The sequence below is a fragment of the Haloarcula sp. CBA1131 genome (assembly GCF_008728975.1).
In the GTDB taxonomy this organism is placed as follows: Archaea; Halobacteriota; Halobacteria; order Halobacteriales; family Haloarculaceae; genus Haloarcula; species Haloarcula hispanica.
The window spans coordinates 2779025-2890493 of sequence record NZ_RPCY01000001.1 but is presented as its reverse complement, the minus strand read 5'-3'; the positions used below and the strand labels follow the sequence as shown (position 1 = coordinate 2890493).

The 111469-nt window shown below is 64.8% G+C and carries 114 protein-coding genes and 1 pseudogene (2 of these 115 cut by a window edge); 67 read left to right on the top strand and 48 right to left on the bottom strand.

The genetic code is table 11. The features are described from left to right. The 3 genes from carB to Har1131_RS14680 all read left to right on the top strand — a co-directional run. Positions 1-627: the final stretch of a carbamoyl-phosphate synthase large subunit gene (carB, locus tag Har1131_RS14690; protein ID WP_151102923.1), read on the top strand. The gene continues 2625 nt to the left of window position 1, outside the view; only the last 627 of its 3252 coding nucleotides appear in the window; its start codon lies off the left edge, out of view; the stop codon is at positions 625-627. Between the two features lie 107 nt (positions 628-734). Then, complete coding sequence (locus Har1131_RS14685) at positions 735-3755, top strand: PAS domain S-box protein (RefSeq protein ID WP_151147072.1); 3021 nt, start codon at positions 735-737, stop codon at positions 3753-3755. Positions 3756-3985: 230 nt separating this feature from the next. After that, positions 3986-4612, top strand: coding sequence for a hypothetical protein (locus Har1131_RS14680; RefSeq protein WP_151102925.1), 627 nt, complete (start codon positions 3986-3988; stop codon positions 4610-4612). Between the two features lie 293 nt (positions 4613-4905). On the opposite strand, the gene carA is transcribed toward Har1131_RS14680, so the two are convergent. After that, a complete protein-coding gene (carA, locus tag Har1131_RS14675; protein ID WP_050037568.1) occupies positions 4906-5952 on the bottom strand; it encodes a glutamine-hydrolyzing carbamoyl-phosphate synthase small subunit in 1047 nt (348 codons plus the stop codon). Between the two features lie 102 nt (positions 5953-6054). Between carA and Har1131_RS14670 the strand changes: the two genes are divergently transcribed. The 4 genes from Har1131_RS14670 (at position 6055) to Har1131_RS14655 (ending at position 9951) form a co-directional block, all read left to right on the top strand. Then, entirely contained in the window at positions 6055-6468 is a 414-nt protein-coding gene (locus Har1131_RS14670) for an Lrp/AsnC family transcriptional regulator (protein WP_008310783.1), read from the top strand. A gap of 96 nt (positions 6469-6564) precedes the next feature. Next, positions 6565-7440: a mechanosensitive ion channel family protein gene (locus Har1131_RS14665; protein WP_014039566.1), complete on the top strand. Its 876-nt coding sequence runs from the start codon at positions 6565-6567 to the stop codon at positions 7438-7440. An 88-nt stretch (positions 7441-7528) separates the two neighbouring features. Further along, entirely contained in the window at positions 7529-8629 is a 1101-nt protein-coding gene (locus Har1131_RS14660) for an AI-2E family transporter (RefSeq protein WP_050037569.1), read from the top strand. Between the two features lie 134 nt (positions 8630-8763). Then, the gene (locus Har1131_RS14655; protein ID WP_050037570.1) at positions 8764-9951 is read left to right on the top strand and encodes a sensor histidine kinase KdpD; all 1188 of its coding nucleotides are present in this window, start codon (positions 8764-8766) and stop codon (positions 9949-9951) included. Positions 9952-9977: 26 nt separating this feature from the next. Here Har1131_RS14655 and Har1131_RS14650 read toward each other — a convergent pair whose 3' ends face one another. From Har1131_RS14650 to btuC, 3 genes are read right to left on the bottom strand one after another with little or no spacing between them, the layout of a single operon-like run. Next, positions 9978-12446 (bottom strand): DEAD/DEAH box helicase, encoded by a 2469-nt coding sequence (locus tag Har1131_RS14650; protein WP_151147069.1) that lies wholly within the window; start codon positions 12444-12446, stop codon positions 9978-9980. A 40-nt stretch (positions 12447-12486) separates the two neighbouring features. Continuing rightward, positions 12487-13758, bottom strand: coding sequence for an ATP-binding cassette domain-containing protein (locus Har1131_RS14645; protein ID WP_151147066.1), 1272 nt, complete (start codon positions 13756-13758; stop codon positions 12487-12489). Next, positions 13755-14825: a vitamin B12 ABC transporter permease BtuC gene (btuC, locus tag Har1131_RS14640; protein ID WP_151147063.1), complete on the bottom strand. Its 1071-nt coding sequence runs from the start codon at positions 14823-14825 to the stop codon at positions 13755-13757. The genes Har1131_RS14645 and btuC overlap by 4 nt, the downstream gene beginning before the upstream one ends. Positions 14826-14883: 58 nt before the next feature. On the opposite strand from btuC, the gene Har1131_RS14635 reads away from it, so the two are divergent. From Har1131_RS14635 to Har1131_RS14625, 3 genes are all read left to right on the top strand, one after another. Beyond that, complete coding sequence (locus Har1131_RS14635) at positions 14884-15984, top strand: PGF-CTERM-anchored ABC transporter substrate-binding protein (RefSeq protein ID WP_151147060.1); 1101 nt, start codon at positions 14884-14886, stop codon at positions 15982-15984. Positions 15985-15988: 4 nt separating this feature from the next. Then, positions 15989-16717, top strand: coding sequence for a 5-formyltetrahydrofolate cyclo-ligase (locus tag Har1131_RS14630; RefSeq protein ID WP_151147057.1), 729 nt, complete (start codon positions 15989-15991; stop codon positions 16715-16717). A gap of 87 nt (positions 16718-16804) precedes the next feature. Further along, the gene (locus tag Har1131_RS14625; RefSeq protein ID WP_151147054.1) at positions 16805-18808 is read left to right on the top strand and encodes an ATP-binding protein; all 2004 of its coding nucleotides are present in this window, start codon (positions 16805-16807) and stop codon (positions 18806-18808) included. Here Har1131_RS14625 and Har1131_RS14620 read toward each other — a convergent pair. The 3 genes from Har1131_RS14620 to Har1131_RS14610 form a co-directional block, all read right to left on the bottom strand. Further along, positions 18803-20203, bottom strand: coding sequence for an NAD(P)/FAD-dependent oxidoreductase (locus Har1131_RS14620; protein ID WP_151147051.1), 1401 nt, complete (start codon positions 20201-20203; stop codon positions 18803-18805). The two genes, Har1131_RS14625 and Har1131_RS14620, sit on opposite strands and share 6 nt — an antisense overlap. 93 nt (positions 20204-20296) lie before the next feature. Further along, positions 20297-22813 (bottom strand): RND family transporter, encoded by a 2517-nt coding sequence (locus Har1131_RS14615; RefSeq protein WP_050037577.1) that lies wholly within the window; start codon positions 22811-22813, stop codon positions 20297-20299. Between the two features lie 3 nt (positions 22814-22816). Then, on the bottom strand, positions 22817-24742 hold the full coding sequence (locus Har1131_RS14610) for a COG1361 S-layer family protein (protein WP_050037578.1): 1926 nt from the start codon (positions 24740-24742) through the stop codon (positions 22817-22819). A 204-nt stretch (positions 24743-24946) separates the two neighbouring features. On the opposite strand from Har1131_RS14610, the gene Har1131_RS14605 reads away from it, so the two are divergent. Further along, on the top strand, positions 24947-25579 hold the full coding sequence (locus tag Har1131_RS14605; protein WP_008310751.1) for a TetR/AcrR family transcriptional regulator: 633 nt from the start codon (positions 24947-24949) through the stop codon (positions 25577-25579). A 54-nt stretch (positions 25580-25633) separates the two neighbouring features. On the opposite strand, the gene Har1131_RS14600 is transcribed toward Har1131_RS14605, so the two are convergent. After that, the gene (locus Har1131_RS14600; protein ID WP_014039579.1) at positions 25634-26188 is read right to left on the bottom strand and encodes a response regulator; all 555 of its coding nucleotides are present in this window, start codon (positions 26186-26188) and stop codon (positions 25634-25636) included. A 124-nt stretch (positions 26189-26312) separates the two neighbouring features. On the opposite strand from Har1131_RS14600, the gene Har1131_RS14595 reads away from it, so the two are divergent. Together Har1131_RS14595 and Har1131_RS14590 are read left to right on the top strand one after the other, a co-directional pair. Further along, entirely contained in the window at positions 26313-26921 is a 609-nt protein-coding gene (locus Har1131_RS14595; RefSeq protein WP_151147048.1) for a hypothetical protein, read from the top strand. 76 nt (positions 26922-26997) lie between these two features. Then, positions 26998-27285, top strand: a complete 288-nt coding sequence (locus Har1131_RS14590) for a hypothetical protein (RefSeq protein WP_008310747.1) — start codon at positions 26998-27000, stop codon at positions 27283-27285. On the opposite strand, the gene Har1131_RS14585 is transcribed toward Har1131_RS14590, so the two are convergent. Beyond that, complete coding sequence (locus tag Har1131_RS14585) at positions 27282-28133, bottom strand: NAD(+)/NADH kinase (protein WP_050007553.1); 852 nt, start codon at positions 28131-28133, stop codon at positions 27282-27284. The genes Har1131_RS14590 and Har1131_RS14585 overlap by 4 nt on opposite strands. 108 nt (positions 28134-28241) lie before the next feature. Between Har1131_RS14585 and Har1131_RS14580 the strand changes: the two genes are divergently transcribed. Further along, positions 28242-29366: a KaiC domain-containing protein gene (locus tag Har1131_RS14580; RefSeq protein ID WP_151147045.1), complete on the top strand. Its 1125-nt coding sequence runs from the start codon at positions 28242-28244 to the stop codon at positions 29364-29366. Here the strand turns inward: Har1131_RS14580 and Har1131_RS14575 are convergent. Further along, complete coding sequence (locus Har1131_RS14575; RefSeq protein ID WP_014039582.1) at positions 29363-30076, bottom strand: DUF4013 domain-containing protein; 714 nt, start codon at positions 30074-30076, stop codon at positions 29363-29365. The two genes, Har1131_RS14580 and Har1131_RS14575, sit on opposite strands and share 4 nt — an antisense overlap. 157 nt (positions 30077-30233) lie before the next feature. On the opposite strand from Har1131_RS14575, the gene Har1131_RS14570 reads away from it, so the two are divergent. Continuing rightward, a complete protein-coding gene (locus Har1131_RS14570) occupies positions 30234-30677 on the top strand; it encodes a universal stress protein (protein WP_014039583.1) in 444 nt (147 codons plus the stop codon). A gap of 2 nt (positions 30678-30679) precedes the next feature. Here the strand turns inward: Har1131_RS14570 and Har1131_RS14565 are convergent, their stop codons facing one another. Continuing rightward, positions 30680-31111 carry a universal stress protein gene (locus Har1131_RS14565; RefSeq protein WP_014039584.1) on the bottom strand — a complete coding sequence of 144 codons (432 nt, stop codon included), beginning with the start codon at positions 31109-31111 and terminating at the stop codon, positions 30680-30682. Between the two features lie 69 nt (positions 31112-31180). Then, entirely contained in the window at positions 31181-33031 is a 1851-nt protein-coding gene (locus tag Har1131_RS14560) for an ATP-binding protein (protein ID WP_014039585.1), read from the bottom strand. An 87-nt stretch (positions 33032-33118) separates the two neighbouring features. Here Har1131_RS14560 and Har1131_RS14555 point away from each other — a divergent pair, with 87 nt between their 5' ends. The 4 genes from Har1131_RS14555 (at position 33119) to Har1131_RS14540 (ending at position 35032) form a co-directional block, all read left to right on the top strand. Then, positions 33119-33910 (top strand): endonuclease/exonuclease/phosphatase family protein, encoded by a 792-nt coding sequence (locus tag Har1131_RS14555; RefSeq protein ID WP_079980821.1) that lies wholly within the window; start codon positions 33119-33121, stop codon positions 33908-33910. Positions 33911-33953: 43 nt separating this feature from the next. Then, positions 33954-34289, top strand: a complete 336-nt coding sequence (locus Har1131_RS14550) for a hypothetical protein (RefSeq protein ID WP_014039587.1) — start codon at positions 33954-33956, stop codon at positions 34287-34289. A 90-nt stretch (positions 34290-34379) separates the two neighbouring features. Continuing rightward, complete coding sequence (locus Har1131_RS14545) at positions 34380-34730, top strand: winged helix-turn-helix domain-containing protein (protein ID WP_044951683.1); 351 nt, start codon at positions 34380-34382, stop codon at positions 34728-34730. Beyond that, on the top strand, positions 34730-35032 hold the full coding sequence (locus tag Har1131_RS14540; protein ID WP_014039589.1) for a hypothetical protein: 303 nt from the start codon (positions 34730-34732) through the stop codon (positions 35030-35032). The genes Har1131_RS14545 and Har1131_RS14540 overlap by 1 nt, the downstream gene beginning before the upstream one ends. A 6-nt stretch (positions 35033-35038) precedes the next feature. Here Har1131_RS14540 and Har1131_RS14535 read toward each other — a convergent pair whose 3' ends face one another. Both Har1131_RS14535 and Har1131_RS14530 read right to left on the bottom strand, forming a co-directional pair. Further along, positions 35039-36289, bottom strand: a complete 1251-nt coding sequence (locus Har1131_RS14535) for a DNA double-strand break repair nuclease NurA (RefSeq protein ID WP_151147042.1) — start codon at positions 36287-36289, stop codon at positions 35039-35041. Positions 36290-36344: 55 nt separating this feature from the next. Then, a complete protein-coding gene (locus tag Har1131_RS14530) occupies positions 36345-36737 on the bottom strand; it encodes a hypothetical protein (RefSeq protein WP_004593761.1) in 393 nt (130 codons plus the stop codon). A gap of 170 nt (positions 36738-36907) precedes the next feature. On the opposite strand from Har1131_RS14530, the gene gpmI reads away from it, so the two are divergent. Beyond that, positions 36908-38467, top strand: a complete 1560-nt coding sequence (gene gpmI, locus Har1131_RS14525; protein ID WP_146417920.1) for a 2,3-bisphosphoglycerate-independent phosphoglycerate mutase — start codon at positions 36908-36910, stop codon at positions 38465-38467. A 17-nt stretch (positions 38468-38484) separates the two neighbouring features. On the opposite strand, the gene Har1131_RS14520 is transcribed toward gpmI, so the two are convergent. After that, positions 38485-39153: an RNA 2'-phosphotransferase gene (locus Har1131_RS14520; RefSeq protein ID WP_146417919.1), complete on the bottom strand. Its 669-nt coding sequence runs from the start codon at positions 39151-39153 to the stop codon at positions 38485-38487. Positions 39154-39336: 183 nt separating this feature from the next. Here Har1131_RS14520 and Har1131_RS14515 point away from each other — a divergent pair, with 183 nt between their 5' ends. Continuing rightward, positions 39337-40071, top strand: a complete 735-nt coding sequence (locus Har1131_RS14515) for a bifunctional helix-turn-helix transcriptional regulator/GNAT family N-acetyltransferase (protein WP_050037584.1) — start codon at positions 39337-39339, stop codon at positions 40069-40071. Positions 40072-40161: 90 nt separating this feature from the next. Further along, complete coding sequence (locus Har1131_RS14510) at positions 40162-40653, top strand: pyridoxamine 5'-phosphate oxidase family protein (protein WP_023843134.1); 492 nt, start codon at positions 40162-40164, stop codon at positions 40651-40653. A 7-nt stretch (positions 40654-40660) separates the two neighbouring features. Here Har1131_RS14510 and nadC read toward each other — a convergent pair. From nadC to Har1131_RS14490, 4 genes and pseudogenes are all read right to left on the bottom strand, one after another. Next, positions 40661-41480, bottom strand: a pseudogene (nadC, locus tag Har1131_RS14505) (carboxylating nicotinate-nucleotide diphosphorylase). Further along, positions 41480-43006, bottom strand: a complete 1527-nt coding sequence (locus Har1131_RS14500; RefSeq protein ID WP_014039596.1) for an L-aspartate oxidase — start codon at positions 43004-43006, stop codon at positions 41480-41482. Before Har1131_RS14500 ends, nadC begins: the two are co-directional and overlap by 1 nt. Positions 43007-43008: 2 nt before the next feature. Continuing rightward, complete coding sequence (nadA, locus tag Har1131_RS14495) at positions 43009-44136, bottom strand: quinolinate synthase NadA (RefSeq protein ID WP_191450675.1); 1128 nt, start codon at positions 44134-44136, stop codon at positions 43009-43011. A gap of 269 nt (positions 44137-44405) precedes the next feature. After that, positions 44406-45902: an amidohydrolase gene (locus tag Har1131_RS14490; protein ID WP_151147036.1), complete on the bottom strand. Its 1497-nt coding sequence runs from the start codon at positions 45900-45902 to the stop codon at positions 44406-44408. A gap of 81 nt (positions 45903-45983) precedes the next feature. Here Har1131_RS14490 and hmgA point away from each other — a divergent pair, with 81 nt between their 5' ends. Further along, the gene (gene hmgA / locus Har1131_RS14485) at positions 45984-47201 is read left to right on the top strand and encodes a hydroxymethylglutaryl-CoA reductase (NADPH) (protein WP_050007558.1); all 1218 of its coding nucleotides are present in this window, start codon (positions 45984-45986) and stop codon (positions 47199-47201) included. A 21-nt stretch (positions 47202-47222) separates the two neighbouring features. Here the strand turns inward: hmgA and Har1131_RS14480 are convergent, their stop codons facing one another. Both Har1131_RS14480 and Har1131_RS14475 read right to left on the bottom strand, forming a co-directional pair. Beyond that, on the bottom strand, positions 47223-47576 hold the full coding sequence (locus tag Har1131_RS14480; protein WP_050037588.1) for a hypothetical protein: 354 nt from the start codon (positions 47574-47576) through the stop codon (positions 47223-47225). After that, positions 47573-48097, bottom strand: a complete 525-nt coding sequence (locus Har1131_RS14475) for a DUF5817 domain-containing protein (protein WP_050037589.1) — start codon at positions 48095-48097, stop codon at positions 47573-47575. Before Har1131_RS14475 ends, Har1131_RS14480 begins: the two co-directional genes overlap by 4 nt. Positions 48098-48189: 92 nt before the next feature. Here Har1131_RS14475 and Har1131_RS14470 point away from each other — a divergent pair, with 92 nt between their 5' ends. Together Har1131_RS14470 and Har1131_RS14465 are read left to right on the top strand one after the other, a co-directional pair. After that, the gene (locus tag Har1131_RS14470) at positions 48190-48528 is read left to right on the top strand and encodes a cupin domain-containing protein (RefSeq protein ID WP_014039602.1); all 339 of its coding nucleotides are present in this window, start codon (positions 48190-48192) and stop codon (positions 48526-48528) included. A 37-nt stretch (positions 48529-48565) separates the two neighbouring features. After that, the gene (locus tag Har1131_RS14465; protein ID WP_064288251.1) at positions 48566-49363 is read left to right on the top strand and encodes a hypothetical protein; all 798 of its coding nucleotides are present in this window, start codon (positions 48566-48568) and stop codon (positions 49361-49363) included. A 19-nt stretch (positions 49364-49382) separates the two neighbouring features. On the opposite strand, the gene Har1131_RS14460 is transcribed toward Har1131_RS14465, so the two are convergent. Further along, positions 49383-49607: a hypothetical protein gene (locus tag Har1131_RS14460; protein WP_014039604.1), complete on the bottom strand. Its 225-nt coding sequence runs from the start codon at positions 49605-49607 to the stop codon at positions 49383-49385. Between the two features lie 81 nt (positions 49608-49688). On the opposite strand from Har1131_RS14460, the gene Har1131_RS14455 reads away from it, so the two are divergent. Continuing rightward, on the top strand, positions 49689-49916 hold the full coding sequence (locus Har1131_RS14455; RefSeq protein ID WP_008310699.1) for a hypothetical protein: 228 nt from the start codon (positions 49689-49691) through the stop codon (positions 49914-49916). A 139-nt stretch (positions 49917-50055) separates the two neighbouring features. On the opposite strand, the gene icd is transcribed toward Har1131_RS14455, so the two are convergent. Continuing rightward, the gene (gene icd / locus Har1131_RS14450; protein ID WP_151147033.1) at positions 50056-51318 is read right to left on the bottom strand and encodes an isocitrate dehydrogenase (NADP(+)); all 1263 of its coding nucleotides are present in this window, start codon (positions 51316-51318) and stop codon (positions 50056-50058) included. 151 nt (positions 51319-51469) lie between these two features. On the opposite strand from icd, the gene Har1131_RS14445 reads away from it, so the two are divergent. Together Har1131_RS14445 and map are read left to right on the top strand one after the other, a co-directional pair. Then, complete coding sequence (locus Har1131_RS14445; protein ID WP_050037591.1) at positions 51470-52312, top strand: isoaspartyl peptidase/L-asparaginase; 843 nt, start codon at positions 51470-51472, stop codon at positions 52310-52312. Between the two features lie 43 nt (positions 52313-52355). After that, positions 52356-53252 (top strand): type II methionyl aminopeptidase, encoded by an 897-nt coding sequence (map, locus tag Har1131_RS14440; RefSeq protein WP_151147030.1) that lies wholly within the window; start codon positions 52356-52358, stop codon positions 53250-53252. Between the two features lie 232 nt (positions 53253-53484). Here the strand turns inward: map and Har1131_RS14435 are convergent, their stop codons facing one another. Then, positions 53485-53682: a hypothetical protein gene (locus Har1131_RS14435; RefSeq protein WP_004518623.1), complete on the bottom strand. Its 198-nt coding sequence runs from the start codon at positions 53680-53682 to the stop codon at positions 53485-53487. A 243-nt stretch (positions 53683-53925) separates the two neighbouring features. On the opposite strand from Har1131_RS14435, the gene Har1131_RS14430 reads away from it, so the two are divergent. The 4 genes from Har1131_RS14430 (at position 53926) to Har1131_RS14415 (ending at position 56862) form a co-directional block, all read left to right on the top strand. Next, on the top strand, positions 53926-54462 hold the full coding sequence (locus tag Har1131_RS14430; protein ID WP_151147027.1) for an HIT domain-containing protein: 537 nt from the start codon (positions 53926-53928) through the stop codon (positions 54460-54462). A 131-nt stretch (positions 54463-54593) separates the two neighbouring features. Further along, entirely contained in the window at positions 54594-55481 is an 888-nt protein-coding gene (locus Har1131_RS14425; RefSeq protein ID WP_151147024.1) for a Rieske 2Fe-2S domain-containing protein, read from the top strand. Between the two features lie 46 nt (positions 55482-55527). Next, a complete protein-coding gene (locus tag Har1131_RS14420) occupies positions 55528-56442 on the top strand; it encodes a cation diffusion facilitator family transporter (protein WP_151147021.1) in 915 nt (304 codons plus the stop codon). Between the two features lie 33 nt (positions 56443-56475). Continuing rightward, positions 56476-56862, top strand: a complete 387-nt coding sequence (locus Har1131_RS14415; RefSeq protein ID WP_050037594.1) for a DoxX family protein — start codon at positions 56476-56478, stop codon at positions 56860-56862. A gap of 43 nt (positions 56863-56905) precedes the next feature. On the opposite strand, the gene Har1131_RS14410 is transcribed toward Har1131_RS14415, so the two are convergent. After that, complete coding sequence (locus tag Har1131_RS14410; protein WP_151147018.1) at positions 56906-58189, bottom strand: tRNA (N(6)-L-threonylcarbamoyladenosine(37)-C(2))-methylthiotransferase; 1284 nt, start codon at positions 58187-58189, stop codon at positions 56906-56908. Positions 58190-58239: 50 nt separating this feature from the next. Further along, on the bottom strand, positions 58240-58923 hold the full coding sequence (deoC, locus tag Har1131_RS14405; protein ID WP_014039613.1) for a deoxyribose-phosphate aldolase: 684 nt from the start codon (positions 58921-58923) through the stop codon (positions 58240-58242). A 162-nt stretch (positions 58924-59085) separates the two neighbouring features. On the opposite strand from deoC, the gene Har1131_RS14400 reads away from it, so the two are divergent. Beyond that, the gene (locus tag Har1131_RS14400) at positions 59086-59922 is read left to right on the top strand and encodes a DUF63 family protein (protein ID WP_129756063.1); all 837 of its coding nucleotides are present in this window, start codon (positions 59086-59088) and stop codon (positions 59920-59922) included. 8 nt (positions 59923-59930) lie between these two features. On the opposite strand, the gene Har1131_RS14395 is transcribed toward Har1131_RS14400, so the two are convergent. Further along, positions 59931-60344 carry a hypothetical protein gene (locus Har1131_RS14395; protein WP_151147009.1) on the bottom strand — a complete coding sequence of 138 codons (414 nt, stop codon included), beginning with the start codon at positions 60342-60344 and terminating at the stop codon, positions 59931-59933. A 311-nt stretch (positions 60345-60655) separates the two neighbouring features. On the opposite strand from Har1131_RS14395, the gene Har1131_RS14390 reads away from it, so the two are divergent. Continuing rightward, positions 60656-61165, top strand: a complete 510-nt coding sequence (locus Har1131_RS14390) for a hypothetical protein (RefSeq protein WP_014039616.1) — start codon at positions 60656-60658, stop codon at positions 61163-61165. Between the two features lies 1 nt (position 61166). Here the strand turns inward: Har1131_RS14390 and Har1131_RS14385 are convergent, their stop codons facing one another. Next, complete coding sequence (locus Har1131_RS14385) at positions 61167-61388, bottom strand: hypothetical protein (protein ID WP_014039617.1); 222 nt, start codon at positions 61386-61388, stop codon at positions 61167-61169. 86 nt (positions 61389-61474) lie between these two features. Between Har1131_RS14385 and Har1131_RS14380 the strand changes: the two genes are divergently transcribed. After that, on the top strand, positions 61475-62200 hold the full coding sequence (locus Har1131_RS14380; RefSeq protein ID WP_004518634.1) for a nucleoside phosphorylase: 726 nt from the start codon (positions 61475-61477) through the stop codon (positions 62198-62200). A 112-nt stretch (positions 62201-62312) separates the two neighbouring features. Continuing rightward, entirely contained in the window at positions 62313-63827 is a 1515-nt protein-coding gene (locus Har1131_RS14375; RefSeq protein WP_151146996.1) for an HPP family protein, read from the top strand. Here Har1131_RS14375 and Har1131_RS14370 read toward each other — a convergent pair. Continuing rightward, a complete protein-coding gene (locus Har1131_RS14370; RefSeq protein ID WP_050037598.1) occupies positions 63824-65032 on the bottom strand; it encodes an NAD-binding protein in 1209 nt (402 codons plus the stop codon). The two genes, Har1131_RS14375 and Har1131_RS14370, sit on opposite strands and share 4 nt — an antisense overlap. Positions 65033-65061: 29 nt before the next feature. Between Har1131_RS14370 and Har1131_RS14365 the strand changes: the two genes are divergently transcribed. From Har1131_RS14365 to Har1131_RS14355, 3 genes are all read left to right on the top strand, one after another. Next, on the top strand, positions 65062-66342 hold the full coding sequence (locus tag Har1131_RS14365) for a potassium channel family protein (protein ID WP_023843136.1): 1281 nt from the start codon (positions 65062-65064) through the stop codon (positions 66340-66342). After that, positions 66339-68141 carry a TrkA C-terminal domain-containing protein gene (locus Har1131_RS14360; RefSeq protein ID WP_151146981.1) on the top strand — a complete coding sequence of 601 codons (1803 nt, stop codon included), beginning with the start codon at positions 66339-66341 and terminating at the stop codon, positions 68139-68141. Before Har1131_RS14365 ends, Har1131_RS14360 begins: the two co-directional genes overlap by 4 nt. 121 nt (positions 68142-68262) lie before the next feature. Next, positions 68263-68541 carry a ubiquitin-like small modifier protein 1 gene (locus Har1131_RS14355; protein ID WP_014039622.1) on the top strand — a complete coding sequence of 93 codons (279 nt, stop codon included), beginning with the start codon at positions 68263-68265 and terminating at the stop codon, positions 68539-68541. Positions 68542-68642: 101 nt separating this feature from the next. Here Har1131_RS14355 and Har1131_RS14350 read toward each other — a convergent pair whose 3' ends face one another. The 3 genes from Har1131_RS14350 to gatD all read right to left on the bottom strand — a co-directional run bounded on the left by Har1131_RS14350 (position 68643) and on the right by gatD (position 72584). Then, entirely contained in the window at positions 68643-70298 is a 1656-nt protein-coding gene (locus Har1131_RS14350) for a histidine kinase N-terminal 7TM domain-containing protein (protein WP_151146967.1), read from the bottom strand. Between the two features lie 51 nt (positions 70299-70349). Then, entirely contained in the window at positions 70350-71240 is an 891-nt protein-coding gene (locus Har1131_RS14345; RefSeq protein ID WP_014039624.1) for a GNAT family N-acetyltransferase, read from the bottom strand. A 96-nt stretch (positions 71241-71336) separates the two neighbouring features. After that, positions 71337-72584, bottom strand: a complete 1248-nt coding sequence (gene gatD / locus Har1131_RS14340; protein WP_014039625.1) for a Glu-tRNA(Gln) amidotransferase subunit GatD — start codon at positions 72582-72584, stop codon at positions 71337-71339. A gap of 195 nt (positions 72585-72779) precedes the next feature. Between gatD and Har1131_RS14335 the strand changes: the two genes are divergently transcribed. The 3 genes from Har1131_RS14335 to Har1131_RS14325 all read left to right on the top strand — a co-directional run bounded on the left by Har1131_RS14335 (position 72780) and on the right by Har1131_RS14325 (position 75889). Then, positions 72780-73379 (top strand): hypothetical protein, encoded by a 600-nt coding sequence (locus Har1131_RS14335; RefSeq protein ID WP_050037601.1) that lies wholly within the window; start codon positions 72780-72782, stop codon positions 73377-73379. A gap of 73 nt (positions 73380-73452) precedes the next feature. After that, entirely contained in the window at positions 73453-73962 is a 510-nt protein-coding gene (locus Har1131_RS14330) for a hypothetical protein (RefSeq protein ID WP_050037602.1), read from the top strand. 361 nt (positions 73963-74323) lie between these two features. Further along, on the top strand, positions 74324-75889 hold the full coding sequence (locus Har1131_RS14325; RefSeq protein ID WP_014039628.1) for a Na+/H+ antiporter NhaC family protein: 1566 nt from the start codon (positions 74324-74326) through the stop codon (positions 75887-75889). Between the two features lie 30 nt (positions 75890-75919). Here the strand turns inward: Har1131_RS14325 and Har1131_RS14320 are convergent, their stop codons facing one another. The 3 genes from Har1131_RS14320 to Har1131_RS14310 form a co-directional block, all read right to left on the bottom strand. Beyond that, a complete protein-coding gene (locus Har1131_RS14320) occupies positions 75920-76567 on the bottom strand; it encodes a metalloregulator ArsR/SmtB family transcription factor (RefSeq protein ID WP_014039629.1) in 648 nt (215 codons plus the stop codon). A 69-nt stretch (positions 76568-76636) separates the two neighbouring features. Beyond that, complete coding sequence (locus Har1131_RS14315; RefSeq protein ID WP_151146964.1) at positions 76637-77926, bottom strand: hypothetical protein; 1290 nt, start codon at positions 77924-77926, stop codon at positions 76637-76639. A 96-nt stretch (positions 77927-78022) separates the two neighbouring features. Beyond that, entirely contained in the window at positions 78023-78667 is a 645-nt protein-coding gene (locus tag Har1131_RS14310) for a DUF1405 domain-containing protein (protein ID WP_151146961.1), read from the bottom strand. A gap of 149 nt (positions 78668-78816) precedes the next feature. Here Har1131_RS14310 and Har1131_RS14305 point away from each other — a divergent pair, with 149 nt between their 5' ends. From Har1131_RS14305 to Har1131_RS14285, 6 genes are all read left to right on the top strand, one after another. After that, positions 78817-79182 (top strand): DUF5802 family protein, encoded by a 366-nt coding sequence (locus Har1131_RS14305; RefSeq protein ID WP_151102947.1) that lies wholly within the window; start codon positions 78817-78819, stop codon positions 79180-79182. A 139-nt stretch (positions 79183-79321) separates the two neighbouring features. Then, positions 79322-79459: a hypothetical protein gene (locus Har1131_RS21850; RefSeq protein ID WP_191450608.1), complete on the top strand. Its 138-nt coding sequence runs from the start codon at positions 79322-79324 to the stop codon at positions 79457-79459. Positions 79460-79662: 203 nt separating this feature from the next. Beyond that, complete coding sequence (locus tag Har1131_RS14300) at positions 79663-80328, top strand: helix-turn-helix domain-containing protein (RefSeq protein WP_008310652.1); 666 nt, start codon at positions 79663-79665, stop codon at positions 80326-80328. A gap of 71 nt (positions 80329-80399) precedes the next feature. Then, positions 80400-81293: a Vms1/Ankzf1 family peptidyl-tRNA hydrolase gene (locus Har1131_RS14295; protein ID WP_151146958.1), complete on the top strand. Its 894-nt coding sequence runs from the start codon at positions 80400-80402 to the stop codon at positions 81291-81293. 75 nt (positions 81294-81368) lie between these two features. Next, entirely contained in the window at positions 81369-82379 is a 1011-nt protein-coding gene (locus Har1131_RS14290; protein ID WP_151146955.1) for a DUF1611 domain-containing protein, read from the top strand. Beyond that, positions 82376-83413, top strand: a complete 1038-nt coding sequence (locus tag Har1131_RS14285; RefSeq protein ID WP_064288264.1) for a dipeptide epimerase — start codon at positions 82376-82378, stop codon at positions 83411-83413. The genes Har1131_RS14290 and Har1131_RS14285 overlap by 4 nt, the downstream gene beginning before the upstream one ends. Positions 83414-83463: 50 nt before the next feature. Here the strand turns inward: Har1131_RS14285 and Har1131_RS14280 are convergent, their stop codons facing one another. The 4 genes from Har1131_RS14280 to Har1131_RS14265 form a co-directional block, all read right to left on the bottom strand. Continuing rightward, positions 83464-83937, bottom strand: coding sequence for a peroxiredoxin (locus Har1131_RS14280; RefSeq protein ID WP_044951693.1), 474 nt, complete (start codon positions 83935-83937; stop codon positions 83464-83466). An 85-nt stretch (positions 83938-84022) separates the two neighbouring features. Beyond that, positions 84023-85966, bottom strand: a complete 1944-nt coding sequence (locus tag Har1131_RS14275) for a hypothetical protein (RefSeq protein WP_151146952.1) — start codon at positions 85964-85966, stop codon at positions 84023-84025. Between the two features lie 68 nt (positions 85967-86034). After that, positions 86035-86547, bottom strand: coding sequence for a gamma carbonic anhydrase family protein (locus tag Har1131_RS14270; protein ID WP_151146949.1), 513 nt, complete (start codon positions 86545-86547; stop codon positions 86035-86037). Between the two features lie 111 nt (positions 86548-86658). Then, a complete protein-coding gene (locus tag Har1131_RS14265) occupies positions 86659-87090 on the bottom strand; it encodes a universal stress protein (RefSeq protein ID WP_151146944.1) in 432 nt (143 codons plus the stop codon). Between the two features lie 181 nt (positions 87091-87271). Between Har1131_RS14265 and Har1131_RS14260 the strand changes: the two genes are divergently transcribed. The 5 genes from Har1131_RS14260 (at position 87272) to Har1131_RS14240 (ending at position 93934) form a co-directional block, all read left to right on the top strand. After that, positions 87272-87838 (top strand): HTH domain-containing protein, encoded by a 567-nt coding sequence (locus tag Har1131_RS14260; protein ID WP_014039639.1) that lies wholly within the window; start codon positions 87272-87274, stop codon positions 87836-87838. Between the two features lie 58 nt (positions 87839-87896). After that, positions 87897-89825, top strand: coding sequence for a threonine--tRNA ligase (gene thrS / locus Har1131_RS14255; protein ID WP_151146941.1), 1929 nt, complete (start codon positions 87897-87899; stop codon positions 89823-89825). Positions 89826-89920: 95 nt separating this feature from the next. Then, the gene (locus tag Har1131_RS14250; protein WP_014039641.1) at positions 89921-90961 is read left to right on the top strand and encodes a hypothetical protein; all 1041 of its coding nucleotides are present in this window, start codon (positions 89921-89923) and stop codon (positions 90959-90961) included. Between the two features lie 51 nt (positions 90962-91012). Beyond that, complete coding sequence (locus Har1131_RS14245) at positions 91013-91915, top strand: diacylglycerol kinase family protein (protein WP_064288268.1); 903 nt, start codon at positions 91013-91015, stop codon at positions 91913-91915. Between the two features lie 90 nt (positions 91916-92005). Then, positions 92006-93934, top strand: coding sequence for an SLC13 family permease (locus tag Har1131_RS14240; protein WP_146417563.1), 1929 nt, complete (start codon positions 92006-92008; stop codon positions 93932-93934). Positions 93935-93953: 19 nt separating this feature from the next. Here the strand turns inward: Har1131_RS14240 and Har1131_RS14235 are convergent, their stop codons facing one another. Then, the gene (locus tag Har1131_RS14235; protein ID WP_014039644.1) at positions 93954-94796 is read right to left on the bottom strand and encodes a PspA/IM30 family protein; all 843 of its coding nucleotides are present in this window, start codon (positions 94794-94796) and stop codon (positions 93954-93956) included. A gap of 60 nt (positions 94797-94856) precedes the next feature. Here Har1131_RS14235 and Har1131_RS14230 point away from each other — a divergent pair, with 60 nt between their 5' ends. The 7 genes from Har1131_RS14230 (at position 94857) to Har1131_RS14205 (ending at position 100028) form a co-directional block, all read left to right on the top strand. Next, positions 94857-95450 (top strand): alpha/beta hydrolase, encoded by a 594-nt coding sequence (locus tag Har1131_RS14230; protein WP_014039645.1) that lies wholly within the window; start codon positions 94857-94859, stop codon positions 95448-95450. An 82-nt stretch (positions 95451-95532) separates the two neighbouring features. Beyond that, entirely contained in the window at positions 95533-95706 is a 174-nt protein-coding gene (locus tag Har1131_RS21845; protein ID WP_014039646.1) for a hypothetical protein, read from the top strand. A gap of 48 nt (positions 95707-95754) precedes the next feature. Continuing rightward, a complete protein-coding gene (locus Har1131_RS14225; RefSeq protein ID WP_008310615.1) occupies positions 95755-95946 on the top strand; it encodes a hypothetical protein in 192 nt (63 codons plus the stop codon). A 77-nt stretch (positions 95947-96023) separates the two neighbouring features. After that, positions 96024-97685, top strand: a complete 1662-nt coding sequence (locus tag Har1131_RS14220) for a CTP synthase (RefSeq protein ID WP_044951697.1) — start codon at positions 96024-96026, stop codon at positions 97683-97685. Beyond that, positions 97685-98602: a glutamine-hydrolyzing GMP synthase gene (guaA, locus tag Har1131_RS14215; RefSeq protein ID WP_008310611.1), complete on the top strand. Its 918-nt coding sequence runs from the start codon at positions 97685-97687 to the stop codon at positions 98600-98602. Before Har1131_RS14220 ends, guaA begins: the two co-directional genes overlap by 1 nt. Then, positions 98599-98910, top strand: coding sequence for an NAD-binding protein (locus Har1131_RS14210; protein ID WP_151146935.1), 312 nt, complete (start codon positions 98599-98601; stop codon positions 98908-98910). The genes guaA and Har1131_RS14210 overlap by 4 nt, the downstream gene beginning before the upstream one ends. A 149-nt stretch (positions 98911-99059) precedes the next feature. Next, positions 99060-100028, top strand: a complete 969-nt coding sequence (locus tag Har1131_RS14205) for a hypothetical protein (protein ID WP_014039650.1) — start codon at positions 99060-99062, stop codon at positions 100026-100028. Positions 100029-100038: 10 nt separating this feature from the next. Here Har1131_RS14205 and Har1131_RS14200 read toward each other — a convergent pair whose 3' ends face one another. From Har1131_RS14200 to Har1131_RS14185, 4 genes are all read right to left on the bottom strand, one after another. Beyond that, on the bottom strand, positions 100039-100713 hold the full coding sequence (locus Har1131_RS14200) for an MBL fold metallo-hydrolase (protein WP_050037615.1): 675 nt from the start codon (positions 100711-100713) through the stop codon (positions 100039-100041). A gap of 74 nt (positions 100714-100787) precedes the next feature. Next, entirely contained in the window at positions 100788-101612 is an 825-nt protein-coding gene (locus Har1131_RS14195; protein WP_050037616.1) for an aldo/keto reductase, read from the bottom strand. 83 nt (positions 101613-101695) lie between these two features. After that, positions 101696-102658, bottom strand: a complete 963-nt coding sequence (locus Har1131_RS14190; RefSeq protein WP_050037617.1) for a hypothetical protein — start codon at positions 102656-102658, stop codon at positions 101696-101698. Between the two features lie 204 nt (positions 102659-102862). Beyond that, on the bottom strand, positions 102863-103837 hold the full coding sequence (locus tag Har1131_RS14185; protein ID WP_058990877.1) for a molybdopterin-binding protein: 975 nt from the start codon (positions 103835-103837) through the stop codon (positions 102863-102865). 112 nt (positions 103838-103949) lie between these two features. On the opposite strand from Har1131_RS14185, the gene Har1131_RS21840 reads away from it, so the two are divergent. From Har1131_RS21840 to Har1131_RS14175, 3 genes are all read left to right on the top strand, one after another. Continuing rightward, the gene (locus tag Har1131_RS21840; protein WP_023843142.1) at positions 103950-104114 is read left to right on the top strand and encodes a hypothetical protein; all 165 of its coding nucleotides are present in this window, start codon (positions 103950-103952) and stop codon (positions 104112-104114) included. 128 nt (positions 104115-104242) lie between these two features. Further along, positions 104243-104563, top strand: coding sequence for a hypothetical protein (locus tag Har1131_RS14180; protein ID WP_014039655.1), 321 nt, complete (start codon positions 104243-104245; stop codon positions 104561-104563). A gap of 42 nt (positions 104564-104605) precedes the next feature. Next, entirely contained in the window at positions 104606-106345 is a 1740-nt protein-coding gene (locus tag Har1131_RS14175) for a histidine kinase N-terminal 7TM domain-containing protein (protein ID WP_151146932.1), read from the top strand. 10 nt (positions 106346-106355) lie between these two features. Here the strand turns inward: Har1131_RS14175 and Har1131_RS14170 are convergent, their stop codons facing one another. The 3 genes from Har1131_RS14170 to Har1131_RS14160 all read right to left on the bottom strand — a co-directional run bounded on the left by Har1131_RS14170 (position 106356) and on the right by Har1131_RS14160 (position 108392). Continuing rightward, positions 106356-107054: an SDR family NAD(P)-dependent oxidoreductase gene (locus tag Har1131_RS14170; RefSeq protein WP_050037618.1), complete on the bottom strand. Its 699-nt coding sequence runs from the start codon at positions 107052-107054 to the stop codon at positions 106356-106358. Between the two features lie 91 nt (positions 107055-107145). Continuing rightward, the gene (locus tag Har1131_RS14165; RefSeq protein WP_008310591.1) at positions 107146-107709 is read right to left on the bottom strand and encodes an NUDIX domain-containing protein; all 564 of its coding nucleotides are present in this window, start codon (positions 107707-107709) and stop codon (positions 107146-107148) included. 47 nt (positions 107710-107756) lie between these two features. Then, entirely contained in the window at positions 107757-108392 is a 636-nt protein-coding gene (locus Har1131_RS14160; RefSeq protein ID WP_008310589.1) for a helix-turn-helix domain-containing protein, read from the bottom strand. A gap of 193 nt (positions 108393-108585) precedes the next feature. Here Har1131_RS14160 and Har1131_RS14155 point away from each other — a divergent pair, with 193 nt between their 5' ends. From Har1131_RS14155 to Har1131_RS14140, 4 genes are all read left to right on the top strand, one after another. Beyond that, entirely contained in the window at positions 108586-108999 is a 414-nt protein-coding gene (locus Har1131_RS14155) for an SRPBCC family protein (RefSeq protein ID WP_174878656.1), read from the top strand. A gap of 112 nt (positions 109000-109111) precedes the next feature. After that, complete coding sequence (locus tag Har1131_RS14150; protein WP_008310586.1) at positions 109112-109417, top strand: CGCGG family rSAM-modified RiPP protein; 306 nt, start codon at positions 109112-109114, stop codon at positions 109415-109417. After that, positions 109418-110491 (top strand): radical SAM/SPASM domain-containing protein, encoded by a 1074-nt coding sequence (locus Har1131_RS14145; RefSeq protein WP_050037619.1) that lies wholly within the window; start codon positions 109418-109420, stop codon positions 110489-110491. 65 nt (positions 110492-110556) lie between these two features. Continuing rightward, complete coding sequence (locus Har1131_RS14140) at positions 110557-111204, top strand: helix-turn-helix domain-containing protein (protein WP_023843143.1); 648 nt, start codon at positions 110557-110559, stop codon at positions 111202-111204. An 18-nt stretch (positions 111205-111222) separates the two neighbouring features. On the opposite strand, the gene Har1131_RS14135 is transcribed toward Har1131_RS14140, so the two are convergent. Further along, a protein-coding gene (locus tag Har1131_RS14135; RefSeq protein ID WP_151146928.1) for a hypothetical protein crosses the window boundary here: on the bottom strand, positions 111223-111469 show its 3' end. Its footprint extends 914 nt past the window's final position; 247 of the gene's 1161 nt are visible here — the last part of the coding sequence; its start codon lies off the right edge, out of view; its stop codon occupies positions 111223-111225.

Genomic DNA, 111469 nt, shown 5'->3' with positions numbered 1-111469 from the left:
CGTGACGGCGAGGTGTTCGTCCTCGAAGCGAACCCGCGCTCGTCCCGTACCGTTCCGTTCATCTCCAAGACGGCCGGCGTCCCGATCGCGAAGATCGCCGCCAAGGTGATGTCCGGCGCGACGCTATCGGAACTCGACGTGCAGGAGCAGATCCCCGAGCAGGTCTCTGTCAAGGAAGTCGTCCTGCCCTTCGACCGCCTGCCGGGGTCGGACCCGCGTCTCGGCCCGGAGATGAAATCCACCGGCGAGGTCATGGGCACCGCCGGTTCCTTCGGCAAGGCCTACCAGAAGGCCCAGATGGCCGTCGGCAAGGCAATCCCGCTTGAGGGGACGGCCATCGTCGACCTGCCCATCCTCGGCTTCGAGGAGCACTTCGACGTACAGGACTTCGACGACTACGAGGACACCGACGCTATCATCGACGCCATCCAGAGCGGCGAGGTCGACCTCGTCCTCTCCCGCGACCGCGACGTGCTGGAAGCCTGCGTCGAGGAGACCGTGACGTACTTCTCGACCCACGAGAGCGCCGAGGCGGCGCTGGAAGCCATCAACTCCGCCGACCAGCCACTCGCCGTCCAGGCCATCGACGAACGGCCAAAGACCCAGCGCGAGTGGGGCGCTGAGTAACGCCGGCTAGCCGCGGGAGCAAACCGCTCACCGCGGCGGCACCGATTCCTGTCACTCGAACAGATCGGCACAAATACTTATTCGTTGGACACGCTCATATACTCTCCATGGCCGATGCAGTACGTGTCCTACACGTCGAGGACGACCCCGAGTTCGCGTCGATGACGGCGGCGTTTCTCAGCCGTACCGACGACCGCTTCGACGTGATTTCGGCAACATCGGCGAGCGAGGGGCTCACCCGGCTCAGCGAGGAGCCTATCGACTGCGTCGTCTCGGATTTCGATATGCCCGGCCAGGACGGCATCGAGTTTCTGGAATCCGTCCGGGCCGTCGACGAAGACCTCCCGTTCATTCTCTTTACCGGGAAAGGCTCCGAGGAAGTAGCCAGCGAGGCGATTTCGGCCGGTGTGACGGACTACCTCCAGAAGCAGCAAGGCACTGACCAGTACACGATTCTGGCCAACCGAATCGCCAACGCGGTCGAGCAGTACCGGTCACAGCGAGCACTGGATGCGAGCCGGAAGCGGCTCTCGCTGTTTATCGATAAGTCACCGCTCGGCGTCATCGAGTGGGACGAGAGCTTCGAGGTGGTTCAGGTCAACGAGAAAGGCGAGGAGATTCTCCGGCGTGGGGAAGCGGCCCTCGTCGGCAAGGAGTTCGAGACGCTCGTTCCGGACTCGGCGCTGGATGCGGTCGAAGAGACGATCACGGCCCTACAGGAAGCCAGCGGTGGCTACTATACCGTGCTCGATATCGAGACCGGCGACGGCGAGCAGATCGTCTGTGAGTGGCACAACCGCACCATCCGAGAAGACGGGGAGACCGTCGCGATCTTCTCACAGTTTCGGGAGATAACGGAGCGCCGGCAGCGACAGCAGCGTATCGAGGCACTGCACGACACAACGCGGGAACTGATGCACGTTGAGTCACGCGAGGCTGCCGCCGAACTGGTCGTCGAAACCGCACGCGACCTGCTCGGGCTGCCGCTCAGCGCCGTTTTTCTCGCCGACGAGTCGGCCGACGCTCTCAGACCGGCTGCGGTGACCGACCAGGCACAGGCGATCATCGACGAGCATCCGACGTTTCGCGAGGGCGACAGCCTCGTCTGGGAGGTGTTCGAATCCGGCGAACAGCGTGTCTTCGACGATGTCTCCACTATCCCCGGCCGCTACAACCCCGACACTGACATCAGCAGCGAGATTCTGATCCCACTGGGCGACCACGGGGTGCTGATCGCCGCATCAACCGATGCCGCAGCGTTCGAGGACGCATCGGTCTCACTGATGCGGACTCTCGCTGCCAACACCGAAGAGGCGCTTTCCAGACTCGACCGGCAGCAAGAGCTCAGAACGCTCACGGAACGCCACGAACTCGCGCTTGAAGGTGCCGAACTCGGCGTCTGGGACTGGAACGTCAAGACGGATGAAGTCACCTTCGACGAGCGCTGGGCCGATATGCTCGGCTACTCGCTCGACGACCTCGAGCCGTCGGCAGACACCTGGGACGAACTGATCCACCCCGAAGACCGCGAGCGGACCTACGAAGCACTGAACGCACACTTCGACGGTGAGACGGAGATCTACGAGTGCGACCACCGACTCAAGACGGCCACCGGTGATTACCGATGGATCCGCGACATCGGTAAGGTGTTCGAACGCGACGAGAACGGCGACCCGGTACGTGCGGTGGGAATCCATCAGGACGTGACCGACCACAAAGAACGGAAACAGGCCCTCGAAGACACGAGCCGCAAACTGCAGGTCATTCTCGATACAGCGCCGACGTACATCCTGATGAAAGATACCGACAGCCGCTTTCTCTTCATTAACAGCGCGGCCCGTGACCTCTACGGGATCGACGCTGACGAGTCCGTCGTCGGGACGAGCGATTACGATATTCTCCCGGACCACATCGCGGAGCAGACCCACGCCGACGATCAGCGGGCCCTCGAACAGAAAGAAACCGTCGAAGTCGAGACGGTGATTCCTGTCGACGGGACGGAGCGGACACATCTGACGCGGAAGACGCCGATACTCGACGAGGACGGCGAGCCGTACGCCCTCTGTGTCGTTGCGACCGACATCACCGAACAGAAACGGCGCGAGCGGGAGTTGGCCCGCCTCACCGACGAGTACGAGGCGGTGTTCGAGAACACGAACGACGCCATCGCGCTCGTCGACATCGAGGACTCGGCGGACGATCCGACGTTCCGCTACGTCCGGACGAACGAGGCCTACGAACGACAGAGCGGATTCGAAACCGAGTCACTGACCGGTCAGACCCCAATCGAGGCTGCCGGCCCGGACACCGGCCGTCGAATCACCGACCACTACGAGCGGTGTGTCTCGGCCGGCGAAACCATCACGTTCGAGGAGCGGGACCTCCACCCGACCGGCGTCTGGGAGACGCAGGTGACACCGATCTTCGCTGACGGGGAGATCGACCGACTCGTTGCGATCTCCCGGGATATCTCCGACCGCATCGAGTACCGCGAGCAACTGGAGCGGCAGAACGACCGGCTCGAAGAGTTCGCGAGCATCGTCAGCCACGACCTCCGGAACCCGCTTAGCGTCCTCGAAGGTTCGCTCGCCCTCGCCAGAGACACCGGCAACGACGAGCAGTTCGACCGCTGTTACCGTGCTATCGACCGTATGAAGGAACTCATCGAGGACCTGCTGACTCTCGCCCGTGAGGGAGACACGGTCTCGGAAACGGAGCCGCTCGCCCTCGAATCGACTGTCCTGTCCTGCTGGCAGGCCGTCGAGACGTCTGATGCCACCCTCGAAGTCACTGCCGAGAGCACGATCTACGCCGACGAGAGCCGCGTTCGCCAGCTCCTCGAGAACCTCATCAACAACGCCGTGACACACGGCGGCCCGGCCGTCACTGTCGAGGTCGGTGATCTCACCGATTCGGGCTTTTACGTCGCCGATGACGGCGGCGGTATCCCGGCTGAACAACACGAAACGGTGTTTGAGAGCGGCTACACCACCACTGACGGTGGCACCGGGTTCGGCCTCGCTATCGTCAAGGAGATCGCGGCGGCACACGACTGGTCGGTGTCCGTGACTGAGAGCGACGACGGCGGCGCACGGTTCGAGTTCCGGGGCGTCAGACAGGAGTTCTGAGCCTGTGGAGCTGTGATGACTGCTCGCCGTGGATACTCCTCCCTCTTTCTGGCCTTACAACTCAGCAGTATTACGCCAATATGGTGGAGATAGATAGTAAGTATTCATATATCGGTGCCTATCTGTCTTGTTCTGGGACAATAATGGCACGTTCGTAACACTCATTCCTGCGGCTGTGGCAGTAGCTGTATGGATCGCGTTGCAATCACCGTCGCCGCTCCGGAAAGCCGATGATAGAAGACGTCACCGAGCGGGCGGAGACAGTTGCGGAGATGGCTCCCGATAGCTCGGTAACGACGGCAGTCCTCGCCGGACACGAGAGTCGGTTCTCCGGGTCACCACCGCTGAACAACCCACCGCTGACGTACCTCGACGGCGCGGAAGCCCCGGCGTATCTCCTGACCAACGGGAAGCGCGGCATCGGGCGCGGGACGAAACGCAAGACCGACTCACCGGTCGGCGACCGTCGGACGGTCATTCTGATTACTGGCCGCCGGACGCTCTGTCTCATCGGGAAAGACGAGGACGACGAAGTCATCGAGGTCCCACACGAGGCGGTTGCCGACGTTACCACCAAGTCCGGATTCCGTGCGCACCGCCTCGCGCTCCGCACCCCACGGAAGATGTATCACTGCTGGGTGCACCGCAAGACCGACAAGACAACCCTGAACGCGGCCGCCGAGTTCATCGAAAACCATCAGCAGGACAGCCCGGACGCAATCGACGGCGACGACACCGCCAACCGGGTCATGTATCGCGGCCGCCCCGTCGCACCACAAGACACCACAAACGAAGACGAAGACAGCGACCAGACCACGTACTACCGCGGACAGCCAATCGACGACGACAGCGACTGAGAGACGTGGCTTATGTGCGTGCGAACCGCGCTGCTCACGGTTCCTGTCGTCATCGTTCGCGTCTCGCGGTTCTCACTCGCTTCGCTCGCTCCGAACCGCGCTACTGCTCGCGGGTCACTCCGTTCCCCGTCGTCGGGCGGCAATGCCGCCCGACTGCCTGCGGGACCAAAGGTCCCGCTCCCCGCTCACAATTCCGAGGGCCGCTCCTTTCAGTCGCGCCCCTCGCTACTCCTCACGGCTCCTACCGTCGCCGTTCGGGCATTCGGAGACCCCTCGCTACGCTCGGGTTCTCCCTACTCCCCCGCCATCCCTAGCACATCATCAAAGAAGCCGAGCGAGTCGTGCGGGCCGGGGTTGGCCTCGGGGTGGTACTGACGCGTGATGATGTCCAGGTCGTCGTTTTCCAGCCCTTCCGGCGTATCGTCGTTGACGTTGACCTGGGTCACGTCGAGTTTGTCGCCGGGGTCGGCGACGGTGTAGCCGTGGTTCTGGGTCGTCATCACGACCTGGTTCGAACGCAGGTCACGGACCGGCTGGTTCACGCCGCGGTGGCCGAATTCCATTTTCTCGGTTTCGCCGCCGAGCGCGTTGGCGACGACCTGCTGGCCGAGACAGATGCCCGCGAGCGGCACGTCGCCGACGTAGGTCTCGACGAGTTCCCCAGCCTGCTCGAAGTTCTCAGGGTCGCCGGGGCCGTTCGAGATGAACAGCAGATCCGGGTCGACCGCGGCCACGTCGTCCTCGCTGGCGTCGTATGGGAAGACGTAGACCTCGGCGTCGCGTTCGACGAGCGACTCGGCGATGGAGCCCTTCGCGCCGCAGTCGACCAGCGCGACTGTCGCACCGTCGCCGCCCTCGTTGTGGACCTCCACGTCGTCGACGGAGACCTGCGCGCCGATGTCGGTGTGGTCGGACATGTGTTTGCACTCGTGGAGTTCGTCGAGCGCGTCCTGCTCGGTCACGTCCGGCCCGGCGGCGATGCCGCATTTCATCGCCCCCTCGTCGCGGATCTCGGTGACGATATCGCGCGTGTCGAGGTGGTCCACAGCGGGGACGCCCTCGGACTCCAGCCACTCGGCCACGTCGTCGGTCATCTCGCGAGCCACTGCCGCGCGCGGGTGGATGCGGTCGGACTCGAAGCGCTCCTCTCGGACGCCGTAGTTCCCGATGAGCGGGTAGGAGAACGTCAGCACCTGCTCCTCGTAGGACGGGTCGGTGAGGCTCTCCTCGTAACCGGTGTACGCTGTTGTAAAGACCAGTTCGCCACGGGCGGTGCCCGGAGCGCGAGCGCGCGCCTCGATGACGCGGTCGCCCTCGATTGCCACGTATGCGTCAGCCATTACGAGATGCGTACACTATAGTCGGCCATAAGGGTTGCTTTCGAAGACGAGTTTCGAATTTCGTAATCCTCAAGTCATGGCCGGTGATACTGTCACATCTCGATGGACGACCTCGACAGAGAGATACTCTCGATACTTCGCCGGGACGCCCGAACCCCGTATACTGAGATCGCGGACCGGGTCGGCACGTCGGAAGGGACCGTGCGAAACCGCGTCGAACGACTGGTCGAGGACGGTGTTATCGAACGCTTCACTGTCGCGACGCGGACCGGCAACGTGAAAGCGATGATCGAGGTCAGCGTCGATGTCAACGTCGACACGGCCGAGGTTTCGGACCGCATCGCTGACTGGCAGCAGGTCGATTTCGTGTGGCAAGTCTCCGGCGAGGAGGACATCGTCGTCGTCGTCGACGCCGCCGACACCGACGCGGTTAACGGGCTCATCACGCAGGCGCGCGAGCTGGAGGAGGTTGTGGGGACGAAGACGAGGCTAATTTTGAACGAGCGAGTTGGGTAACGCGCAGCACCGCCGCGAACAGCAGGCGGAGCCGTGGTCCCCACCAGCACCGACGTGGCACCCTGATTTCATATCTATTGGGCTACGACAGACAGTATGCAGTTCCCGGTGGGCCTGGATACCGACATCGTCTCGGCGTACGGACAACTCGCGACCGACGGGGCGCAATTCCTCGCTGTCGCGGCGCTACTCTACGCTATCGGCCGGCTAATCGTCGTGCCAGCAGTTCGATGGCTGCTGTCACGAACCGAGACTAACAAGACAGTCGCCAGCGCGCTGACCAGCGCTGTCCACCTGATATCGGTCATCCTCGCGGTGGTCATCGGCGCCAGCGTCGCGGGCTTCCGGGGCGCGCTCGCGGGGTCGACCCTGCTGGCGGCGGGCATCACGCTTGCGGTGGGGTTGGCGGCACAGGACGTCCTCGGGAACTTCGTCGCCGGGGCGTTCATCGTGACCGACCCGGATCTGAACGTCGGTGACATCATCGCATGGAACGGGATGCAGGGCACGGTGGTCGACATCGACTTGCGGGTGACGCGGATTCGGACGTTGGACAACGAGCGCATCATCGTCCCGAACACGACGCTGGCGACGAGCGCGGTGACGAACCAGACTTCGACGGGTCCAATTGGAGTTTCCTATCAGTTCGGTATCGGCTACGACGACGACATCGACACGGTCCGGGCGATTATCGAGAACGCCGCCCGCGACCTCGACCATGTCTCGGAGAAACCGGCACCGACGGCCAGAGTCAGCGACCTCGCGTCGACGGCGGTCATCCTGACAGGCCGGATCTGGATCCCTAACGAACGGCGGAACCGCCTCGCATCGGTCAGATCGGACTTCATCCAGCAGGTCCAGGAGGATTGCCGCGCTGAGGGTATCGACCTCAGCGACACGAGCCAGCACGAACTCTCCGGCAACATCGGCGTCCACGACAGCATCGGGCCGGTGCGCGAGCGAACCGAGTAGCCACCGATTGGGACCATGTCCGGCCCCATGTTGTCTGTGAGGTTCCCTGCGCCCGTATGTTTATAACTGTTCATAAGCTGGTACGTATATGGACGAGAAGCGCTTCGTCGTCGCCCTCTTCGGCCTCGCTGTCGCGGTGGTGGTCGGCGTACTCGCATATCAGTTTATCGCGGCGTTGACTGTCTCCGTGTTCCTCTATTATTCGACGCGACGGTACTACAGTTCTTTGCGCAGACTCCGCCTTCCGTCGCGAGTGCGTGCGGTCGTGGTCATGGCATCGCTGGCGATTCCGCTCCTATTGCTCGTCAGCTATGCGGCCGTCCTCCTCATTGTCGAAGCCCGGCAGTTCGTCACCCAGTACGCGCTCATCGACGTGGCTGCGACGCACGTCAGTTGGCTCGACGGCGCGGAGTCCGTGCCGGACCTCACCGTCGAGGGGCTGTACAGCGCCTACCAGTCGGGACAGCTCTCACCGTTCGTCGACTTTCTCAGCGAGAACGCCATGGTGCTTACGTCGGTCGCCTCCCAGTTCGTCCTCAATCTGTTTATTACGACCATCGTCACATACTACCTCCTGGTGGACGGCCGGCGCATCCGCGAGTGGCTGCTCCGGTTCGATGACGGGGCCATCATCCGCGAGTACCTCGAAGCTGTCGACGAGGAACTGGAAGCGGTACTGTTCGGCAATCTCCTGAACGTGTTGGCGATTTCGCTCATCGCTATCGCCGCGTTCACCGGCTATAACGTCGTAGCGCCGGCGGCTGTCGAGGTCCCGTATCCGACGCTCGCCGGCGCGCTGACCGGTATCGCGAGCTTGATTCCTGTCGTTGGGATGAAAATAATCTACCTCCCGTTGACCGGTTTCACCGCGCTCCCAGTGGTGCTCGACGGGCAGTCTTCGCTGCTCGCGTATGTGCTCGGATTCCTCCTCGTCGCGGTGGTCGTCGTCGACACGATCCCGGACCTGCTGCTTCGGCCACTTCTCAGCGGCGAGAGCACGCACGTCGGGCTCCTGATGCTCGCGTACACGCTTGGCCCCGTCGTGCTGGGCTTCTACGGTCTGTTCTTCGCCCCCATACTGCTCGTCGTCGGCATGACGTTTGCGAACACGGCCCTGCCTCGTCTGCTCGGCGCGAGCGAACCGGACGGTCTCCACCCCGACCAGTTACGTCTTGAAGACTTCAGCTAGCCCTCGTGGCCGATAACGGGGAGTCGAACGCGAACGGGGCTTCCGAACGGACGAGCATCGACGGCCAGGTGGGGTGTGTCCGTGTCACAGGCCTTGACGAACATTTATATTCAGGACGAAGTAAATGAGTAAAAATGGGGTCAAACTCCGACTCCCCCTGCTATCAGGCGACTCCGGAGGACCAGATCGGGGAGCTGTACGCGGCGACACGCCGGCTGATGACAGCCGAGAACCGGTCCGAAGTCGCGACTATCGCAGTCGAGACTGCGACAGCGATTCTCGACTTCCCGTTCAGTGTCTTCTGGGAGGCCACTGACAGCGGACTCAAAGCCGAGGCGATCTCTGAGCCGCTTCGAGAGCACGTCGAGGTCCCGGACGAGCCGGGACGGAGAATGCGACACGAACGCGGGAGTTGGCTGTGGGACCATTACGAGAGTGACGAGACACAGCGGGTCCTCGTTGATGAAGAGAAAGCGGCGTCCGATGCACCCCTTCACGGCTGTATCTCCGTTCCACTCCCGGAGTACGGGCTCTTGACAGCCGGGACGGATGAACGAGCCGAACCGACCGAGCGGGAGACGCAGTTGGCCGACATCCTCGGGAAGAACGTGCTCTCGACCCTCGAACGGATCGAGCGCGAGCGGGAGCTGAAACGGCAGCGTGACAACCTCGATCTCTTGAACCAGATCGTTCGTCACGACCTTACGAACCACTTGCAGACCATCGGTGGCCGGGCGGAACTGCTCCGGGACCAGTGTAGCGGTGACGCCCTGGAACACGCCGACGGTATTCAGGAAAGTAGCCAGGCAGCCGCGGAACTGCTCGAAACGGCTGGAAACCTTGCGACGGTAATGCGACAGACGGACTGGGAGACCGAGCCGGTCGCCCTCGGACCAGTACTGTCCTCGGTGTCCGAGGATATCGCAGCGACGTACAGCGACGCACAGGTCACTGTCCCGGACGAGTCCCCGTCGGTACGGGTGCGGGCCGACGAACTCCTGTCCTCTGTGTTTCGGAACGTCCTCACCAACGCCATCCAGCACAACGACTCGGCAGTGCCGTCGGTCGTCATCGACGTGATCGACGATGGCGACGTGGTCCACGTCACTGTCGCCGACGACGGACCGGGAATCCCGGACGAGCAGAAACAGGCGGTGTTCGAGCGCGGGGAGAAACGCCTGGACAGTGACGGTACCGGGGTCGGCCTCTACCTCGTCCGAACGCTGGTCGACGCGTACGGCGGTGACGTGTGGGTCGAAGACAACGAGCCGACGGGGACGGTAGTCGGAGTCACGCTGCGGAAGGCAGCGGGCGACGCCTGAGGCGGTTTTTCCACCGGGCGGTCACGCTACTGCGCTACCAGCCCGTCCAGTAGATGTATCGCGCCGTGTTTGTCGAGCGGGTCGTTCGCGTTCCCGCAGTGGGGCGACTGCACGCAGGCCGGACAGCCGTCGGCGCAGTCACACGAAGTCAGCATCGACAGCGTGGTGTCCATCAGCGGCCCGATGTCGTGGTAGCCGGCTCGTGTCAGGCCGATGCCGCCGGGGTAGCCGTCGTAGATGAAGATGGTCGGCTCGCCGGTGTGGGGATGACGCGGCGTCGATAGCCCGCCGATGTCGCCGCGGTCACAGAGGTACTCGAAGGGGAACATCGAAATCATGGCGTGCTCGGCGGCGTGGATGGCTCCCGGGAAGTCGCCAGGCTCGCCGCCGCCGTCGGGCGCTGCATTGCCGGGCTGACCGCCGCTACTGCCTCCACCATCGTTTCCGCTCTCGCTCTCGCCACCGGAGTCGCTTTCGGCTCCGTACGCTCCCTGCCGTATCTCGCTCTCCAGGTCCGACGGCACCGTATGGTACAGCGCCTTCGTCTCCAGTGTGGTCTCGGGCAGGTCGAGCGAACGCTGGCCGAGTACCTCCCCGGAGGAGCCGTCGCGGCGCTCGTAGCCGGTGATCTGCTTGCGCATCGTCACCGACGCGAACCGGACCGGCACGTCCTCGCGGGTCGGCAGTCGCCGCTCCGCCAGGTCCGCCTCGACGGTGATGGTCTTGTCGTGCAGGACGCGGGTGAAGTAGTCGGCCCACGTCCGGTCGAGTTCTGCCACACCCGCGTTGAGGTCGAGGTCCGTCACCTCGTAGCGCCGCCCCTGATGGTGGTAAATCGCGCCGGGGTGGGCGTCCCGCAATGCGTCCTCGACGGAGAGTTTGGCTATCACGTCACCCTTCGCCACCAGTTTCACCTCGCCGTCGTCGACGGTCCGCAGGTTCATGTCGTGGTGTGGACTACCCTTGCCGAGCCAGCGCATCCCCTGATCGGTCTGGCGGCGGTCGAGCTTCCCGGCCGATTCGAGGTCCGCGACCACGTCGGGGAACGGCTCGCCGAAGTGGCGGTCGTCGTCCGGCGAGAGCCAGTTCTCGCAGGCGGCCGCGTGGACGTGATTCGGAAGCAGTTGCTCGTTTTCGGGGTTTGTCACGGCCTGCTCGGCTCCCGTCTCGAACAGCGCGTCGGGGTTGCGCAGGACGTACTGATCTAGCTGGTCCTCGCCGCCGACGAGCGCGACCAGGGCGGGGTCCGTGCCGCGACCGGCCCGCCCGGCCTGCTGGAAAGCCCGCATCCGCGTCCCGGGGTAGCCGTCCAGCAACACGGCGTCCAGCCCGCCCACGTCGACGCCCAGTTCGAGCGCGCTGGTCGACCAGACGCCCCGCAGGTCGCCAGATTGGAGGCCCTGCTCCAGTTCGCGCCGTCGGTCGTCGGTCAGTGCGGCCTGGTACGCGCCGACGCTGTCGGCGAGGGCGTGCTCGCCGCGGCTCCGGAGTTCGTCCGCGCTGTCGCTGGCGTACCGTTCGGCCGTCTGGCGCGACCCGGCGAAGACGACCGTCTGGAGGCCCCGCTCGACGAGGTCGACGAACAGCTGTTTCGTCTCGACGTGATTGGACTTCCGGCGGCCGCTCCCCCAGCCGTCGCCCTCGTACTCCGGCGGATTCCACAGCAGCCAGTGCCGCGGCCCGCTGGCGCTCGCGTCCTCGTCGACCAGTGCGAACGACGGCTCGGGCTGGCCGGTGACGGCCGCCGCGTGTTCGACCGGATTGCCGATGGTCGCCGAGCAGCAGACCCACTCAGGGCCGCCCGCTGTTGCGCTGTCGCCCCTTCTGCCGTTGCTTTCGCTGCTATCGCCGCCGGCGTCGAACCGCTCGGCGATACGCTGGAGGCGGCGCATCACCAGCGAGACGTGGCTGCCGAACACGCCGCGGTAGCCGTGGACCTCGTCGACGACGACGGTTTCGAGGCGCTGGAAGAACCAGTCCCACAGCCGGTGGGCGTGGGGGAGGATGCCGTAGTGGAGCATGTCTGGCGTGGTCAGCAACACGGTGGGCTGGCGCTCCCGGATGGCCTCCTTCTCGGATTTCGACTGCCGACCGGTGTACTGGGCGACGGAGACCCCGGAGGCGAAGCCGAGCCCCTGGGCCAGTTCCGATAGCGTCTCGGTCTGGTCGTTGATGAGCGCGACCTGTGGCGCGATATACAGCGTCGTGGCCCGTCGGTCCAGCGCCCGCTCGAACGCCGGCACGGTGTAGGCGAGGCTCTTGCCGCTGGCCGTCTCGGTCGCGAGGACGACGTTGTCACCGGACCGAACCGCTTCGATTGCGTCCACCTGATGAGCGTAGAGGTCCGTGATGCCCTGGTCGTCGAGAACGCTGGCGAGGCGGTCAGTCACCTCACAGTCCGCGGTTTTCGCGTCCTGACCGGGTATCGTCCGCTGGTCGACGATCTGTCCCTCGTAGTACGGACGGTCCCGGAGCCACGCGATCGTGTCGTCCACGGGCGGGGTACGTGGACGAGAAGTATCGGTGTTGCTGTTTTCAGTCAGTCGTGGACTGCGCGGGCGACCGTGTCACATCGCGTTCCCCCGCGGGTGGGAGAGACGCGACTGCCGCCGGGAGCGCAGCTATCGGTACGGTGTCGTGAGCGTTGCTGGTGTATGCGCTCTCGTCTGTCTCGACGGCGAGACGGGGGCTACCTGCCTCAATAACCGCACTGTTTCCGTCACCGGTTTCGCCCGCTATCACGACGGCATCGGCCGCAGCGGCGAGGTCGGCGGCGCGCTGGCGTGCCGCGTCGTCGATGCCGGCGAAGGCCGGGACCGTGACCGCCTCGCAGTCGAGATCGGCGGCCCGCTCGGCAGCTGTGTCACCGGCGGGGACGACGCCGATGCTGACCCGACAGCCGGCCCCGACGAGCTTCGAGACGGCGGCAGCCGCTGGCGTGCCGGTCCCGACGACGTGGACGCGACGGGCGACCGACTCTTGTTCGGCCAGCGGGGTCACGAGCGGCGCGTCGGTGCCGGGCTGGGTCGTCACCAGCGTCTCCGCGTCGAAAGCGTCACGGAGCGTGTCGCTCGTGAGCACGTCCGCGGGGCGGCCCGCGGCGCGGACCCCGCCGCCGGCGAGCAACACCAGTTCGTCGCAGTACCGCGCGGCCAGGTTGAGGTCGTGAATCGCGGCGACGGCCGTCTTCCCGTCGTCGACGAGCGCTCGGACCAGTTCGAGCGTGCGGACGGCGTGGTTGATGTCGAGGCTCGCCGTCGGTTCGTCGAGCAGGAGGGCCGGTGTCTCCTGTGCAAGCGCCCGAGCGAGGAGGACCCGCTGGCGCTCGCCGCCAGACAGCGAGGTGAACGGCCGGTCGGCGAACTGGGCAACGCTCGCACGCTCCATCGCCGTCTCGACGGCGCGCCGGTCGCCGTCGTCCATTCGGTCGAATCGGCCGAGATGCGGTGTCCGCCCCATCTCAACGGTCTGTCTGACGCTGAAGTCGAACGACAGTGCGGTGCCCTGTGGCGTGCTCGCGACGAGGCGGCTCACCGCTTTCGCGGATTTACTCTGGATGGGCTCGCCGTCGACGCGAACCGTTCCGGCGTCCGGGTCGAGTGTCCCCTTCACCGCTCGCAGGACGGTCGTCTTACCCGCGCCGTTGGGACCGACGAGGCCGACGAGCGACCCGCGGTCGACGCTGAACTCGACGCCCGAGACGACCGACTGGTCGCCGAAGGAGACCGCGAGGTCAGACACGTCAAGCATCGGCCCGGAGCGGTCCCGTTCTGGGTCCGAACCTTCGGGCGCGGTCTGCTCGCTCATAGCTCGTGCACCTCCCGCTTCCGGAGCAAGTACAGGAAAAACGGCGCGCCGAGGACGGCGGTGACGATGCCGACCGGGACCTCGGCGCTACCCGAGCGTGCTAGCGTGTCCGTCGCCACGAGAAACGACGCGCCGGCGAGCGCCGCCGTCGGGAGCAGTATCCGGTGGTCCGGCCCGACGAGCAGCCGCATCACATGAGGGACGATGAGGCCGACGAAGCCGACGATGCCGGCGACGGCGACGCCCGCTGCCGTGATGACTGCCGACAGCGCGAGCAGGACCCGCTTGGTCCGTTCGACCTCGATACCGAGACTCTGGGCGTCCTCCTCGCCCAGCAGCATCACGTTCAGGTCGCGTGCGTACGCGAGCAACACGACGAACGGGACAGCGACGAGTACGACGCTGGTGGTCACTTCGGGCCACGACGCGCCCTTGAGATGGCCCATCAGCCAGTACAGCGCCCGCCGGATGCTCTCGCCGCTGTGGAGCAACAGGAACGAGACCACCGCGCCCAGAAACGTCTGTATCGCCACGCCGGCCAGCAACAGCGTCGCGACCGGTGTGCGGCCGTTCCGCGTCGCGATGAGATAGACGCCGAAGGCCGCGACCAGCGCTCCTGCGAAGGCCGCGCCGCGGAGCCCGAGCCCGAACGGGATGACGACTGGCGCGACAATGAAGGCGACCGCGCCGACCGCCGCGCCGGAGGAGACGCCGATGATAGACGGGTCGGCCATCGGGTTCCGGAAGATACCCTGCATGATTGTCCCTGCGGCGGCAAGCGAGAAGCCGACGACCGCACCGAGCAGTATCCGGGGGAGTCGGACCTGCAGCACTATCTGTGTCTGGAGGTCGCTTACGGCGTAGGAAAACACGTGAGCCGTGGTCACGTCGACGGCAGGGCCGGAGATCGAGATGCCAGTCGGAACGACGACAGCGTTGAGCAGCACTTTCCCGACATCGGCAGGCGGAATCCACACCGGGCCGATGCCGGCGCTCGTCGTCACCACGGCACAGAGGACGGCGACGAGCCCCGCCGACCACCCGACAGTCCGACCCGCGAAACGCATGTATGAAAGCCCACTTGCAGTAGATAAGTATTTATTGCTCCTGACACCCGCCTATGGTATGCGACGACGGTCTCTCGTCTGTGTCTTTGTCCTGCTCGTCGGCTCGTTCGCGGGTATCACTCCAGCTTCAGCAACAGCAGCCACACAGGCGGAGGGCTGCTCGTTTCCGGTCACGATGACCGACGCGACCGGGACCGAGGTCACTATCGAGGAGCGCCCGGCGCGGGTGACGACGACCAACCCCTCGGCCGCCCAGACGATGTGGGAGATCGACGGCCGCTCCCAGGTGGTCGGGCTCACCCAGTACGCGAGCTATCTCGACGGTGCTGAGAGCCGAACGAACGTCTCCGCGAGCTTCGGTGTCAACGTTGAGCGCGTCGTCGGTACGAACCCGGACCTGGTGATTGCACCGAACGCCAGCGCCGGTGATGTGGCCCCGCTTCGGCAGGCCGGGCTCACGGTGTATCACCTCCCCGCCGCGACAACTATTGAGGACATTCGAGCAAAGACGGCGACCATCGGTCGACTGACTGGTAACTGCGAGGGTGCGAGCGAAGCGAACGCCTGGATGGACGCGAACGTCGACGCCGTTCGGCAGGTCACTGCGGACGCCGAAGACCGACCGACGGCGCTGTACCCGCTTGGCGGGGGGTACGTGGCGGCGGGCAACACCTTCGTCACGTCGCTCATCGAACTCTCGGGCGCGGAGAACGTCGCGGCCCGCAACCACACCCAGTACCCACAGCTCAGCAACGAAGTCATCCTCCAGTTAGATCCGGACGTGCTCTTTGTCACCGAGAACACGGCGACCATCGCGGAGACCGAGCCCTACGCCAGCACGACCGCGGGCGAGACCAACTCGACGGTCGCCGTACAGGTGCGGAACATCAATCAGCCCGCCCCGCGGAGCGTGGTCTCGTTCGCACACAACGCCACCGCACAGCTCTATCCGGACCGCTACGACGCCGACAGCTACGTTCCCCGGTCGGCTGTGACGCCGGCCGAGACCAAAACGAGCGAGCCCACACCCGCGGACCACACGCCGAGTACTGACCAGTCCACGACCGACGCCAGCGGTCCCGGGTTCACCGCCGTCGGGGCGCTTGTCGCACTGCTGGCGCTGGTCTGCACACAGCAGTTCCGCCGCCGGAGGCCGTAGCGCCATGGACAAGCAAACTATCCGCGAAACGGTCTGGGACGCGCTGGAAGAGCAGGGTATCGCCCGGTTCCCGTTCCCGCCCCACGACCGGATTCCGAACTTCGAGGGCGCAAGCGAGGCTGCACAGCGCCTGACCGAGACGGCGGTCTGGGACGCCGCAGAGACGGTCAAGGCGAACCCAGACTCGCCACAGCTCCCGGTCCGACGGGCGGCGCTTCGGGCCGGCAAGACGGTATATATGGCCGTTCCTCGGCTCCGGGACGAGCGGTGCTTCTACGAACTCGACCCCGACGAACTCGACGACATCGAGGCGGCACCGGCGATCTCGAACGTCGCGGACCACGCACGACAGGTCGGCCCCGAGGCGGTCGGGAGCGTCGACCTCGTGGTGTCGGGGTCGGTCGCGGTCACCGAGGACGGCGCGCGAATCGGGAAGGGCGAGGGGTACAGCGACCTCGAATACGCCGTCCTCCGGGAACTGGGGCTGGTCGACAAGACGACGCCGGTCGTGACGACGGTCCACGAACTCCAGATTGTGGGCGGTCCAGAGGGCGTCGTCGATACTACCGTGCCCGTTGACGACCACGACGTGCCGATGGATTGGGTCGTGACGCCGGAGCGAACTGTCGAGACGGAGACCACGCACACGACACCAGCGGGCGTCGACTGGGACGCGCTTTCGACGGACCGCATCGACGAGATACCGGTACTCTCGAACCGCCGACCCGACTGAGTATGTATCCGCTATAGCTGGGTTAGTACCCTGGTAATGGAAGCTTACCGGCGGTACAACTTTACACCCACATGCCCTGAAACGAATATGGATACACCCGTGGCTACGCCGAACCGTCACGGGGCCGATGGGACCGCCGGTCGAGTGCGTGTCCTCTACGTCGACGAGGACTGCGACGACATCACGGCGGTCAAGGAGGCGCTGACTGGTAGCACTGACGAGTTCACGGTGACAGTGTGTGAGACGGCGGATGACGCGATCAGAACTATCGAGAACGCGTCGTACGACTGCGTCGTTAGTGAGTATCAACTGCCGGACCGAGACGGAATCGAACTGTTACGGGCCGTCCGGGACCGGTCCTTTGACCTCCCGTTTCTGCTCTTCACTGACGACGGCGACGAGAGCGTGGCCAGCAACGCAATCTCTGCCGGGGTCACGGACTACGTGACGAAGACACCCCTTTCGGAACAGACGGAACTGCTCCGACAGCGAATCACCGCTGCTGTCGCCCGCTATCAGGAGGACGCGGACATTCTCGACCGGATGACCGACGCGTTCTTCGCGGTGGACGAGAACTGGGAATTCACGTACGCCAACGAACGCGGCAGACGTGTCATCGGCCGTGCGATGGCGGTGGACGGAGATACCACCGACCTGCTGGGGCGAAATCTCTGGGAGGCGGTTCCGTCTCTGGAAGGCACGGAGTTCAGCAAGCAGTACCGGCAGGCGATGACACAGCAGGAGCCAGCATCCTTCGAGGCGTACTTCGAGCCGCTGCAGACGTGGTTCGAGGTGTCCGTGTACCCGTCCCCAACTGGGATTTCGGTGTACTTCCGCGATATCACTGAGCGCCACAAGCACGAGAAGGAGATCAGGGGCAGAGAGCGGACGCTCCGAGAGATTTACCGGGTCATCTCCCGCAAGGACCTCGATTTCGAGGACAAGGTCGAGCGCCTGCTCGAAATCGGGCAGCACGCCCTCGGGACCGAAACGGCCGCCCTCTCGCGCATCGATGGCGACATGTACGTCTTCGAAATCGTTCGCGACCGGACGGGGGCCATCGAGGCGGGCGATGCAGTCCCGCTGGACGCGACGAACTGCGAGCGGGCCGTCGTCGAGGAGAAGACGCTGGTGCTCGCTGATATCGCTGAAGACCGGCCAGAACTGACCGACAGAGCGGGCTACACCGAGATGGGCGTCTCCTGTTACCTCGGAACGCCCGTTGTCGTCGACGGCTCGGTGTACGGCACGTTCTGCTTCTACGGCACGGAGCCCCGCGATTCCTTTTCGGAGTGGGAAGTCACGCTCGTGGAGTTGATGGGGAACTGGGTCAGCTACGAACAGGAGCGCGAACGGCGCGAGCAGGAACTCACACGCGAGCGAAATCGTCTAGAAGAGTTCGCCAGCGTCGTCAGCCACGACCTCCGGAACCCGCTCAACGTCGCGTTCGGCCGGCTCACGCTCGTCGACGAGGCGTACGACGGGGACCCGGAGCACGTCGAGGCGCTCCGGCGGTCGCTCGAACGGATGGACGAACTCATCGACGACGTGCTCGCGCTCGCCCGTGGCGGTCACAAGGTCATCGACGCGACCGAAGCGTCGTTAGACGATATCATCACGGCCGCCTGGGATACCGTCGAGAGTTCGGACGCGACGCTGGAACGGCGCGACACGAACGTGCGAATCACGGGCGACCAGACCCGCCTCCAGCAACTGTTCGAGAACCTCTTCCGAAACAGTGTGGAACATGGTTCCACAAGCAGTCGGACGGAGTCCGACGACAGCGTGGAACACGGGCACAGTCTGACGGGGGCCGACGACAGCGACAGCGACGAACATGTGACCGTCCGAGTCGGGACGCTCTCGGACGGACGGGGGTTCTACGTCGCCGACGACGGCCCCGGAATTCCCGAGGACGAACGCGACGAAGTGTTCGAGCGCGGCTACACCACGAGCGACGAGGGGACGGGATTCGGGCTGGCAATCGTCTCCGAAATCGTCGACGCCCACGGTGCCCGAATCACCGTTTCAGAAAGCGAGGACGGCGGCACGCGCTTCGATGTCATCGGTATTCCGGTTGAACGACTATAGCTGGCTGACGCAGTCCCGGATGAGGCCGTCGACGTTTTCGGGGAGCGTCGGGTGGTAGGCCCGGTCCGGCAGGTCACGCACGTCGAGTCCCAGCTCGACGATAATCTGGAACGCCTTGGCGAAGCTGTCCGCGTGGTAGTGCATGCCCTGCCAGCCGAGCACTGTCCCGTCGTCGGCGTCGACGACGAGCTTCGCCAGCCCCTCGGGCACGTCCTTCGATTTGAACACGCCGTCGTCGCTGGCCTGTCGCGTCGCCGTGACGACGTCGTAGCCAGCCTCTTTCGCCGTCTCCTCGTTGTGGCCGACGCGGGCGAACGGGTAGACCCCCAGCCCGGAGAAGATGACGTGGTGGTGGACGTTCCGGTAGTCCTTGAGCGAGCCCCCGGCCTCCTGCCGGACGATGTTCTCGGCCGCGGTGAAGCCCTGCTCCTTGGCGACGTGGAGAATCGGCTCCTTGCCGTTGACATCGCCGACGGCGTAGATGTGGTCGGCGTCGCGGGTCTGCATCGTATCCTTTGCCCAGTCGCCCTCGACCGAGACGGACGTGTTCTCCAGGCCCAAACCGTTGACAGTCGGCCGGCGGCCGGTGAAGAGGAACAGCTGGTCGGCCTCGAACGTCTCCTCGCCCCCGTCGTCGTACTCGACGGTGAGGCGGACGCCGCCGTCCTCGGTCTCTTCGAGTTCCTGCTCGTAGCAGTTTGTCGGGATGGTCACGTCCCAGTTGTCCTCGTAGATGTCGAGTGCCGCGTCGCCGAACTCGGGGTCGCCCTCGTCAATTGGCCGGTCGTCGTGCTCGATGACGGTGAGTTCCATCCCGCCAGCCTCCGCCAGATACGGGACCATCTCCATCCCGATGTATCCGAAGCCCATCACGATGCCGGAGTCGGGGAACTCCGTGGCGTCGAGCACTTGGTCGCTGGTCATGAAGTCGACTTCGTCGATGCCGGGCGTGTCCGGGACGTTCACGCTGGACCCGGTCGCGATGACGACGTAGTCGGCCTCGTGCTCCTCGCCGCCGGCCCGGACCGTGTGCTCGTCGACGAACGTGGCAGTGTCGTGGATGAACGTCACGTCGTCGCGCTCGGCCATCTCGTGGATGGAGTCCCGCCGGTGGCCGGCCCAGTCGAGTACATGGTCGTCCTTGCGCTCGACGACGGCTTCCAGGTCAACCTCGGGCACGTCACCGACGAGCCGTTCGTCGTGGCGCGCCTGGAAGCGGTGGGCTCCCGCCGAGAGGACTTCCTTGGACGGCATACAGCCACGAAGAATACAGAGGCCGCCGCCGGGCTCGCCGTTGTCGACGAGCGTGAGTTCGATGTCTTCCTCCTCGACGAGGTCGCCGGCGACTGCGGCCCCGGCACTCCCATACGCGCCGATAATAACGACGTGAGTCATACCAGTGCTAGGACGATGCCAGCAAATAAAGGCTTCAGTGGCGTGTTTTGCTCGAACACGACCGGCGGTAGTTCTGCCGCCAGGGCCGCGGACTCAATCGTCGCCTTCGACGGGCGCGGGCGGACGCGACCGCCCGAACCCGAGTAGGCCACGAACCGACCAGTCAGCGTTGAACACCCGGTCCCAGACGACGAGGGCGGAGGGAATCACTAGGAGGGACGCGAGGAAGGCGTACCCGATTGATAACGCTGTCAGAATGCCGAACTGGCCGATTGCAGGGAACACAGCCAGGCCGAGCACACCGATGCCGAACGTCGTGGTGAGCATACTGCCAAACAGCGCACCGCCGGTCCCGCGGACGGTCCGGTCCAGCGCCGTTTCGAGGTCGTTTTCGTCGAACTCGTCGGCGAACCGGTGGGTGACGTGGACCGAGTAGTCGACCCCCAGCCCGATAGTTATCGCCAGCATCGTCGCTGTGAGCGCGTTGAACGGGATGCTGAGCAGCCGCATTGTCCCGCCGAGCCACGCCACTGTGACGACGACGGGGATGATGTTCACGAGACCGAGCGACGGCCGCCCCTCCAGCATATTGTAGATGAGGACCAGAAACACTGACGCGCCGATAAGCGCAATCGCCAGGGACTGGATTGCGGACTCCAGAATCAGGTCCGAGACGGCCTGGAACACGACGACCGAGCCGGTTGCCGTCGCCTCGTACCGGAAGTCGTCGGCAACGTTTCTTGTATCGGCGGTCACCTCTGCGTCGGTTGCGTCCGATTCGACTGTGTAGACGACACGCGCGCTCCGGTAGTCCTCGGTGATGTACTCTAGCGCCGTACTACGGGCCGGCGAGTCGAGCAGATACTCGTAGATCTCTTCGAGGTTATCGTCCGGGACGCCGTTGTCGTTCTGGTCGTTGCGCTCGACCATCCGACGGAACTCGGGGTCGCGTTCCGCCTGGTCCTGAATGACTGTCACGATGGATGTCGAATCGGCGCGCCCGTCCTCGCGGACAAACGAGTCCGGCGGGTTGTTACCCGCCCGATACATCTGTTCGAGCGCCGCATCGTTCCGCATTGGCCCCTCTACGTACACCGTCGCCTGACTGGACTGGGTCGTGTCGAATCGCTCATCGAGGAAGTTCGTCACCTCCGTTACGGTGTATTCGCTCGGGGCGAACGGCTCCGGCAGGGCCTCGACGAAGTCCGGGTTCTCCTCGGGCGGCAGGAAGTCCTCCTGACTGAACGACGTCGAGACGCCGGTGGCGTAGTAGCTGGCGCCGACCGTGGACACGAGGATGAGAACGAGGAAGATGATCGGGGCGCGGTTCGCGATGACGACGCCGCCGCGCAACACGTCACTGAGTGCGGAATCCTCTGCACCCAGCGGCGTCTCGCTGAACGTCGGGATGGGGTAGGACTGTCTGAGCCGGTCCAGCTCCACCTTCGCGGCGGGCAGGAACACCCCGAAGATGAGGAACGTGAAGGTGATACCGACAGAGGCCACGTAGCCGAAGTCCTGAATCGGCGGCAGCGCGCTGGTGAGGTTCGCGGCGAACCCGATGACTGTCGTCCCGGTAACGATGAAGAAGGCGACAAGCAACTGGTCGGTCGTGATTCGCATCGACTTCTGGATGGACGCCCCGGTCTCGCGCTCCTCGCGATACCGGTTGACGGCGTGAATACCGAAGTCGATCCCGACCGCCAGCAACAGCGGTGGCACGGCGATGAGCATCTGCGAGAAGGGGATACCGGCAAGCCCCATGAAGCCGAACGTCCAGACGACGGCCATAAACAGCGCGAGCAGGCCAAGCGCCATGTCCGCGAGGTCGCGGTAGGCAATCGTCAGGAAAAACAGGATGAACAGCACTGCCGCGGGCACGGTCAGGATGAGCGAGTCGCCGACGACGTTCGAGAACTCGTCTGCGACGATACCGCTGCCGAACAGGGTGATGCCACCGTGGTCAGCGCTGGAGACAGTGAACCCGGCCTGTTTCTGGATGCTCGTCAGCGGACTCGAACCGCCCTGGCCTGACCCGGAGGAGATTCCGGCCGGGACCTCGTGCGTGACGACCCCGATGGTCGCCGACGCCGAGGCGGCTTTGCGGTTGAAATCCTTGCTCAGTAACGATTTGAACCGGGGGCTCTGCTCGGCCGCGCGCCCGACAGCGGAATCGATCTCACCCGGCGTCGCTGATTCGACAGCGTAGATCTGTTGTTCAGTCGTCGTCGCTTCCGGGTCTAGCTGCTGGGCGACAATGCTGGCGGCGCTTGCGGTCGACGTGACACGGAGTGCTCCGTGCTGTTCCAGCCGATGCTGTGACCTGAGCATCCGGAGCAGCGCCGGCTTCGAGAGCACGTTGTTCTCCTGCTGGATGAGCTGTGTGCTCCCTGTATCCGGCGAGAAGGTCGGCGAGAACTTGTCGTTGACCTCCTGCAGTGCCTCCTCGGCCGGAAGCCCGGTCGTAAACTGTGACGTCCCGGAGTTGGTCGAGACGCTCCCGAGGCCGGCGCTGAAGACCACCGTCACGATCAGGAAGAGGAGCACCACCTTCCGTGAATCGTGGACGATTCGGTCGTCCGCCCAATCGATGTAGCGCTGGTAGTCCATGCGTTAGCGGAACCTGAAGTAGCCGCCGATGGCCAGGGCGGCCACGAGTGCGACGCCGATAATCGCCGTCAGCGGCGAACTGCCACCGCCGGAGTTAGTCACGGAGACCGGAAGGCGGTAGGTGTCGGACACCGGCGTATCTCCGTCCGGCTCCTCGTACTGGAAGTCTACCGAGACGGGGTAGTTTTTCGTCATCGCGGCACCGCTTGCGCTGATACCGAACTCGATGGTCGTCGACTCGCCCTGGTCGAGGCTGTCGACGTACGCTTGGTCGTCCGACACGGAAATCGGTGACTCGGCGAACAGCTTTGCCTCGATATCGGTCAGTCGCTCGCCGGCGTCGTTGGTGATCGTCACTTCGAGTGTGCTGGATCCGCCAACGTCGACGGACGCGTTCGTCGTCTCGACGATGAACTCGTCAGCGCTGCCGTCGACGCTCTGCCGGATTTCGAGCGTGTCGCTCTCGCGCTGGTCGCCCTCGCTGTTGCGGTAGTTGGCGACGAAGTCGAACTGTCGTGGGCCGGAGTTCGCGTTGTCCGACACGTCGGCGTCGAACGAGACGGTCGTGGACTCGCCCGGTTCGAGGTCGCCGACCGCGTACTGGGTCTCCTTCGGCGAGATGTTGTCGTGGGTGCTCGCCCAGTTCAGGACGACGTTACGGACTGTTCGGTCGCCGGTGTTCGTTAGGGACGCTTCGATGGTTCCGTCATCGCCCGCCTGGAGGGTCGACTCCACGTCGCCCATGGCGAAGGACTGTTCCGGCTCGGGCGTGAGTCCGAGCGAGATGTCGTCAGCGACGCCGGCATCGCCTTCGGGGTCGTCGTAGCTTACCGACGCCGACAGGGCGTAGCTCTGTGTCTTGGCGTCGTCGCTGGCGCTTGCGTCGACGCTCACCGTTCGCGTTTCACCGGGCTCCCAGGAGCCGACGAACTGCGACGTGGACTCGGACTGTCCGAACGTAATCGCGGTGTTCTGCGTGGCAAGCGACACTGTCGCGTCCGAGACCGTGACAGGGCCGTCGTTGCGCAGGGTCACGTTGTACGTCCCGGAATCGCCGACAGCGACGTCACTGTCGGTGCTTTCGACGGTGAACGTTTGCTCGGGGTCGGGCGTAATACCGAGGGAGGAGGCGGTCGTGCTCTTTCGCACCCCGTCCGTGTCGTCGAAGTCGACCTGGAGGTCGAACTGATACGGTTCGGCTCTCGTATCACCGCTCGCACCGACGCGGTACCGGAGGGTACGCTGTTCACCGGCCTCCCAGGTGTCGATAAACCGGGAGCTGCTGGCGTCGCCACCGACTGTGAGTTCGGAGTTCGTCGATTTCAGCGTTACCGAGGATTCTCGGGCCGGCTCGTCACCGGTGTTCTCGACAGTGACTGCGACCGTGCCGGTCGAGTCGACGCGCGCGTCGGAGTCGACGCTTACCACGTCAAAAGCCGCGTCGTCGTCGATGTCGAGTTCGAGTTCGATTCGTTCGGTGGTGGTCTCTTCGTCCCGTGCACCGTCGCTTTCCGAAATGTAGCTCGTGTACTCGTATTCGACGATGACAGGAACAGTGTAGCTCCCGGGACTTGCGTCGTCAGCGACGCTGATGTCGAATGAAATGGGTTGGGTCTTCCCTTCCGGGACGGAACCCACAGCCTGTTTGCTCGTTGTCACCGTAATCGGGGCGTCACCGTCGTTGACTTTGACTGTGGTCCCGCGGGCGGTCGTCACCTCGCTGCTCTGGACACCCTGGGTCGAAGACCCGGAGTCGATCGTGCCGCTGTTGACGAGGACGACGTCGAGTGTCGTCTCCTCACCGGGCGTGACGGTATTATCGACGAACGTTGCGTCGAAGTCGGGGCTCCCGGTTACGGCGGCGATCGCCGTTCCGGATGCCATGAGCAATGCGACAACTGCCAGCGTCAGTAATGTTCGTGGTTTCATGCGTAGGGACACTTCGGACATTCCTTGCCGTTGTTTCTGTCCGGAGCGGACGTCATGCTTGGGAGATCGGGATATGTACCCACATACGTCTGTGCAGACTCCCGCCCGAACCGTGTACATCGAACGAACGTTCGGTCGTCTATCAACGTTGTGGTTCCGTAACAGTGGGAAAATATTTACTGCCCGAACGAATATTCGGTCGGGATGACTGATGGAATTCCGTTCGCCGGGGAGCCAGCGGACTCGCACGAGGCGATAATGCGGGCCACGTTCCGTGCCCTCCGGGAATACGGGTACGCCGGACTTTCGATACAGCGAATCGCGGACGAGGCCGACCTCAGCAAATCGACGTTCTATCACCACTTCGACGGCAAGGAGGACCTCCTGCTGTCGTTCCAGGAGTTCATCCTCACGGAATTTAACCGCATCTTTCAGGTCGAATCCACCGGCGACCCCGAACAGGACATCAAGACGTTTGTCAGCCTCGTTCTCGACGATTTCCCGGACTGCGTCGAAACGCCGGACAAGAACGCCGTCCTCGGGTCGTACGTCGAGATGCGCGCCCAGGCGGTTCAGAACCCGGACTTCCGCGAGAAGTTCACTGAGACGGACGAGCTGTTCGCCCGGCAACTCGTACAGATCATCGAGGACGGCATCGAACAGGGGGTCTTCGCCGACGTCGACCCCGAGACGGTGTCGCGGTTCATGATCACGATACTCGACGGCGTGATTCTTCAGAGCGCAACTCGCAACGACAACCCTGTCGCCGAGGTTCGGGACACTATCGACGAGTATATCGAAGAGACGCTGATTCTCGGTACCTATAGTAGCCATTGAAAATCAATGCACACCTGATCGCACGACGGCAGTGCGATCAGTGTGTACATCGTTTCAATTGTTACTATAGCTTCGGCTGATCGACTGGTACGTCTCCTTCAGCTCCTCGAAATCGTCGTTCTCGGCGTGCAACACCCACTCCAGTTCTCTGGCCCGCTCTTTCAGCCTGGTGTACTCGTCGCTCGCCTCCAGTTGTGACGTGGATTTCTCTCGTTCCAGCACGGAGAGTTTCGAGGAGATCCGGAAGTACTCGTCGAGCCTGTCGTCCTCGTCGGGCCTGTCGAGGTGCTGGTCGAGCGCCGACAGAAGCGTCGACTGGTCGACCGGCTTCTGGAGGTAATCGTCGAAGGGCATCTCCAGAATGTTCAGGTCGGCGTCGACCGCGGTCAGCATGATGATGATGCCGTCGTACCCCCGCTCGCGCAACCGCGAAAGCACGTCGTCACCGTGCACGTCGGGCATGCGCCGGTCGAGCAACACGGCGTCGAACTCCGGGCCGGCAGCGTCGAGCGCGGCTTGGCCACTGTACGCGACAGTCGTCTCGTAGCGCTCGCCGAGTTTCAGGGCCTGCGTGTCGGCGACGTCGTGCTCGTCGTCGACGACGAGCACCCGCGGCGGGCCGCCTGTAGTTCTTGACACGGTATTACACCGTTCTAGGGCTGGCAACTGTATATGTTTTATCGGCAGCCGCCTCTCGAAAAGCGTTAACCGATGGCCCATTGAGTGTGTACCGATGAGCAAGTCGTCGGCGGGCACAGGCGGTCGACATCGCCTCGGGAGCCTCGCGGCCGTGGTCGGTTGGATAGGGGCAGGAGCGGTCGTGCTCGCCACCGTGGCGCTGGTGGTGCAGTCGGTGTTCTCGCTGGGGCTCTCGGAACAGGTCACCGTGGGCCTCGGCCTGGCGCTCGGTGGGGGACTGGGTGGCGTCTCCTATCTCCTGGTGACTGATTCGCCCGGCGAGGCGACCGACGAGACGATGACGGTGTCGGCAGATGTCGAGCGAACACCGGAGCCACAACCGGTCGATCTCTTCGACGGTCATCCGGACCCGGTGTTGTACTTCGCCGACGAGGGGCACGGCCCAGTCGTGCGTGCGGCCAACGAGGCGTTCGGGACCACGTTCGACGTGCCGTCCGACCGCCTCGACGGAACAGCGCTCTCCGAGGCGCTGCTCGTGGCTGGTATCGACGAAGTGGACGCCGAGACAGTCAGTACAACTGACATCGATGTCGTGGCCCTCTCGACGGCACTCGACGAACCGAGGCAGTTCCGGTTGCGGACGGCCGGCGTCCCATCGACCGGCTACCTCCTGCTCACACCATTGGGGACGGCGAGCGATTGAACGGTCGAACGCCGCCCGCAGGTCGGCGGCGTAACGGAACTTTAAAGATTCCATCCCGGCGAAATTCTGGATAGGAATGCTCGCGTCACCGCTGCAACTCATCGATAGTTTCCTGCTGAACTACACCATCGGTGATGTCCTGCTACTCGGCTTTGTCGGTGGGCTCGTCGCAATTCTCCCGCAACGGTCGCTCCGGATGCTGGGGCTGCATACGATTGCGCTGGGCGCACTGCTCGTGATTACGCCGGCGTCGGCGATGGAACCAAGCAGTGCGAGCGTCCTCGCGTCGTCGTTCCAGTACAAACTGTTCGGCCTGGTGCTGCTCGTCCTCGCACCGGTGCTGTACGCCGTCGGTCGGCGTTAGGCTAGCTTGTCCAGTGCGGTGAAGAAGTCAAGCGGCGGCCCGGCGAGCCGGACCGGTTCGCTCGCACGCGAGACCGTAATTCGCTCCGGCGGGACCACGTCTTCTCTGACCCGTCCGTCGCTGACGACGACGCCGCTGTCGGCGTCCGTGAGTTCGACGACGATTTCGCTGTCGACGTCGACGACCAGCGGCGGCGTCCCCATTTCGTCTGCCATCCCGGTGATGATGAGGCCGGCCACGTCGGGATGGACGAGCGGGCCGCGTTCGCTGAGGTTGTACGCTGTCGAGCCGGTGGGTGTCGCCACCAGCACGCCGTCGGCGTGACCGGACGTGTACAGCGAGTCGTCGATGTACACGTCGAGCGTCGCCCCGCCGCCGTGACCGCGGCGCTCGCCCTGGACGACGACCTCGTTCAGCGCCGGCGACAGCTCCCAGTCGTCGCCGCTGGCCTGGAGCCGCGGCTTGGCCCGCGTTCTGGCGCTGCCGGTCTTCTGGATGTGTTCGACCTCCGCGACGACCGTCTCGACGGCTTCCTCGGGCGCGATAGCGTTCAGAAAGCCGACCTCTCCGAGATTGACGCCCAGGATCGGCGTCGACCCCGCGCCGCGGGCCGCGTACAGAAACGTCCCGTCGCCGCCGATGCTCACGACGAGGTCACAGGCGGACATCTCATCGACCGGGGCCGAATCGGGTACGGCGGCCTCCCACGCGTCGTGGTCTCCCAGCGCCCCGGCGGTCGTTTCGTCCACGACGACGGCCGCCGACGTGGCGCGCAGTCGGTCACACAGTGTACTCGCAAGCGACATGGCCCGGTCGTTGTCCCGCTGCGCGACGATACCGACAGTCATTGCCGGACGTTCCCGCCGGCCGCATATAAACCCTCTACGACGGCAATTATATCCGTCCCGACGCGTATCCACTTCCATGGGCCGTTCGTGTGGCTGGTGGTCGTACGTATGAGCGGGGACGACGGGTCCGACGACGACTGGTTCGAAAGTGCGCTGGACGACGAGGACGGCGACAGCGAACAGACGGATACCGACGATACTTCGGCGACACAACCCGAGAGCGACGCCGAGGAGCCTACATCTGCGGACACTGGGCCGTTTGCGGCAGACAGTGACGAGAGTGATAGCAGTGGGGGCGACAGCCCCTTCGACGACGATGGGGGCACTCCCTTTAACGAGGAGAGTGACAGCAGCCCGTTCGACGACGGCGGCGATGACCCCTTCAACAGCGGTGGAAGTGAGGCCCCCGATACCGACGCTGGGTCCTCCGGCGACGACGGCGGCGGGCTCTTCGACGACGACTTCGCCACCGCGTTCGAGTCCGCCGGCAGCGGTGACGGGGACAGTGGTAGCGACTTCGAGGAGGAGTTCGAGTCCGACATCCCGCGGGTCGACATCGGTATCGAGGGGCTCGACCAGATGATTCAGGGCGGGATTCCACAGCGCCATCTCATCGTCACTATCGGCTCGGCTGGAACCGGGAAGACGACGTTCGGGCTGCAGTTCCTTCACCACGGCCTCCGGAACGGCGAGAACGCGGTGTTTCTGACGCTCGAACAGTCCCACGACGCGATACTGGACACTGCCAGTGAACGCGGCTGGGGGTTCGAGGAGTACGAGGAACAGGGCCAGCTAGCGATTGTCGACCTCGACCCGGTCGAGATGGCGAACAGCCTCGACAACATCCGGGGCGAACTGCCGGCGCTCATCGAGAAGTTCGGCGCCGACCGGCTGGTGCTTGACTCCGTCTCCCTGCTAGAGATGATGTACGACGACCAGTCCCGGAGACGCACCGAAGTGTTCGATTTCACCCGGTCACTGAAACAGGCCGGCGTGACGACGATGCTCGTCTCCGAAGCCAGCGAGAACAACCCCTTCGCGTCCAGACACGGTATCATCGAATACCTGACTGACGCGGTGTTCATCCTTCAGTACGTCCGGTCGGACACCGGCGAGACGCGACTCGCCGTCGAGATTCAGAAGATACGGAACGCGAACCACTCGCGGGAGACGAAACCCTACGAGATAACGAACGACGGTATCTCGGTCTACCAGCAGGCCAACATCTTCTAAGCCGTCGCCGTCCCGACCGACTCCGGTTCGTCCCGCTCGTCGAGTGCGGCGTTGTAGCCGCCGGCCCAGAGGTCCGTCGCGACGACCAGCACGTAGAAGGTGGCGAACGGGCTGAGAATCACGGCGAGGAGCGAACCGAGGAACGGTATCACATTGAGCAAGTTCACCACGACGTTGACGGCGATGAACAGCGCAATCGAGACCAGCCACGGCGTCGCGTACTTCGGGGACAGGACTAACTTCCGTAGCGTCCCGAAATCGAACCCAGCACCGAACTCGCCGGTACAGGCGAAGTGGATGATGGCGGCCGTCGCCACGTAGCCGAACACCAGCGACAGGACGAACGAGATCACCAGCCCGCCGAAGAGGCCGGCCAGGCCGGCACCCGCTCCGGCGCGGGTCCCCGTCGCCATCGCGAACAGGCTGCCGCCGACGGTCACCCCGAACACGACGAGCGGGACGAGCATGTACACGATGCCGATGACCCAGGCCTTGAGGCCGCCGACGAACAGTTCGCCCCAGTCCTCGAACGCCGGCGGCTCTGTCGCCCCGTCTGCCCGTTCGCGGACTGCCTGAACGAGATAGCCGTACACGAGGATACCGGGTACGAGGAGAAAGGCGAGGAGGCTGAGAACGCCGCCGATGAGAACGGTCACGGTCCAGTCGTCGTCTTCCATGGGATATCTGAGTGTCTCTTCGAGTGATTCCATGTGTCTTGGTCACGCCCTACATAATTAGTTACAGACACCTTGCCGGGTTATTCGCTCGGCTTACCGCAGGACTGCGATGTGTCGATTCCAACACGATTCCACTCAAATCGCGCCAGCTTGCGGAACCAATAAATCACAACCGGGCGACAGGAGGGATATGGTACTACTCGTGCCCTTCGACGGTTCGGACCTGTCGAAAGCCGCGCTAACGCGGGCGATGGAGTTCGCGGACTATCGCGACGAGGACATCACTGTGCTGTCCGTTATCCCGGACGATGCGGCGTACGCGCGGGAACGCGGCTGGATCGATGCGGACGAGGTGTTCGATACTGGGACCGTCGCCGACCGAATGCGAGAGCAAGCCGAGTCGGTCGCCCCGACGGCGTCGTTCCGCTACGAGGTCCCGGAAGACGTGAGCTCGATGGCATCGACGACGACGGACATCACCCGGACCATCAGAGAAGTCGCTCACGAAGCGGGGGCCTCAATCGTGTTTATCGGCAGTGAGAACGCCGGACGGGTGTCGACACCGGTCTGTAGTGTCGGCTCACCGGTGTCGGAAGACCCCGAGTACGACGTCCATATCGTCCGGCACCCGTAGCACTATCTGACGACGGTTACGGGGACGGACGCTCGTCTGACGACGATTTCGGCGACGCTGCCCAGCAGGATGCGGGACATCCCCGAGCGGCCGTGGCTTCCCATGACGATCTGGTTGATGTCGTGTTCGTCCGCGTACTCCACGATGACCTTCGTCGGTCGCCCGACCTCGATGACGCGTTCGACGGACTCGACACCGGACTCGGCCACTTCAGCTTCGAGTTCGTCGAGCAGGTCCTCCGCTGTGGCTTTCTGTTTTTCGTACCACTCCTCGGAGAAGGATGGAATCGAGGCCTCCGCGCTGTAGCCGGCCTCTGCGGGGTTGATGACGTGCAGGAGAACGACCGTCGCGTCCGGATACTCCTCGGCCGCGAATTCACAGGCTACTGTTGCTTGATCTGAACTGTCGACCGGAACGAGGATTCGCTTTGCCATATGCCCACTTCCGCTGGGGCCGGTTTGAATCTTCGGCCCGCTGCAATCGGTGAGCGGGCCGTCGGTTTGTCAGTCTCGCCCGTGACGGGTCACACACGTCGACAGACCGATCAGTTCGACCGGTTCGGAGTTATCCGGCGAGTAGACGACCCGCTGGCCCTTCTCCATATAGGGAACCTTCGATTCGAGGTTGCTGGGAATGTTTACCGCCGAGATGGCGTCTTCGTCGCCGAGATTGAGCACCATCGTCGTGTTGATCTGCTTGAACACCGGGTCGGCGATGTCTTGGGGGTCCTGCGTGATGAGGTACAGGCCGAGGCGCTCCTTCCGGCCCTGTTTGGCGGCCTCGGTGAACTTCCCGATGACCTTGCGGCCCTGGACGCTGTCGGCGTCGGTGAGGAAGTTGTGGGCCTCGTCCATCCCGAGCACGAGCGGCGTCTCCTTGATGCGGTCGTAGTCCGGGTCGTTCGAGAGCTTCTGATCGATGAGCAGGCTGGAGACGGCCAGCACGATGGTCGATGCGGTCCGGGAGTCCGTGATGTGGTACGTCGGGATGACCGTCAGCCCGCCGTCGCGGACGAACTGCGATATCTGGTCGGTGATGGGGCGGGCGTCCTGGTCGAAGACTGCGCCGAAGCCCTGGACGCGGCGCTTGATGGCGTCGAACGTGGCCTCGTGCACGTCGCCCGCCTCGTCCAGTTCCTCCTTGAGCGCGGGGTCGCCGAGGAACGTCCGGAAGTCGCTGTAGGTCCCACCGGTTCCGTATTCGCGCTCGAACCGCGGGAGCAGCGTATTGACGAGCGCGCCGTACTGGTTGTCGTTCAGGCTGGACCCGGCGATGAGCCAGGGGTTGTCGTGGACGAGCGAGAACGGGATGGTGAACTCCACCTGCTCGGCGCGGTGGTGGCTGGCGTTGTAATCCGCGCCGGCCACCTTCGGGACGAAGGCGATGGTGTCGTCGTGCCCGCCGTAGGCGACGCCCTCCCGCTCGCAGCGGCGCTCAAACTCGTCCGTCATCGCGGGGTTGTCGTCGTGCATCTGGGCGTACTCGTCCTGGGGGTCGAACTGGACGACGGCGAGTTCGGGCGTGCGGCCGTCGCCCATCTCGTAGGTCCGGCCGAGATACTGCCGCAGGACGTTCTTGGAACTGTGGGTCTTCCCGGAGCCGGTCCCGCCGGCGACGAGGGTGTGGCGGAACACGAGCGGGTCGCCGGCGTCGTAGTCGTCTTTCAGCCGGTAGTCGATGGTCGGTGGTTCGGCGGCCGTTCGGACCTTCTCGCCGCCGACGGCGAGATGGCCCAGGAAGACGCCGTCCTCGGGAATCTTCAGGCCGGTCTTGATCTCGGATTTGTCGGTGGCCTCCCGGACGACGGTTTCGGGTTTGGGCACCCGGTCAGTCATCCGCCGCTTGAGTTCGCCACCGTCGCTGTACAGCACTGCAACCGGCTCAAGCTCGGCGATGAATTTGAAATCCCGCTCGTCGATGCCCCGCTCGCGCATCGCTCGCCGGGCGTGGATTTCGGTCGCGTCGTCGGCGTGGAACTCCTGTGCGTACTCCAGGGCCTTGATGCGACAGAACAGGCGCTCACCCCCAGGGTAGGGGACGAGCAGATAGGTCCCGATGCGCAGGCGCGAGCGGTTCCGCGCGGTGACGTACGCCCGGAGGACCGTTTCCTCCGCTTCCTCGCTGATTCGGAGGCCGTTCGCCGCCGAGAGGACACCGAGGCCGGTGTCTGTGCCGGCCGGTGTCACGTCCATATCTTCGAAGTCGTCGTCTGTCGATTGTGTTGTCGGGTCGGTGCTCCCCGACGCGTCGACAGCCCGGTCGCTGTCGTCGGTCGTCTCGGCAGAATCGGCGGCCTCGTCGTCGGCCGCCGCATCGTCGCCGTCGAAATCAGTGAAATCCCCGAGGTCGGACATACCCCACTCCAGGGTAGCCGGGGATTAACACCTTTCCCCAGCAGCATGAATGTGAAACCTTACCCGGATGGCTGTCAACGAACGCATATGAAGCCGACGCGGGTGATGTCTTTCAATGTGCGGTACGACACCGCCGGGGATGGGGTAGACGGGTGGCCTCACAGGCGGCGGCTGGTGGCGGGGATAATCCAGTACCACAACCCCGATATTATCGGGGTTCAGGAAGCGATGGCCCACCAGCTCCGGGAGCTAGAGGTGTTGCTGGACGGCTACGAGTGGGTCGGTGACCCACGGGAATCCGTCGATGCCGGTGGGGAGCACACGGCCATCGGCTACCGGGCCGAGCGCTTCGACTGCGCGGCCACGAACACGTTCTGGCTCTCCGAACAGCCCGCCGAGCCGAGCAGCGTCGGCTGGGACGCCGCCTACCCCCGCGTAGCGACCTGGGCGCGCCTCCGTGACCGCGACACCGACGACGACCTGCTGTGTCTGAACACGCATCTGGACCACCAGGGGGCTGACGCGCGGGTCGAGGGCATCGAACTGGTACTTGACCACCTCGATTCCATCGCCCGCGAGGCCCCCGCAGTCGTGACCGGCGATTTCAACTGTGTCGTCGGCGAGCCGGCCTACGAGCGGGCCGAGGGCCACGAACTCCCGGACGGCCGCACGCTCGTCGACGCCCGCGACACAGCGACCGTCACCCACGGCCCGACGACGAGCCGGACCGATTTCCACGCCCTGCTCCCCGAGATGGGGATCGACCATGTGTTCGTCAGCGAGGACGTGGCCGTCGACACCAGAGCGGTCATCGCCGACCGCGACGACGACCACTACGGCTCCGACCACCTGCCTGTCGTGGTCGACTGCGAGCCCTGACCTGGGGGAGAATCTTTTGCCTGTGTGGCCCCTACAGTGGGCTATGTTGCTTATTCGGGGGACAGCAGGCGGGACGGCGCTGACCGGGACGCTGTACGAACCGGGCGAGGAGCCGCCCGAGTTCAACGGCGCGCCGGACGAGGGGACGCCCTACGTCTGGCTCTGTGACGCCTTCTACGAGGTCGAAAGCGGCGGTCAGGTCCAGTCTATCGGCGACCGCGAGATCCGGATTGCTTTCGAGTCCCCGATGCCCCGCGGCTTCGAGACGCGCGATGCGGCCATCGACGCGGCCAAGGAACACGTCAGAACGCAGTTCGCCCGGCTCGGCGTGGCTGGCGAGACCGTTGACGTGACGGTGCAGCAAGCTGAGACGGCGTAGCTGCACAGGTCCGCTGTAATCGACCGTCCGTTTTCTGAGTCAGCGAACGACCAGTGAGTTATACCAATGTGACGGGTGAACCCACTGCGCGTGGCCGAGGACCCGTCCCCGACCGAGGTGTTCGCCCTCCTCGACGATGACTACGCTCGCGCGCTCCTTGCAGCCACGAGTCACAGACCGATGACTGCAACTGAACTCAGCAACGACTGCGACATGTCACTCTCGACCGTGTATCGCCGCCTCGACGCCCTCGAGGACTGCGGCCTCGTCGCCGCTCGAACGCAAATCGCGGACGATGGGCACCATGTAGACGTGTACGAGGCACAGATGGACGAACTCACCGTGTGTCTCACCGACGGGACCTTCGATGTCAGCCTCTCCGTCGAATCGACGACACACGAGTTCGCCGACGCGCTGGTGGATCTCTGGGAGGGGCTCTGATGGACGTTGCCGGCCTCTCCGCCGAAACGTGGGTTACCGTGAACACTGCTTTCCACCTCGCACAGACGGGGGTCGGGCTGCTCATTGCTGCATTGGCGCTCGTCGGCTACCGTCGACAGCGGACCCGCTCCATGCTCGCGCTGGCCGTCGGAATCAGCCTCCTCACCTTCGTCTCGTACCTCGTTACCCTTGGTGCCGTGCAGGTCTTCCCGCGAGTGGTGTTTCCCCTTCCGGGCACTATCACAGAACTCGTCGGGCTCCTCGTCCTCCTGTACGCCATCGTTCTGGCCCGCCGCGGATAGCACGCTTCAGAACGATTCTTCGACGGCTCCCCACCGGATATCGTTGAACTCCCGCTCGCGGTCGGTCTCGAAGGTCCGCTCGATGCGGCGGGTGAGTTCCTCGCTGCCCTGGCGGTCGATCTTCGCTAACTCGTCAGCCTTCCCGATAGCCAGCGGCGGCCCCTGTTCCCGGGCCACGTCGTGGAGTATCTGCCGTGTGAGTTTGGCCCGACACTCCGGGTCTTTGGTGAACGCGTACGGGGCCTCGACGCGGAACACGAGGTCGGAGCGCGGGTCATAGAGGACGAAAAACGTCACCTCGTAGGCCTCTGGGTCGAGCGACCGCTCGATGCCCAGCGCGTCGCCGTCGGCGGCCATGATGCCGTCGGTGCCGCCCCGCGAGCGGAACCAGTTCGTCGCGGTGAGACAGTCGGTCTGCCGCTCACCATCGTCGTCGCGACGCTCCAGGATTCGGCGGAAGAAGGCGGTGTCGTTCACCCACGGCGCGTTGGTCTTGCGCCGGAGCGCCCGCGTGAGGGCCTTCGTTGAGGAGTTCTTGATGAACCCCACCATCGGGACGTCCCGCTCGACGAACCGCTCGACGAGGTCGACGTAGTTGTTCACGACCGTTTTGGGGCGGTCGTCCTCCGCGAGCAGGTCGGCCAGTTCGGTGTCGCGGTCGGCCCATCGGAGGACACCGGTCGGATAGATAGGGCCGTCGAGGATGAACAGGTCCTCGACCACGTCGGCGTTGGTCAGCGCGTGCTGGCTCTCGGCGAGGTATAGTGCCAGCGCGTGGACGACCCGCTGCTCGTAGCGGTCGACCTGTGGCACGTCGAGGACGCGCCGCTTGGCGTAGCCGCGGTCCCCGCCCTGCCACTCGCCGTCGAACCCCAGCGTTGCGTCGTTCGAATGCACGGCCATGATGATGGTCCGGCCGCGGTGGAGTTCGACATCCGAGGGCACGCTGCCCATCGCCGCCTGCGCCACGTCCAGCACCAGTCCGTTCTTGAATGTTGTGGGATTGATAGTCCCCGAATCCAGGCCGTGCTGGGTTGGAAACGGCGGGTCCGCCAGCGCGATGTCCTCGATGGGAACCTTCCGGCGGCGCTGTTCGTCTAGCGGTTCCAGAATCTTCGTCCCGTCCTGCCACAGCGGGTCGAGAAAACTGTCCCAGACTTCCTCGGCGGCCGCCTCCTGGTCGCTCGTCTCGACGGTCTCGCGCACCTGCCCGGCGAGCTTGGCGATGCCGTCGACGTGGACCGGGTCCAGCGTCATGCCCGTGCGTTCGCGGGGACGGGGATAACCCTTTGGTCACCTGCTGATTCGGTGGTTACTCCTTGCCCGACTCCTCGCGGAGCAGGCGTTCGATGGCCTCGGCGATCTCCTCGTAGGACTGCATCGTCAGGCCGTCCGTGGTGATGAGCACGCCCTGGCGCTCGGTCGTCGCCCGCAGGAGGTAGCCGTTAGAGAACGCGCGGACGGTGAAGCGGTAGTCGCCCAGTTCGGACTCCTGATATGCGTTTTTCGTTTGCTTGTACCCCTGCCATTCGTGGCCCACGAAGTCGTTGAGGTCGGCGTCCTGTTCAAGGTCCTCCCGCAGGTAGAGTTGCTCGAAGTTCGCACGCGTGAAATACGTCACTGAACGGAGCGAGTCACCCGTCGCTGTCCGGGCTGTCGTGACGATTGCGTCGGCCAGATCGTCCGAGAGAATGTTCCGAGTCATGCCAGACCGAAGGCGGGCCACCCTCTTAATTTCAGGGTTCCCGATACCGGCAGCGATAGCGGAGTAGCGACATGGAGTACCGACACCAGAGCCGCCGAATTTCGCATTATCGACCGTCACGTTCGGGACTGACCGACAGTGTATTAGGCCGGTCGCGTGACCCACCGGGTATGGACGTCGGACTTATCATCTTAGACGGCTGGGGCCTGAATCCGGACGACGATGTCCGGGATGCCGTCGCCGCCGCCGACACGCCGAACTTCGACCGCTACCGAGACGCGGGCGCAGCGTCGACGCTTGCCACCCACGGCCGCCGGGTCGGCCTCCCGGAGGGCCAGATGGGCAACTCCGAGGTCGGCCACCTCAACATCGGGGCCGGCCGCGTCGTCAAGCAGGACTCCGCTCGCGTCAGCGATAGTATCGCGCGCTCCCGGGGCGAGTCGCCGCCCGATGACGCCGCACAGGACCCGCCATTCTTCGAGAACGAAACGATTCTGTCGGCCTTCGAGCACGCCGAGGACCACGGCGGTCGGGTCCACTTCATGGGCCTCGTGTCGGACGGCGGCGTCCACTCCTATCAGGACCACCTCCACGCGCTCATCGAACTCGCTGGCGAGCGTGGGACTGACGCCGTCTCGCACGCTTTCACCGACGGCCGCGACACCTCGCCGACCGGCGGCGAGGACTACCTCACCGACCTCGAAGCCCACGCCGAGGCGCACGGAACTGGCCACGTCGCCACCGTCTGCGGGCGCTACTACGCGATGGACCGCGACCAGAACTGGGAGCGGACCCGTCGGGCCTACGACGCCATCGTCCACCGCGAGGGCGACCACCACGCGGATGACGCCGTCACGGCCGCTACGGAGTCCTACGCCCGCGACACCACGGACGAGTTTATCGAGCCGACGACCGTCGGCGACCACGCCGGTCTCGAAGACGGCGACGCGGTCATCTTCTTCAACTTCCGCTCGGACCGCGCCCGACAACTCACCCGGATGCTCGGCGACATCCGCCCGGACGACTGGGGGGCCGACACCGAACCGCCGGACACCCGGCTGGTGACGATGACGCAGTACGACGAGACGTTCGACCTGCCGGTCGCCTTCCCGCCGAACCAGCCCGAGGACGTACTCGGCGAGGTGCTTTCTGAAGCCGGGAAGATCCAGATCCGGCTGGCCGAAACGGAGAAGTACCCCCACGTCACCTACTTCCTCAACGGCGGCCGTGAGGTCGCGTTCGACGGCGAGAGCCGCGAAATCGTCGATAGCCCTGACGTGGCGACCTACGACCTCCAGCCAGAGATGAGCGCGCCGGAACTGGCCGACACCGCTATCGAGTTCATCGAGACTGAGGACCCCAGCGCGATGGTCCTGAACTTCGCCAACCCCGACATGGTCGGCCACACCGGCGACTTCGACGCGGCGGTGACTGCCGTCGAGGCCGTCGACGAACAGCTCGGCCGGCTGGTCGCGGCGATTGGGGCCGCCGGCGGCCACGCTCTCATCTGTGCCGACCACGGGAACGCCGACGACATGGGGACTGTCGATGACCCGCACACGGCCCACACGACCAACCCCGTCCCGTTCATCTACCTCGATTCCGACGGGACTGCCGGCGGACGGACCGCCCGCGATGGCGGGACGCTGGCCGACCTCGCGCCGACGATGCTCATGCTCATGGGCATCGACCAGCCGGAGGCGATGACCGGCACGCCGCTTGTCGAATAGCGGGCGACGCGATCACGCTATTTTTCGAGCAGTGAGAGATACCCCAGCGGCACGCGGTCAGTCGTGTACGTCTCGGTCCCGCGCTTGACGATTCGGCGGTCGTCGGCTTGCATCGCCGCGGCGTCGACGACGAACACGACGGGCTCGGTGGCGTGGCGACGTCCCACCTCGCGGGCCGCCGCGACGGAGTCCGAGAGGTGGACCGTCTGTCGCCCCATCGGCTTCAGTCCCGTTTCGCGTATCGACGCGACGTTTCGCGGTACAGTTCCGTGATACAGCGTCGCCGGGATGGGGTCGTCGGTCGCATCCAAGGTTACGTCGACAGAGTGCCCGTAGGCCGCCCGAACGCGGCCGCCAGCGGCCACTGTACTTGACTCGTCACTGGTTCCTGTCCGCTCGAACCGCCCTTTCGGGTCCGTGGCGATGACTCCAGCCAGCGCCTCGCCGTCGGCCCAGTCGTACTTCCGCTCGACTGCGGCCTGGAGGGACGCGAACGCCGTCCACCCCGCTTCGTCTACCTCGATGCCTGCGTCTTCGGGGAAGTGCCTGAGCGCTCCCGAGGTGAATTTCGAGAGCTGTCGCCGCCGTTCGCCGTCGAGAACGAGGGTCCCCTCTCTGTCACAGACCGGGCACGCATCCCCCTCGAAAAAGCCGTCCTCGGAACAGCGACGGACCGCGTCTGGCATGGTCGAGAATGAGCCACGACCATACAAAAGCATCACGCGGACGTGACGACGGCCCGCGTATCGACAGCTGCCAGACGCTTTCACCGGCGGCCACGGCATCGCTGCTGGCAAGTCGACATAAGCTCTCAGACTAACTTCTCGGGAATTTTCAAGTGGATACAGTCATCAGTGAGCCATAGCGAAATGCCGTCCCCAACAGACCTCGAACTCGGCGGTGAGCGGTCCGACGTGTATCGGTTCGTGGAGCGGAACGGCCCCGTCGCGCCCGCCGAGGTGGCCGAAGCCATCAGCGTCGATCCCGAGCGGTTCCAGCACCATGTCTCCATTCTCAAACGGGACGACCTCATCGAGTCCACCGAGGACGGGAAGCTGACCGTGGCGCTCCACCACGGCGAGACGGCCGAACACTACGAGGCCGGCGTCAGCTACGAGATACGACCTTCCCGGCCGTCGGACCTCTCCGGCGTCGTCGGCACGATACACGACGTGACCAGCGAGGCACCGTACATCATCGCGGCCGGTGTCGCCGAGCAACTGGCCTACGAGGACACGCTCGTCCGCTGGGGTCCCAATCGCTGTCGCGTCGTCTTCGTCGCCACGGTCGACGACGACGTCGTCGGCTGGGTCCACGTCGCCATGTCCGAGGTGGCCGAACTCGCGTCGACGGCCGAACTCACGCTCGGAGTAATGGAGACGTACCGCCGCCACGGTATCGGCAGCCACCTGCTCCACCGCGGGGTCGAATGGGCCGCGAGCCGCGGCTGTCGAAAGGTGTACAACAGCCTGCCGGCCACAAACGAGCGGGCCATCGACTTCCTGAAGGAGACCGGCTGGACGGTCGAGGCTGTCCGCGATGGCCACTACGAGATCGACGGCGAACTGGTCGACGAGGTGATGCTGGCGCGCCGGCTGGACTGAGACGGACTGACGGCAAGGGCTACCCTTGTGAGCGGAGAACCCGGGGCTAGCGCCCTATGGCTTTATGATTATCTACCGACAAGTGACGACATGACAGTTACCGAACTAGAAGACTACGGAATGCTCCGGATGAACGTCGAGGACATCGAAAAGACCCTCGAACGGAAGAGCATTGGCGTGCTTGGCGTCCCGACCGATTCCGCGCCGCTACTGCGCCCGCTTGGTTTCTGGTACGACGGCGAGTCCGCGCTCTACTTCGTCTACGTTCTCGGTGCCGACAGCCGGAAAGTGACGGCAAGCGACCACGCGGACGTTGCCCGGTTTCTCATCTACGACGTCGAAACGACGTTCAACTGGCGCAGCGTCCTGCTGACGGGGACCATCGAACGAGTCCCTGACGACGAACGCAGGGCAATCGAAGAACAGATAGACACTTCCTGGACGCCCGACGTGTTCGAACGGGCGGCCGAGACGGAAGCCACAGCGCTGTATCGGTTCCGGATCGACGACCGGGTTGGTATCAAGCAACTCGAACTCCCGCCGGAACTCAGAACCGAATTCTCGACGAGCGGGCCGGATTGACCGGTACCTAGCCCGTGCGGAAAGAGAAATCCAGCGTCGGCGCGGAGTGGGTCAGCGACCCCATCGAGATGATGTCCACGCCCGTTTCGGCGTAGGCCGGCACGTCCGCAACTGTGATACCGCCGCTAGCCTCGGTGAGCGCGCCGGAAGTAGACGCTGCCACTCTGTCGACGGCCCGCTCAGTTTCCGCGGGGGACATGTTGTCGAGCAGGACGATGTCCGCGCCGGCCTCGGCGGCCCGCGGGGCGTCCTCCGGAGCTTCGACCTCGACGTCGAGTTTCGTCGCGAAGGAGGCCCGCTCGCGGAAGTGCTCGATGGCGTCGACCAGTCCCATCTCGGCGATGTGGTTGTCCTTGACCATCACCATGTGCGAGAGGTCCAGTCGATGGGTGTCGCCGCCGCCGGCCGCTACCGCCCGCTTCTCGATGCCGCGCAGGCCGGGAGTCGTCTTGCGCGTGCCGGCGATACGAGGGGTGGAATCTGTCGCAGCCGATTCCGCCGCATCGACGGCGGCCCGTGTCTTCGTCGCCACGCCCGAGGCATGGCCGGTGATGTTCACGGCGACGCGCTCGCCGCGGAGGACCGACTGCGCGGGCCGTCGACGCGAAGCACTACGTCGCCGGCGTCGATGGCCGCCCCGAGTCGACCGGTGTCTCAACCGCACAGTCCAGATACTCGAACACCGCGGTGGCGGCGTCAAGGCCGGCGACGACGCCGGACTCTTTCGCTACCAGTCGCCCCTCGGTCGTGCCGGGCACGTCGTTGGTCACGTCGTGGTGGCCCACGTCCTCGCGGAGCCACCGCTCGATGTCGCTGTCGGCGAGCATCAGTCAGCCGTGGACTCCGGTGGTTCCTCGCTCGCATCCACGAGATTGTGCGTGCCGACGCTCTCCTCGTTCTCGGCGGCGTGGCGCGCGATCAACAGGGCGGTGACGCTGGCGTGGCGGAGTTCGTACAGCGAGCGACTGGTCCGCGTGCGGACGTAGGCGTCGACCTCGCCCTTGAGCCGGCGGAGGACGGCCATCGCCCGCTGGAGGTCGGCCGGGTCGCGCTCGACGCCGACGTTCTCGTCCATTACGCGGGTCAGCCGCTGGAACTTGTCGCGGGCGAACCGCTCGGGCAGGTCCGGGTCGCGTTCGAGCAGTTCCGGCGCTTCGATTGGTTCGGGTTCGGCCCCGGCGGCGTCTTCGCCGGCGCGTAGACCCCAGACCAGCCCTTCGAGCAGGGAGGTGCTGGCGAGGCGGTTCGCGCCGTGGACGCCGGTCCGGGAGCATTCGCCGACGGCGTACAGTCGGTCCAGCGTCGTCCGGCCGCGGTCGTCGACGTTGATGCCGCCACAGAGGAAGTGCTCGGCGGGCGCGACCGGAATGCCGTCTGTCCAGTCGATGCCGTGCTCTTTACAGCGGTCTGCGAGGTTCGGGAACTCTTCGGCGAAGTCAAGCGGCGAGACATCCAGCGTCACCTCACCGGTCGCCTCTCGCTCCGCCTTGACTGCCCGGGCCACCACGTCGCGGGGCGCGAGTTCGGCGTCCGCGTGGTAGTCGGGCATGAACCGCTCGCCCTTGTCGTTGCGTAGCAGGCCGCCCTCGCCGCGGACGGCCTCGCTGACGAGGAAGGCGACCTCAGCGCTACCGGAATTACCTTCGAGTACGCACGCCGTCGGGTGGAACTGCACGTACTCCATGTCCTCGACCTCGGCCCCGGCGAGTGCGGCCATCCCGATGCCGTCCCCAGTGGTGTTGTCGGGGTTCGTCGTCCGCGGGTAGAGGTCGCCGATACCGCCCGTCGCCAGCACGACGCTGCCGGCGAAGTACGGGTCGACCTCGCCGTCGGATTCGAGCATCGCGCCGTGGACCCGCCCCTCGTGACGGATGAGTTCGAGCGCGGCGGTGTCGTCCAGAATCTCCACGCCGTCGTGGTCGTCGATGTAGTTCAGGAACGGGACGTGAATGTGCTTGCCCGTCGAGGCGTCAACGTGGAGGATGCGGTCTTCGCTGTGGGCGGCCTCGCGGGTGAAGTCGTGGCCCGAGCCGTTCTGGTCGAACTCGACGTCCAAGGTCTCAAGCAGCACGTCCTCGACGGCCTCGTTGGCATTCTCGACCAGCACATCGACGGCGTCGGGGTCGGCGGTGCCGTCGGAGGCGGCCATGATGTCGTCTTTGAATTCTTCGGGCGTATCTCGGGAGATGGCGATGCCGCCCTGAGCCCACCAGGATGAGGAGCCTTCCGGACGGGTCGCCTTCGTGGCGAGCGTCACGTCGTCGCCTTCACGGGCCGCGGCGAGCGCCGCCGCCAGCCCGGCGATGCCGGAGCCGACGACCAGCACGTCCGTCGTAATCGGGTCGTCCGTCATGGTTAGATCTCCAGCATTCGGTCCATCGCGACCTGTGCCAGTTCCTTCTCCTCGGGCGCGACCTCGATGACGTTGCGCTCGCGACCTTCGACCAGTTCCTCAAGCACCCACGCGAGGTAGTTCGGGTCGATCTGGCGCATGGCATTGCAGTCCATGCAGGCGTCGCCACACAGCGGGACGACATTCACCTCGGGGTGCCACCGCTGGAGGTGGTGGGTGAGGTGAATCTCGGTGCCGATGGCCCACGTTTCGCCGGGATCAGCCTCGGCGACGGACTCACAGATAGTCGACGTAGAGCCGGCCACGTCGGCGGCCTCGACGACCTCGCGGCGACACTCGGGGTGAACGATGACGTTCGCGTCGGGGTAGTCCTCGCGGATCGATTCGATGTGGTGCTCGCGGAAGCGTTCGTGAACCTGACAGTACCCCTCCCAGAGAATGACGTCGTTTTCGACGGCGTCAGCGGCGTCGGTGCCCTCGGCGTCCCACGGGTCCCACTCGACGGTTTCGTCGGCCATGCCGAGCCGGTGGGCCGTGTTCTCGCCGAGGTGCTTGTCGGGCAGGAAGAGTACTTTGTCGCCCTTCTCGAAGGCGTACTCGAAGGCCTTGTGGGCGTTGGAGGACGTACACACCAGGCCGCCCTGCTCGGCACAGAAGGCCTTCAGGTCGGCGTAGCTGTTCATGTACGTGATGGGGATAATCTCTTCGTCGTTGTCGAGCGCCGCGGTCAGTTCTGCCCACGCGGCGTCGACCTGCAGCGCCTCGGCCATGCCCGCCATCGGGCAGGACGCCTCCATCGACGGGAGGATCACGGACTGGTCGTCGTCCGTGATGATGTCCGCGGATTCGGCCATGAACGTCACGCCGCCGAAAATCACGTAGTCGGCGTCGGACTCGGCGGCCTCCTTCGAGAGCTGGTAGGAATCGCCGATGAAGTCGGCGTGTTCGACGATCTCCCGGCGCTGGTAGTTGTGGCCGAGGATGACCACGTCGTCGCCGAGGGTATCGAGCGCGCTCTCGATGCGCTCGGTCCGCTCGTCCGCCTCGAGGTCCCGGTACGCCGGCGGGAGTTGCTCGAGGTTGTCGTACTTGAAGAGGCTGAGGTCCGTCTCGAACGCGGCGGTTTCCATTTCGGGCACGATGTATCCACCTGTCGGTACTCACACTTCAGAACTCCTTCGTGAAAAGATTTTATCTTCAAAGTCGAGGGTTGGTGGGCAAGGAAATTGTATACCTGATATTGGAGGTAACTACAGTTCTGTTTCAGGTGTTGGTGGCCTATCGGGTTTTATATCCGGGTTTGGCGATCTAACTGCTTCTATATCCCGTACTGTCGAATTATGTTGTTTGTTACCGAGAAACAGGAAACGTGACGCGTCGATACTGCCGTCTGTCGGACTTACTCGCCGGAATCGAACACGACCTCGCCGTCGCTGACGGTCAGCGTGACGGCTACGTCCGAGATATCACCATCCGGTACGCTCCACGGAGAGGCCGATAGCACGGCGAAATCCGCAACCGATCCCGGCGTAATCGTGCCCATCCGGTCCTCGTCGAAGCCCGCGTACGCGGCACCGCTGGTGTACGCTCGGAGCGCCTCGTCGACTGTCAGGCGCTGGTTCGACTCCGGCGCGGTGACGGCCTGCTGGACGCCATACAGCGGGGAAAGCGGCATACAGTCGCTCCCGAAGGCCAGTTGTGCGCCGGCATCCACGAGGTCGCGGAACCGGTTCGTCAGCGCGCGGCGCTCGCCGAGTCGCTCGTCGTACAGGCCGCCCGGCACCGCCCAGCGGTGGAAGTTCGGCTGCGCCGAAACGACCAGTGGCGACGCCGCCAGTCGCTCCGCCAGGTCGCCGGTGAGCACCTCGGCGTGTTCGACGCGATGGCGCTCGTCCGCGGCGTCGACTGATTCGATAGCCGAAAGCAGCGCGTCGATAGCCGCGTCGCCGATGGCGTGAGCGGCGAACTGGAGGCCCGCGTCGTCGACCGCTGACACGAGTTCCCGGAGGGCATCTGGGTCCGTTCGCCACTCGCCGACGCTGTCGCTGTCGGCGTACGGCTCCCGGAGCCGCGCGGTGCCGGCCCCGAGCGACCCGTCGATGTACGTCTTGATCGCGCCCGTTTGCACTCGGTCGCTCCCGTGGTTCGTCACCAGGCCAAGCTCCCTGACTGCGTCGAGGTGGTCTGCCCAGTAGTTGAGCCGCACTCGCAGGGAGAGTGCGTCCTCGGTGTCTAGGTCGCGGTACACCCGCGGGGCGTGAGACTGCCGTACCATGTCGTGGACGGCAGTGATTCCCTCAGAGAGAGCCACCTCCTGTGCGGCCAGCAGGTACTCTCGGGTCTGCGTGTAGTCGGGCGCGATAGCGTCGAAGACGGCCTCGGCGGCTTCCTCGACGAGCACGCCGGTCGGCGCTCCGTCCTCGGTCCGAACGCCGTCGCCGGGCAGGTCCAGTACGTCCAGCGCGGCGTGGTTTACCGACACCGTGTGGATATCCTCGCGCGCGGCCGCGACCGGGCGCTCAGCGCTCACCCGGTCCAGCGTCGCCGCTTGCAGCAAGTCTCCGTCCCAGTCGCTCTCGTCGTAGCCAAACCCCAGAATCCAGCCCTCGCCGTCGTCGGCCGCCAGCAGCCGGTCGATGCAGTTGTCCGGGCTGTCCGCCCCGGCGAGGTCGGCTTCGACCGCACGCCGGCCGACGATGTCAAGATGCGTGTGGGCGTCGACGAAGCCGGGCAACAGCACGCCACCGCGACAGTCGACGGTCTCGGCACCCGCGGTCGAGAGGTCATCCGGGTCGCCGACGGCTGTGACAGTTCCGTTCGTCACTGCGACCGCCGATGCCGGACCGTCGCCGGACAGCGGCCGCACCTCACAGTTCGTGAATACGCGGTCGACCATACAGACTCCGGGCGCGGCGACTGCAAAACGCTTGGCCTGCCAAGAGCAACTGTTAGGAGTCCCGAAGCCACACCGGTCAGTATGACCGACTCCGACGCTACGGCGCTCGCGGAGCGCGTTCGTGACGGTGAGTTGCGGCTCTACGAACTGGAAGACCACGCCGACCCCGACACTGCGGCGGCGGCCCGTAGACACCTGCTGGCCGAGGAGACCGGCGCGGACCTCTCAGCGGTCGGCGACTACACCTTCGACGCTGCCGACGCCGAGAGCAACATCGAGAACATGGTCGGCGCGGCGCAGGTCCCGATGGGTGTGGTCGGCCCGCTGCCCGTCGACGGCGGGGCCGCCGAGGGCGACCACCACCTCCCGCTGGCGACCAGCGAGGGCGCGCTGCTGGCCTCCGTCAACCGCGGCGTCTCGACGATTCGCAACGCCGGCGGTGCAACCGCTCGCGTGCTCAAATCCGGGATGACCCGCGCCCCGGTGTTCCGCGTCGAAGACGTGGCCGAGGCGGGTGAGGTGTCGGCCTGGGTCCGCGAACACGTCGACGTACTCGCCGATGCCGCCGAGTCGACGACCAGCCACGGCGAACTGCAGGACGTGACACCCTACGTCGTCGGCGACAGCGTCTTCCTGCGGTTCTCCTACGACACCAAGGATGCGATGGGGATGAACATGGCCACCATCGCGACGGAGGCGGCCTGCGACGTTGTCGAGTCCGAAACCCCGGCCGACCTCGTGGCGCTGTCGGGCAACCTCTGTTCGGATAAGAAGCCCGCCGCCATCAACGCCGTTGAGGGCCGCGGCCGGACCGTCGCCGCGGACGTGCTCATCCCCCACGAGCAGGTGGAGGAGCGACTCGATACGACTTCCGACGCTATCGTCGAGGCCAACACCCGCAAGAACCTCGTTGGCTCGGCGAAGGCCGGCGCGCTGGGGTTCAACGCCCACGCCGCCAACGTCGTCGCCGCGGCCTTCCTCGCGCTCGGGCAGGACATCGCGCAGGTGGTCGAGGGGAGCAACGCTATCACGACCGTCGACGCCCGCGAGGACGGTCTGTACGCATCGGTCACTATCGCGTCGCTGGAGGTCGGCACTGTCGGCGGCGGGACGGGTCTCCCCACGCAGTCCGAGGCGCTTGACGTGCTGGGCTACGGCGGCGGCGGCGACCCCGCCGGCAGCAACGCCGACGCGCTCGCGGAGGTCATCGCCGCCGGCGCACTGGCTGGCGAACTCTCTTTACTTGCGGCGCTGTCCTCGCGCCACCTCTCTTCGGCGCACGCCGACCTCGGGCGGTAGCGCCGCTCCTGTGTCAGTGCGCTACCGCTGCCGGCGCTGACTCACCAGAAATCCCGCTCCGGCCACCAGCACGACGACGCCGGCGAGCAGGAGTGCTTCCTGCCCAAGCAGTGGACCCAACACCAGCAACGCCCACGCGACGGCGAACACGCCGTGTGCGATGGCGAACAGCCGCTGGCCCCGCCGGGCGAACACGGCTGTACCCAGCGCGAACCCGAGCGTGAGAACGACCGCCGAGAGCGCGACGGTGCTCACCTGCAGTGAGCCGACTGCGACGGGGTCAACGACCGGTGTGAGGAGAAACAGCAGTCCCGAGAGACCGACAAGAACTCCGACCGCGACCGGGCCGCGCTCCAGATCTAACGTCGCGGTCATAGCAGCCGGTACTGCCCCCGACTCTCCGATGCCTTGCCGGCACGAACCAGCTTTGTCAGTGCCTTCCGGGTGTACGACGCCGGGACGCCGCGTTCCTCGGCGTAGGCCACGATGTCGTCCTCGGTCGGCTCGTCGAGGTTCCGGAGCGCGTTCGTGACCGTCTCCTTACGGCTCGACCCTCTTGTCGCCCCTTGCTCGGCGCGGTCGGCGGCCGCCGACACGGCGTCTGTATCCACCCCCGAATCTTCGAGGTACGTCTCGTCGTCCACGCCTGCGTCGTCGACCTGGCGCTCCATTTCGGCGTAGGAATCCAACTCCGCGAAGGCGTCACCCTCCCCCTGCCGGTTCGCCAGCATCGACGCCCGGACCTCACGGGCGTGGGCCTCGTCGTCCGTTTCGACGAACTTCCGCCGCTTCTCGTGTTTGCGGCGCGTGCCACACCGCGGGCACTGTGTTGTCTCCGGTCGCCCCTCAGTGACCCACAGCGCGCTGCAATCACTACACCCGACGACCGCGTACATACCTCTCTGTCAGGGCCGGACGGTACTGAATCCACCGACGTCCGATGCCGGGGGACGAAGGCTTAGGTGCGGTGGACATGACATAGCTGAGCATGGAAGAAGTACCACAGGCGGCCTGTGAGACAGTCGAAGCAGTCGACGGCGTGCACCTGACACAGTTGGCGGTCGGAGAGCAGATGAGCGTCCAGCAGTTCCACATCGACCCCGGTGCGGCCGTCCCGGAACACAGCCACCGCCACGAGCAGGTCGGCTACGTTGTGAAAGGGACCTTTACCTTCCACGTCAACGGCGAGGAGTACGTCATCGGCCCCGGGGACTCCTACGTGGTCCCGAGTGAGGAGCCACACGAAGCGCGCAACGACGGCGAGGAACCGGTCCGGGGTATCGACGTGTTCAGTCCGCCCAGATCGAACCCGGACTGGCAGGACTAGCCACAACTGTTTGGGGCCGGCGGCCGTAGCGCAATCAATGACGCGAGCAGTGGCTGCTGTCGTGACGCTCGCGCTCGTACTCGCCGGGTGCTCGGGCTTCGTCCAGCAGGACAGCCCCGAAACAGTCACGCCGGCAGCGGTGCCGACCGATGGGGTCGGGTATCCGCCGGGCGTGAGCGACGAGGCAGTGGTGCCGCCAGTGCTGGCCAGCGCCCACGCGCGGACGCTCGCGACGACAAACTACACGCTGGTCTCCCGCCAGCGGGTCACCGACAGCAACGGGACGGTACTCCGGCGGTCCGACCACACACGCCACGTCGCGGCGAACAAGACGACGTACGCCGGGCAGTTCCGCCAGAACGGCACCGAACTGAACACTTTTACGACCCGCATTGATTACTGGACCAACGGCTCCATCGTCGCGGCCCGGTACGACGAGCGATCGAACGGGCCCCAGCGGGTCAAGTGGACTGTCCGCGACGACGGCCCGGTCTCAGACCTCTCGGAGCGGCGGATGATACGCGGTATCGGGGAAGCCGTCGATCTCTCCGTTGCCGACCGGAGCGACGGCGGCGTCGTCCTCGTCGGCACCCGTTTCACGGACCCTGACAGGCTCAGTACACCCCTGTTCGTGAGCGCCCCTCGCAATGTCTCTGTCCGGCTCCGCGTCAGTCACGACGGTACCGTCTCGGCGCTTCGGCTGGCATTCGATGCCGAACGGAGCGACCAGCAGGTCCGTGTCACGCAATACCTGCGGCTACGAAACGTCGGGTCTACGACAGTGACACAGCCGGTGTGGGTCGCGAACACGACCCAGCGGTCGCTTCAGGAATAACCGCCCGCAACGAACGAATTCAGGCGCTACCGAGCGCGGGCAGGACTCGGCGGGAGGCGAGCATATAGCCGGCGTACAGGAGGACCAGCCCCATATATACTTCCCACGCAGCGAACGCGGAGATGCCGCCGGACAGGTCGGCGAGAGCGGCCTGTTCGGTGAGTGCTCCTCCCACAGTTAGCCCGGCCGCGAGAACCGTCGAGAGAAGGAGTTCAAGTAGCTCCGGAAGCGATTCTGAAACCATGTATGCGCAGATATCAGTGTCAACCCGCTTGTAGCTCTTTCGATCCGAGAGAGCTTTGTAGGCTCGCGAGAACGGACCTGTATGAGCCAAAACTGGAACGCGGACTACGCGACACTCGCAAAGCGCGGGTTCATGCTTGGGGCGGGGCTGTTCCTCCTCGGCATCGCGGGGGAAGTCGCCGGAAGCGCCGTTCTCGGGACACTCCCCGCCTGGGGCGACACGCTGCTGGTCGACATGGAAATGCTCGGTATTCTCGTCGGTCTCCTCTCACCGCTCGTGTTCGGTGTGGTCCTTCCGCTGACGGAGTAACCCTTCTCTGACGGATACGCTCGATAAAACGACTCCCGAGCTACGGCCCCGTTCTCCCGACAGCACGACCGCTCGTCTCGCCAGTCCCGGCTGTTGTGCGCAATAAAAATGTAGAGTTTGGGTGATCAGCGCGACTCGCTTACGCGAGCTTCTCTATATTCTCGACGACCTTCTCGGCGAACTCGCTGGTGGCGAGCTTGTTGCCGCCCTCGATCTGGCGTTCGAGGTCGTAGGTGACGTCGCCCGAGGAGATGGTCTCCTCGACGGCGTCACGAACGAGCTGGCCGGCGTCCTTCCAGCCCATGTATTCGAGCATGAGTCGGCCGGAGAGAATCATCGCGGTTGGGTTGACCTTGTCCTCGCCGGCGTACTTCGGCGCGGAGCCGTGGACCGGTTCGGCGAGACAGCGGGCCGAGCCGAAGTTCGCACCGGGGGCGATGCCGAGCCCGCCGATCTGTGCGCCGGCGGCGTCGGACATGTAGTCCCCGTTGAGGTTCATCGTCGCGATGACGTCGTACTCGTCGGTACGGGTCAGGAGCTGCTGGAGCATGTTGTCGGCGATGCGGTCGTTGACGACCAGCGCGTCCCCGGGCGCTTCGCCGTCGTACTCGTCCCACAGCTCGTCCTCGGTGATGACGTGCTCGCCGTACTCCTCTTCGGCGACCTCGTAGCCCCAGTCGCGGAAGGCACCCTCGGTGAACTTCATGATGTTGCCCTTGTGGACCAGCGTAACGGAGTCGCGGTCCTCTTCGAGGGCGTAGTCGATGGCCTCGCGGACGAGGCGCTTAGTCCCGAACTCGGTGATCGGCTTGACGCCGATGCCGACCGGGCCGTCGTGGATGGTCTCGTCGAAGTCCATCTCGTCCTCGACGAACTCCTTGACTTCCTCGACTTCGTCGGTGCCGGCCTCCCACTCGATGCCGGCGTAGACGTCCTCGGTGTTCTCCCGGAAGGTGACCATGTCCATCTCCTCGGGGTCCTTGACCGGTGACGGGACGCCCTCGATGTGGTAGGTCGGGCGGACGTTCGCGTAGAGGTCGAGCGTCTTCCGGAGCGCGACGTTCAGCGAGCGGAAGCCGGCGCCGACCGGCGTCGTCAGCGGCCCCTTGATAGCGACGTTGAACTCCTTGATCGCCTCGACGGTGTCGTCAGGGAGGTTCTCGTCGTACTTGTCCCGGGCGGACTGGCCGGCGTAGACGCGCATCCAGGAGATGTCACGGCCGGTGGCGTTCGCGGCGGCTTCGAGCACCTTCTGTGCGGCCGGACCGACGTCCGTCCCGATACCGTCCCCGTGGATGATGGGGATGATCGGGTTCTCCGGAACGTCGAGTTCGTCGTCCTCCGTGACCTGAATCTGCTGTCCCTCGTCGGGAACCTCCACTTTATCGTAATCGTAGCCCATATTCCGCCAATTGACAGTCGCCCCTAAAGGCGTGCCGCTTTCCCTCAGACATGGTAACACAGTCCGTAAAGAAAGGGCTTCGACCGAACGTCGGGACGACACTAACGTCATAGCCGGAGGTGATATGCCGTTCGTGTGTCAACGGGGTTGCATGCACGTCATCGTCCACGGCGGCGCGGGCAGTCCACCGGAGTCACCGGCCACTCGGCAGGAAACACTCACCGACGCCGCTGAACGGGCAACGGCGGCGGAGGGTCCGATGGACGCAGTGCTAGCCGCGCTTCGACCGCTCGAATCCGATCCGGCGTTCAACGCCGGCGTCGGTGGGGCCGTCCAGAGCGACGGCGAGGTCCGGACCGACGCTGGACTGATGACCGACGCCGGCCAGGTCGGGGCGGCGTGTGCAATGTCTGGCGTTGTACACGCCACCGATGTGGCCCACAGTGTGGGAACCGAGACGCCACACGTCTTGCTGGCCGGTGACGAGGCCGTCGATTTCGCGGCAGGCATGGGTGTCGAAACCGGTCGCGACCTCACGACTGCGGAGACACGACAGCGATACGAGGCCGCTGACCCTCCTGATGGCGGACCCGCAGATCATCTTGAATGGGTCCGTGAGCATTTCAGCGGCACTGACACCGTCGGCGCGGTCGCGACCGACGGGGGCCGGCTCGCGGCGGCGACATCGACCGCCGGGCGCTGGTTCGCGCTGGCCGGTCGGGTCGGCGACGTACCGCAGATCGGCGCTGGCTTCTACGCGGACGACCGCGGTGGCGCGAGCGCGACCGGCGAAGGGGAGGCTATTGCCCGGTTCGGCCTAGCCCGCCGCGCCGTCGAACTGCTCGACACGTACGGCCCGCGACAGGCCGCCGAGGAGGCGATTGCGGCGTTCGAGGACGCTACTGGCAGGCGCGCCGGCGTAATCGTCCTCGACCACGCCGGCCACACCGGAGCCGAACGCAACACCGCCGCGATGCAGACCGCGAGGCGATAGCCAGAGGGAAACCCCTTTGCCCGCCACCGACTAACCGCCGTGCATGACTGACGTGGACTTCGATTCCGAGCAGTACGAGAAATGCCGTGAAGCAGGCGAGATTCTGGCACAGGTGCGCGACGAGGCGGCCGAGCGCGTCGAGGTGGGCGTCTCCCATCTCGAAGTCGCTCAGTGGGCCGAGGACAAAATCAAGGAGTTGGGCGGCAAGCCGGCGTTCCCGGTGAACATCTCTATCGACGAGGAGGCGGCCCACGCCACGCCCGAGCGCGACGACGACGCCACCTTCGGCGAGGAGATGGTCAACCTCGACATCGGCGTCCACGTCGACGGGTGGCTTGCCGACACCGCCGTGACGGTCGACCTCTCCGGGCAGGACGAACTCGCCGAAGCGCCCGCCGAGGCCCTGGACGCCGCGCTGGACGTTGCCGGCCCCGGTGTCGACGTGGGCCAGATCGGCGCGGCCGTCGAGGACGTCATCGAGGGGTACGGCTACAACCCCGTCGTGAACCTCACCGGTCACGGACTCGGCCACTGGGAGCAGCACACGTCGCCGAACATCCCGAACCGCGAGGTGGCACAGGGCGCGACGCTCAACGTGGGCGACGTGGTCGCTATCGAGCCGTTCGCCACCGACGGCCACGGCAAGGTGCAGGAAGGGGCCGACGAGGAGATTTTCGCCCTCGAACGGGAGGGGTCAGTCCGGAACCGGCAGGCCCGGCAGGTCCTCGAACAGATCACCGAGGAGTACCGCACGCTGCCGTTCGCCGCCCGCTGGCTCGACTCGCCGCGGGCGGAGATGGCGCTTCGCCGGCTGAAACAGCAGGACATCGTCCACGGCTATCCGGTACTCAAAGAGCAGGACGGCGCGTACGTCAGTCAGAAGGAACACACCGTTATCATCACCGAGGACGGCTGTGAAGTGACGACCCGTTCGCGGTAGCGTGAACACCGGCTTCGAACCCGCTGGACTGACACCGGACTCCGCTTCTTGAGCATCCACAGCGACATCTCTCTGTGGCCGGTGTGAAAGGGTGTGATGGGTGGGGTGTGTTGCCACGCAGTCAGAAACCGCGCGGCGTATGGAAACGGTGGGGTGGGGGGTGTGTGGCCACGCAGTCAAAGACCGCGTGGCGTACTGAAACGGTGGGGTGGGGGTGGGGTGTGTGGGATGGTCAGGCGTTGTTCATCCGCGTGGACGTGGTTGTACCACAGATCTGACACTCGCTGACCCGATACGGCTCTCGGGAGAACGCCGCGTTCTCGCGTTTATCGGACTCTGTCTGTATCTGGACACGCACGGCGTGCGGTGTCTCGCGGTCACACGTCGAACAGTGTTCAGCCATGTCAACGCCGTCGTTTATCGCTGCCATCCCGCCTGATACAAGCCGGGTACGGAGTATAAAAACCACCTTCAGTTCTGGTCCGTTCAGCACTGTTTATCGCCAGACAGCGGCCGATTTTTTCGGATTGCTGCCTTAGAGAATACGAGAATGTTTAAAAGCCCATCTAAGGCTATAGAATCCGGTCTACGACCGTGAACGGCCAACACTTTTATACAGAGCTTCTGCGGCAACAGTCACGTTGTTTTTGCTGGTGGGTCGACAACTGGCGGTATGGACAAGGTGTTCGCGCCGTGGCGCATCGAGTGGGTCGAATGCGAGGAGACGAACCCCGATGTCGACTGCGTGTTCTGTGCGTTTCAAGCGGGGGACGACGACCGGGCGAACAACCTCGTGGCACGAAGCGACCACGCCTTCGTCCTCCTGAACAACTACCCCTACAACCCCGGGCATGTGATGGTCATTCCCCACACCCACACCGGCGAGTACGGCGACCTCGACGACGAAACCCTGCTCGATCACGCCCGACTGAAACAGCGGACCTTCGATGCTCTCGAAACGGCGCTGTCCCCGGACGCGTTCAACGCGGGGCTGAACCTCGGTGGCTCCGCGGCCGGCGGATCGATTGACGACCACCTCCATACTCACGTCGTCCCGCGGTGGAACGGCGACACCAATTTCATGCCGGTCATCAGCGACACGAAAGTCATCGTCGAGGCCGTCGAAGAGACGTACGACCGGCTCTACGCTGCGTTCGCATCACAGGACGGGACAACCGCTCCCGAGGACGGGGCTGTCCGAATCGAGTAGTTCGGCCGGCCGGCCGTACCGACAGAGACGCGGTCTTCGTCCGTGGGACTGTGGTGAAACGGCCGATTTCCGGTAGCTGAAAAGCATCGGGTGGGCCTTTTTCAGTAGACGCCAAACTGTCGTATGGTCCCATGACGCAAGAAGCCCCTCCAAATCACGGCCAGCGTGATAAGTACCCAGCCCCGTCCGGTCGCCGCCGCTTCGTCAAAGGACTGGTCGGTGCCAGTGCATTGTCGGGAGTGACGACTGTCGGCGGCCTCGCAGTCGACGCAGCGACTGACCAAGGCGGTGTCGGTGGTGGTACCGTGTCCTATATCGGCATCCAGAACATCGCTGGCCCGGCGAACCGACCGATGCCGCTCGTTCCGCTGGAGATATCCGATGGCGCACTCCGTGGAAAGTGGCCGTCCGTCTCAGAAGTGACCGCAGGCGGTGATACCTTCCGTATCGCCAAAGCGGAGTTGGGCGGCGTGACGTATTCCCAGCAGTGGTTCCAGTACTGCGGGCTCGAAGTCGCCGCGGGACTCGAGCCAGACCCCGAGCGTGACGGGTTCCTCAGGTCGAAGGCGGCATATGACTGGCAATCACAGCTGAATGACGGAGATAAACTCCGTGTCGAGCACTTCGAGGACTACGAGTCTTGGGGAAACGATATCGGTAGCGACGGTCTCGGCAAGCCAGCGGTCGCGACCTGGCGTTCACAGGGCGAGGACGTCAAAGAGATACAGGTGCAAGTGTTCCGGACACCTGCTGTCTCGAAGATGGTCGCCGGTGACGACGAGTATGCCGACCTTGCCGGTGAGATACGCGAGTTCCTGGACGCGGCCACTGCTAAGGATTTCATCGCATGGGTGAACCGCTGTACGCACCTCTGCTGTAATCCCGGGTATAAGACGATGCCCGGAAGCGCGAAGTTCGAGGCTGCCGACAAGGTGTACTGTAACTGCCACCAGTCGGTATACGATCCGTTCTCGCCGACGACGGCAACTTTTGCGTCGCGGCCTCGACCACAGGGATAGCTCAGTGTCGAAGCGGCTTTGACGGCGGCCCGACAACGGGGGAGCAATGTCACGCCGCGCGACGCTCAGGCGGGTCGGCCTGCTCGTTCTCGGCGTCAATCTCCTCCTCGTGCTGCTGAAAGCCAGCGTCTGGCTCACCACCGGGAGCTTCGCTGTCCAGTCCGAGGCGGTCAACAGCGCCGCCGACACCGCCTACTCGCTGGTCATCGTCGCTGGGCTGTACCTGACGACGCGCCCGCCGGACTTCGAGCATCCCCACGGCCACGAACGTATCGAGCCGTTCGTCTCGCTGTTCGTCGCCGCGGGTATCTTTTCCGCTGGCGGGTTCGTCCTCTGGAACGCCGGTACTGCCCTGCTGAACGGGAACATCTCGGTAACACAGGGGCCAGCCGCCGTGCTCGTGCTCGCCTTCTCGGCCGTCGCGAAGTACGCCCTCTACCGCTACTGTCTCCGCGCGGGCACGGACCGTAACTCCCCGGCGCTCATTGCGACGGCGAAGGACAACCGCAACGACATCCTCACCGCGGGAGCGGCGCTGGTCGGCGTCGGTGGTGCGATGGCCGGTTACCCCATCGCCGACCCGCTGGCTGCGCTCGTCGTCGCCATCGGCATCATCTACACCGGCATCGAGGTCGTACAGGAAAACGTCACCTATCTCGTTGGCGGCGCACCACCGGAGGACCTCCGGCGCGAAATTCTTCGCCGCGCGCTGGACCACCCGCAGGTCCGAGGCGCACACGACGTTATCGCCCACTACGTCGGCCCCGAAATCGACGTGAGCCTCCACATCGAGGTGGAAGGCGACCTGACGCTGTTCGAGGCCCACGACATCGAGACGGCGGTCATCAAGTCCATCGAGGAACTCCCGGAGGTCGACGACGCGTTCATCCACGTCGACCCGAAGGAACTCGGCGAGTGGAAAGACGACGAGGAAGTGGAACGACTCGCTGACCTGGAGTGACGTTTTAGTAGCTTCCGTGCCATGCCGTAGCATATGAGTGACGACTCATCACGTAGCTGGCTCGCGCTTGGACGACTGTTGTTCGGCCTCGGTGTGGCCCTCCAGGCCGCTGAGGACTTCCGCGATATGGAGGACGCAATCGAGTACGCTGAGTCTGCGGGTGTCCCCGCGCCGGACCTGCTGGCCCCGCTGGCCTCGGGGATGATGCTGGTCGGCGGGCTGGGGACGGCATTCTGGCGGCTCCCGCGCGTTTCGACCGGTGCCGTCGCCACGTTCCTCGCCGTCGTTACCCCGACGATGCACGACTTCTGGAACGCCGACCCGGACGACAAGAGTGGTGAGCGCCTGGCTTTCTTCGGCAACCTCGCGATGTTCGGCGGGGCGATAGCGTTCCTTCGTGAAGCCTACAGCGGTGACTGACGGCTCGGTCGATTCCGACTGAAAATTCGGGCTGCCGACCCGCTCAGTCCGCGACCTGCGCCCGCTCGATCGGCTCGCCGAAGGCGTAGACGGTGTTGTGGCTCGTGATCTCCACGTCGACCGTGTCGCCGATTTCGAGGCCGCGCTCCTGTGCGTCGGCGATGACGACCTGTCGGTAGGCCTCGTCGTAGCCCACCAGCGACTCGTCGGTACCGTCCTCGACGAGCAACACCGAGGACGTGTGGCCGACCATCTCCTCGTAGGCCTCGGCCATCAGCTCCATCTTCGCCTCGCTCATCTCCTTCGAGCGGTCCTTCTTCGTCTGGCCGCCCAGGCCTTTCATGTCGGCGGCGTCGGTCCCGGGCCGCTTGGAGAAGCGCGTGACGTTGATCTTCTCGGGCCGGGTCTCGCGCAGCAGCGCCATCGACTCCTCGTGGTCGGCCGGCTCCTCGGTCGGGAAGCCGACGATGAAGTCCGTCGACAGCGTCCAGTAGTCCAGGTGGTCGTCCAGCGTCTCGACGACCTCCAGATACTCCGAGACGGCGTGTTGCCGGCGCATATCGGCCAGCACGTCGTCGCTGCCGGACTGGACCGGCGCGTGGATGAAGTTGTACAGTTCGTCGTGCTCGGCGAACACCGCCGCGAGTTCCTCGCGGACGCCGTGGAGGCCCTTCGGGTTCGCCATGCCGACGCGTACCCGGAAGTCACCGTCGATGTCGGAGCAGATGCGGTCGAGTAGCTCCGGCAGCAGGCTCGTCCCCTTGTTCGTGTCCCAGCCGTAGACGCCGGTGTCCTGGCCCGTGATGCGGATTTCCTTCGCGCCGGCGTGAACGAGCGCGCGGGCCTTCTCGACGTTCTCCTCGACCGACGGCGACTCGATTCGCCCGGTCGCCTGCTTGGTGATGCAGTAGGAGCAGTCCGACATACACCCCCGTGCGATGGGAAGGATACCAACGACGCCGTTGAGCACCGTTTCGGTGTCCGGCGTGATTGTCGGGCACTCGCCGTTGAGGACGTACTGGGGCACGTCGTCCCAGTGGAGTACCTCCGCGTCGACGTCGGCGGTCTGGAACTCCTCGCCCTGTGCGAGCGCCATACAGCCCGTGATGACGAGGTCGGCCGGCGTTTCTTTGTCGAGTTCTTTGGCCCGTGCGAGCATGTTCCGCTCGGTTTTCTCAAGCACCGTACAGGTGTTGAGAATCGCTACGTCAGCCGACTCCGGCCCGTCGGCGGGATGGTGCCCGCCCTCCCGGAGCGCCTGCTCGATCTGCTGGGTCTCACCTCTGTTCGAGGTGCACCCGTACGTCTCGATATGATACCGGGCCATTCATCCAGACACTATCGCCAGGACGGCAAAAGGGCGACGGATTAGACCGGTCAGTAGCCGTCGGTTGTGTCCGCGTCGTCTCGGTCTGTCTCCGGTTTGGTTGGAGTTTCGCCCTGCCACTCTCGGACGATAGTATCGCCGCTAGAGGCCCCGATACGCTCGGCCCCGGCCTCGAACATCGCCTCGGCGTCGGCCCACGACCCGACGCCGCCGCTGGCTTTCACCGGGAGGTACTTGCTGAGGATCTCCACGTCGTGGACTGTCGCGCCGCCCTCGCTGAACCCCGTCGCGGTCTTGAGATACGCGGCATCAGCGTCTGCGACCAGTTGTCCGACCCGTTCGAGTTCGTCGTCAGAGAGCAGCGGCGCTTCGACGATGACCTTCACGGGAACCGGGACGCTGGCGACGACCTCGGTGATGTGGTCCCGGACGGCGTCGTCCTCGCCGGCCTTGAGTAGGCCGATGTTACACACCATATCCAGTTCGTCGGCCCCGGCGTCCCAGGCCAGTTTGGCCGCCTGACAGACGCTGTCGGTCTGACCCTGACCGTGTGGGAAGTCGATAACGGCCGTGAGTGGGACGTTCGCGTACTCCGTCGCCAGCGGGAGGTAACACGGCGGAATACATGCCCGCATCCCGTACTGCAGCGCCTCGTCGAGGCAGGTTCGTACGTCGTCCGGTGTCGTCGTCGGGCCGAGGACTGTATGCTCGATGCGGTCTGGAATGTCGTCCATACCGCGGGGTGACACGCGGTGTCTACGTAAAGACGGCGGGCGGCGGACGGTGCGGGCCGGGTGTCCCGCTGTAGTGGCTGTCCGCGATAGCCGCTCGTACCGGTGTGCCCTCCGTCGGTCTCGTTCGGAAGGTTTTCCCTCGTCGGCGTCGGCGTGAGGGACATGGTACTGCCTTCGGGGTTAGCGCTCCCGCCGCTTGAGTACACCGTGGCGCTGCTTGCGGGCACACTCGTGGTGACAGCGCTGTTGTACGCCCTCGAACCACCGATCGACCAGCGGACCGTGGTCGCCCTGACGCCGTGGATGGCACTCGGCGGCGCGCTCCACGCGTTCCACCAGCCACCGATTGAAGCGTACAGGCCCGTGGTCGCACCGCTGTTCGGCGCACCGGCGGTGTACCTCACGACGTTCGTCACACTGGGTGTCGTCTGGATCACGCTGACGCTGTTCAGCGTCCGGCGCGGCCACAGCGAGACGATATCGCGCAATCTGGGGTACATCGGTATCGGACTCCTGACTGTGTTGCTCGTCATCGCCGTCGTGATGGCACTGGAGTCCGGCCTGCTGGGGCTCATCTGGCCGACTGTCGCCGTCGTCGTCGCGACTGTTGTCACCGCTGTAACGGTGCTTGCGGTCGCGCTGTGGCGGACGCCGGTCGTGGTTCGGATGCGCTATGCGGCCCCGACTGTCGTGTTCGCGCATATGCTCGACGGCGTCTCGACGGCGGTCGGCGCTGACGTTATCGGTATCACGGAGCGAACGCCGATCCCCGCCCGTATCATGGAGTTTGCCGGGACACTCCCGACAGCGCCGTATCTCGGCAAAGGCTGGCTGTTCGTGTTCGTCAAACTGCTCGTGGCGATTGCGGTCGTCTTCCTGCTCGATGACTACCTCGAAGAGGACCCGGTCGAAGCGAGCCTCCTGCTCGCGCTCGTGACCGCCGTCGGTATCGGCCCGGCCACGAACAACATCGTCCTGTTCCTGTTCAGCCCGGTCTGAGGGCGGCGTTATTCTGCCACCGAATCGCTGCGTCGCTCCTGCCGTTCCTGTTCGAGCCGCTGACACCCGAACATGAGCGGCTCCGGCATGTCCGTCGCGTTCGACTGCAGCGATTCGAGCACGACGGCCACCTCCTCGAACCGTGGTCCGCGACCGGCGACCAGTGGCTCTGTATCCCACGTAATGAACTCGTGGTCGGACAGCATCGGCAGGTGACAATGGTACAGTTCCTGTCGAAGGACCGCCGGGTCGCGCGGGACGTTGGGGTTTACGGCACTTTCGGGGAGTGGGACTGTCTCGTCGGGGTGGGCGTCTGACAACGAGATGACGAGCTGCCGCCGCGGCTCGGCCGTAACGGCCTTGAAAACCTCGTCCCAGCGTCTAATCACCTGCTTCCCGTTCTGGTAGCGTTGCTGTGTCATAGTATAACTTACCACATATAACCGGCCGGCGACATATATATCACCGTGGTGTAATATATTGAGTGAATTGAACGGCGAGGACAGCTGTCCCCGATTGACCCGAAACGACACAGTTGAGGGTACTGAAACGGGTGTGATAACACCTGGGTCCGCATACCGCACTATCTCATCACCCTATGTATCCTGTCTGACTCTGCGGTACTACACTCGACAGTGCCAGAGCCGTCGGTGATATCTCGGGAGGGTATCCTCGCAACGGACTATCCCGCCACCAGACCTGTCGTTTCTGCTCTCCCCAGCCGCATGACACAATGCTCATTGGCACTGCGAACAAGGGACGATACGTGCTTGACTACCCCCTCACGCAGTGGGCGTTCGTCTGTGTCGTCGCCGGTGCGGTCGTCGGTCTGTTGTTGAACATCCCGATGATGACACAGGACCAGGGGTACCTGCCGGCGCACGTCGCCGCGGCCGGCCTCACTCGTGCTGACCCGGCCGCAGTGGGCCGTCCGCTCGCCGCCGTCGTGCATCACGGCACCGCCCTCGTTGCGGCACTGCTCTACGGCGCGGTCGTTGCAGGCCTCTCGTCCGTGCTTCCGACGGCAGTCTCGCTCAACGGCGTCCCGCTGCTACCGCACATTATCGGCGTTGCGGGCGTCACCGCGTTCATCTACTACTTTTTCGCCCGCATCGCCATGCCTCGCTTCGGCGGCAGCGTCCGGGACGATGCCGACGAGATCATTCGACAGTGGGCGCTCACGGCGTTCATCTTCGGGACGGCGCTCGCGCTGTTCGTCCCGGTGCTCGTCACCTGGCTGTAAGCTACGTATCCTCGACCCGCTTCGAGAGGTTTCTGTAGGCTCCGAGATACAGGAATACGCTGGCAAGGAGCGCGAACGGGACGACGAGGGTCCACGAGGGGCCGTCCGGCGTTCCCGCGCCGACGGTGTAGCCGGTCAGCAGTCCGAGGACGACTCCGGCGGCGAGAGCGATACCCGCCGGTCCTCGCATCCGCCTGTCGAACAGCGAGAGATCGTCTGCCATACGTCCGCTCTCGCGGCCGTCCTACCTCACTGTTGTGACCGACGGGAATCCACTGACTACTAAATAGTTCCGTGCGACTGGCCTGTATGGCGAAACAACCGCATCTACTCGTCGAACCGGGTGACCTGACAGACATCGCGCTCGTGCCGGGTGACCCCGGGCGTGTCGACCGCATTGCGGGCCTCTGTGACGACCACGAGGTCGTCGCGGAGAACCGCGAGTACAAACTCGTCAATGCGACCTACGACGGCCGCGAACTGACGATCTGTTCGACCGGCATCGGGTCGCCCTCGACGGCCATCGCCGTCGAGGAACTGGAAGCTGTCGGCGTCGAGACGCTCATCCGCGTCGGCACGACCGGCGCGCTTCAGGAAGGCATCGAAATCGGCGACATGGTCGTCGCTAACGGCGCTGCCAAGGACGAAGGAACGTCCCAGCGCTACGAATCGAAGTCCGTCCCGGCCGTCCCGGATTACGACGTGCTCTCGTCGCTGGTCGACGCCGCCGAGGCGAACGACGAGGACGTCCACGTCGGCCCCATCGCCACGGACGACGCCTTCTACGCCGAGACGGACGAGTACATCAACGACTGGGAGGCCGCTGGCCTGCTGGCCGTCGAGATGGAGGCCGCCGCGCTGTTCTCGCTGTGTCGTCGCAAGGGCCTGCGCTCGGGCGCTATCTGTACCGTCGACGGAAACCTCGTCGAGGGGACACAGAAGGGCGAAACTGAGGACGAGGAACTCCCCGAGAAAGCCAAGAACAACGTCGAACGCGCCATCGAAATCAGTCTGACGGCGACCACGTCGCTGTAAGCGTCGGAACCGCTGGGTTCTGCGAGCGCCCGTCGGGGGTGTCCCGTGTGATCGGTCGGTCGCGCCGCTTCCCGGCGGAGGGCTTAACAGACGTTCTCCCGTGGGAAACTGTATGCTCGACCAGTTCCGGAAGCGACTCAACGCGGCGGTCAGACGGCTCCGGCGGGTCGAGCGCCGCGAACTACAGGACTTCAGACGGTGGGCCGAGGTGACCGAAAACCTCGTCCACCTCTCCATGCTGGTGTTCGTCCCGCTGGCTATCGTGCTGGTGACGACGCTGGCGAACGCCGTCCCACAACTGAGCTTCCTGCTGTTCCCGCCGCTTGCAGCGGGGTCGTACACGCTCTTCGTCGATCCGACGAGCAAGTACTCCGACCCGAAGCGGTTCGTCGCGGGACTCACCATCGGTGCGGTCTGCGGGCTGGGCGCGCTCGCCGTCTCGAACAGCTACCTCACAGCCCCGGGCGGCCAGTTCGGCGTCAGCGCGCTCGGTGCCGGTCTCGCCGTCTTCGCGACCGGCGTGGTCACCTGGCCGCTCGACATCGAGGAGCCGTCGTCGTACTCCACCGCCCTGCTGGCGCTGCTGGTCGAACCGAGCCAGCGGGCGGCGTTCGTTGTCAGCATCTTCCTCGCGAGTTCGCTCGTGGCAGCCCTCTTCGTCGTCTGGCGCGAGGAGTTCTACGAGCAGCGGGCGACGTACCTGTACGAGTCGATGTCCGGCGACGACCACGTCCTCGTCCCGATGCGCGGCGACTCGGCTGGCCAGACAGCGATGCTGGGCGCGCGGCTCGCGGCTGCCCACGAAGCCGGGAAAGTCGTCTTGCTGGACATGGTTTCGGACAGCGACGCCGCCACAACCCAACAGTCGCTCATGCGGGACACGATACAGATGGACATCCGGTCGGAGAACGGGTCCGGCTCGCCATCGGCCCGGACTCGTCCCGTCGCTGACGGCGGTGACCCAGCCAACGCGTCGGTATCACCCGACCAGACTGACCTCGAAGCGGAGGTCGACTGGCTGGAGACCCACGCCGACCGCATCGAGACGCGAACGGGCGTCTCCTGTCAGGTCGTCGTCGCGAGCGACGACGGGTCACCGGCGAAGACGACGCTGCAGACCGCGGCCGAAACCAACTGCGACCTCATCGTCGCGCCCTACGAGAGTCGACACGGGGCGCTGACGTCGTATTTACAGCGGCTGTTCCGAAGTGAGAGCGACATCGTCGTCCATCGGTCACGGAGCGACCGGACCCGCTGGAAGCAGGTCATCGTCCCCGTGCGGTCTGTCAGCGACGTGGCCCACAATATGGTCGACTTCGCCACGCGACTGGCCGGCCGGAGCGGGCGGGTCGCCGTCGCGACCTGTATCGGCTCCCGCGGGGACCGCCGCCGGGCCGAAGAGATGCTCGCGGACCTCATCGAACCGTACGAGGGGGCGTTCGAGACGCGAGTCCCGCGGACGGATATCCAGACGTTCCTGACCGATACCGCCCCACAATACGACCTGGTCATGATCGGGGCGAGCCGCGACCGGAGCAAGGCGTCGCGGTTCATCTCGCCGCCGACGTTCGAACGGTTGGAGGACGTGGAGACGGACGTCGCTATCGTCGACCGCGGCCGGGCCTAGATATCTGCGTCGTCCTCGTCGTTCACGTCGAGCAGGTGGTCGGCGATGTTCTCCATCCCCTCGCGACCCAGTGCAGACTGGACGATGAGGTGCCCGCCCAGCACCGCCGGGCTGATGACTGTGTCCGCGCCCGCCCGGCGGAGCTTCTCGATGTTTTCGCGGTCGGTCGCCCCGGCGACGATGTTGACCTCCGGATTGAGCGTCTGTGCCGTCAGTATCGCCAGCGCGTCCTGTGCGTCGTCGTTCGTCGCCGCGACGACCGCCGCGGCCTCCTCGATACCGGCCCGTTGCATCGGCTCTTCGTCGCTCGGGTCCGCGGTCAGAACGGGGATGTCCTGTTGTTGGAGCCGCGTGGCCGTCTCCGTGTCCGGCGTGATGACCACGAAATCGATTGCGCCGGTCAGTTCCTCGATGATCGGTTCCGTCAGGTCGCCGTGGCCGAGCACCAGTACGTGGTTCTCGAGCAAGTCCAGTTGTGCGTCAGTCATGTTTCCGAGTGCCTCCGAAAGCCGCTTCTCGATTGCCGGGCCCAGCAGCGACCCCAGCGCGATGGCGAAACTGGCCGTCCCGAGGACGACCACCGACATACCGAACAGTATCGCCTGCTGGCTCTGTGGGGTCATGTCGCCGTACCCGACGGTACTGGCCGTGACCAGCGTGTAGTAGAACGCGTCGGTCGCCGTCGAAAGATTGGTGAATTCGTCCCGGAGCGCGTACGATCCCGCCGTCCCGTACATGAGCGAGCCGAGGAGTGCCGCGCCCGCGGCCAGTTGCGCTGTCGAGAGGTCGACCGACCGGTCGAACCGCCGCCGGTTCAGCAATATTACTGGGAGCGAGAGCAGCGAGAGCGCGACGAGCGGTATCGACACCGCCGAACTCGGCACTGGGCCGATAAACGGGAGCGGCACCTCCGAGTTCTGCACCAGCCCTTGAACCGCCGCGACGGGAAGTAAGACGACGGTCGCGTACCACGCGACCCGCAGGCGGCGACGGAGTCCGACGACGCTAACGAGTAGCGTGAATCCCGTGAGCGCACCGGTAAACCCGGCGGTGCGCTGGATGCTTCGCGGAATGAGGTCCCCGAGCGGCCCGCTGATCGACACGGCACTGATGTTGACCACACCAGTGACGAACGACAGCACTGCCACCAGGACCGGCAAGAGTATCGTTGCGCGCGCTCCCAACCAGTTCCGCGGCCTGTCCATACCCATCCAGATTACAGCGGTGGGTGTAAATGTACTGTCCGCGGGCCGGAAGCGATTTACTACCGGCCACGCAGGATGTGGACATGGCTTCGCTCCCGGTCGAGGTGCTGATGGGGATCTATCTGGGGCTGTTGGTGGGAGTGATTCCCGCGCTCGTGTCGTGGGCGCTGGGGTTCAGTTTCAAGTACTTTACCGGCATTACCGTGCCGGGGTTCGGTGTTGTCGTGCTGGCAATCGCACTTGCCGGCGTCAGCGGGGGCCTCATGGCACTGGCGGACAAGTCGATTACGCAGGCCCCCAACGCCGAGCGAATCATTACTGCAATCGTTCTCGTCGGGATGGTGTCGCTGTACGCTCACAGCAAGGGCGACCAGCTCGGGGCGGAGTTCCCGAAGCGGCTCTCTTTCCAGGGGCTACGCGAGAAGAAACTCTCGGCGGACGTGGCCGAATTTGTCGGTGGCCGCGACGAGGTTCGTATCCGCGTCGTCGGCGACGTGGCCGACATGGAAGGGTATCCGCCGCTTTCGGAGCCACTCCGGGCCGAGATACGCACCGAAGAGTGGCGGTTCCCGGCGGACCTCCGTATCGGCGAACTCGAACGCCGGATGGAGGAGCGCCTGAAATCGGAGTTCGACCTCGGCGACGCTGCCGTCTCGATAGACGAGCAGGGGCGGGCGACAGTCGTCGCCGCGCCGCCGTTCTCCGGCCTCTCGAAGCGTGTGGGCGACAACCGCCACGCCGTCTCGGTAGACGCCCTGTTGCCGACCGGGCTGGCCCGCAACGACGAGGTGACGGTGCTGACTGAGGACGCACAGGTCCGGGGGACCGTCGTGAGCGCGCGGTCGACTCCGTCGGCCGACGAGACGCCCGCCGAGACGCCGACGGAACCGGAGATCGCTGACTCCGAGACGCCCCCAACGCCGGTACAGGCACCGACGACTGACGGCGGCGAGGGCCGGCTCACGGTCGCCGTGACCCGGACGGACGTGCAACCACTCCTGCGGTCGGCTCAGCCAAAGGTCGTGGTCGAACCCCGCGGAACCCATCGGGAGTACGAACTTGTCTCCCTGCTCCGTCGGGCCGGAAGCCGGTTTCGCCGTCTCACAGTTCGCGCCGACGGCCCGCTGGATAGGACGACGCTCCGGGACGCCAAAGTTCGGGAGGTCTACGACGTTGCCATCGTCGCTATCCGGACGGCGGACGGTTGGCAGGTCGCGCCACGCGGCGACGCGGCTGTCGAGGCCGGCGACGAACTGTACGCGATTGGCCGCCGCGCCGACCTCGACGCCTTCGCGGAGGCGGTCGCATGACGCCGCTCGGCCTGACACTGCTCGCACAGGTCGGTGCGAACCTGCAACTGGGGACGGTGTCGCGGGCGCTGGTCGAGGGCGTTGTCTGGCTCCTCGTCATCACGCTGCTCGCCGCGACGCCGGCGGGCGCTATCGCCGTCTTCTATCGCTGGTACGTCCGCGAACGCATTCAGACCGGGCTGGCGGTCCTGTTCGGCCTGACCGCGGTCGTCCTCGTTATCGGCGCGACGACGGCGCTCAGCGAGGTCATCGCCCAGCGCGAGGACGTGCTGGCGGCCGGTGCAGTCCTGTTGAACCTCGCTGCGTTCCTCGCCGGCGGCGTCGGGGCCTACGGCGGGATGCGTATCGGGGACCGACTGGGCGTCGACCTCTTCGCCGCGACCGGCGGCCGGAACATCGACGCCGACGTGAGCGAAATCGTCCAGACCGTCGGCCGCGTCACGTCCGTTCGCCTGCCCGAGGATATCGACGACATCATCGGTTACGACCCGATGCCAGACGAGACCAAAGAGGCGCTCGCGAACCGGCGCTTTCTCTTCCCGCGGCGGCTGACGAAAGACGAACTCCGGGACCGCCTGGTCGTCCGCCTCAAGACCGATTACGGCGTCGGCCACGTAGACGTCGAACTGGCCGACGACGGCAACGTCGACTACCTCGCCGTTGGCTCACGGGCGGCCGGCATCGGCCCGACGCTGCCGCCCTCGACGAACGCCGTCGCCATCCAGGCCGATCCGGCCCACGCCGCGAGCGCCGGCGATCTGGTTCAGGTCTGGGAGCAAGCGCCGGCGAAGCGCGTGCTCACCGGCGAACTCCGGGGCGTTGCCGACGACGTGGTGACAGTCGCTATCGACGCCGCCGACACGCCGAAACTCGACCCGCAAACGCAGTACAAGCTCGTCACGCTCCCGGTGCAGGACCGCTCCGACCGGGAGTTCGCCTCGCTGCTTCGTGCGGCCGACGAGACGATGGGCACCGCCACCGTCGAACCGGGGAGCACGCTCGACGGTGCGGCGGTCGGCAGTCTGGCAGTCACTGTGGTCGCGATTACCCGCGACGACCAGCAACCGGAGACGATTCCGTCTCGCGGGCGTGTGCTGGCGGCCGGCGACACTATCTACGCAATCGCCACGCCGGACGCGTTGCGGCGGCTGGAGCAAGCCACGGAAGGGACCACGACAGCGACTGTGACGGACGAGTCGGAAGACGATACTGCTGACGAGGACGGCCAGTCAGGCGCGTCTGACCCGGCTGCTGGAACTGAGCAGACTGACGGGGCGGCTGAACCAGCGGCCGACACGACTGATGCCGATGCCCACGACAGCGCGGGGGATGTCGACGCGGCCGAGACCGATGCCGAGGATACGACCGACACCGACGCTGAGATAAACAGAGCTGACACCGACACTGCCGGTGAACCGGCTGACACCGCCGCTGAGGATGGGGCGGCTGATACTGCTGCTGACGCTGGCCTGGCTGATATCGGCGCTGACGACGGGACAACCGAGACCGGAGACGAACCCACGGACGACGACCCGCTGGCGGCGCTTCGGAACGCCGATGTGGAGGACGCAGACGACGAGCTGACTGCGGACGAGGCGTTCGAGGACTTGCCGGCAGACGACGGCGACGACACCGTCGAAGTGTGGGACCCGGAAGAGCGAATCGACGGGGCGGACGACGAGCTGACTGCGGACGAGGTCGACGACAGCGACTCGGCGGACTCCGAAGCGCCCGCCGAGGACGGAGACGGCGTCGACGACGAATCGGGCGCTGGTGACGACTCGGAGAAGTCAAACTGAGAGGCGGGCCTCCCTATTGCTGGATGCACGCCGTCGCCGGCTGCCCTTCCCCGGTCCACCTGAACGGGCCGGACACACCTCGGTCCGGAACCCTCTTTTGCCGGACGCCCGGAGTACGGCTATGGAGTGGAAACTGTTCGCACACCTCCGGGACGCGGCCGACGGCCAGTCGGTCAGCGTCGATATCGAGGGCGAGGCCACGGTCGAAACGGCGCTCGATGCGCTGCTCGCGTCGCGACCGGCGCTCGCCGAGGAGGTGCTCGACGAGAACGAGGAGTTGGCCGACCACGTCCGGGTGCTCGTCGACGGCGAGGACCCGTTCGCCGCCGGTGAGGGGCTGGCGACGGCAGTCGACGAGGAGACGGAACTGGCGTTGTTCCCGCCGGTCAGCGGCGGTTGATACGGCTCGTCGGAGCGGTTTTCGGGTATGTGTCGACTTTGGAGCCGGCACTCTCCCGAAACAATCTTCGACAATCCGTATAGCACGACCTGTCGTCTGTGTCAGCTTTCCAGCGCGCCCGCCACCGTCACGTTCGAGATGACGATTCGCACGCCGTCCTGATACTCAGTATCGAGCGTCACGTCCCAGCCGTGGGTCCGGGCGAGCATCCGCAGGTTCGGGAGCGTCATCCCGGCTTCGGCGTCCGGCATCGCACCGCCGTACTCGAAAAAGGCCTCCGCCGCTGTTTCGCCCGCCGGGGTTCCGTCGTCGGTGATGACGATCTCGTCGGCCTCTCGCTCGACGGTGACCGTCGACGCGTCGTTGTGGGCCGCGAACGTGAACCCACTCTCGAAGAGGTCCCGCAATCGAGTCGGATCGGCGATTATCTGTCCCTCCACGTCGGCCGCCATCGTGAGGCCGTTCGTGTCGGCACGGTCCCAGGCTCCGTCGATGACCGGCTGGAGGTCGACAGCTGTCGTTTCGTCGATTGTCTGCCCGTGTCGGGCCAGCGTCGCGAGTCCGTCCACGATTTCGGACATCCGCTCGGCTGTCTCGGACGTCGACTGGAGGGATTCTTTCGCCAGACCGACCTTGCCGCGGTCTAGAGCGTCTCCGGCGACGGAGACGCGGCCGGTGATTATCTGGAGCGTGTTCAGAAGCTCGTGTCTGATCGCGGTTGCGAACCCCTCCAACTGCTCGTTCTGTCGGTCGAGTTCGCGGCGACGTCGCTCGCTTTCGGTCACGTCGGTGAACACGAGCATCCGACCGATGTCAACCTGCCCCAGCGAAAACGAGGTGTCGCTGACGAGGTAGTACTCCGTCCCGCCGTTCCGGTTCCGTTCGAGAATCTGCTCGTCCGTTTGCAGTATCTCAGTGACGGCCGGCAACACTGTGTCGAGCTGCTGCCCGCGGCTCCCGGCCAGCGCCGGGAAGAGCCGCTGTGCCTCGCCGTTAGACTCCTTGATGTAGCGGTCATCGTCGAGATATACGACAGCATCGTCGACGCCATCGGTCAGTTGCACGGCGAGAAACGCCTCGTCGTACACGTAGAGGACACCGAACGCGAACAGTGCGACGCCGAGCGGCTCGTGGTTGATATCGAGCAGGATGTCGGTGACGAACCCGACGATATCGAGGACCGCCGGGATCGCCGTGACACCGACGAGAACGCCCAGCGGACGGGTGTCGTAGTCCGCTTCGAGGAACAGTTCGAACAGCATGAAGAAGCCGACGGTGACGAGCGCGTAGGAGAGTCCCGTCACCACCCAGTGAAACACGCCGTGTGTGATTGCCAGATGCGGGAACGGCTCAGAGACGAACTGCGTGGCGAAATAGAGCCCGTGAAGCGGATTGGTCAGCTTCACCGTGACGATACCGAGGTACACGCTCACGGCGACCACACGGTATAGTCGGTTCCGGTGGAACGCCCGCCCGGTGTACGCCGAACAGAAGTACAGCCACGCACCGACCGTCGCGAGACCGACGATGAGGCTGCCGAGGTAGAACGCGTATCCAAGCGTCCCGGGCGTGATCAGGAACCCGAGTTGCAGCGCCGCCCAGCCGCCGCTACAGAGAAGGAGTCCGACCATCCCGCGGCGGGTATCGGGATCTTCCATGCGAGTCGCTCTGTAGAGCCCGACGCCGCAGCCGACCGCCGCGAGGCCGTACGCCGCGACGTATACGAGAAATGCCGGCGAACTCCCAACAAGATCCATCTATCGGTGACTGGGCGTGTATCTGAATGAGTGTTGCGTCCGCGTTATCGGTTATGATAACTCTCCGAGGCCGTCTATCTCGAACACGAAGTCCGGGCGGCCGTCGATGTTCCCGCTGGCGTACGCGGCCTGGGCCACATGGCGCGGTGTCTCGGGGATGAGGACCCGCGTCCCGTCAACGCCGAGCGTAGCTGCGTCGGCGGCTATCGCAGTGAACAACGCCCGCGCAGCGTCGACGTCGCTCCACACCCCGACAGCGTACTCCGCGAGCCGTTCGCCGTCAGCTTCGGTCGTCCGGACGCGACACGCCAGGCCTCGTGGCTTATCCCCGACGGTCAGGACCGCCTGGTCAGTCGCCAGCCGGTCGAGCGTGTCCCGCGTCAGCGTCGAGAGCGCCCAGCTCTCCCCGCTGTCGAGCGCGAGCCCGGACAGGACGTCTCGTCCGTCGCTCTCCTGCCAGTAGCGCCACGCTGTCGCGGGGTCGTTTCCGACAGTCATCCCGGGCGTCTCGTCCCGTGGCTCGGGGTGTACCCAGCGGAACGACGTGACCGCCTCGAAGCCAGCAGCCAGCGACTGCCCGAGTCCGGCCTCGTTCCAGGAAAACACCATGCTTCGGCCGACTGACGCGCCGGCATCGGCCGCCCATTCTATGAGGTGGTCGGTCAGCAGCGACCCCAATCCCTGCCCTCTGTAGTCCGAGTCTATACGCATGCCCTGAAACCACGCCTCGGTCTCAGTGAGCATGACGGCCTGCGCGAGGCCGACGGCGTGACCGTCAACATCGACGACGAGGGTTTTCCGGTCCGCGCCGTCGTCGTCGACCCAGTCACGGAACACGTCGGGGATGTAATCGGCCATCGCGCGGTCGGCCCAGACATCGCTTGTCAGTTCGACGATATCGTCGTAGTCGTCGTGACGAGCCGTCCGAACAGTCGGCGACATACGGGCAGACTCTCCCGCGACGGTGAAAAAAGGGTCGCGTCGATTCGCCAGCCGGGAACGGCCCGTCCCGCCGAGGCTACCACACCGTGTTCGGTGCTACAGCCACGGCGTCGAACGCTGCTGAATCTCGCCGGCAAGGGGTTCCTGCATGGCGTCGGCAACGTCGTCGCTGTTTGCCAGCGCCCACATGAGCTTGACCTTCGCTGTGCCGGGGAGCATGTCCTCGCCCTCGATGACGCCGGCGTCGAGCAAGTCCCGGCCGGTGTCGTAGACGCGGTCACAGACCCGCCCTTCGAGGCACTGGCTGGTCATGACAAGCGGGATGTCCAGGTTCTCGATGGTCCCGATCCAGTCGGTGTTGACGTGGCCGAGCCCGGTTCCCTCGATGACGACGCCCTCGCTGTCCTCGGCGGCGGCTTCTAGCAGCGACGGGTCCATTCCGGGGGAGAACTTCAGGAGTTCCACGTCTGTCTCGATGTCGTCGTGCAGCGCCAGGTCGACGGCGTCCCGTTCGGCGTATTCGCGGTGGAACGTAACTGTGCTCTCACCGTCGATGTCGTAATCGACCTCGCCGAGCGGCTTCGCGCCGACCGTCTCGAAGGCGTCCCGGCGCGAGGTGTGGTTCTTCCGGACGCGAGTGCCGCGATGGAGCGCACAGCGGTCGTCGGACTCGTCGGCGTGCATACAGACCAGCACCTCCGCGCAGTCGCTCGTGGCGGCCTCGACGGCGGAGACGGCGTTCATCACGTTGTCCGAGGACGGTCGGTCCGCCGAGCGCTGGCTGCCCGTAAAGACGATGGGGACCGGCGTGTCGAGCATGAACGACAGCGCCGACGCGGAGTACTGCATCGTGTCGGTGCCGTGCATGACGACGATGCCGTCCGCGCCGGCCTCGATCTCCTCGTGGACCGCCTGCGCGAGGTCCTGCCAGACCGCCGGGGTCATGTTCTCCGAGAGGATGTTGGCGACGACGCGGCCGCGGTAGTTCGCCATCCCCGCTAGGTCCGGCACCGCCCGCAGCACGTCCTCGGCGTCGAACTGGGCCGTCACCGCGCCGGTGCGGTAGTCGACCGTCGAGGCAATCGTGCCGCCGGTGGAGATCAGCGAGACCGTCGGGAGGTCGTCGTCGAACTCGATGGCGGACTGGCTCTGTTCGTCTTGTGCGCTCTCGACGTCGTACACGTCCGATTCCAGCACGTCGACGGACGCGTCCTCTCGGTCGATGCCGACGTTGTACCCGCCGTCGAGTTTGACGACGAGGTGGTCGGGCGTACTCGACGGGAGCACCACGCCCTCGTAGGTCTGGGCCGCGCGCTCGACGCGGACCCGGTCGCCTGCGTTCATGCGCGGCACTTTCCGCCGGTGGGACTTGAACCCACTCGTTTCGGCGAGCGCTCTCAGCCACGCGCCGGATCTGGCGACCGGCCGGCGGTTGGGGCGCTCGCCGCGGCTCTGGTCCGGGATATCTACGTCCGTTACTGCGAGTTACAAACGCTATCAGACCACAATGTTATCCCACTAGACATTCTCCTAACAAGTATGGCAGACAACAAGAACGGCCGTGAAGCCCAGGCCCAAAACGAGGAGCGCCGCCAGCGGGAGCGCGCTATCACTGAGGAACTTGAGCGGGCGGACGAACCCGAGCCGCCGGTCGATCCGACGGAACTCGCGTACTTCGAGACAGAACTCGAATCGCTCGAATTCCCGGCGACAGCGGCTGACGTGGTCGCTACGGTCGGCGATCACGAAATCGAGTCGGCCGACGGGACGTACACTGTCGCGGACCTCTTGCCCGATGCGGAGGTCGAGTCCTTCGAATCGCCGGCCGAGGTCCGGACGCGGGTCCAGCGGCCGACGGTAGCCGGGGCGATGAAACGCGTCGTCGAGGCCGCCGACGAACACCAGAGCGCGTCCTTTGGCGCCTCACAGCGCGACGGCTACGAGCGGACGTTTCGGGAGCTGCGGGCTATCGACGCGGATGACGACGACGAGGGTATTCGGGCCATCGCCGACTGGATCATCGAGCGCATCCACGAGAAAGAGACGCTTCCCGGGTCCCGCGACGTCCGCCGACAGGCGGCGAAGTTCTGCCGGTCGAACGGCTACTCGGTTCGCAACGACGAGTGGCTCGGTATCTGAGCGACACACCACTGTATCCCTGACTGCCGGCGGCCCCCACAAGGACCATACTGCTCGCGGTCACACACTCTATATGGCCGAACGAACCGAGGAGCGGACCCGCGACGCGGACGCAAAATCGGGCAGTGACCTCGGCGTCGATGTCGGCGTGACGGAGTCAGCGGAGACGGACGTCGCTGTCGGGGAATCGCGCGATGCGGAGTCTTCTGTCAGCGACTCCACCACCAAAGACAGTGGGAGCTACTTTTCGCTCCGAGCGCTGTTGTTCGCCTTCGGTGCGGTCGGCGGTGGGATGGTGCTCGGCGGGCTGATACCGCTCGTCCCGTTCACCGAACTGGTCGGCATCCTGCTTGGCGGATTCGTCTACGGACTGCTCGCCAGCGAGCGCCGATACGCCGAACTGGGTCTGGCGGGCGCTGTCAGCGGCGGCGCAACGGCTGTTCTGTCCCTCCTCCCACAGCTCGCCGCGGGACTGAACGGCACCAGACTGTTCGCTATCGCTGGCGGGGTCGGCCTCGTGCTCGCGCTTGTCGGGCACTACTTCGGCCGCGACCTGCGGAGCGGGCTGACGAAGGACTTGTGATTCCGCTGACTGCATATTCCGGTTAGTACCGGGGCCGTGGCTGCTGCACTCGCTAAACTGTATTTCACGATCCCGTCGTTCCGTATGCAGTATATCCTACTCTCCCGCCAAGTTATAGCGATGTCTGATGTCGGTACCCCCTGTTTACGAGAGCGACAGACCGTAGCAGTTTCGACGCGAATGAACTCTTTGTCACGTAATCTTGGTTGTCACGGTCTTGTCAGTCAACCCCAATATAACGGCATATGTCCAGAATAAAGTGCTAGTTCTGGGTAGATATTCCGTCTTCTGGGTTTTCACACCTAGTATCTCAGGTTGATAACGCTTATAAATCTCGTATGTAATCCCAGAAATAGAACGCATGGCACCAGAGACATACGGGCTCATCAGCCTGTTTCCGGCGATGCTCGCCATTGTACTGACGCTGTTCACTCGCCAAGTACTCCTCTCGCTGTTTGCAGGTATCTGGATCGGTGCGACGGTACTGGTTGGCTGGAATCCGGCCGCCGGAGCCGCCCGGAGCCTCCAGTTCGTCGTGGATAACGTGACCGAACCGTTCAACGTCAAACTGCTACTGTTTACGTTCCTCATCGGGGCAATGCTGGGGATGATCTTCCTCTCCGGCGGGATGAACGCGCTGGCGTCACAGATGGTCAAGCGCATTCGGACCCGCCGGCAGGCGGCGCTTGGCACGTCGCTACTGGGAATGACCATCTTCGTCGACTCGTACGCCTCGACGATGATTACCGGGTCGGTCATGCGCCCGATCACCGACAAGTTCGACATCAGTCGCGAGAAGTTGGCGTATATCCTCGACTCCACCACTGCACCGACCGCGTCGATATCAGTCGTCTCGACGTGGCTCGGGTTCGAAGTCGGACTCATCGCCGAGCAACTGACCACAATCGGGGTGGACCGAAGCGCGTTCCTGCTGTTCCTCGAATCGATTCCCTATCGGTTCTACAGTCTCCTTGCGCTCGCAATGGTCTTTATTATCGTCATCGCGGACCTGGACTTCGGCCCGATGGCGAAGGCCGAACGCAGAGCCAGAGAGGAGGGGAAAGTCCTCGGCGACAACGCGGACCCGCTGATGGAAACACAGGAGGACGATATCGTGACGCCCGACCACGTCGACCCGCGGTGGTGGTACTTCGCCGCGCCGATCGCCGCACTCGTGGGGGTGACCGGGTTCTCGCTGTATTACTCCGGCGGCGGGTTCGCCGGGCGCAGTCTCACCGACGCACTGTCGAACGCGGCCACCGCGGACGCCATCGTCTGGGCCTCGTTTTCGGCCTGTCTGGTCATTCTAACAATTCTGGTCGGGCACGCACGCATCGCGGTCGACGAAGTGAGCGACGCCATCTTCGAGGGGTTCAAAATGGTGATGTTCCCCGTCGCGGTGCTCTCGCTCGCGTGGTCTATCGGCGCTGTGAGCCAGGCACTGGGTGTCGGCCCCTACGTCGTCGCCATCAGTGAGGGGATTATTACGGCCGGGATGCTGCCCGCTATCATTTTTCTCAGCGCCGTCATAATCAGCTTCAGCATCGGCACGTCATGGGGGACGATGGGTATTCTGTTCCCGGTCGCGATCCCGCTCGGACACGCGCTCGGCGCGCCGCTGGCACCGGCCATCGCGGCGATCCTGACCGGTGCGCTGTTCGGCGACCACTGCTCGCCCATCTCCGACACGACGGTGATGTCGAGTATGTTCGCCGCGAGCGACCACGTCGACCATGTGAACACCCAGATTCCCTACGCAGTGCTGGCCGGCATCGTCGCAACCGGGCTGTTCCTGATGGCCGGCTACGGTGTCCCGGCGTACATCGCACTCCCGATCGGACTGGCCGCTGTCGGGTCTGTGACGTACCTGCTCTCGGAACAGCTGTCGGTCGAGGTTCCGAGTTCGTACGGGTCGAAAGCGGACTGAGACGGTCCGCTGTTTGAACTACTGTTCTGTTCAGACGATTTCCCAGCCGTCGTCGGTCCGTTCGACCACGTCGTCCTCTGCAAGCCGAGTGAGCGCTTCCTCGACGATTTCCGGCGGGGCCTCGATCTCTCGGGCCAGCGCCGGAACGGTATCGATACCGTTTGCGAGCCCGCTGACCAGTTCTGCGTACAGTCGTCCGTCGCCGTTCGCGAAGCCGGAGTCGATGCGGTCCCGTACGTCGGTCATGCGGGCCTGCACCCATCGCTGGGCCAGCGACAGTTCGTTCTCTAGCTGCTGGAGATGCTCCAGTTCCCGCGCCAAGTCGTGAAAATCCCCGTCGGACGTGGACCCCACGTCTATCGAGAGATGGCGACAGGAGGGCATCTCGAACTCGGGGTTTGCCGGGTAGGCGCTCTTGGTACCGAACTCGTAGGGAGAGACTCGGACTTCCAGGCGGAGATTCCGGGCGATAGAGAAGTACTTCCGGCGCTGGTCGTCCGTCCGGGAATCGACGAGCCCGGCGTCTTCGAGCTTCTGGAGGTGGTCGATGACCGCTTTCGGGCTGACGCCGATGTATTCGCTGATTTCGGTGACGTAGCAGGGCTTGTGTGCGAGGAGTTTGAGAATCCGCCGGCGGTTGGCGTTTCCAAGGAGATTGAGTAACTCGGCGGAGTCCATCGATACGTAGGTAGCGGGTCACGGTTCAAAAGCATGACTCTCGTCGGGCGGTTTACTGGTGTCTCCCGGCTACGTTAGCAGGTCAATCCACGACATGCTCTGTGAGCCGCTGTTCCCGTTCCCCTGGCCGCTTCCGCCATTACCGCCCTGTCCGCCACTGTTCCCTTGCCCGTTATCGTTTCCGCCGTTATTCGCGTCGCCGTTGTTACCGCCGGACGCGCCGCCAGAATCATCAGCACCGTTACTATCAGAGGTGTCCTCAGCACCGTCACTGCCAGAACTCCCGTCAGAGTCATCGGAACTGTCGTCAGCACCGTCACTGCCAGAACTCCCGTCAGAGTCATCGGAACTGTCGTCAGCACCGTCACTGCCAGAACTTCCGTCAGAGCCATCGGAACTGTCGTCAGCACTGTCGTCCGAGTCCGATGTACCGGCTGAATCATCCTCCCCACCACTGTCGGCTTCATCTGAACCGCTGTCGTCTCCTGCGGTATTGTCGCCGCTGTCATTGCCGTCCCCATTCCCGTTGCCTCTGTCGTTGCCCTGTTCAGCCCCGTTTCCCTGTGTGGACTCCCCGGTTTCGTTTCCGCTGTCGTCAGGCCCGTCGTCCGGTGGCCCCTGGTCGCTCTCGTTTCGTTGTTGTCCGGGGGCGTCAGCAGGCGGTCCCTGTTCACTCTGGTTTGCACCCCGTTCGGACGTGTTGGCTGGTGGTCCCTGTTCGCTCTGGTTGGTCCCAACATCGTCCGGCGGTCCCTGCTCACTTCGATTGACTCCGGCGTCGTCCGGTGGTCCCTGCTCACCTGGGCCGGCGGTCTCTGGTGGTCCGGCGATGCCGCGAGCAATCGACGAGACCTGCTGGCCGGAGAGCTTGCTTGCGTTCTGTTTCAGCCGCTCCAGTGCGGTGTCGTTCACACCGGTCTGTTCGGCGGCCGTGTCGGTGTCGTTAATCGCGGTCTGTAGGCCCGCGATCTCCGCCGTGAGGCGGCTCTGCTGAGCTATGTACGCCTGCTCACTGATGTTTCCGTTCTCGTATCGCTGTTCAAGCGTGTCGTTGCGCTCCTGAAGCCGTTCGAGCCGGCGTTCGAGCGAGCCAGCTCGCTCCGTGACCAGTTCGGCTCGTTCAGTTCCGTTCGATTGGTTGTATGCCGACCGCCACATCCCGTTCTCGACCGTGTCGTTCGCGGCGGCAGAGTTCGACTGGAGGAACGCCGTGAGTTGCGTCCCCATCCCGCTAGTAGAGTCGTTCTGCGTGGCCACTGTCTCCGTCGCGGTCTCCTGCGCTGTCACGGCCGGGAGGCCGACAGCGACAGTCCCGAGGATGACCAGCACTGTGAGGAGCGTGGCCTGGCGTGGGCTCATTCCTATCCCTACTTCTGCCCTCCCACATCAAAAAGAAACGCCTTCGTTCGTGTCGTTCACAGATGCTTGAAACAATCGTAGATAGTCCAAGAGCGTTTAAGCTGTCTTCTGCACCGGTTCGACCATCGGCAGTAGCCGCCAGGCGATCGCTACCGACAGCACCGAGAGCGCGACGGTGGCGAGCGGTAACACGAGGCCTGGGTCGTACCGCAACGGCGGATGATAGCCGAAGCCGTAATCGAGTATGTCGTTACCGAGTGCCAGCACCAGCGCAGTCACGAGCGCACCTTTCGTCGTGCGGGCGTAGTGCGGGACCAGCAGTCCCTCGGCAACGAAGCCGAGGTGGGTAACGATGATGCCGAAATACGCCCACGGAGCCGGGAAGTAGGCGTCGAAGCCGATGTTTAACGCCACGACGGTCCACAGCCCCATCTTGATCAGCCAGACCAGCGCAACGGTGTGGAGGTACGCGAGCGGCACCGTCAGCGGAACCTCGTCGAGTGACTTACCGAGGAACGGCAGAAGGGTAGCTACCGATAACGTCATCAAGAATAGCGCAGCCGGTGAATCGGCATAAAGTGGCCAGAGAAACGTCGACATGTCGGGCATCGTTTCGACGTAGAACCGGACGCCGACGAGCATCGCGACGGCGTTGACGACCAGCAGCCACACGAGACTCGGCGTCTGTTCCAGATAGTACCGCGCATATCGACGTGGCAACGGCCCCCGCTGCTCGCTCATAGGTCGACTCGGGGCCGGCCGTGGCATAGCCCTGTCGGACAGGAGCCGACACCGCGTCGTCCACCCACTGAGTCCGCGCTGTTTGCACGACGGCAAAAGGTTGCCGGCGAACACTTATGTGTGTCACTGACACACATTCAGTTGCACCGATGTTCGAACAGTTTTCGCGCGGATACTACCTCGGCCGTCTCTACGTCGAACCGAGAGACGACGCGGCGGCCGCGATGTGTCGCGAGCAGCACGAACGAGTGAACGAACAGTTGTACGCCTCCGGCGAGGGGGTCGAACGCACAGACTATCCGCTTGTAATGAAGCTCGGTTCCCAGCACTTCGCCGTCCACGGGGACGAACAGGTCCCGGCAGACACACTCGTCGTGCCCGAATCGATGCTTGAAAACGCCAACGTCCGGAACCCGCCCAGCCTCGAAGAAGTGTTCCTGGCGAAAGCGGACCACGCCGCACAACTGCTCTCTATCTCCGAGGGGACGCCGACACTGCCCGATACCGCGGTCTGAGGTCGTCGAACCCCCGCTCTGATGACAGTCTCCGTTTTCACTGAGCGGGCAGAAAGCGAGCGACTTCTCGCGGGCCGGTATAAGTAGGTTATACGCTTAAGCTACAGAGCAATGCAGTCAGGGGACTACTATTCACCTGATGCCACAGCGGAACCTTGCAGACGATCAGGACAGAGCTACGGAATCCAAATTCTACCTCCCCGCAGGGACCACCCCGTCGTCCGAAGCCGGCTGGTTCGAGCGTCTCTGGGCCGTGCTGTTCAATCATCGCGTCTGAACCATCGATGTGCGGGACTGTGCTGAACAGTGGGGTGATTTCTGATCGGGTCTCCCAGGCTGACCGGCTCGTATCGACGTGCAAACCCTGACCGCAGTCCCGTGCGCAGAAACCACGACCAACCGACCCAGTTAAGCTACCGCACGGCTACCGTTATAACGTCTACTTGTCCGCGTTAGCGCACCAAACCACGATACAGAACAATGACCGATATCACGGCGGTCGTCCGAGCCGAGCACCCGGACATCGTGCTCACGGAGACCGTTACTCACGACCGCAGTTCGAAAGTCAGGTCGGTGTCAGAGGCGGGAACAGACCCGACCTCGGGGAAATTCTTCTATCACATCGAATCGTCCGATTTCCAGCAGTTCGAAGACGGATTACGGAACGACAGTACCATCGGCGAATTCGAGCGAGTCATCGAAACCCGAGACGACGAGGCCATCTACAGCTTCGAGTACACGGACGAAGCGAAAATCCTCTCACCTGTAATTTCCTCCGCGAACGGTGTCATACTCGACATGGAGAACGACGGGAGTGCCTGGATTCTGACAGTGTGGATGCCCGACCGAACGGATCTGGTTCACCTCTGGGACTACGCACAACAGAACGGGATTGATATCGATTTACTGCGCGTGAACGAATACGCCAGTTTAGGGAACACCGACGCCGGGTTGACCGATAGCCAGCGAGAGGCGCTCCTCGTCGCATTCGAAACAGGGTATTTCGAAGAACCGCGGAACGCGACCCTCAGCGATGTCGCCGCGGATCTCGATATCTCTCAGCCGGCTGCCAGTGGGCTCCTCCGACGCGGCATCAAGCGACTCATCATATCGTCACTGCGTGATGACAGCGAAACGCCAGATTGACTGACGGCTCCTCGGTGCAGTGGCGGTCCGGGAAGTCACTTTTAAGCCCGTCCCCGTCCGCCATCCAGTCGATGCTTGACCGGTTGCTGGGCAGAGCGTCGCTGAAAGAGCGGGTGGCCGAACTCGAAGAGGAGAACCATCACCTCGAACGACAGCTCGACGCCGAGAAGGAACGCCGCGCCGACGCAGCGACCGAGCGCCAGCGGGCCGAGGCCGAGGTCAACCGGCTGGAGGACCGCGTCGCCGAACTCCAAGACCGCGTCGAGCGGTTGCAGGACGAAGAAGGCGAATCGACGTTCCGGGCCGAGGAGACGCTCAGCAGGTCGCGGCTGAGTGAGGTCCTCGACCGGCTGGAGTCCTTCGAGACGGAGCCGGAAGGCGTCTTTACTGCCTACGTCGACGGGGAGCACTCCCTGCCAGGCCCGGTCCGGGATGCCTTCGGCGACCGCGCGTCGCTGGTCGCCAGCGCCGCGCCGTGCCTGGCTGTTACGGATGACGCAGGCCTTCTGTCGGCGTGTCTGTCCGTCCCCGCGCCGCCGTCGCCGTTCACCGAGTGGGCCGACGCCGTTCGACTGGAGCGGTCGTGGTTCGAGCCCACCGGCAAGCACGTCGTCGCGCTAGTCCGTTCCGACCTGTTCGCCCTGGGCGAGTACGACGGCCGGGAGCAGACTGCCTTCCACGGCTTCGACTCGGAGCTAAAGAGCCAGCACTCCAAGGGCGGCTTCTCACAGAGCCGGTTCGAGCGGCTCCGGGACCAGCAGATCGACTCCCATCTTGACCGCTGCCGGGCCGCTATCGAGGAGGTGTCCCCCGACCGGCTGTACGTCGTCGGCGAGGGGTCGGTTATCCACGAGTTCGAGGACCTTTCGACGGCGATGAAACCGGTCGACGCGACTGGGGAGCCCGACACAGCACTTGACGATGCCGTCCGGTCACTGTGGACCGTTCGGTTGCGCGTGCCGTAGTTTGGGCCCTGTTCATTCCGGCACCCTCGGTGCCGGTTCCGTAGCTTTTTCGCGGGGCGGTGATTCTGTCCGGCCATGGCCGTAGCCATCTTAACACACGACGCCTTCCCCGACCGAGCCAAAACGGCCGTCGGGCTGTTGCGGTACGGTGACCGGGAAGTACGAGCACTCGTCGACCGCGAGCGGGCCGGCCAGCGCGTCCACGACTCGCTGCCGGACGTACAGGACGCCCCAATCGTCGCGTCGATGGCCGACGCACCCGACGTCGACGCGCTCGTCATCGGCATCTCGCCCATCGGCGGCGAGTTCGACGAGTTCTGGCGCGCTGACGTGCGAACGGCGCTCGAACGCGGCTGTGACGTGTACTCGGGACTGCACTACTTCCTGGCCGACGACGAGGAGTTCGCCCGCCTCGCCGCGGAACACGACGCCGAACTGCACGACCTCCGAAAGCCACCTGAGGACCTGACTGTGGCGGCGGGGACCGCCGGCGACGTGGACGCGATGGTCGTGACGACCGTCGGCACCGACTGCTCGACGGGGAAGATGACCGCATCGTTCGAAATTCGCGACGCGGCGCGGGAGCGCGGCCTCGACGCCGCCGTCGTCCCGACCGGTCAGACCGGCATCGCCATCTCCGGCCGGGGCATCGTCGTCGACCGCGTCATCGCCGACTACGCCGCCGGCGCTGTCGAGCGACTGGTCGAAGCGGCACAGGCGGCGGACCTCCTCGTGGTCGAGGGTCAGGGCGCGCTTGCCCACCCGGCCTATTCGGGCGTGACGACGAGCATCCTCCACGGGTCGGCTCCCGACGCGCTCGTCATGTGCCACGAGGCCGGCCGCGAGGCGATTCACGGCTACGAGTCCTTCGACATTCCACCGCTCCCCGAGTACGTCGACATCTACGAGCGGCTGGCCGCGCCTATCTCGGACGCGTCAGTCGTCGCGGGGATGCTGAACACGCGCCATCTCGACGACAGCGAGGCCGCGGATGCTGTCGCGGGGTACAGCGAATCCCTCGGCGCACCGGCGACGGACCCCGTCCGCCACGGCGTCCCCGACGAGGTGCTGGACGCCATCCTATGAACTGGACTGTCGACCGCCACGACCTGCCGCTGTCGAACCCGTTCGGCATCTCGCGGGAGACCAGCGAGACCAGCGAGACCGTCGTGGTCGAACTCACCCACGAGGGAACCACCGGCATCGGGGCTGTCACGCCGTCGGCGTACTACGACGAGAGCGCGCAGTCAGTGGCCGAAACGCTGCCCTCGCTCTGTGAGACCGTCGCCCGCATCGGCGACCCGCACGCCCAGCAGCATATTGAACGAGAACTCGGCGAGCAAGCGCCGAATCAGCCTGCTGCCCGGATGGCACTCTCCATCGCCGTCCACGACCTCGCCGCTCGAAGCCTGGACCTGCCGCTGTACCGCCAGTGGGGACTCGACCCTGACGCTGTCCCGCCGACGACCTATACGGTCGGCATCGACTCGCCCGAGCGGATGGCCGAGAAGGCCAGGAAAGCGGCGGGCAACGGCTTCGGCCACCTGAAGGTCAAACTCGGAACCGACGACGACCGGGCGCGACTGGACGCGGTCCGGGACGCGGCCCCCGACGCCGAGGTACGCGTCGACGCCAACGCCGCCTGGACCGCCGGGGAGGCTATCGATAAGACTGCGTGGCTCGCCGACGCCGGCGTCACGATGCTGGAACAGCCGGTCGAAGCCGACGACATCGACGGCCTCCGCCGTGTGACTGACGCGACCGATATCCCCGTCGCTGCCGATGAGTCCTGCGTCACCGCGTCGGACGTGCCACGGGTCGCCGACGCCTGCGACATCGTCAACGCCAAACTGGTCAAATGCGGCGGGCTCCGGCCCGCAACCCGACTGCTCAACGCCGCCGACGCGCACGGTCTCGACTCGATGCTCGGCTGCATGGTCGAGTCAAACGCCAGCATTGCCGCGGCGGTCCACCTCGCGCCGCTTGTCGACTACGTCGACCTCGACGGAGCGCTCCTGTTGGCATCGGACCCCTACGCCGGCGTGCCGCTTGACGGTGCCGTGTTCGACCTCGCTGCGGTGTCGGCCGGCACCGGCGTTCGGCGGACGCGAGACGCGTAGCTGTGAGACAGTACCGATAAAAATTCCGTTCGGAGTATTATGTGGCCCGTTTACGCCGACTCGACGGCGTCCAGCAGTTCGTCGTAGTCCGGCTCGTTGGTCGGGTCGTCGGCGACCCAGCTATAGGAGACTTCGCCGTCGTCGTCAACGACGAACACGGCGCGGTTCGCGACGCCGAGCAGCCCGAGGTCTTCGATGTCAATTTCGAGGTCGTAGTCCTGAATCGCCGACCGGCCCATGTCGCTGACCAGGTCGAACTCCAGACCGTGCTCGTCGCGGAAGGAGTTCAGCGAGAACGCCGAGTCGGCGCTGAGGCCGAGCACCGTCGCGCCGGCGTCGTGGAAGTCCCCGAGGTGCTCCTGCAGGGCCACCATCTCGTTGGAGCACGGCGGCGTGAACGCGCCTGGGAAGAAGGCGAGCACGACCGGCCCGTCGCCCAGGTGGTCGCTCAGTTCGAAGTCCGCTACCTCACCGTTCGCGATTGTCGCCGAGATGTCCGGCGCTGTGTCGCCTGTGGATACCATCACCCGAATATAACGGCGTCATCCGAATAAATACCCGCCATCCGGCAGGGCGATCCCGACTTCTTGCCGCCATGAGACTGGCCGCTTACACCCACTCGTCGAAGGAGTGGTGCTCGCGGCTCGCCTCGATGTAGTCCCGCTGCATCGACTGGATGGCCGTCGAGAGGTCGTCGCCGGAATCGAGGGACTGTCGAACCCGGTCGATCTTCCAGTCGCTCGGGGTCATGCCGGCCTCGTAGCGGGCTTCAATCGGGTCGAGATACTCGCCGATGCGAGCCTCGGGCACGCCCTGCTCGGCCAGCCCCAGACGGGCGTACTCGAAGATTTCGTCGTAGATCTCGTCGTGGTCGGCTGTTCGCTCGCCCTCGGCTGTCACCCACGAGAGGTCGGCGTCAGAGCCGTCCTGCGCGGCGCTGTAGAAGCTCCGCCTGGCCTCCTGCCAGGGCAGTTCCGCGGCGGGATGGTCGGCGACGACCAGCCCGCGGATGAGACCGACCGTCAGCGCCTGCAGTCCGATCATGTCTTTGGCGTGGGGCTGGGTCGGCAGCGGGCGGTACTCGATGCGAAGCGACTTTTCAGTGCTTGCCCCGTCGACGGCCGCGCCGCCGACGACACAGCGGAGCCAGCGCCAGTAGGTCCCGCGCTTGTGGTCGAACTCCCAGAACTCGTCTTCGAACGCCGTTCGCTCGTCGTCGTGCAGGAACTCCCGCAGGAACGGCGCGAACAGGTCGTCGTCGACGACGCGGCCGACAACGTCCGTCGTGTCGTCGAGGTCCCGCGGGACCCGGACTTTCGGGTTCTCGCTGGTGTTGACCGACTGCTCGAAGGCCGCGATGCGGAGTTCGTGATTGGTGTTGTCACAGAGCCACTCGCCGTCGGTGTCGCCGTACATGTCCGCGGGGAGGAACGGCGAGTTCACCGATAGCGCGAGCAGCGGTCCGAGCGTCCGTATCGCGGCGTTGTAGTACTCGGGGAACGCCTCGGCATCCGGAACCTGAAGGTGTGGCTGGATCGAGGTGGCCAGCGACTCGAACAGAATCGTCGGGAACGACCCGCTGTACCCCGGCACGTCGAAGTCGATACTGCCGCCGGCGTGGTCCAGCGCCTCGTTGTCCAGCGCCACGTATCTGGGAGCCTGCCGCATGTTGTCCGCGAGGACGACGCCGTCGTTCGTCTCGTGCGCCGAGAGGTACTGCTCGCTGCCCTCCTCGGGCGGGATGGTCCACATCGCGTCGAGGACGAGTTCGCAGTTGTGCTTGCTCGCCTGCTGGCGGGCCTGTTTCGTCTGCATCTCCACCGCCGTCGTCTGGACCTCCATCCCGGTCTGGTCGAAGCTGTTCGGTTCGGTGTTGACCTCGGCGTTGTGCAGGCCCAGTTCCTTGTTGGCCTCGCCCTCGAACACCACGTCGGGCAGGCGGGTCAGCCGCCCCTCCCAGTCTTCGGGGTCCATGTACGGCTCGTCACTTTCTTCCTCGACCGACGACTCGACGGCCGGTTCGGCCTCCTCCTCTGGCGTCTCCGGTTCGTCCTCGGCCAGCGGGCTGTCCGGGTCGATGTCGAGTGACGGTCCTTCCCCGGGACCGAACGAATCCTCGGACTCGGCAGCGGTTTCGCCGGCGTTCTGGTCCAATGACTCACCGCCGGCGGATTCTAGCGGGTCGCTCTCGTCTGGCTCCAGCGACGGGCCGTCACCGTTTGGTTCCAGCGATGCGCCACCGCCGCCTTCTGGCTCCGCCGTCGCGTCGAGTGAGCCGCTCCAGGCCGCCCCGCCCGATCCGCTCAGGTCGTCGTCGAGGTCTTCTTCGGCGACTCCCTCGTCGTCTGCTTCCTCGTCTGGCTCGGGTGGGTCCGGCTCCGCGTTGATGGCGTACAGTTCGATCTCCAGGCCGACGGAGAACGCTTCGTTGTCGAACTCCCCGGCCTCGATGGCTCTCCGGAGCTGCATCGCCTGTTCGTCGACCCGCTCAGTGAACTCGGCGGCAGTGTCGTCGGCGAGCGACCGGGTCACCAGGTCGACGATATCGTCCATGCTCGGTACTGTGTGGGCTCTTCCACTATAAGTGACCCGTCGTGTGTCTCCAGCGTTGATACCCGGTGTTACTCGAAGAGATCCTCGTGGCGGGCCGCGAGGTTGGCGTAATCGCCGGAGCTGAACGCCTCGAACACCTCGTTCGGGTCGATTGTTGTCTCTGACAGCGGTGTCACCGTGGCCGGGCTCCCACGGACGAACGACTCCGCAGGAACCTCGTAGCCCGGCGGGACGACCGTCCCCATCGCGACGATGGAGCCCTCGCCGATGGTGGCGTCGCTGACTGTCGAGTTGAAGCCAACGAGCGCCCCGTCCTTGACCGCTGCGTCGTTGAGGACGGCTCCGTGGCCGACCATCACCTTCTTGCCGACGGTCGATGCGTGGACGATAGCCCCGTCACCGATCGCCGATTCACGGCCCACCTCGACGGGCGCCACGTCGCCGCGCAACACGACGCCGGGCCAGACGTTCGCGTTCGGGCCGACAGTGACGTCGCCCACCAGCGTCGCCTCGCGGCTGACGTGGGCGTATCCGTGGATGTTCGGCGTGGCTCCCTCGAACGCGTACTCTCGGCTGTCCATACTGCTCCCATCGTGTCGGCGACTCGAAAAGATACCGGTCAGAACGGGGTGTTACTGGTGGTCTCTCCGCCGCCGAACACGTCCACGCTACGACCGGCACCCCTACCTGAGCTATTCGATGTGGACCACGAGGACGGGGACGGGCGCGCTCTGCACGACGCGCTCGGTGACGCTCCCGAGATTGGCGACCCGGTCCCGTCCGGTTCGACCGTGGGTCCCCATCACGATGAGGTCGATGTCTTCCTCCTCGGCGTAGTCGGTAATCGTCTTGTGGGGAATGCCCTCTTCCATGGTCGTGACGACCTCGACGCCGGACTCCTCGCCGCTGACCACGATGTCGTCGAGCGCGACGTCCCCCTCTTCCTCCAGCGACTGCCGCACTTCGTCCTGATTGGACTTGTCGGCCGCGACGTACAGCCGCTTGTCCACGACGTACAGGCCGTGGAGGGTCGCGTCGTTGTCGCGCGCGATAGAGGTGGCGTGTGCGAGCGTCTCCGTCGTACCCGAACTGCCGTCTGTGGCTACGAGCACCGAATCGTACATATCCGGCTTCTCATGCGAACTGTGCCCACATAGTACTCCCTATCACGTTGACGCGGTCCGTGGCTGTCCAACCGACGGTGAAACCGTTGATTCACCTTCCGTCGTTCAGTGTATAATCGTTCTAACCATTATTTGTCAACAGGAATACTTTTGCCGGTCGCTGTCCATTAATTTCTATACGATGCAGGGGAGCACGCAGCCAGACGAGACACGGGCAGAACTGTACGTTCGTTCACTCCTGCCCGACGGGCACACGCAGCAACAGGCTGCGGTCATCGACCGGCTTCAGGGACTGTCGGACGCTGACGTTCTGTCAGATATTGCCGTTCAGGTAATTGGCCGGCAGATCCCGTCCACACCAGCGGAGGCACGGACTGAGCTCGGGCTATTCGCACTCAACCGAGTTAGCGTCTTTCAGGAGTGGGCAAAACGAAACGACTGTTCACTCGACCCAGCGTTCCGGGTGCGGTCGGTAGATTCGGAAATAACGGGAGAGCAGTACCGCGCGCTCGTGTTCCCGATCCAACTATTAGCCGAGTACGACGGAGCGAAGCTCAGGTGCGTGACGCCGCACACAGCCGACGGGGAGACGGTCACTGTCAGGGACCGGCTCACCATGCTCGAAGGGGAAGACGAATCGACGTTTTCATCGCTGGAACGGGCGAGTGCGGCGCGGCCGCCAGCCCAGTCTGACCTGCCGGCGGCCGACGCTATCGACGAGGACTCGGACCCGCTGTTGCCAGAGTAACGCCAGCGTCGCCCGCGTCTCAATACACTTATCCCCGGCCGCCGTCGTATCCTCGGATATGAGTACGGTCACGGTCACGCTGCCCGACGGGACCCCACTAGAGGTCGAACGCGGCAGCACGGTCGAGGATGTCGCCTACGAAATCGGGCCAGGGCTGGGTGACGACACGGTCGCCGGCGTTGTCGACGGCGAACTTGTCGACAAACACGCGCCGTTGACAGCGGACGTCGAACTCGAAATCGTCACCGAGAGCAGTGACGAGTATCTCGATGTGCTTCGTCACTCCGCTGCCCACGTCTTCGCACAGGCCCTGCAGCGCCTCTACTCCGACGCGAAGCTCACAATCGGGCCGTGGACCGACAACGGGTTCTACTACGACATCACCGGCGTCGACATCGACGAGGACGACCTCGAAGCCATCGAGGCCGAAGCCGAGGAGATCATCGAGGAGGACCTCGACATCGAACGCGAACTTGTCGACCGCGACGACGCCTTCGAGCGCTACGAGGACAATCAGTTCAAACAGGACATCCTCGAAACTGAGGCCGCGGACGACGAAGAAGTCTCCTTCTACACGCAGGGCGAGTTCGAAGACCTCTGTCAGGGTCCGCACGTCGAATCGACCGGCGAAATCGGTGGCTTCGCCCTGCTCGAAATCTCGGCTGCCTTCTGGCGCGGCGAGGAGGACAACGAGACGCTGACCCGCGTGTACGGGACCGCCTTCCCCACGCAGGACGCGCTCGACGAATTCCTCGAACAGCGCCGCAAGGCCGAGGAGCGCGACCACCGCAAGATCGGCCAGGAGATGGACCTGTTCTCCATCGACGAGACGACCGGGCCGGGCCTGCCGCTGTACGAACCCAACGGCAAGAAGATCCTCAACGAGCTGTCGGACTACGTCGCCGGCCTCAACCGCGACGCCGGCTACGACGAGGTCGAGACGCCCCACGTCTTCCGCACTGAACTGTGGAAGAAGTCGGGCCACTACGAGAACTACGTCGACGACATGTTCCTGCTCGACGTCAACGACGAGGAGTACGGCCTGAAGCCGATGAACTGCCCGGGCCACGCCACTATCTTCGAGCAGAATTCCTGGAGCTATCGGGACCTGCCGGTACGGTACTTCGAGGACGGGAAGGTGTACCGCAAGGAGCAGCGCGGCGAACTCTCCGGGCTCTCCCGGACGTGGGCCTTTACCATCGACGACGGCCACCTGTTCGTCCGGCCGGACCAGATAGAGGAGGAGGTGCTGGCGACGGTCGACATCATCCTCGACACGCTCGACACGTTCAACCTCGACTACACCGTCCAGTTCGCCACCCGGCCCGAGAAGTCCGTCGGCGGCGACGAAATCTGGGAGAAAGCCGAGTCCCAGCTCGAAGCCGTCCTCGACGAGCAGGACATCGACTACGTCGTCGAGGAAGGCGACGGCGCGTTCTACGGCCCGAAGATCGACTTCGCGTTCGAGGACGCGCTGGGGCGGCACTGGGACGGCCCCACCGTCCAGCTGGACTTCAACATGCCCGAGCGGTTCGACCTCTCCTACACCGGCGAGGACAACGAGGAGCACCGCCCGGTGATGATCCATCGCGCGCTGTATGGCTCCTACGAGCGCTTCTTCATGGTGCTGACTGAGCACTACAACGGGAAGTTCCCGCCGTGGCTCGCACCCGAGCAGATCCGCCTGCTGCCGGTCAGCGACGACAATATCGCCTACTGCGAGGAGATTCAGGACGAACTCGATGACTTCCGGGTCACCATCGAGGACCGCTCCTGGACGGTCGGCAAGAAGATCCAGCAGGCCCACGACGACCGCGTGCCCTACATGTGTGTCATCGGCGACAACGAGGAAGAGGCCGGGACCATCTCGGTCCGGGACCGCAAGGAACGCGAGGAGAAGGACATCGATATCGCCGAGTTCCGCGACCACCTCGAAACCGAGGTCGAGCAGCAGCGGACCGCTGTGACGTTCCTCGCCGGCCGATAGCTGCAGTTCGTTCGGCCGATTCTCACCGACGGTGTACTGGCTTTCTGGCATCTGCCAGGCACGCCCTTTTATCCCCGGCGGGCGAGCCGACCTGTATGACCACTGACAGTGGAGCGTCGAGCGATACCATGCGGGAGCGCGCCACCGGTGACACCCGACTTCTCTGGCTCCTGCTCGACGCGGACCGCTGGCTCGTCACTGCCCTCCTCTCCGGTGTCCTGTTCTGTGGGATTCTCGCCGTCGGACTTTTGCATCCCACACCGGCATTGACGCTGTTGACTCGTGGTGACCCGGTCGAAACGCTGTTTCAGGCGCTGATTACGGGGACTGTAACCGCCGTTACGCTGGTTCTGACACTGAACCAGCTCGTCCTGTCACAGGAACTCGGTGCAGTGGGCGATCAGCGCGAGCGGATGGACGGGTCGATGCAGTTCCGCGCCGACGTGGCCGACGCCGTCGACACGCCAGTCAGTCCGGCAGAGCCCTCGGCGTTCCTCCGGTCGCTGGTCCGCGGGACCGCCGAACGGGCCGAGAATGCTCGGAACGCCGCCGAGGAGGCGGCGCTCGATGACGACCTGGCGGCGTTGCTGTCGAACTATCTGGCGGACGTGCTGACCAACGCCGACAGCGTCACCGCTCAGCTCGAAGACGGGACCTTCGGCGAGTTCGACGTCGTCAAGGCCGCGCTGGACTACAACTATTCCTGGAAGCTGTACGCCGGTCGACGCATCCGCGAGGCCTACGCCGACGAACTCACCGACGAAATCGACGACTCGCTTGCGGAACTCGTCGAGACGCTCGAACTGTTCGGCCTGGCCCGGGAACACTTCAAGACGCTGTACTTTCAGTGGGAACTGTCCGACCTCTCCCGGACATTGCTGTACGTCGCTATCCCGGCGCTTACCGTCGCAATCACCTCGTTATTGTTCCTCGATGTGCAAGATTTCGTCGGCGTCACGGCCGGCGTCCCCGACGTGTTGTGGCTCCTCGCGGTGACGACGACAGCATCGCTGCTTCCGTTCACGGTCCTGATATCGTACATCCTCCGTATCGTCACGATAACCAAACGAACGCTCGCTATCGGTCCCTTCATTCTCCGCGAGACGGACCGGCGCGTCGACGTCGACTGGGACTGACGCCGCCGCACATCACCACGGTATAAGTGCCGGACCGGACTCGCTAGTACCATGCAGATTGGCTCGCGTCGGTGTATCCTCAACCCCGTCAGTGGCGACGGCGAGCACGCCGACTACGTCCCGCGGCTGATGGCGGCGCGCGGGTTCGAGGTGTACGAAACCGAGGCGGCGGGCGACGCGGTCGAACTCGGCCGCGAGGCGGGTCGAGCCGAAGCTTCGGAGGTCGCCGTCTGTGGCGGCGACGGGACGGTGAACGAGGTCATCCGTGGGCTCGACGACGCCGGCCACCTCGACTCGGTGACGCTGAGCGTCATCCCGGCCGGAACGGCGAACCTCCTGGCCGGGAACATCGGCGTCACGGACATCGAACACGGTGTCGAAATCGCCGACACCGGCGAGACACGAACGGTCGACGTGGGAGTCGCCGGTGACGAGCCGTTTCTGGTCTCCTGTATCGCCGGGCTCCCCGCCGACGCCAGCGTCTCGACCCCCGGGGAGCTCAAAGAACGGTTCGGCACGCTGGCGTTTCTCATCACCGGGGCACAGGAAGCGCTTCGTTTCGACGGGCTCGACCTTACTATCGAGGCCGTCGGCGAAGACGGCCCGTTCACGTGGTCGGGCGAGGCTACGTGCCTGCTGGTGGGCAACGCCCGCAAGTTCGTCGCAGAGGGCGGGCAGGCGAACATGGAAGACGGCCTGCTCGACGTGGCTATCGTCGAACAAATGCCCACGGGCAACCTCGTCGCGGAGGCCATCGGCCAGCGACTGCTGGCGCTCGACACCGACGGGGTGACCCACGTCCGGGCCGACGAGATCTCGGTTAGCGGCGACGGCGACGAACTGACGTTCAGCCGCGACGGCGAACTCAGCACGCACGAAACGCTGTCGCTGTCGGTGCGCGAGCGCGCCCTCACGCTTCGCGTCGGAGCGGGCTACGCGCCGAACCCGGAGTGAGACCGGTCGCCTGTCACAGCCGTCCGCCGGCGGGGTGATCGGCCGGAATCGCCCCCGACGCTTTTGCCCCCATCCACCGAGGGAAGTGGTATGGCCCCGCTCTCGACGGGTGCGCTCGTGGTCTTCGCGCTCGTCGCCGCCGCCCTGACGCTGTTCGTCACCGAGTGGCTACCCCCGGACATGACAGCCGTCGCCGTCCTCGTCGCGCTGGTCGTGCTGGAACCGTACACCGGCGTCCCGGCACGGACGTCCATCGAGGGATTCGCCAGCCCGGCGGTGGTCACTATCGTCGCGATGTACATCCTCAGCGCCGGCGTCGAGTCGGCCGGCGTCGTCGACTGGTTAGCTGGCAAACTGGCGGCGCTGACCGGCGGCGACGAGCAGCGCCTGCTCGCCGCCATCGTGGGCACGACGGGCGTCAGCGCGGGATTCGTCAACAACACGCCGGTGGTCGCGGTCTTCATCCCGCTGGTCACCGGGCTCTCGGAGCGATACGGTATCTCGCCGTCGAACCTGCTGTTGCCGCTCTCTTTCGCCGCGATGCTCGGCGGGACGCTCACGCTGGTCGGTACCTCGACGAACCTCCTCGCCAGCGACCTCTCGGCGCAGTTGCTTGGCCGACCGTTCTCGATGTTCTCGCTGACGCCCGTCGGCGTCGTCATCCTCGCCGTCGGCGTGGCCTATCTGCTGACAGTCGGTCGGGCGCTCGTTCCCGAACGGGTCCACCCCGCGGCCGACTTCACGGAGGAGTTCGACATGGACCGCCACCTGTCGCAGTTACAGGTGCGGGACTCGTCGCCGCTGGTCGGACTGACGGTGCAGGAGGCGCTGGAAGGCGGTGTCCCCGACGACGTGGTCGAAGCAGTCGCGGACGTAGTCGATGCGGGAGAGTCGCTGCCGACCGAGGCCACCGTCGAACAGGTCCTCGCCGCGAGCGACCCGCTTGACATCGATGTGCTCCAGATCGACCGCAACGGCGAGTCGTTCTTCGCGACGGCCACCGACCGACCGCTCGAACCCGGCGACGTGCTGACCGTCCGCGGGAACCGACAGGCCGTCAATCAGTTCGCCCAGACGCTCGACCTGCGGGACCTCGCCCGCGAGTCCGTCACGGCGGACCTCCTGGCAGAGAGTGGCCATCCGGCCGTTCTCGCGGAGGCCGTCATTCACAGGGAGTCCCGGCTCCGCGGGCGGCGGCTCGCCGACGTGCAACTGCGCAGTCGGTTCGACGTGACGGTCCTCGCCGTCCGCCGCGGCGACGAGATCATCCACGAGAACCTCGCGGCGGTCGAGCTGTCCGCTGGCGACCTGCTCTTGCTCCAGACGCCTCTCGACGAGGTGGGCCACCTGCAGGACGAGGGGTACCTGGTCTTGACCGAGGGTCCCCCGGAGTTGTTCGACGCGCTCGACGGCGGCCCGCCGTCGCTCGACGCCGCGGCGGCGGTCCCGCTCGCGACCCTGCTCGCAGTCATCGCGCTCGCGGCGCTGGATCTGCTTCCAATCTACATCGCCGCACTCGGCGGCGTCGTCGCCACGGTCGCGACCGGCACGCTGAGCGCATCGAAGGCCTACGACGCGGTGAGCTGGAACATCGTGTTCCTGCTTGCCGGACTGCTCCCGCTGGGGCAGGCGATGCAAGCGACCGGTGGGGCCGCGTTCGTCGGTGGCCTCCTCGTTGACGCGGCCGGCGTCCTCCCGCCGCTGGCGCTGCTGGCGCTGGTGTACCTCCTGACGGCCGTCCTCGCCAGCGTCATCACTCCGGCTGCGACCGTCGTGCTGATGATCCCGATCGCCGTCGCCACCGCCGCCGAGATCGGCGTCGCCGGGTTCCCGTTCCTCGTCGTCGTGACGTTCGCAGTCGCAACGGCGTTCCTGACACCCATCGGCTATCAGACGAACCTGATGGTGTACGGCCCCGGCGGGTACCGCTTTACCGACTTCCTGCGCGTCGGCGGCCCGCTACAGCTCCTTCTGTGCGTCGTCACGACGCTCTCGGTGTCTGTCGTCTGGCCGCTGTAAAAATCCCGCGGCGGCGGCGCTACTTTTCGTCTTCTTTCAGTTCGTCGAGTTCTGACTCGACCTCGCTCTCGTCGACGTCGACCTGCGTACTCTCGTCCGTGAGTTCCTTCTCCAGTTCGGCCTCGGAGACGTCCGCGTCGCTTGACCCGCTGTCGCCGTCCTCGGCTTTGCCCATCTCGGCTTTCAGCGTGTCGAGTTCGGCGTCGACTGAGCCTTTCTGTCGGACTTCCTCAAGCTCCCGCTCCAGCGAACTCTCATCCGATATCTGACTTTCGAGGACGCCATCCTCGCGGAGTTCGTCCATCGCCTGCGAGCGGGCCTCCATGTCCTCGGTGCGTTCCTCCGCGCGCTCAATAGCCTGATTGATGTCCTGCATCTCGTCGCCAGCGCCGGTCATTGCCTCGTTGACGCGCGCCGACGCCTTGGCGGCCTCGTGGCGGGCCTTCATCGTCTCCTTCTTGGTCCGGAACTGCTCGATCTGTTTCTGGAGTTCGTCTTTCTGCTCGACTAGCTGGTCCTGCTGGCTCTGCAGGTCCTGTATCTGGCCCTCCAGATCCTCGATCTGGCTCATCTTCTGCTTTTTCTTCTCCAGCGCCTGGCGGGCGAGGTCCTCTCGGTCCTGCTCGACGGCCTGGCGCGCCTGCTCGTTGTGCTTCTCGACGTTCTCTTCGAGGCGGCGCTTCTGTATCTCCAGTCGTTTCTTCTGGGTCGTCAGGTCCGCGATTCCCTGCTTGACGTCCTGCAGTTCGTCACGCAACTGCTCGTAGCTGTAGTCGAGGGTCTCTGTCGGGTCCTCCGCTCGGTTCAGGACGGCGTTGAGTTTCGAGCGGATGACGTACGACGCGCGCGAGAGGATTCCCATATATGCGCATTGGTCTCTCCAACCTTAAATTTCTTACAGAGGGCTGGCGAGTGAACACGTATGACTACCGTCGGGATTCCGGGCGGGCGAGACGTCACCGCGACGCTCGACCGACCCGGGTCGGACGCTATCGTCGTTGCGTGCCCGCCCCATCCACAGTACGGCGGTAAGCGGTCGGACACGCGCCTGAACGCGGTTAGCGACGCACTGGCCCCTGATGTCGGCTGTCTCCGCTTCGACTACGGCGCGTGGGACGAGGGCCGCGGCGAGCGGGTCGACGCCGAGAACGCCCTGGCGTGGGCGAGCGAGCGGGCCGACGCTGTCGGCTTGTTCGGCTACAGTTTCGGCGCAGCTGTGGCGCTCTGTGCGGCCGCCGAACTCGATAGCGAGTCCGAGCCGTCGGTCCTCTCCGTCCTCGCTCCGCCGGCCGGACTGACCGCCCATCTCGATGCTGTCGCCGCGCTCGACGCTATCGACTGCCCGGTACAGGTCGTGGTCGGCGAGCGCGACGACACTGTGGACTGGGAGCCGGTCGTCGACCGGGCCACCGAACTGGGACAGGCCGTCGAGCGACTGCCGGCCGACCACCACTTCGTCGGCCAGAGCGGCCGTGTCGGTGAGACTGTTGGGCCGTTTCTCCGTGACCACCTGTAGCCGGTGTTGCATCCGACTGCCGGGACCCGAGACTACCGGACAGTATCGAAAGACAGAGGCGCTGTCGGCCCAATCTCCGATCATGAACCGCCCGCTTGCGTTCGCTGCCGTTTCGTTTATCGCCACACTGGTGGCGCTGCTAGTCCTGATGCAGACGGCGCTCGTCGCGGGCGGACCAGCCCGGGCGCTCGTCCTCGCCTCGCTGGGGGGCCTCGGGACCTACGTCGCTATCAAATCCGGCGTGCTCAAGTCCTGACGACCAGCCGAAGGTACATTTATACTATATACTGATAAATAATGAACTATGTCAACACGAACCAGGGCGGCGGTGTCGCACTCGACACGGCACGGCGTCGTCTCGCTTCTGGGTGGATTCGTCGCCGGCTACCTGTTGTTCATCGCCATCGGCTCTAGTCCCGGTGATGCGCTGTTCTCGGCGCTGACGCTGGCTGTTCTCGTGGCGGCATGGCGCGTCCTCACACAGCCGTCACTGTAGCCCCGTTGACACTGCGACGGGGTGGCGAACAGTGCGCGCTCCGAAACCGTTTAGACTACGCGGGGTTCACCGTCGGTATGCCGACCGAACCCGAAACGGACTACGACCCGGAACTGGGTCGGAAGTTCATCTTCGTCACCGGTGGCGTGATGTCTGGCCTGGGGAAAGGCATCACCGCCGCCAGCACAGGTAGATTACTCAAAAACGCCGGGTTCGACGTTACAGCGGTCAAAATTGACCCGTATCTGAACGTCGACGCCGGTACGATGAATCCCTTCCAGCACGGCGAGGTGTACGTGCTCAAAGACGGCGGGGAGGTCGACCTCGACCTGGGGAACTACGAGCGCTTCCTCGACATCGACATGACCTTCGACCACAACGTCACCACGGGGAAGACCTACCAGCACGTCATCGAGAAGGAGCGGTCCGGCGACTACCTCGGTCGCACGGTCCAGATTATCCCGCATATCACCGACGACATCAAGCGCCGCATCCGCGAGGCCGCCGAAGGAAACGACGTCTGTATCATCGAGGTTGGCGGCACCGTCGGCGACATCGAGGGGATGCCGTATCTCGAAGCGCTCCGTCAGTTCGCCCACGAGGAAGACGAGGACGATATTCTCTTTACCCACGTCACGCTCGTTCCCTACTCGAAAAACGGCGAGCAGAAGACCAAGCCGACCCAGCACTCCGTGAAGGAACTGCGCTCTATCGGGCTCCAGCCCGACATTCTCGTCGGCCGCTGTTCGGACAAACTCGATATCGACACGAAAGAGAAGATCGCGCTGTTCTGTGACGTGCCGACGGAAGCCGTCTTCTCGAATCCCGACGTCGACGACATCTACCACGTCCCGCTGATGGTCGAGGAGGAAGGCCTCGACCAGTACGTGATGGAGGAACTCGACATCGCGACCGAAGCCCTGCCCGAGGACGAGCGGGAGAACCGCTGGCGCGACCTTGTCACCCAGAACACCGAGGGCGAAGTCGATATTGCCCTCGTCGGCAAGTACGACCTCGAAGACGCCTACATGTCCGTCCACGAGGCGCTGAAACACGCCGGCCTGGAGAAGAACGTCGACGTGAACGTCCAATGGGTCAACTCCGAGAAGATGAACGACCACCACGCTGACCGGATGCGCGAGGCCGACGCCATCGTCGTGCCGGGTGGCTTCGGTGCCCGTGGTACGGAGGGTAAAATCGAGGCGATTCGGTACGCCCGCGAGAACGATATCCCATTCCTCGGGCTGTGTCTCGGATTCCAGATGGCCGTCGTCGAGTACGCCCGCAACGTACTGGACCTCGACGACGCCCATTCCGCCGAACTGGACGAAGACACCCCACACCCCGTCATCGACATCCTGCCCGAGCAGTACGAGATCGAGGACATGGGCGGGACGATGCGGCTGGGTGCTCACGAAACCGAAATCGACGCGAACACGCTTGCCGCGACGCTGTACGGCGGGGAGTCCTGTACGGAGCGGCACCGCCACCGCTACGAGGTCAATCCCGAGTACATCGACGACCTCGAAGCCGCCGGGCTGAAGTTCTCTGGCTACGCCGAAAACCGTATGGAGATACTCGAACTCGCGCCCGAGGACCACCCGTACTTCATCGGGACGCAGTTCCATCCGGAGTTCCGCTCCCGACCGACACGCGCCAGCCCGCCCTTCGTCGGCCTGCTCGAAGCGGTGCTCGGCGACGATCCACACACTGTGACGACTGAGGAGGTGAGCCACTGATGGTGAACGTCGACGAGTTCATCGCCGACGCGAAAGCCGAGATCGCCGACGAGATCGGCGACAAGAACGCCGTCATCGCACTGTCGGGCGGCGTCGACTCCTCGACGGCCGCCGCGCTGGCCTACGAGGCCATCGGCGACCAGCTCACCCCGGTCTACGTCGACACCGGGCTGATGCGGAAAGGCGAGACCGACCAGATACGCGAGACGTTCAGCTACATGGACTCGCTGCGGATCGTCGACGCCCAGGACCGCTTCCTCGATGCGCTCGGCGACGAGACCGACCCCGAGGAGAAGCGTCACATCATCGGCGAGCAGTTCATCCGGGAGTTCGAGACTGTCGCGAAGGACGTCGACGCCGACTACCTCGTTCAGGGGACCATCTACCCCGACCGCATCGAGAGCGAGGGGACGATAAAGAGCCACCACAACGTCGGCGGCCTGCCCGAAGTGGTGGACTTCGAGGGCATCGTCGAGCCGATGCGGGACCTCTACAAGGACGAGGTCCGCGAGGTCGCCCGGGCGCTCGACCTCGAGGAGATAATCTCAGAGCGGATGCCGTTCCCCGGCCCCGGCCTCGCCGTCCGCATCATCGGCGAAGTCACCGAGGAGAAACTGGAAGTGGCCCGCGAGGCCAACCACGTCGTCGAGGAGGAACTGGAGGAGTACGAGCCGTGGCAGGCGCTGGCCGCCGTCATCGGCAAGGCCACGGGCGTCAAGGGCGACAACCGCGTCCACGGCTGGGTCGTCGCCGTCCGCTCCGTCGAGAGCCGGGACGGGATGACCGCCCGCGCACAGGAACTCGACTGGGACACGCTCCAGCGCATCCAGTCGCGCATCACCGGGGCGCACGAGAACGTCGCCCGCGTCGTCTACGACGTGACTCATAAACCGCCAGCGACTATCGAGTACGAATGAACGTCGTTCTCGTCGGCACGGACCCGAACGGGCTCACGGCCGCACTCGAAGCCGAAGGACACACAGTGATGGTCGCCGATGTGGGCAACCGACCCGGGCTGGAGGAGGCCGGCATCCACGAGGCCGACGTCTACCTGCTGACCGAGATGTCACAGGCGACCTCCATCGCCGTCGCCAAGGACCTCGCCCCCGACCTGCGGGTCGTCGTCTACGCGGCGGGCTCTCTGCCGGACTTCGCCAGCCGACAGACCGACCTCGTCGTCGACCCGGACCTGCTTGACGCCGAGGCGGTCGCCGAGGAACTGTAGGCTCGCCCGGTCTTTTCGTGTCTATGGTGTCCGCCCAGCAGTACCAACAGCCGGTCCGGCCGCACCCTCTTGCTGTTGAAGGGCATAATTTAACATATTCTTCGACGGATTTAATAGATAGATTAAGAGAGTAACTACCGGATACACCTATGCTAGCGATTCAGGCCGTGACGGAACGACCGCTGTTGCTGCAAGCGAACGTCGCTAATAGAATTGCCAAATATCTGTCAACACTTATCGCCGACGGCGTATCGGCCGTCGGGACGATACTGATTGCGGCAGTCATCCTCGCCATCGGCTACGGGGTCGGCGAGTACCTCGACAGCGCGGTGTACGACTGGACGCTCGAACGCGGGCTCGACGACCGCGCCGAGGAAACGCCGGTGTCTGCCGTCACAGCGGAGTCGGACCCGGTCGCGTCCGCAGCAGGTCTGCTCGCCCGATATCTCGTCTATCTGGTCGCTGTTCTTGCGGCGGTCAGAACGCTGAACATCAGCGAGCTCCGGACGCTTGCCGCGACGCTGTTCGGGTACGTTCCGAACATCGTCGCCGCCGCAGTGTTCCTGGTCGTCGGGTTCGGTCTCGGCCGACTGCTGGGCACGCTCGTCCCCGGCCTCGTCTCCAGTCCCGGTATCACGGAGAACTTCCCGGAAACGCACCTCGGACAGCTGCTCGACGCTGACAGCGGCACCGTTGGCAGAGTGGCTGGTCTAGTCGTCGAGTACTACGTCTACGCGGCGGCCGTCTACGTCGCTGCGGCGACGCTCACTATCGCTCCCGTCGCGGCCCTGCTCCGTGATGGATTGACCTACGCGCCGACCCTGGTCGGTGCCCTCGTCGTCCTCGTTCTGGGGGCACTAGTTGCTGATCACGTCGCCGACGTGATCACGTCGGTCGATGCCGCCGAAGAGTGGGTCTCGAAGCCGCTCCTCTCGGGAACGCTGCAGGCGCTCGTCTACCTGTTTACCGCCGTTATCGCGCTCAACCTCGCGGGCGTCGACTCGCTGCTGCTCGCCGTGTTGTTGCTCGCGGTCGTGTTCCCCGTCGGGATCGGGTTCGCGCTGGCGGTCGGGCTGGGCGGCCAAGACTTCGTGGCCGGCCGGCTCAGTAGCGACTAGGCCAGCCGTTTCACAGCGTCGCTGCCAGCTTACTGAGTTTCGCGGAACCCCCTTCCTCGAAGGGGACGCCGTGGCCCGGCACAGCGAGTTCAAACCGCGGTGCGCGCTCGGCGAAGTCTCTGATACTCCGAGCAACGGCGTCGGTATCGTAGCTCACCAGCCACGGCGAGGGCTCGAAGCGGCCGCTGTCCTCCCGGACGAGGTCACCCAGCAGTCCAAGCGAATGGTCTTCGCTGACGTAGCAGACGTGCCCCGGCGTGTGGCCAGGGGTATCGTAGACAGTGAAACTGCCGACGGTGTCGCCGTCGGCGAGGGGGACGACGTCGTTGTCCGGCGCGTCGAGGAACGGCGAGACGAGTCGCTGGAACGCTCCCTTGTGGTTGCCCAGCGGCGGAGCCTGCTCGCCGGTGACCAGCGGGGCGTCCCGCTCCCTGACGTAGATAGTCACGTCGATGCCGTCGAAGGCCGACAGCCCGCCGACGTGGTCGAGATCGAAGTGCGTGAGGAGGATGCGGTCCAGGTCCCGGAGTTCGTAGCCGGCGTCGCTCAGGCCGGCGATGAGCGCGTTGCCGTGCCAGGGAAGCCCGGTGTCCACGAGCGTTAGCGCTCCGTCGTCGTCGACGAGCGTTGCGTTGACGCCCGTGAGGTCGTACCACCAGATATCATCGGCGAGCGCCGTTACCATAGCGCGGGGTTGGAACGGCGGCGTCAAAACGCTTGACGAATCGGTGTGACCGCAGAACCAGTCAACTGTGGTGCTCAGAACGGCAACTGCGACCGGACGAACTGCACGCCAGTCTTGACCTTCGACGGGTCCCGGATCCGCTCCATCTCCGCGTCGGTGAGTTCGAAATCGAAGACAGCCATGTTCGCTTCGAGGTGGTCGCGGCTGGACGCTTTCGGAATCGCGGCCACGCCGTCCTGCTGGACCAGCCACCGAAGCGCGACCTGCGCCGGGGATTTCCCGTACCTGTTACCCACTTGGACGAGCGCGGGGTCGTCGAGGACGCCGCCGCGGGCGAGCGGGCTGTAGGCAGTCAGGAGCACGTCGTGGATGCGACAGTAGTCGAGTAGCTTCCGCTGGTCCCAGTAGGGGTGGTACTGCACCTGGTCGGTGAAGATAGGGGCCGCGGAGATGTCCCGCGCCTTGTCCAGCAGCGACGGCGAGAAGTTGCTGACGCCGATGTGCCGGACCAGCCCCTCCTCGACGAGGTCGTTCATCGCCCCGAGCGTCTCCGACAGGGATGCCATCCACGGGGTGTTCGGCCAGTGGATGAGCAGGAGGTCGATGTAGTCCGTTCCCAGTTTGTTCAGGCTCTCCCGCGTCGACCGGCGGACGCTCCGCTCGTCGCGATTGGAGCCGTCGAGCTTCGTCGTCAAGAACACGTCCTCGCGGTCGACCGCGGCGGCGTCCATCCCCAGTCCGACCTGCCGCTCGTTGCCGTACGCCTGTGCAGTGTCGATGTGGCGATAGCCCATATCCAGCGCCGTTTCGACGGTTTCACGGCAGGACTGGCCGGTGAGCTGCCACGTCCCGAGGCCGAGTGCGGGGACCGACGTACCCTGGACCTGAATGTCGTCCATGCAGGGTGTTGGAGGGGGTCGGTGAAAAGTCAGTGGCTCCGGCGCACCGCGGTCTCGAACCGGCCTGCCCTACTGTACCGTCGCTACTGCTCCAGGATAGTCCCGCCCGAACCGACCGCGATGTCGGTGCCGCCGCGGACGATGGCTTTCAGGTTCTCGCCAGCGGGCGTCTGTTCCTGGGTCCAGCCGCCATCGCCGAGGGCGTACACCTTACCGCCGCCGACCGTGTAGCCGGTGCTGTCGTCGCCGGTGACCTCGATGTCACGCAGGCCGACGTCGCCCGTGTCGGTCGGCGTCCACTCGGACCCGTTCCAGTGGAAAATCATCCCGCCACCGCCGGAAACCCACACGTCATCTGGGCCGTCGGAGTCGACGCCGTAGAAGTTGACGTTGGCGTCGGCGAGGCCGATCTTGTTCCACGTCGAGCCGTCGTCGGTGGCGAAGACGCTCTTGTTGCCGTCGACGATGTGGCCCGAGCGCACGCCGTGGAAGTCGACGGCGTTGATGGCCGACCCGGAGCCGGGCGTGGTGTAGTCCCACGTCTCGCTCGCGCCGTTCTCGAAGCTGTAGTACATCTTGCCGGAGTCGCCGGCGACGTAGACGTTCGCCTCGCCGGCGCTCCCGGTCACGGACACGTCGTTGAAGTTGTTGGTCACGTCCATCGGGGCGCTGTGGTCGGTGAGGACGCCCGATTCCACGTCGTACTCGCCGATAGCGCCCGAGGCACCGACGAACCAGAGGGCCTTGCCGTCGTCGGTTACATCGGCCCCGTAGAGGCTGTTCCCGTTGCCGGTCGGGCCACCGCCGATGACCTTCTGCCAGCCCCTGCTAGTCCGTTCGAGGACGATACCGCCACCCGCCACCGCGTACGCGCCGGTGGCCGTGTATTCGACGTCGTGGAGGGTGTTCCCGGTCGGGGACTCGACGGACTCCCAGGGACCGGCCGCCGCAACCGTCCCGGAGATGGCCGCCCCACCCAGTGCAGCTGCAGCTGTCGCGCCGATACCCGTGAGCACGCCGCGTCGTGTCGCGTTGCGATCGGACATGACACACGAGCCTGTGGGCTGTCTCTACTTCAATGGGTGACGGAGTTAACGACTTTTCACGCCGCTTTAAACGTTTAAACGGCCGATATTCGGGAGAAAAGCCGTCGGAAGTGGGAAAATTAGCGACCTGGGACGAACCGGAAAATATCACGTTAAGCCGGCTAAACGGTCACAAGACTGATACCGCGAGTTCGTCGTGTCGGCTCAGGACAGGTCAGCGACGAGAGACGGAGCTTCGGCCGCGATGATCTCGTCGATAGCGATACGAACCGCTGCCGGGTCCGCGGGCAGGCAGAACACCGGCGTCTCTCCAGCGATCCCGGCAGTCGCACGGATGGCGATGACACCGGTTCCCTGCTGTTCGAAGAGGAGGCTCCGGTACACTTCCTCGAACCCCGGCAGGGCCTTTTCGAACAGTGGGTGGACTGCTTCGAGCGTCTGCGCCGACGGGGCGACGCCGAGGCCCCCCGCGGTGACGACGACCTCCACGTCGTCGCGCCCGACTAGTCTGTCGACGGCACCCTGAATGCCGTCGTAGTCCCCTCGCAGGCGCTCGCGGGCGGTGACCGTCTGTCCGGTCGCTTCGAGTGCTGTCTCTACCGCCTCGCCCGTCGGGTCGCCCGTTTCCGTCGCTGTCCCGACCGTGACGACGGCGGCGGCAACCGACTGTTCTTGCGACGCGTCGTCCCGTGGGACTGTCTGCGCTGGTGGTTCATCCGCTGTCGGCGGCGTCTCAGCCTGCGATGTGTTTTCCGGTGGATCGCCTGCCTGTGTCTCAGAAAGGGGGTCTTCGTGGGGGCCCTCGTCGGGTCGCTCCGCCCCGCCGGCCCCTTCAGCGTCCTGTGTTTCGGCGGCTGGATGGCTGCTTTGCTCTACCGCCTCGTCGATTCGTTCTGCGACGGCGCTGTCGGCTTCAGGCTCCGACGTGGAGCCGTCACCGTCCCCCGTCACGTCGTCCGCCGCAGAAGTCTCCGTTCCGTCACCCCCACTTGCTTCTCTGTCGTTGTTTTCCGCTGCTGTATCCGTTGCTTCGGTTGGCTCTGAACTGGCGGCCTCGGAGTCGGTATCGACTGCCGCGGATTCCTCGTCGTCTCCCGTTTCGCCCTCGTCCTCGTCTGTCTCGTCGTCTTCCCCGTCGGTCGGACCCCGGCGTGTGTCACGGGACTGGAAATCCACCATACTACTCCATCGGTCGCGGTCGATAAATACCCTGACGACCGTTTGCGGGACTGCAATGTATATAATATCTGAAAACGGTAGGCTTAAAATATAGCGATATGAAACAAAATGTATGGCTGGGAGCTACCACGTCGTCTGCCATGAGTGTGCGTTCGAGGGACTGTACGAAGACTCGTCGGTCGCGGAGGGCCAGCGGGACGCACACGCTTCATCCAGCGGGCATCGGATGAGCCTGCGTGACATCTCGAGCCAGGAAGCACCTGGTCTGTCGCAGTAGCGGGACCGTTAGCGTTTTGCGCTCGCTTGCCTGATGCCGAGACATGCAGCCACGTTGTTTCGTCGGTACTCCCGGGGGAGGTCCCATCGTGACGCACCGTTCGAGCGGGCGCGACGGGGTGCGTGCCGATGGCTGACGACGAGTCCGGCTACGTCCACCGTCCCGACACGGAGCCACAGTCCGCAAACGCCCCATCTGCGGACAGTGAGACGGGTACGGAAGCCGCCGACGGTCCCGAGTTCGGGACGAGCGGCTGGATTCTGGTCGGGATGATCGGCGTGGCGTTCCTGTTCGTCCCCGGCGCAATTTTGCTTTTGCCGTCCGCACAGGGCGTCATCAGCAGTTTCGGGCTCACGCTCCGGGACGCATATCTCACACTCCCGCTCGTTCCGGCGTTCGTACTTGGTGCCCTCGCCGTGTGGTCCGCGGTTCGCTCGCAGTCGAAGTGACCGAGAATAGTTATATCAGGGACGCCATTACTACGCTACTGAATGGTCCTGTCGCCGCTTACTGTCGTTTTATTGTCGGGTGTCGTCGGTATGGGCGTCGCCTTTCTGGTGTGGCTCCACCGGGACCGGCCGGGCGCAGGACCGCTGGCAGTGTTCGTCGTTGCGGCGAGCCTCTGGGCCGTGACGTACGGTATCGAGCTCGCTGTGCCGGGATTGGCCACCATGGAGCGACTCGTCCAGGTGCAGCTGACGCTCTCGGTAATCATCCCTGTCGCGTGGCTCGTGACGGTTATCGAGTACACGGGGCATCCACACTGGCTCACCCAACGCCGAACAGCGCTGTTGCTCGTCGAACCGGCGGTGTTTGTCACGCTCGTGTGGTCGAATCACGCCCACGAACTCATCTGGTCCGGTCATGGGACACAATCCGTCTCCGCATCGTCGGTGGCGCTCGCTCCCGCGTACGAAGTCATGTACTGGGGGCACATGTCCTACATACTGCTGTTGATTCTCGCCGGCGGTGTCCTCCTGTTGCGGATGCTGTTCCGGTCGAATCAGGTGTTTCAGGGCCAGGGGATCGCACTGTTGCTCGCCATCGCCGTCCCGACGGTCGTCCAGTCGCTGTTCGTGCTCGGTGCGCTACCGACTCCGTTCAACCCAACAAGTCTCGGGTACGTCGCCTCGGGGGCGGTCCTCTCAGTCGCCATCCTCCGCGGGCAACTGCTCGACGTGGCACCGGTGACCCGGGAACTGGGCCGGGAAGCGATCTTCACCGAAATGGACGACCTGGTCATCATCGTCGACGACGAGCGCCGCATTGTCGATGTCAACGCGGCTGCTACGGCGCTGTTCGACGGCGACCAGGACGCGCTGTTGGGCCGTTCGCTACCGCATACAGTACCTGCACTCGCCGAGGCGGTCCCTGGCCCCGGTGAGCGAACGCAGACCGAGACGACCCTCGAACACGAGGGCAGCGTCCGGTACTACGACGTGCGCGTGATACCGCTGTACCGCGCGTACGGCGTCGTCTCGGGCCACCTCATCAGCCTCCGAGATATCACGGAGCGACGACAGCGCGAGCAGCGGCTGGACGTGCTCAACCGCTTGCTCCGTCACGATATCCGGAACGAGATGAACGTCGTCAAAGGGAACGCGGACCTGCTCCGGGACACAGCCGACGCCGACGAACGCGAGCGACTCGACCGTATTATCAGCACAGTCGACGACATCGTCGACCGCAGTAACAAGATCGGCCGAGTCACCGAGGCCCTGGAGACCGAACAGCACAGCCCGACAGCGCTCCAGAGGCTGCTGGAATCGGTCGTGAGCGATGCTCGGGACCGCCGCCCCGACGTGGCGATCACGCTCACCTGCGAGGATGATCTCTGGATACAGGGCGGTCCGTCGATCCTCATCGCACTAGAGGAACTGGTCGAGAACGCCGTCGAACATCAGGCGACCGATGGGGGTCCTGTCGAAGTCGAGATTACGGCGACGCGGACCGACGGAACGCCGGGCGTCCGTGTGGCCGTTCACGACAACGGTCCCGGTATCACCGACCACGAGCGCGAGGTCATCCGCTCGGGAACCGAAACGCCGCTCAAACATGGCTCCGGCGTCGGGCTCTGGCTCGTCAACTGGATCGTCCGAAACCTCGGCGGCCGGATGTCGTTCCCCGATACGGCCGAGCCGGGAACGACTGTGGAACTGCAACTGCCGGCGGCTGAGCCCGCCCACGCGACAGACGAGCCAGCGACGGCCGGAAGCGAGAACGCTGACTGATCGCGGCTGCCTACCACTCGATTTCGGCCCTATCGCGCCAGAACCGCCCGCTCGGTGCATCGGGTCGGAAGCGAGCGAGCCAGACTGGCGTCTCAGCCCCCTTTTCGGGCGTCCGTGGAGCGCTCCCCTCGGTCATGTCCGTCTGGACGTAGCCCGGGCACACCGAGTTGGCGATGAGGCCGTCGGCCGCGTACTCGCCGTCGAGGTACTTCGTCAGTCCGTTGACGCCCGTCTTCGAGATGCGGTAGGCCGGCGTGCCGCCCGACTGGCTCTCGGTGATGGCTCCCAGCCCGGAGGCCATGGTGACGACACGGCCGCCCTCCTCGGCCAGCAACAGCGGGAGGGCGTACTTCGTCATGAGGACCGCCCCCCGGAGGTTCGTGTCGAGGGTGTGGTCGATAACATCTGTCGGCATCTCGTCGAGCGGCTCCCGTGAGTCCATCACGCCGGCGTTGTTGACCAGCACGTCGAGCCGTCCCTGCTCACGCTCGATGCGGTCGACCGCGGCGACCATCCCGTCGTCGTCGGTCACGTCGAGTTCGATGGCCTGGCGGTCCGTGGCCGCGATGTCGCCGGTATCGCGAGCGCCGGCATACACCGTTGCGTCGAGGTCGACCAGCCCGTCGGCGATTGCCTTCCCGATGCCCCGCGTGGCTCCGGTGACGAGTACGACCTGACCGTCGAGAGAGTCGTACAGCGGAACGTCCATACCCGGGGTTGGGTGGCCGGGCCGAAAAGGAAACGGGTCGGGGCGGCGTCACTGCGATGCCTGCCGCCCGCGCTGATGCTGACCGTCGGCGTTACCGTTCCTCGTCCCGGCGCATCGCGATCTCGAACCAGGGACAGAGGCGGAGCTGGCGGTAGTACTCGGGATGTTCACGCAGTCGCTCGTAGGGGACCCACATGAGGCCGTCGACCTCTTCGGGGTTCGGTTCCAGCGAGGTGTCGTGGAGCGTGGCCTGCAGCACCGCACACACTTCCCATTCGAGGCCGGCGTTCTCGTAGTAGCGCTTGTACTCGAACCGGTCGGTCACGCGGAGGTTCTGGTACTGCGAGGGGTCAATGCCCAGTTCCTCCTCGAGTCGTTCCTCGGTAGCTTCGACCTGTGTCTGGCCCTCAACTGGGTGGGAGGCGACGGTGCCGTCCCAGTGGGTGTCCCAGAGGCGTTTGTTCGCCGCGCGCTGGGCGAGCAGAATCCGATCGTTCTCGTCGAACAGCAGGGCAGTGAACGCGCGGTGGCGAACCCCCTCGCCGGTGTGGGCGTCGAGCCGATTGACCAGCCCCTCCTCGTTGTCGTCGGCGTCCACCGCGATGACCTCCTGTCGGGCGTTTTCGTGCGTCTCGTCGACCGCGTCGGAACTCATATGTCGTACCTCTCACAGAGGCGCGTATTACGCGCTTCGACTTCCCCTCACCGCGCGGGGAGGTCCGAGACGAACTGTTTCAGGATCTGCTCCTCCGCGCGGTGGAGGGTTTCACTGCAGGTCGACTTCGCGATACCGACGCGGTCCGCCAGTTCCGTTAGCGAGCACTCCCGCGGCGTGTCGTAATAGCCCGCGTCGATGGCCTCCTGTACCAGTTCCAGTTGGCTCTCGGTGAGCACCTGCTCGGTTTCGAGGTGTTGCTGGATGCGGTCGACGCTGAAGGAGATGCCGAACTCCTCCAGTTGCTCGCCGAGTTCGGAGAGCCGCTCCTGTGGCGCTGATATCTCCCAGACGGCCTCGCCGTTGGACAGGGTAAACGGCATCTCAAGCGGGACGCCCGAGCCCTGGACTGGGAAGAGCAGGAGCGGCATCGACGTCTCGAACTGAATCAGCGCGCTGTCGTCCCGGTGTGAAAGTATCTCAAGGGTCGTGACCGATTCCCGGTTCTCGATATCACGGAGAACCGCTGGGAGGTCGTCCGATGTGATCTCCGCGAGCCCGACACCGGAGTCCTCGCCGGGGAGCGCAGACAGGATGCGAAACGTCGCGTCGTCGTACGCTCGCGAGATGTCGCCGATCCAGATCTCATCCGGAATCGTGAGCGTGAGTTCAGCGTGTGGCATTGGTGTATCCGAATATATTCGCCCGACCCCCGCGTCCGTAATCCCGAACATGTTCGCATAGTCGTGATGGGGATAAGAAACTTGGGGAGTGGTGTCACACACTATCACCACGAGATCAGGTCGCGCAAAACCATTGAGCCGAACATCTCCGGGTATGGCGAACGCTTATTCCGCCGGCCGCTGGCCGTCCGGTATGGAACGCGTCTCGCTGACTCGGACGGTCCCAGCCGACCCAGAGACAGTCACCGACCTGATAACTGACGTGGAGCCGTTTATGCTTGCGGCAGGGTTCGACGAGGTGACACTCGACGGGGACGACCTCGGCATCACGAACCGTGTCGGACTCTTCGAAATCGAACTGGACCTCGAAATCGTCGAAACTGACGCAGTGCTGCGGTACGAGCAACGGCAGGGCATCTTCGAGTCAATGATGACGGAGTACACGGTCGAGGCCGTCGACGGCGGGACTGAAGTCACGGCGACGACGGAGTACAGCGCGCTCGACCTCCCGGTGCTCGGCGAGATGATCGATTCGACCGTTATCTCACGACAGCGCAAGAAGGAACTGAACAAGCAGTTCGACTGGCTGGTCGAACGGGTGTCGTAGCAATACGTGTGATAAAGTCGCTCAGACGAATTCCTCTCTGCAATCCGTTGTGTATAATAACCCGAACATCTTCGGGATAGGACCGAGGGACGCCCGCCGTCAACCGGTACATATGAGCCATTCCCACGAGGACGTGCCTCCGGTTACAACCGAGGTTCACGACAACTCTTGGTCGGCGAACCTGGAGACGCCCGCACACGCCGAAGACCCCGATGTTGTCGTCGAACAGGCCATCGACGCCGTCGAGATGACGACGGCTGGGAACCACGTCAATCTGGTGAGCCACGCCGACCACGGCCACCCGGAAACCTACCTGTTCGATGCGCTGGCGGAGGCGTTCGGCGAGACCATTTCAGTGGAGTACGTCCAGCAGTGTGGCTGTGGGGGCCACGTCACCCGCGTCCATCGGGAGGCATAGATGCGGGGGAAACTCGACCTCGACGAGCAGCCGCTCGTGCTGATCTGGGAGGTGACGCAGGCCTGTGAACTGGCGTGTAAACACTGCCGGGCCGACGCCCAGCCGCGCCGCCACCCCGACGAGCTATCGACGGCGGAGGGGAAGGCACTGCTGGACCAGGCCCGCGACTTCGGCGACGGCCAGCTGGTCGTCCTCTCGGGCGGGGACCCGCTCGCCCGCGAGGACCTCCCGGAACTCATCGACTACGGGACCGAGCAGGGCCTCCGGATGACGCTGACCCCAAGCGGGACGAACTCGATCACGCGGGACCGACTGGCCGAACTCGACGACGCCGGACTCCGGCGGCTGGCCCTGTCCATCGACGGCGGCGACAGCGAATATCACGACACGTTCCGGGGTGAGTCCGGGAGCTTTGAGGCGACGATGGCGGCCGCCAAGGCGGCCCGTGACCTCGACATCCCGCTGCAGATAAACACCACCGTCTGTGCTGAGACGGTCGAGCAACTGCCGGCGATCCGGGACCTCGTCGCGGACCTCGATGCGGTGCTGTGGTCGGTGTTCTTCCTCGTCCCGGTCGGTCGCGGGCGGGTCCTGACGCCGATTGCCCCCGAGCGGGCCGAACGCGTACTGTCGTGGCTCCACGAGGTCAGCGACGAGGCACCGTTCGGCCTCAAGACGACCGAAGCGCCCCACTACCGGCGCGTCGCGATGCAGAAGCAGGACGAGGGAGCCAGCGGGCTCAAACGCCGGATGGGTATTCGTGCTGGCAAGGGGTTCGCCTTCGTGAGCCACACCGGCGAGGTGTTCCCCTCCGGGTTCCTTCCGAAATCGGCGGGCAGCATTCGAGAGGAAAGCGTCGTGGACATTTACCGGGACTCACCGCTGTTCCAGCAGCTCAGGGACGACGACGCGCTGACAGGCAAGTGCGGGGCCTGCCGGTACCGAACAGTCTGTGGCGGCAGTCGGTCGCGAGCGTACGCGACGACGGGGGACCCGCTGGCGGCGGACCCCCTCTGTGATTATCAGCCGGATGGGTTCGAGGGGTCGGTTCCCGATCAGCACCCAGCAGATTGAGGGGGTTTTTCACTCCGTGGGAACGCGCCTCGCCCGTTTTGTAATGTGGTGTCACAGTAACTCATATGAGCGACTCCGGCATTAGAGTGGAGCTGTCGGTCGACACCCCTGGGGCCTGTCCGGTGGCGAGCGTCTCGGACGAGGCGGGCGCGGCCGTGACCGACGTCGCCCGAAGCAGCCCAGATGAAGACGGGCAAGTCATCGAAGAGTTCACCGCGACGGGCACTGACGAAGGGGCAATCGAGGCCCGGGAGGACATGGACAAGGTGTTCGCGACGGGCAACGGTTCCCGCTACCAGTTCTCACGGTCGCGAACTGAGTGCGTCTGCGAGGCGGTCGAAACATACGACTGTCCGGTCGCTGATATCCGCGCCGAGGGCGGACAGCTCCACCTGACCTTCCACGCTCCCGATGTCGACCGGGTGCGCGCTATCGTGACACGGCTGAAAGAACTGTACGACGGCGTCTCGCTCCGGTCGATGCGGCGGAACGGCGACGTTGACCCGGTGGACTCGATCCTCGTCGACCGAAGTAAACTCACCGACCGGCAACAGGAGGTACTCGAAACCGCCGTCGAGATGGGGTACTTCGAGTATCCGAAAGGGGCCAACGCCGGTGACGTGGCGTCGGAACTGGATATCTCCGTCTCGACGTTCGCTGAACACCTCGCAGCCGCCCAGACGAAACTGCTCGACAGTATCATCGCGGAGTAGGCCCACAGCGCGTCGCTACTACTGCCATCGACGGGCGAACGCCGCTAACAGGAGATACGTATAGAGAAGTGCACCGAGAGCTCCAGCCGCTGTGCCGACCGATATTATCCAGCCGAACCGACCGATAAGACCGAGTAGCTGAACGCCGAGCCCACCACCGAGCAGTCCAATCGTCACCAGCGCTGTCCGGTCGTTCGCGTAGGGCCAGACGCCGACCGCCGGTGGGTAGAACTGGAATGCCGCCCCGACCACGGTGAGTCCGAGA

Coding starts and splice junctions, on each gene's coding strand:
- Har1131_RS14515 (WP_050037584.1), top strand. CDS start 39,337: ATGCCGTCCCCAACAGACCTCGAACTCGGCGGTGAGCGGTCCGACGTG.
- Har1131_RS14185 (WP_058990877.1), bottom strand. CDS start 103,837: ATGGTGGATTTCCAGTCCCGTGACACACGCCGGGGTCCGACCGACGGG.
- Har1131_RS14655 (WP_050037570.1), top strand. CDS start 8,764: ATGGGGTCAAACTCCGACTCCCCCTGCTATCAGGCGACTCCGGAGGAC.
- Har1131_RS14435 (WP_004518623.1), bottom strand. CDS start 53,682: ATGGCAGCGATAAACGACGGCGTTGACATGGCTGAACACTGTTCGACG.
- hmgA (WP_050007558.1), top strand. CDS start 45,984: ATGACCGACTCCGACGCTACGGCGCTCGCGGAGCGCGTTCGTGACGGT.
- Har1131_RS14230 (WP_014039645.1), top strand. CDS start 94,857: ATGACTACCGTCGGGATTCCGGGCGGGCGAGACGTCACCGCGACGCTC.
- Har1131_RS14365 (WP_023843136.1), top strand. CDS start 65,062: ATGTACTGTCCGCGGGCCGGAAGCGATTTACTACCGGCCACGCAGGAT.
- Har1131_RS14490 (WP_151147036.1), bottom strand. CDS start 45,902: ATGGTCGACCGCGTATTCACGAACTGTGAGGTGCGGCCGCTGTCCGGC.
- Har1131_RS14305 (WP_151102947.1), top strand. CDS start 78,817: ATGTTCGAACAGTTTTCGCGCGGATACTACCTCGGCCGTCTCTACGTC.
- Har1131_RS14335 (WP_050037601.1), top strand. CDS start 72,780: ATGGCAGACAACAAGAACGGCCGTGAAGCCCAGGCCCAAAACGAGGAG.
- Har1131_RS14165 (WP_008310591.1), bottom strand. CDS start 107,709: ATGAGTTCCGACGCGGTCGACGAGACGCACGAAAACGCCCGACAGGAG.
- gpmI (WP_146417920.1), top strand. CDS start 36,908: ATGGACGTCGGACTTATCATCTTAGACGGCTGGGGCCTGAATCCGGAC.
- Har1131_RS21850 (WP_191450608.1), top strand. CDS start 79,322: ATGCCACAGCGGAACCTTGCAGACGATCAGGACAGAGCTACGGAATCC.
- Har1131_RS14300 (WP_008310652.1), top strand. CDS start 79,663: ATGACCGATATCACGGCGGTCGTCCGAGCCGAGCACCCGGACATCGTG.
- Har1131_RS14530 (WP_004593761.1), bottom strand. CDS start 36,737: ATGACTCGGAACATTCTCTCGGACGATCTGGCCGACGCAATCGTCACG.
- Har1131_RS14395 (WP_151147009.1), bottom strand. CDS start 60,344: ATGACACAGCAACGCTACCAGAACGGGAAGCAGGTGATTAGACGCTGG.
- icd (WP_151147033.1), bottom strand. CDS start 51,318: ATGGGCTACGATTACGATAAAGTGGAGGTTCCCGACGAGGGACAGCAG.
- Har1131_RS14685 (WP_151147072.1), top strand. CDS start 735: ATGGCCGATGCAGTACGTGTCCTACACGTCGAGGACGACCCCGAGTTC.
- Har1131_RS14470 (WP_014039602.1), top strand. CDS start 48,190: ATGGAAGAAGTACCACAGGCGGCCTGTGAGACAGTCGAAGCAGTCGAC.
- Har1131_RS14235 (WP_014039644.1), bottom strand. CDS start 94,796: ATGGGAATCCTCTCGCGCGCGTCGTACGTCATCCGCTCGAAACTCAAC.
- Har1131_RS14350 (WP_151146967.1), bottom strand. CDS start 70,298: ATGGATCTTGTTGGGAGTTCGCCGGCATTTCTCGTATACGTCGCGGCG.
- Har1131_RS14455 (WP_008310699.1), top strand. CDS start 49,689: ATGAGCCAAAACTGGAACGCGGACTACGCGACACTCGCAAAGCGCGGG.
- Har1131_RS14645 (WP_151147066.1), bottom strand. CDS start 13,758: ATGAGCGAGCAGACCGCGCCCGAAGGTTCGGACCCAGAACGGGACCGC.
- Har1131_RS14620 (WP_151147051.1), bottom strand. CDS start 20,203: ATGACTCACGTCGTTATTATCGGCGCGTATGGGAGTGCCGGGGCCGCA.
- Har1131_RS14605 (WP_008310751.1), top strand. CDS start 24,947: ATGACTGATGGAATTCCGTTCGCCGGGGAGCCAGCGGACTCGCACGAG.
- Har1131_RS14425 (WP_151147024.1), top strand. CDS start 54,594: ATGACGCAAGAAGCCCCTCCAAATCACGGCCAGCGTGATAAGTACCCA.
- Har1131_RS14540 (WP_014039589.1), top strand. CDS start 34,730: ATGGACGTTGCCGGCCTCTCCGCCGAAACGTGGGTTACCGTGAACACT.
- Har1131_RS14460 (WP_014039604.1), bottom strand. CDS start 49,607: ATGGTTTCAGAATCGCTTCCGGAGCTACTTGAACTCCTTCTCTCGACG.
- nadA (WP_191450675.1), bottom strand. CDS start 44,136: ATGGAAACCGCCGCGTTCGAGACGGACCTCAGCCTCTTCAAGTACGAC.
- Har1131_RS14465 (WP_064288251.1), top strand. CDS start 48,566: ATGACGCGAGCAGTGGCTGCTGTCGTGACGCTCGCGCTCGTACTCGCC.
- Har1131_RS14260 (WP_014039639.1), top strand. CDS start 87,272: ATGCAGGGGAGCACGCAGCCAGACGAGACACGGGCAGAACTGTACGTT.
- Har1131_RS14210 (WP_151146935.1), top strand. CDS start 98,599: ATGAACGTCGTTCTCGTCGGCACGGACCCGAACGGGCTCACGGCCGCA.
- Har1131_RS14160 (WP_008310589.1), bottom strand. CDS start 108,392: ATGCCACACGCTGAACTCACGCTCACGATTCCGGATGAGATCTGGATC.
- Har1131_RS14595 (WP_151147048.1), top strand. CDS start 26,313: ATGAGCAAGTCGTCGGCGGGCACAGGCGGTCGACATCGCCTCGGGAGC.
- Har1131_RS14180 (WP_014039655.1), top strand. CDS start 104,243: ATGGCTGACGACGAGTCCGGCTACGTCCACCGTCCCGACACGGAGCCA.
- Har1131_RS14670 (WP_008310783.1), top strand. CDS start 6,055: ATGGACGACCTCGACAGAGAGATACTCTCGATACTTCGCCGGGACGCC.
- map (WP_151147030.1), top strand. CDS start 52,356: ATGACTGACGTGGACTTCGATTCCGAGCAGTACGAGAAATGCCGTGAA.
- Har1131_RS14240 (WP_146417563.1), top strand. CDS start 92,006: ATGGCCCCGCTCTCGACGGGTGCGCTCGTGGTCTTCGCGCTCGTCGCC.
- Har1131_RS14500 (WP_014039596.1), bottom strand. CDS start 43,006: ATGACGGACGACCCGATTACGACGGACGTGCTGGTCGTCGGCTCCGGC.
- Har1131_RS14590 (WP_008310747.1), top strand. CDS start 26,998: ATGCTCGCGTCACCGCTGCAACTCATCGATAGTTTCCTGCTGAACTAC.
- Har1131_RS14570 (WP_014039583.1), top strand. CDS start 30,234: ATGGTACTACTCGTGCCCTTCGACGGTTCGGACCTGTCGAAAGCCGCG.
- Har1131_RS14575 (WP_014039582.1), bottom strand. CDS start 30,076: ATGGAATCACTCGAAGAGACACTCAGATATCCCATGGAAGACGACGAC.
- Har1131_RS14635 (WP_151147060.1), top strand. CDS start 14,884: ATGCGACGACGGTCTCTCGTCTGTGTCTTTGTCCTGCTCGTCGGCTCG.
- Har1131_RS14155 (WP_174878656.1), top strand. CDS start 108,586: ATGGAACGCGTCTCGCTGACTCGGACGGTCCCAGCCGACCCAGAGACA.
- Har1131_RS14480 (WP_050037588.1), bottom strand. CDS start 47,576: ATGACCGCGACGTTAGATCTGGAGCGCGGCCCGGTCGCGGTCGGAGTT.
- Har1131_RS14420 (WP_151147021.1), top strand. CDS start 55,528: ATGTCACGCCGCGCGACGCTCAGGCGGGTCGGCCTGCTCGTTCTCGGC.
- Har1131_RS14245 (WP_064288268.1), top strand. CDS start 91,013: ATGCAGATTGGCTCGCGTCGGTGTATCCTCAACCCCGTCAGTGGCGAC.
- Har1131_RS14285 (WP_064288264.1), top strand. CDS start 82,376: ATGAACTGGACTGTCGACCGCCACGACCTGCCGCTGTCGAACCCGTTC.
- Har1131_RS14195 (WP_050037616.1), bottom strand. CDS start 101,612: ATGGACGACATTCAGGTCCAGGGTACGTCGGTCCCCGCACTCGGCCTC.
- Har1131_RS14225 (WP_008310615.1), top strand. CDS start 95,755: ATGTCAACACGAACCAGGGCGGCGGTGTCGCACTCGACACGGCACGGC.
- deoC (WP_014039613.1), bottom strand. CDS start 58,923: ATGGACGACATTCCAGACCGCATCGAGCATACAGTCCTCGGCCCGACG.
- Har1131_RS14475 (WP_050037589.1), bottom strand. CDS start 48,097: ATGTACGCGGTCGTCGGGTGTAGTGATTGCAGCGCGCTGTGGGTCACT.
- Har1131_RS14390 (WP_014039616.1), top strand. CDS start 60,656: ATGCTCATTGGCACTGCGAACAAGGGACGATACGTGCTTGACTACCCC.
- Har1131_RS14400 (WP_129756063.1), top strand. CDS start 59,086: ATGGTACTGCCTTCGGGGTTAGCGCTCCCGCCGCTTGAGTACACCGTG.
- Har1131_RS21845 (WP_014039646.1), top strand. CDS start 95,533: ATGAACCGCCCGCTTGCGTTCGCTGCCGTTTCGTTTATCGCCACACTG.
- Har1131_RS14445 (WP_050037591.1), top strand. CDS start 51,470: ATGCACGTCATCGTCCACGGCGGCGCGGGCAGTCCACCGGAGTCACCG.
- Har1131_RS14630 (WP_151147057.1), top strand. CDS start 15,989: ATGGACAAGCAAACTATCCGCGAAACGGTCTGGGACGCGCTGGAAGAG.
- btuC (WP_151147063.1), bottom strand. CDS start 14,825: ATGCGTTTCGCGGGTCGGACTGTCGGGTGGTCGGCGGGGCTCGTCGCC.
- Har1131_RS14270 (WP_151146949.1), bottom strand. CDS start 86,547: ATGGACAGCCGAGAGTACGCGTTCGAGGGAGCCACGCCGAACATCCAC.
- Har1131_RS14310 (WP_151146961.1), bottom strand. CDS start 78,667: ATGAGCGAGCAGCGGGGGCCGTTGCCACGTCGATATGCGCGGTACTAT.
- Har1131_RS14430 (WP_151147027.1), top strand. CDS start 53,926: ATGGACAAGGTGTTCGCGCCGTGGCGCATCGAGTGGGTCGAATGCGAG.
- Har1131_RS14660 (WP_050037569.1), top strand. CDS start 7,529: ATGGACGAGAAGCGCTTCGTCGTCGCCCTCTTCGGCCTCGCTGTCGCG.
- Har1131_RS14140 (WP_023843143.1), top strand. CDS start 110,557: ATGAGCGACTCCGGCATTAGAGTGGAGCTGTCGGTCGACACCCCTGGG.
- Har1131_RS14415 (WP_050037594.1), top strand. CDS start 56,476: ATGAGTGACGACTCATCACGTAGCTGGCTCGCGCTTGGACGACTGTTG.
- Har1131_RS21840 (WP_023843142.1), top strand. CDS start 103,950: ATGGCTGGGAGCTACCACGTCGTCTGCCATGAGTGTGCGTTCGAGGGA.
- Har1131_RS14370 (WP_050037598.1), bottom strand. CDS start 65,032: ATGGACAGGCCGCGGAACTGGTTGGGAGCGCGCGCAACGATACTCTTG.
- Har1131_RS14170 (WP_050037618.1), bottom strand. CDS start 107,054: ATGGACGTTCCGCTGTACGACTCTCTCGACGGTCAGGTCGTACTCGTC.
- gatD (WP_014039625.1), bottom strand. CDS start 72,584: ATGAACGCAGGCGACCGGGTCCGCGTCGAGCGCGCGGCCCAGACCTAC.
- Har1131_RS14625 (WP_151147054.1), top strand. CDS start 16,805: ATGGATACACCCGTGGCTACGCCGAACCGTCACGGGGCCGATGGGACC.
- Har1131_RS14220 (WP_044951697.1), top strand. CDS start 96,024: ATGCCGACCGAACCCGAAACGGACTACGACCCGGAACTGGGTCGGAAG.
- Har1131_RS14360 (WP_151146981.1), top strand. CDS start 66,339: ATGACGCCGCTCGGCCTGACACTGCTCGCACAGGTCGGTGCGAACCTG.
- Har1131_RS14325 (WP_014039628.1), top strand. CDS start 74,324: ATGGCACCAGAGACATACGGGCTCATCAGCCTGTTTCCGGCGATGCTC.
- Har1131_RS14315 (WP_151146964.1), bottom strand. CDS start 77,926: ATGAGCCCACGCCAGGCCACGCTCCTCACAGTGCTGGTCATCCTCGGG.
- Har1131_RS14200 (WP_050037615.1), bottom strand. CDS start 100,713: ATGGTAACGGCGCTCGCCGATGATATCTGGTGGTACGACCTCACGGGC.
- Har1131_RS14535 (WP_151147042.1), bottom strand. CDS start 36,289: ATGACGCTGGACCCGGTCCACGTCGACGGCATCGCCAAGCTCGCCGGG.
- Har1131_RS14380 (WP_004518634.1), top strand. CDS start 61,475: ATGGCGAAACAACCGCATCTACTCGTCGAACCGGGTGACCTGACAGAC.
- Har1131_RS14580 (WP_151147045.1), top strand. CDS start 28,242: ATGAGCGGGGACGACGGGTCCGACGACGACTGGTTCGAAAGTGCGCTG.
- Har1131_RS14275 (WP_151146952.1), bottom strand. CDS start 85,966: ATGGACGATATCGTCGACCTGGTGACCCGGTCGCTCGCCGACGACACT.
- Har1131_RS14345 (WP_014039624.1), bottom strand. CDS start 71,240: ATGTCGCCGACTGTTCGGACGGCTCGTCACGACGACTACGACGATATC.
- Har1131_RS14145 (WP_050037619.1), top strand. CDS start 109,418: ATGCGGGGGAAACTCGACCTCGACGAGCAGCCGCTCGTGCTGATCTGG.
- Har1131_RS14295 (WP_151146958.1), top strand. CDS start 80,400: ATGCTTGACCGGTTGCTGGGCAGAGCGTCGCTGAAAGAGCGGGTGGCC.
- Har1131_RS14280 (WP_044951693.1), bottom strand. CDS start 83,937: ATGGTATCCACAGGCGACACAGCGCCGGACATCTCGGCGACAATCGCG.
- Har1131_RS14510 (WP_023843134.1), top strand. CDS start 40,162: ATGACAGTTACCGAACTAGAAGACTACGGAATGCTCCGGATGAACGTC.
- Har1131_RS14610 (WP_050037578.1), bottom strand. CDS start 24,742: ATGAAACCACGAACATTACTGACGCTGGCAGTTGTCGCATTGCTCATG.
- Har1131_RS14585 (WP_050007553.1), bottom strand. CDS start 28,133: ATGACTGTCGGTATCGTCGCGCAGCGGGACAACGACCGGGCCATGTCG.
- Har1131_RS14205 (WP_014039650.1), top strand. CDS start 99,060: ATGCTAGCGATTCAGGCCGTGACGGAACGACCGCTGTTGCTGCAAGCG.
- Har1131_RS14265 (WP_151146944.1), bottom strand. CDS start 87,090: ATGTACGATTCGGTGCTCGTAGCCACAGACGGCAGTTCGGGTACGACG.
- Har1131_RS14355 (WP_014039622.1), top strand. CDS start 68,263: ATGGAGTGGAAACTGTTCGCACACCTCCGGGACGCGGCCGACGGCCAG.
- Har1131_RS14290 (WP_151146955.1), top strand. CDS start 81,369: ATGGCCGTAGCCATCTTAACACACGACGCCTTCCCCGACCGAGCCAAA.
- Har1131_RS14320 (WP_014039629.1), bottom strand. CDS start 76,567: ATGGACTCCGCCGAGTTACTCAATCTCCTTGGAAACGCCAACCGCCGG.
- carA (WP_050037568.1), bottom strand. CDS start 5,952: ATGGCTGACGCATACGTGGCAATCGAGGGCGACCGCGTCATCGAGGCG.
- Har1131_RS14375 (WP_151146996.1), top strand. CDS start 62,313: ATGCTCGACCAGTTCCGGAAGCGACTCAACGCGGCGGTCAGACGGCTC.
- Har1131_RS14665 (WP_014039566.1), top strand. CDS start 6,565: ATGCAGTTCCCGGTGGGCCTGGATACCGACATCGTCTCGGCGTACGGA.
- thrS (WP_151146941.1), top strand. CDS start 87,897: ATGAGTACGGTCACGGTCACGCTGCCCGACGGGACCCCACTAGAGGTC.
- Har1131_RS14250 (WP_014039641.1), top strand. CDS start 89,921: ATGACCACTGACAGTGGAGCGTCGAGCGATACCATGCGGGAGCGCGCC.
- Har1131_RS14175 (WP_151146932.1), top strand. CDS start 104,606: ATGGTCCTGTCGCCGCTTACTGTCGTTTTATTGTCGGGTGTCGTCGGT.
- guaA (WP_008310611.1), top strand. CDS start 97,685: ATGGTGAACGTCGACGAGTTCATCGCCGACGCGAAAGCCGAGATCGCC.
- Har1131_RS14150 (WP_008310586.1), top strand. CDS start 109,112: ATGAGCCATTCCCACGAGGACGTGCCTCCGGTTACAACCGAGGTTCAC.
- Har1131_RS14555 (WP_079980821.1), top strand. CDS start 33,119: ATGAAGCCGACGCGGGTGATGTCTTTCAATGTGCGGTACGACACCGCC.
- Har1131_RS14330 (WP_050037602.1), top strand. CDS start 73,453: ATGGCCGAACGAACCGAGGAGCGGACCCGCGACGCGGACGCAAAATCG.
- Har1131_RS14560 (WP_014039585.1), bottom strand. CDS start 33,031: ATGTCCGACCTCGGGGATTTCACTGATTTCGACGGCGACGATGCGGCG.
- Har1131_RS14385 (WP_014039617.1), bottom strand. CDS start 61,388: ATGGCAGACGATCTCTCGCTGTTCGACAGGCGGATGCGAGGACCGGCG.
- Har1131_RS14680 (WP_151102925.1), top strand. CDS start 3,986: ATGATAGAAGACGTCACCGAGCGGGCGGAGACAGTTGCGGAGATGGCT.
- Har1131_RS14520 (WP_146417919.1), bottom strand. CDS start 39,153: ATGCCAGACGCGGTCCGTCGCTGTTCCGAGGACGGCTTTTTCGAGGGG.
- Har1131_RS14190 (WP_050037617.1), bottom strand. CDS start 102,658: ATGTCCGATCGCAACGCGACACGACGCGGCGTGCTCACGGGTATCGGC.
- Har1131_RS14550 (WP_014039587.1), top strand. CDS start 33,954: ATGTTGCTTATTCGGGGGACAGCAGGCGGGACGGCGCTGACCGGGACG.
- Har1131_RS14615 (WP_050037577.1), bottom strand. CDS start 22,813: ATGGACTACCAGCGCTACATCGATTGGGCGGACGACCGAATCGTCCAC.
- Har1131_RS14565 (WP_014039584.1), bottom strand. CDS start 31,111: ATGGCAAAGCGAATCCTCGTTCCGGTCGACAGTTCAGATCAAGCAACA.
- Har1131_RS14410 (WP_151147018.1), bottom strand. CDS start 58,189: ATGGCCCGGTATCATATCGAGACGTACGGGTGCACCTCGAACAGAGGT.